104 protein-coding genes and 1 other RNA gene (2 of these 105 running past the window's edge) are annotated in these 114,011 nt (G+C 63.9%); 57 read left to right on the top strand and 48 right to left on the bottom strand.

Translation table 11 applies throughout. The annotated features are described in order from the left end of the window. The 9 genes from H7F36_RS08395 to gmd all read right to left on the bottom strand — a co-directional run. A protein-coding gene (locus H7F36_RS08395) for an NAD(P)/FAD-dependent oxidoreductase (protein WP_187054241.1) crosses the window boundary here: on the bottom strand, positions 1-852 show its 5' portion. The gene continues 477 nt to the left of window position 1, outside the view; the window shows 852 of its 1,329 coding nt (coding positions 1-852); its start codon is at positions 850-852; its stop codon lies off the left edge, out of view. 9 nt (positions 853-861) lie between these two features. Continuing rightward, entirely contained in the window at positions 862-1,872 is a 1,011-nt protein-coding gene (locus tag H7F36_RS08400) for a lysylphosphatidylglycerol synthase transmembrane domain-containing protein (protein WP_261802537.1), read from the bottom strand. Further along, positions 1,865-2,641 carry a glucose-1-phosphate cytidylyltransferase gene (rfbF, locus tag H7F36_RS08405; RefSeq protein WP_187054243.1) on the bottom strand — a complete coding sequence of 259 codons (777 nt, stop codon included), beginning with the start codon at positions 2,639-2,641 and terminating at the stop codon, positions 1,865-1,867. The genes H7F36_RS08400 and rfbF overlap by 8 nt, the downstream gene beginning before the upstream one ends. A 13-nt stretch (positions 2,642-2,654) precedes the next feature. Next, a complete protein-coding gene (locus H7F36_RS08410) occupies positions 2,655-3,638 on the bottom strand; it encodes a glycosyltransferase family 2 protein (protein WP_187054244.1) in 984 nt (327 codons plus the stop codon). Continuing rightward, positions 3,635-4,471: an NAD-dependent epimerase/dehydratase family protein gene (locus H7F36_RS08415; RefSeq protein ID WP_187054245.1), complete on the bottom strand. Its 837-nt coding sequence runs from the start codon at positions 4,469-4,471 to the stop codon at positions 3,635-3,637. Before H7F36_RS08415 ends, H7F36_RS08410 begins: the two co-directional genes overlap by 4 nt. Continuing rightward, positions 4,468-5,592, bottom strand: coding sequence for a CDP-glucose 4,6-dehydratase (gene rfbG, locus H7F36_RS08420; RefSeq protein WP_315971456.1), 1,125 nt, complete (start codon positions 5,590-5,592; stop codon positions 4,468-4,470). Before rfbG ends, H7F36_RS08415 begins: the two co-directional genes overlap by 4 nt. A gap of 866 nt (positions 5,593-6,458) precedes the next feature. Then, positions 6,459-7,610, bottom strand: a complete 1,152-nt coding sequence (locus H7F36_RS08425) for a glycosyltransferase family 4 protein (protein WP_187054246.1) — start codon at positions 7,608-7,610, stop codon at positions 6,459-6,461. Between the two features lie 9 nt (positions 7,611-7,619). Beyond that, on the bottom strand, positions 7,620-9,173 hold the full coding sequence (locus tag H7F36_RS08430; protein ID WP_187054247.1) for a glycosyltransferase: 1,554 nt from the start codon (positions 9,171-9,173) through the stop codon (positions 7,620-7,622). A 154-nt stretch (positions 9,174-9,327) separates the two neighbouring features. Beyond that, positions 9,328-10,365: a GDP-mannose 4,6-dehydratase gene (gene gmd, locus H7F36_RS08435; RefSeq protein ID WP_187054248.1), complete on the bottom strand. Its 1,038-nt coding sequence runs from the start codon at positions 10,363-10,365 to the stop codon at positions 9,328-9,330. 292 nt (positions 10,366-10,657) lie between these two features. Between gmd and H7F36_RS08440 the strand changes: the two genes are divergently transcribed. From H7F36_RS08440 to H7F36_RS08460, 5 genes are read left to right on the top strand one after another with little or no spacing between them, the layout of a single operon-like run. Further along, on the top strand, positions 10,658-11,986 hold the full coding sequence (locus H7F36_RS08440) for an FkbM family methyltransferase (protein ID WP_187054249.1): 1,329 nt from the start codon (positions 10,658-10,660) through the stop codon (positions 11,984-11,986). Between the two features lie 36 nt (positions 11,987-12,022). Next, a complete protein-coding gene (locus H7F36_RS08445) occupies positions 12,023-14,392 on the top strand; it encodes a glycosyltransferase (RefSeq protein WP_187054250.1) in 2,370 nt (789 codons plus the stop codon). Positions 14,393-14,396: 4 nt separating this feature from the next. Continuing rightward, positions 14,397-15,500 (top strand): glycosyltransferase, encoded by a 1,104-nt coding sequence (locus H7F36_RS08450; protein ID WP_187054251.1) that lies wholly within the window; start codon positions 14,397-14,399, stop codon positions 15,498-15,500. Positions 15,501-15,556: 56 nt separating this feature from the next. Further along, positions 15,557-16,516, top strand: a complete 960-nt coding sequence (locus tag H7F36_RS08455) for a GDP-L-fucose synthase family protein (protein ID WP_187054252.1) — start codon at positions 15,557-15,559, stop codon at positions 16,514-16,516. After that, complete coding sequence (locus H7F36_RS08460) at positions 16,509-18,656, top strand: glycosyltransferase family 4 protein (RefSeq protein WP_187054253.1); 2,148 nt, start codon at positions 16,509-16,511, stop codon at positions 18,654-18,656. The genes H7F36_RS08455 and H7F36_RS08460 overlap by 8 nt, the downstream gene beginning before the upstream one ends. 3 nt (positions 18,657-18,659) lie before the next feature. Here H7F36_RS08460 and H7F36_RS08465 read toward each other — a convergent pair whose 3' ends face one another. Genes H7F36_RS08465 through H7F36_RS08475 form a run of 3 tightly spaced genes read right to left on the bottom strand, consistent with a single transcriptional unit; the run spans position 18,660 to position 21,589 of the window. Next, entirely contained in the window at positions 18,660-19,364 is a 705-nt protein-coding gene (locus tag H7F36_RS08465) for an ABC transporter ATP-binding protein (protein ID WP_187054254.1), read from the bottom strand. Positions 19,365-19,370: 6 nt separating this feature from the next. Continuing rightward, the gene (locus tag H7F36_RS08470; RefSeq protein ID WP_315971449.1) at positions 19,371-20,234 is read right to left on the bottom strand and encodes an ABC transporter permease; all 864 of its coding nucleotides are present in this window, start codon (positions 20,232-20,234) and stop codon (positions 19,371-19,373) included. Beyond that, positions 20,171-21,589 carry a mannose-1-phosphate guanylyltransferase/mannose-6-phosphate isomerase gene (locus H7F36_RS08475; RefSeq protein WP_187054256.1) on the bottom strand — a complete coding sequence of 473 codons (1,419 nt, stop codon included), beginning with the start codon at positions 21,587-21,589 and terminating at the stop codon, positions 20,171-20,173. Before H7F36_RS08475 ends, H7F36_RS08470 begins: the two co-directional genes overlap by 64 nt. A 131-nt stretch (positions 21,590-21,720) precedes the next feature. On the opposite strand from H7F36_RS08475, the gene H7F36_RS08480 reads away from it, so the two are divergent. Genes H7F36_RS08480 through H7F36_RS08490 form a run of 3 tightly spaced genes read left to right on the top strand, consistent with a single transcriptional unit; the run spans position 21,721 to position 26,606 of the window. Continuing rightward, entirely contained in the window at positions 21,721-23,742 is a 2,022-nt protein-coding gene (locus H7F36_RS08480; protein WP_187054257.1) for an acyltransferase family protein, read from the top strand. Positions 23,743-23,745: 3 nt separating this feature from the next. Continuing rightward, on the top strand, positions 23,746-25,611 hold the full coding sequence (locus tag H7F36_RS08485; RefSeq protein ID WP_187054258.1) for a glycosyltransferase family 2 protein: 1,866 nt from the start codon (positions 23,746-23,748) through the stop codon (positions 25,609-25,611). 17 nt (positions 25,612-25,628) lie between these two features. Further along, a complete protein-coding gene (locus H7F36_RS08490) occupies positions 25,629-26,606 on the top strand; it encodes a glycosyltransferase family 2 protein (protein WP_261802538.1) in 978 nt (325 codons plus the stop codon). Between the two features lie 16 nt (positions 26,607-26,622). On the opposite strand, the gene H7F36_RS08495 is transcribed toward H7F36_RS08490, so the two are convergent. Next, positions 26,623-27,372, bottom strand: a complete 750-nt coding sequence (locus tag H7F36_RS08495; protein ID WP_261802539.1) for a glycosyltransferase family 2 protein — start codon at positions 27,370-27,372, stop codon at positions 26,623-26,625. Between the two features lie 72 nt (positions 27,373-27,444). On the opposite strand from H7F36_RS08495, the gene H7F36_RS08500 reads away from it, so the two are divergent. The 3 genes from H7F36_RS08500 (at position 27,445) to slmA (ending at position 30,314) form a co-directional block, all read left to right on the top strand. Further along, positions 27,445-28,539 (top strand): glycosyltransferase family 4 protein, encoded by a 1,095-nt coding sequence (locus H7F36_RS08500; RefSeq protein ID WP_187054261.1) that lies wholly within the window; start codon positions 27,445-27,447, stop codon positions 28,537-28,539. A 92-nt stretch (positions 28,540-28,631) separates the two neighbouring features. After that, positions 28,632-29,525 carry an acetylglutamate kinase gene (argB, locus tag H7F36_RS08505; protein ID WP_187054262.1) on the top strand — a complete coding sequence of 298 codons (894 nt, stop codon included), beginning with the start codon at positions 28,632-28,634 and terminating at the stop codon, positions 29,523-29,525. Positions 29,526-29,663: 138 nt separating this feature from the next. Next, a complete protein-coding gene (gene slmA / locus H7F36_RS08510; protein ID WP_187054863.1) occupies positions 29,664-30,314 on the top strand; it encodes a nucleoid occlusion factor SlmA in 651 nt (216 codons plus the stop codon). Positions 30,315-30,326: 12 nt separating this feature from the next. Here the strand turns inward: slmA and H7F36_RS08515 are convergent, their stop codons facing one another. The 8 genes from H7F36_RS08515 to H7F36_RS08550 form a co-directional block, all read right to left on the bottom strand. After that, on the bottom strand, positions 30,327-31,388 hold the full coding sequence (locus H7F36_RS08515; protein WP_187054263.1) for a malate/lactate/ureidoglycolate dehydrogenase: 1,062 nt from the start codon (positions 31,386-31,388) through the stop codon (positions 30,327-30,329). A 6-nt stretch (positions 31,389-31,394) separates the two neighbouring features. Further along, a complete protein-coding gene (locus tag H7F36_RS08520) occupies positions 31,395-32,306 on the bottom strand; it encodes an SMP-30/gluconolactonase/LRE family protein (RefSeq protein ID WP_187054264.1) in 912 nt (303 codons plus the stop codon). A gap of 41 nt (positions 32,307-32,347) precedes the next feature. Further along, positions 32,348-33,334 carry an ABC transporter permease gene (locus H7F36_RS08525; protein WP_187054864.1) on the bottom strand — a complete coding sequence of 329 codons (987 nt, stop codon included), beginning with the start codon at positions 33,332-33,334 and terminating at the stop codon, positions 32,348-32,350. Between the two features lie 62 nt (positions 33,335-33,396). Continuing rightward, positions 33,397-34,335 carry an ABC transporter permease gene (locus tag H7F36_RS08530; RefSeq protein ID WP_187054865.1) on the bottom strand — a complete coding sequence of 313 codons (939 nt, stop codon included), beginning with the start codon at positions 34,333-34,335 and terminating at the stop codon, positions 33,397-33,399. Between the two features lie 53 nt (positions 34,336-34,388). Continuing rightward, positions 34,389-35,927 (bottom strand): sugar ABC transporter ATP-binding protein, encoded by a 1,539-nt coding sequence (locus H7F36_RS08535; protein WP_187054265.1) that lies wholly within the window; start codon positions 35,925-35,927, stop codon positions 34,389-34,391. Then, positions 35,928-36,953 carry an ABC transporter substrate-binding protein gene (locus H7F36_RS08540; protein ID WP_187054266.1) on the bottom strand — a complete coding sequence of 342 codons (1,026 nt, stop codon included), beginning with the start codon at positions 36,951-36,953 and terminating at the stop codon, positions 35,928-35,930. A 152-nt stretch (positions 36,954-37,105) separates the two neighbouring features. Then, positions 37,106-38,632, bottom strand: a complete 1,527-nt coding sequence (locus H7F36_RS08545) for a UxaA family hydrolase (RefSeq protein WP_187054267.1) — start codon at positions 38,630-38,632, stop codon at positions 37,106-37,108. A gap of 41 nt (positions 38,633-38,673) precedes the next feature. Next, positions 38,674-39,381 (bottom strand): FadR/GntR family transcriptional regulator, encoded by a 708-nt coding sequence (locus tag H7F36_RS08550; RefSeq protein ID WP_187054268.1) that lies wholly within the window; start codon positions 39,379-39,381, stop codon positions 38,674-38,676. Positions 39,382-39,526: 145 nt separating this feature from the next. On the opposite strand from H7F36_RS08550, the gene H7F36_RS08555 reads away from it, so the two are divergent. From H7F36_RS08555 to H7F36_RS08660, 22 genes are all read left to right on the top strand, one after another. Further along, positions 39,527-40,261, top strand: coding sequence for an SDR family oxidoreductase (locus H7F36_RS08555; protein ID WP_187054269.1), 735 nt, complete (start codon positions 39,527-39,529; stop codon positions 40,259-40,261). Next, positions 40,258-41,010, top strand: coding sequence for an SDR family NAD(P)-dependent oxidoreductase (locus H7F36_RS08560; protein WP_187054270.1), 753 nt, complete (start codon positions 40,258-40,260; stop codon positions 41,008-41,010). Before H7F36_RS08555 ends, H7F36_RS08560 begins: the two co-directional genes overlap by 4 nt. A 17-nt stretch (positions 41,011-41,027) precedes the next feature. Then, positions 41,028-41,879: a fumarylacetoacetate hydrolase family protein gene (locus tag H7F36_RS08565; protein ID WP_187054271.1), complete on the top strand. Its 852-nt coding sequence runs from the start codon at positions 41,028-41,030 to the stop codon at positions 41,877-41,879. 7 nt (positions 41,880-41,886) lie between these two features. Further along, positions 41,887-42,570, top strand: coding sequence for an amino acid ABC transporter permease (locus tag H7F36_RS08570; RefSeq protein WP_187054272.1), 684 nt, complete (start codon positions 41,887-41,889; stop codon positions 42,568-42,570). Between the two features lie 19 nt (positions 42,571-42,589). Continuing rightward, entirely contained in the window at positions 42,590-43,237 is a 648-nt protein-coding gene (locus H7F36_RS08575; protein ID WP_187054273.1) for an amino acid ABC transporter permease, read from the top strand. After that, complete coding sequence (locus H7F36_RS08580) at positions 43,221-43,949, top strand: amino acid ABC transporter ATP-binding protein (RefSeq protein ID WP_187054274.1); 729 nt, start codon at positions 43,221-43,223, stop codon at positions 43,947-43,949. The genes H7F36_RS08575 and H7F36_RS08580 overlap by 17 nt, the downstream gene beginning before the upstream one ends. 42 nt (positions 43,950-43,991) lie before the next feature. Continuing rightward, entirely contained in the window at positions 43,992-44,807 is an 816-nt protein-coding gene (locus H7F36_RS08585; protein WP_187054275.1) for a transporter substrate-binding domain-containing protein, read from the top strand. Positions 44,808-44,838: 31 nt separating this feature from the next. After that, positions 44,839-45,945 (top strand): mandelate racemase/muconate lactonizing enzyme family protein, encoded by a 1,107-nt coding sequence (locus H7F36_RS08590; RefSeq protein ID WP_187054276.1) that lies wholly within the window; start codon positions 44,839-44,841, stop codon positions 45,943-45,945. A 71-nt stretch (positions 45,946-46,016) separates the two neighbouring features. Next, positions 46,017-46,835 (top strand): GntR family transcriptional regulator, encoded by an 819-nt coding sequence (locus H7F36_RS08595; RefSeq protein WP_261802625.1) that lies wholly within the window; start codon positions 46,017-46,019, stop codon positions 46,833-46,835. Positions 46,836-46,860: 25 nt separating this feature from the next. Beyond that, the gene (locus tag H7F36_RS08600; RefSeq protein ID WP_187054277.1) at positions 46,861-48,075 is read left to right on the top strand and encodes an ABC transporter substrate-binding protein; all 1,215 of its coding nucleotides are present in this window, start codon (positions 46,861-46,863) and stop codon (positions 48,073-48,075) included. A 22-nt stretch (positions 48,076-48,097) separates the two neighbouring features. Beyond that, positions 48,098-48,970 carry a branched-chain amino acid ABC transporter permease gene (locus H7F36_RS08605; protein ID WP_187054278.1) on the top strand — a complete coding sequence of 291 codons (873 nt, stop codon included), beginning with the start codon at positions 48,098-48,100 and terminating at the stop codon, positions 48,968-48,970. Then, positions 48,967-50,025: a branched-chain amino acid ABC transporter permease gene (locus H7F36_RS08610; protein ID WP_187054279.1), complete on the top strand. Its 1,059-nt coding sequence runs from the start codon at positions 48,967-48,969 to the stop codon at positions 50,023-50,025. Before H7F36_RS08605 ends, H7F36_RS08610 begins: the two co-directional genes overlap by 4 nt. Beyond that, a complete protein-coding gene (locus H7F36_RS08615) occupies positions 50,018-50,809 on the top strand; it encodes an ABC transporter ATP-binding protein (protein ID WP_187054280.1) in 792 nt (263 codons plus the stop codon). The genes H7F36_RS08610 and H7F36_RS08615 overlap by 8 nt, the downstream gene beginning before the upstream one ends. After that, positions 50,806-51,516, top strand: a complete 711-nt coding sequence (locus H7F36_RS08620; RefSeq protein WP_187054281.1) for an ABC transporter ATP-binding protein — start codon at positions 50,806-50,808, stop codon at positions 51,514-51,516. Before H7F36_RS08615 ends, H7F36_RS08620 begins: the two co-directional genes overlap by 4 nt. A gap of 15 nt (positions 51,517-51,531) precedes the next feature. Further along, positions 51,532-52,485: a tripartite tricarboxylate transporter substrate binding protein gene (locus H7F36_RS08625; protein WP_187054282.1), complete on the top strand. Its 954-nt coding sequence runs from the start codon at positions 51,532-51,534 to the stop codon at positions 52,483-52,485. Then, entirely contained in the window at positions 52,482-53,786 is a 1,305-nt protein-coding gene (locus tag H7F36_RS08630) for a 3-isopropylmalate dehydratase large subunit (protein ID WP_187054283.1), read from the top strand. Before H7F36_RS08625 ends, H7F36_RS08630 begins: the two co-directional genes overlap by 4 nt. A gap of 2 nt (positions 53,787-53,788) precedes the next feature. Further along, positions 53,789-54,298 (top strand): 3-isopropylmalate dehydratase, encoded by a 510-nt coding sequence (locus tag H7F36_RS08635; RefSeq protein ID WP_410003083.1) that lies wholly within the window; start codon positions 53,789-53,791, stop codon positions 54,296-54,298. Beyond that, the gene (locus tag H7F36_RS08640) at positions 54,291-55,970 is read left to right on the top strand and encodes a hydantoinase B/oxoprolinase family protein (RefSeq protein WP_187054285.1); all 1,680 of its coding nucleotides are present in this window, start codon (positions 54,291-54,293) and stop codon (positions 55,968-55,970) included. Before H7F36_RS08635 ends, H7F36_RS08640 begins: the two co-directional genes overlap by 8 nt. Further along, complete coding sequence (locus H7F36_RS08645) at positions 55,967-58,060, top strand: hydantoinase/oxoprolinase family protein (protein ID WP_187054286.1); 2,094 nt, start codon at positions 55,967-55,969, stop codon at positions 58,058-58,060. Before H7F36_RS08640 ends, H7F36_RS08645 begins: the two co-directional genes overlap by 4 nt. Beyond that, positions 58,057-58,671 carry a cysteine hydrolase family protein gene (locus H7F36_RS08650; RefSeq protein WP_187054287.1) on the top strand — a complete coding sequence of 205 codons (615 nt, stop codon included), beginning with the start codon at positions 58,057-58,059 and terminating at the stop codon, positions 58,669-58,671. Before H7F36_RS08645 ends, H7F36_RS08650 begins: the two co-directional genes overlap by 4 nt. Continuing rightward, positions 58,668-60,137, top strand: a complete 1,470-nt coding sequence (locus H7F36_RS08655; protein ID WP_187054288.1) for an FAD-dependent oxidoreductase — start codon at positions 58,668-58,670, stop codon at positions 60,135-60,137. The genes H7F36_RS08650 and H7F36_RS08655 overlap by 4 nt, the downstream gene beginning before the upstream one ends. Then, complete coding sequence (locus H7F36_RS08660; protein WP_187054289.1) at positions 60,127-60,990, top strand: oxaloacetate decarboxylase; 864 nt, start codon at positions 60,127-60,129, stop codon at positions 60,988-60,990. Before H7F36_RS08655 ends, H7F36_RS08660 begins: the two co-directional genes overlap by 11 nt. Positions 60,991-61,010: 20 nt before the next feature. Here H7F36_RS08660 and H7F36_RS08665 read toward each other — a convergent pair whose 3' ends face one another. After that, on the bottom strand, positions 61,011-61,895 hold the full coding sequence (locus H7F36_RS08665) for a LysR family transcriptional regulator (RefSeq protein WP_187054290.1): 885 nt from the start codon (positions 61,893-61,895) through the stop codon (positions 61,011-61,013). A 114-nt stretch (positions 61,896-62,009) separates the two neighbouring features. Here H7F36_RS08665 and H7F36_RS08670 point away from each other — a divergent pair, with 114 nt between their 5' ends. The 10 genes from H7F36_RS08670 (at position 62,010) to H7F36_RS08715 (ending at position 72,304) form a co-directional block, all read left to right on the top strand. Continuing rightward, a complete protein-coding gene (locus tag H7F36_RS08670) occupies positions 62,010-62,768 on the top strand; it encodes an SDR family oxidoreductase (RefSeq protein ID WP_187054291.1) in 759 nt (252 codons plus the stop codon). An 87-nt stretch (positions 62,769-62,855) separates the two neighbouring features. After that, on the top strand, positions 62,856-63,533 hold the full coding sequence (locus H7F36_RS08675; protein ID WP_187054292.1) for a TetR/AcrR family transcriptional regulator: 678 nt from the start codon (positions 62,856-62,858) through the stop codon (positions 63,531-63,533). Positions 63,534-63,594: 61 nt separating this feature from the next. After that, positions 63,595-65,391: an acyl-CoA dehydrogenase C-terminal domain-containing protein gene (locus tag H7F36_RS08680; RefSeq protein ID WP_187054293.1), complete on the top strand. Its 1,797-nt coding sequence runs from the start codon at positions 63,595-63,597 to the stop codon at positions 65,389-65,391. Between the two features lie 22 nt (positions 65,392-65,413). Beyond that, positions 65,414-65,860, top strand: a complete 447-nt coding sequence (locus H7F36_RS08685) for a DUF2147 domain-containing protein (RefSeq protein ID WP_261802542.1) — start codon at positions 65,414-65,416, stop codon at positions 65,858-65,860. A gap of 17 nt (positions 65,861-65,877) precedes the next feature. Next, a complete protein-coding gene (locus H7F36_RS08690; RefSeq protein WP_187054294.1) occupies positions 65,878-68,289 on the top strand; it encodes a 3-hydroxyacyl-CoA dehydrogenase/enoyl-CoA hydratase family protein in 2,412 nt (803 codons plus the stop codon). 60 nt (positions 68,290-68,349) lie between these two features. Beyond that, positions 68,350-68,775, top strand: coding sequence for an endonuclease domain-containing protein (locus H7F36_RS08695; protein WP_187054295.1), 426 nt, complete (start codon positions 68,350-68,352; stop codon positions 68,773-68,775). After that, on the top strand, positions 68,772-69,968 hold the full coding sequence (locus H7F36_RS08700) for an acetyl-CoA C-acyltransferase (RefSeq protein WP_187054296.1): 1,197 nt from the start codon (positions 68,772-68,774) through the stop codon (positions 69,966-69,968). The genes H7F36_RS08695 and H7F36_RS08700 overlap by 4 nt, the downstream gene beginning before the upstream one ends. Positions 69,969-70,050: 82 nt before the next feature. After that, on the top strand, positions 70,051-70,884 hold the full coding sequence (locus H7F36_RS08705) for an acyl-CoA thioesterase (protein ID WP_187054297.1): 834 nt from the start codon (positions 70,051-70,053) through the stop codon (positions 70,882-70,884). A 16-nt stretch (positions 70,885-70,900) separates the two neighbouring features. Beyond that, a complete protein-coding gene (locus tag H7F36_RS08710; protein ID WP_187054298.1) occupies positions 70,901-71,494 on the top strand; it encodes a 2-hydroxychromene-2-carboxylate isomerase in 594 nt (197 codons plus the stop codon). A 30-nt stretch (positions 71,495-71,524) separates the two neighbouring features. Continuing rightward, positions 71,525-72,304, top strand: coding sequence for an enoyl-CoA hydratase (locus H7F36_RS08715; protein WP_187054299.1), 780 nt, complete (start codon positions 71,525-71,527; stop codon positions 72,302-72,304). A 5-nt stretch (positions 72,305-72,309) separates the two neighbouring features. Here the strand turns inward: H7F36_RS08715 and H7F36_RS08720 are convergent, their stop codons facing one another. From H7F36_RS08720 to H7F36_RS08780, 13 genes are all read right to left on the bottom strand, one after another. Continuing rightward, a complete protein-coding gene (locus H7F36_RS08720; RefSeq protein ID WP_187054300.1) occupies positions 72,310-73,377 on the bottom strand; it encodes a dihydrodipicolinate synthase family protein in 1,068 nt (355 codons plus the stop codon). Positions 73,378-73,401: 24 nt separating this feature from the next. Next, entirely contained in the window at positions 73,402-74,466 is a 1,065-nt protein-coding gene (locus H7F36_RS08725; RefSeq protein WP_187054301.1) for an NAD-dependent epimerase/dehydratase family protein, read from the bottom strand. Positions 74,467-74,668: 202 nt separating this feature from the next. Next, positions 74,669-75,163, bottom strand: coding sequence for a pentapeptide repeat-containing protein (locus tag H7F36_RS08730; protein WP_187054302.1), 495 nt, complete (start codon positions 75,161-75,163; stop codon positions 74,669-74,671). A 364-nt stretch (positions 75,164-75,527) separates the two neighbouring features. Beyond that, positions 75,528-76,658, bottom strand: coding sequence for a DUF6396 domain-containing protein (locus H7F36_RS08735; protein ID WP_187054303.1), 1,131 nt, complete (start codon positions 76,656-76,658; stop codon positions 75,528-75,530). Positions 76,659-76,765: 107 nt separating this feature from the next. Then, the gene (locus H7F36_RS08740; protein WP_261802543.1) at positions 76,766-78,373 is read right to left on the bottom strand and encodes a sel1 repeat family protein; all 1,608 of its coding nucleotides are present in this window, start codon (positions 78,371-78,373) and stop codon (positions 76,766-76,768) included. Positions 78,374-78,423: 50 nt separating this feature from the next. Beyond that, positions 78,424-80,718, bottom strand: coding sequence for a phospholipase D-like domain-containing protein (locus tag H7F36_RS08745; RefSeq protein WP_261802544.1), 2,295 nt, complete (start codon positions 80,716-80,718; stop codon positions 78,424-78,426). 20 nt (positions 80,719-80,738) lie between these two features. Further along, positions 80,739-81,554 carry a DUF2345 domain-containing protein gene (locus H7F36_RS08750; protein WP_187054870.1) on the bottom strand — a complete coding sequence of 272 codons (816 nt, stop codon included), beginning with the start codon at positions 81,552-81,554 and terminating at the stop codon, positions 80,739-80,741. 84 nt (positions 81,555-81,638) lie between these two features. After that, positions 81,639-82,133 (bottom strand): pentapeptide repeat-containing protein, encoded by a 495-nt coding sequence (locus H7F36_RS08755; protein ID WP_187054304.1) that lies wholly within the window; start codon positions 82,131-82,133, stop codon positions 81,639-81,641. Continuing rightward, on the bottom strand, positions 82,130-83,698 hold the full coding sequence (locus H7F36_RS08760) for a tetratricopeptide repeat protein (protein ID WP_187054305.1): 1,569 nt from the start codon (positions 83,696-83,698) through the stop codon (positions 82,130-82,132). The genes H7F36_RS08755 and H7F36_RS08760 overlap by 4 nt, the downstream gene beginning before the upstream one ends. Positions 83,699-83,784: 86 nt before the next feature. After that, entirely contained in the window at positions 83,785-85,365 is a 1,581-nt protein-coding gene (locus H7F36_RS08765) for a DUF6396 domain-containing protein (protein WP_187054306.1), read from the bottom strand. Between the two features lie 95 nt (positions 85,366-85,460). Further along, on the bottom strand, positions 85,461-85,826 hold the full coding sequence (locus tag H7F36_RS22370; protein WP_187054871.1) for a phospholipase D-like domain-containing protein: 366 nt from the start codon (positions 85,824-85,826) through the stop codon (positions 85,461-85,463). Further along, positions 85,784-86,599, bottom strand: a complete 816-nt coding sequence (locus tag H7F36_RS08775; RefSeq protein ID WP_187054307.1) for a type VI secretion system Vgr family protein — start codon at positions 86,597-86,599, stop codon at positions 85,784-85,786. Before H7F36_RS08775 ends, H7F36_RS22370 begins: the two co-directional genes overlap by 43 nt. A 169-nt stretch (positions 86,600-86,768) precedes the next feature. Continuing rightward, positions 86,769-87,209 (bottom strand): acyl-CoA thioesterase, encoded by a 441-nt coding sequence (locus tag H7F36_RS08780; protein WP_187054308.1) that lies wholly within the window; start codon positions 87,207-87,209, stop codon positions 86,769-86,771. Between the two features lie 43 nt (positions 87,210-87,252). Between H7F36_RS08780 and H7F36_RS08785 the strand changes: the two genes are divergently transcribed. The 8 genes from H7F36_RS08785 (at position 87,253) to H7F36_RS08820 (ending at position 94,864) form a co-directional block, all read left to right on the top strand. Beyond that, entirely contained in the window at positions 87,253-89,109 is a 1,857-nt protein-coding gene (locus H7F36_RS08785) for an ABCB family ABC transporter ATP-binding protein/permease (protein ID WP_187054309.1), read from the top strand. A 36-nt stretch (positions 89,110-89,145) separates the two neighbouring features. Next, the gene (locus tag H7F36_RS08790; protein WP_187054310.1) at positions 89,146-90,084 is read left to right on the top strand and encodes a 2-hydroxyacid dehydrogenase; all 939 of its coding nucleotides are present in this window, start codon (positions 89,146-89,148) and stop codon (positions 90,082-90,084) included. A 49-nt stretch (positions 90,085-90,133) separates the two neighbouring features. After that, complete coding sequence (locus H7F36_RS08795) at positions 90,134-91,111, top strand: LysR substrate-binding domain-containing protein (protein ID WP_187054311.1); 978 nt, start codon at positions 90,134-90,136, stop codon at positions 91,109-91,111. Between the two features lie 301 nt (positions 91,112-91,412). Beyond that, entirely contained in the window at positions 91,413-92,309 is an 897-nt protein-coding gene (locus H7F36_RS08800) for an amino acid ABC transporter substrate-binding protein (RefSeq protein ID WP_187054312.1), read from the top strand. Positions 92,310-92,407: 98 nt separating this feature from the next. Further along, complete coding sequence (locus H7F36_RS08805) at positions 92,408-93,139, top strand: amino acid ABC transporter permease (RefSeq protein WP_187054313.1); 732 nt, start codon at positions 92,408-92,410, stop codon at positions 93,137-93,139. A 1-nt stretch (position 93,140) separates the two neighbouring features. Then, positions 93,141-93,830 (top strand): amino acid ABC transporter permease, encoded by a 690-nt coding sequence (locus H7F36_RS08810; RefSeq protein WP_187054314.1) that lies wholly within the window; start codon positions 93,141-93,143, stop codon positions 93,828-93,830. Between the two features lie 26 nt (positions 93,831-93,856). Next, entirely contained in the window at positions 93,857-94,594 is a 738-nt protein-coding gene (locus tag H7F36_RS08815; RefSeq protein WP_187054872.1) for an amino acid ABC transporter ATP-binding protein, read from the top strand. Positions 94,595-94,723: 129 nt separating this feature from the next. Next, entirely contained in the window at positions 94,724-94,864 is a 141-nt protein-coding gene (locus H7F36_RS08820; protein WP_315971457.1) for an ureidoglycolate lyase, read from the top strand. Between the two features lie 46 nt (positions 94,865-94,910). Here H7F36_RS08820 and H7F36_RS08825 read toward each other — a convergent pair whose 3' ends face one another. Genes H7F36_RS08825 through H7F36_RS08850 form a run of 6 tightly spaced genes read right to left on the bottom strand, consistent with a single transcriptional unit; the run spans position 94,911 to position 101,802 of the window. Further along, a complete protein-coding gene (locus H7F36_RS08825; protein ID WP_187054315.1) occupies positions 94,911-96,089 on the bottom strand; it encodes an amidase in 1,179 nt (392 codons plus the stop codon). A 20-nt stretch (positions 96,090-96,109) separates the two neighbouring features. Continuing rightward, positions 96,110-97,138: an ABC transporter ATP-binding protein gene (locus tag H7F36_RS08830; RefSeq protein ID WP_187054316.1), complete on the bottom strand. Its 1,029-nt coding sequence runs from the start codon at positions 97,136-97,138 to the stop codon at positions 96,110-96,112. Beyond that, positions 97,131-98,198, bottom strand: a complete 1,068-nt coding sequence (locus H7F36_RS08835) for an ABC transporter ATP-binding protein (RefSeq protein ID WP_187054873.1) — start codon at positions 98,196-98,198, stop codon at positions 97,131-97,133. The genes H7F36_RS08830 and H7F36_RS08835 overlap by 8 nt, the downstream gene beginning before the upstream one ends. Positions 98,199-98,245: 47 nt before the next feature. Continuing rightward, a complete protein-coding gene (locus H7F36_RS08840; RefSeq protein WP_187054317.1) occupies positions 98,246-99,163 on the bottom strand; it encodes an ABC transporter permease in 918 nt (305 codons plus the stop codon). Positions 99,164-99,167: 4 nt separating this feature from the next. After that, a complete protein-coding gene (locus H7F36_RS08845; RefSeq protein ID WP_187054318.1) occupies positions 99,168-100,121 on the bottom strand; it encodes an ABC transporter permease in 954 nt (317 codons plus the stop codon). A gap of 25 nt (positions 100,122-100,146) precedes the next feature. Further along, positions 100,147-101,802 carry an ABC transporter substrate-binding protein gene (locus H7F36_RS08850; RefSeq protein ID WP_187054319.1) on the bottom strand — a complete coding sequence of 552 codons (1,656 nt, stop codon included), beginning with the start codon at positions 101,800-101,802 and terminating at the stop codon, positions 100,147-100,149. Between the two features lie 112 nt (positions 101,803-101,914). Between H7F36_RS08850 and pyrC the strand changes: the two genes are divergently transcribed. The 4 genes from pyrC (at position 101,915) to htpX (ending at position 105,657) form a co-directional block, all read left to right on the top strand. Continuing rightward, positions 101,915-102,952, top strand: coding sequence for a dihydroorotase (gene pyrC, locus H7F36_RS08855; RefSeq protein ID WP_187054320.1), 1,038 nt, complete (start codon positions 101,915-101,917; stop codon positions 102,950-102,952). Beyond that, complete coding sequence (locus H7F36_RS08860; RefSeq protein WP_187054321.1) at positions 102,949-103,863, top strand: NYN domain-containing protein; 915 nt, start codon at positions 102,949-102,951, stop codon at positions 103,861-103,863. The genes pyrC and H7F36_RS08860 overlap by 4 nt, the downstream gene beginning before the upstream one ends. Beyond that, on the top strand, positions 103,839-104,672 hold the full coding sequence (locus tag H7F36_RS08865) for a DUF3025 domain-containing protein (RefSeq protein ID WP_261802545.1): 834 nt from the start codon (positions 103,839-103,841) through the stop codon (positions 104,670-104,672). Before H7F36_RS08860 ends, H7F36_RS08865 begins: the two co-directional genes overlap by 25 nt. 109 nt (positions 104,673-104,781) lie before the next feature. After that, positions 104,782-105,657 (top strand): protease HtpX, encoded by an 876-nt coding sequence (gene htpX / locus H7F36_RS08870; RefSeq protein WP_187054322.1) that lies wholly within the window; start codon positions 104,782-104,784, stop codon positions 105,655-105,657. A gap of 132 nt (positions 105,658-105,789) precedes the next feature. Here the strand turns inward: htpX and H7F36_RS08875 are convergent, their stop codons facing one another. The 4 genes from H7F36_RS08875 to cysK form a co-directional block, all read right to left on the bottom strand. Then, entirely contained in the window at positions 105,790-106,794 is a 1,005-nt protein-coding gene (locus tag H7F36_RS08875; RefSeq protein WP_187054323.1) for a ProQ/FINO family protein, read from the bottom strand. 34 nt (positions 106,795-106,828) lie between these two features. Continuing rightward, positions 106,829-107,452: a flavin reductase family protein gene (locus H7F36_RS08880; RefSeq protein WP_222620449.1), complete on the bottom strand. Its 624-nt coding sequence runs from the start codon at positions 107,450-107,452 to the stop codon at positions 106,829-106,831. Positions 107,453-107,522: 70 nt separating this feature from the next. Then, positions 107,523-109,172 carry an NAD(P)/FAD-dependent oxidoreductase gene (locus H7F36_RS08885; RefSeq protein ID WP_187054324.1) on the bottom strand — a complete coding sequence of 550 codons (1,650 nt, stop codon included), beginning with the start codon at positions 109,170-109,172 and terminating at the stop codon, positions 107,523-107,525. Between the two features lie 65 nt (positions 109,173-109,237). Continuing rightward, positions 109,238-110,176 (bottom strand): cysteine synthase A, encoded by a 939-nt coding sequence (cysK, locus tag H7F36_RS08890; protein ID WP_187054325.1) that lies wholly within the window; start codon positions 110,174-110,176, stop codon positions 109,238-109,240. Between the two features lie 63 nt (positions 110,177-110,239). On the opposite strand from cysK, the gene rnpB reads away from it, so the two are divergent. Further along, an RNA gene (gene rnpB, locus H7F36_RS08895) (RNase P RNA component class A) lies at positions 110,240-110,576 on the top strand. 22 nt (positions 110,577-110,598) lie between these two features. Here rnpB and H7F36_RS08900 read toward each other — a convergent pair. The 3 genes from H7F36_RS08900 to H7F36_RS08910 are packed head-to-tail and all read right to left on the bottom strand — an operon-like array spanning position 110,599 to position 113,363. Continuing rightward, positions 110,599-111,348 carry an RNA pseudouridine synthase gene (locus H7F36_RS08900; RefSeq protein ID WP_187054326.1) on the bottom strand — a complete coding sequence of 250 codons (750 nt, stop codon included), beginning with the start codon at positions 111,346-111,348 and terminating at the stop codon, positions 110,599-110,601. Then, positions 111,345-113,021: an MBL fold metallo-hydrolase gene (locus H7F36_RS08905; RefSeq protein WP_187054327.1), complete on the bottom strand. Its 1,677-nt coding sequence runs from the start codon at positions 113,019-113,021 to the stop codon at positions 111,345-111,347. Before H7F36_RS08905 ends, H7F36_RS08900 begins: the two co-directional genes overlap by 4 nt. Before the next feature lie 24 nt (positions 113,022-113,045). Next, on the bottom strand, positions 113,046-113,363 hold the full coding sequence (locus tag H7F36_RS08910) for a cell envelope biogenesis protein TolA (protein ID WP_187054328.1): 318 nt from the start codon (positions 113,361-113,363) through the stop codon (positions 113,046-113,048). Between the two features lie 206 nt (positions 113,364-113,569). Between H7F36_RS08910 and dapF the strand changes: the two genes are divergently transcribed. Beyond that, a protein-coding gene (dapF, locus tag H7F36_RS08915) for a diaminopimelate epimerase (RefSeq protein ID WP_187054329.1) crosses the window boundary here: on the top strand, positions 113,570-114,011 show its 5' portion. It continues 434 nt past the right edge of the window; the window shows 442 of its 876 coding nt (coding positions 1-442); it begins with the start codon at positions 113,570-113,572; its stop codon lies beyond the right edge, outside the window.

A 114,011-nucleotide genomic window follows, 5' to 3' on the forward strand; every position in this document is an offset into this window, starting at 1 on the left:
GTTTCCGAGGTATTTGACCCGACGAATGTTCGCAAGCCAGCTGGGCGGCGCAACTGACTCGAACATATTGGCGATGATCGGGAAGGCAGGCGTGAATAGGAACTCGCTGCCGGAAACCTCTTCTATTCCCGTTTGCACTGCGGTGATCCGATTTCCTTCGACCTTGAGACCGGTCACGTTCTGGCCCAGGCTCACATCTCCGCCGTACTGACGTATGGCGCTTACGAGGGACTCAGCAAGTCGGCCAAACCCGCCTTTGAAATAGGCGAGTTCCTCTCCGCCCTTTTTGTCGCGAGTGCTACCGCGAAGCACCAGTTTTTTCCAGAACCACACAGCGTTAACCGTCTCGGCAAATACCGAGAATTTCGCCTGGATCAGCGGCTCCCAGACGATTCGGTATACGGTCTTGCCGCACAAGGGCTCCAGCCATTCCCGAATGGTCAGATGTTCGATCGTGCGCCAGTCCTTGACTCGCCTCACTTGCAACACGAGAAAACCCAGCCTGAATCGATCGATGAGTGGCAGAGCCTTGAAACGCAAGAGGTCCATCGGCGTGGAAAGCTTCCACATGCGTCCGTTGAAGTACATGCCGGTTCGCGATGGCAGCGTGATGACGTCGCCTTCCATGCCCAACTCCTTGACGAGTTCCGGGACGAAGACGTCGTTGTTGAACCAGTGGTGATAGAACTTTTCCAGGGTCACACCATCGCTGAACTCGAACGTACCTGCCAGCCCGCCGGGAGTGCTATCAGCTTCGATCACTTTCACGGATTTGCCGGCTTTGGCCAGGCAATAGGCAGCGGTAAGGCCTGTGAAGCCTCCACCGACGATGACGACGTCATATTGCTTCATGTTTGATTTTCAGCTTTCCGTGTTGGTCGATTCTTGCGGAGCGGGCGCATTGCGCAGACTCCTGAACATCCTTGGCGTCGTCGCGACTGCGAGTGCACCAGCAAGCGTTGTGGGCAGCCACAAGGCAAGGTGCGACAACACGGCAAAGCTTGCAGCTTGCTCACCTGTGCCCCCAAGCAGTGAAATTCCGGTGAAGGCCGCAAGGTGAAACGGGCCAACATAGCCGGGTGAGGAAGGAACGAGCGTTGCAAGGGTGGCGATCGACATGATGAGCAATGCGGCCGCAGGAACTGCGGGCAAGCCGAAGCCGAGCAGCAGGAAGTAGAACAGACCTGCCTCGCCGAGCCACACCAGCAGCGACAGGCTGATAAGCGCCACGAGTGTGTTCGGGCGCGTCATCGCGTCGAAGGCTTCCATCAATTGCGCCAGCGCCCGCAAGCCGCGCAGCCTGTGCTGGCGCAAGCGCGACGCGATGGCACCGCTGAACACAAATCCCAGTAACAGCGCCGCACAACCAAAAATGGCGAGCGTGACTGCCGTGTCCTTGAGCCATTGCGGCGCGGCGAGCCGGGTGTCGAGGCTGAGACTGAGCGCCAGACACATCACCAACGTCATCAGATCGACGAGGCGCTCCATGACCAGACTGGCAGTGGACAGGGTACGGGGCACTCCGATCGATGCAGGGAACACCAAAGCGCGTACGACATCCCCCAATCGCAAGGGCAGCACGTTGTTCATTGCGATCGAGCCCAGAAAAGGGGCGATGCATTGTCTGAAACTGACGTGGCTGCCCGCAGCCTGAAGCATTTTTGCCCAGCGCAGAATCCGCATCGCATACCCGAACGCCAGGCATGCCACGCCGAACATCAGGTAGCGCCACTCGAACTGAAGAAGGGCTTGCCGGGCAGCCTCGAGATCGATCTTCCGCACGATGAATGTAAGGCACGCAAGCGATACGGCCAACCCGAGCACGAAGGGCAACCAGCGCATGTAGGCGTGTCGCCGCACCCCATCAGCCACGCCAAACTCGCCAGCGCGCCTCGCTCGCCTGCCACAAATCTTCGAGCTGCCGCTTGTCGCGAAGGGTGTCGCAGGGTTGCCAGAAACCGCTGTGCTCGAACGCTGCAAGTTCTCCATCGCGCGCGAGATTCTGCAAAGGTTCACGTTCCCAGGAGGTACTGTCCCCGGCGATATATCCGATGGCTTTGGGTTCGAGGACGAAGAAGCCGCCGTTGATCCATCCGATCTCATCGCTGGGCTTTTCTTCGAAAGAGCGGACGTGATGGTTCTCGTCGATGTTGAGCACGCCGAATCGACCTGGCGGTTGGACCGCTGCGACCGTGGCCAGCTTGCCGTGAGCGCGATGGAACTCGATCTCTTTGCCGATGTCGATGTCAGCCAGGCCGTCGCCGTAGGTGAGGCAGAAGGTCTCGTCGTCCAGATAGCGCGCGATGCGCTTGAGACGACCGCCGGTCAGCGTGTCGGCGCCGGTGTCGACCAGCGTCACCCGCCAGTCCTCGGCCTGACTGTTCAGGACCCGATGGGTACCATGCTTGAGATCGATCTCCAGATCCGCTGTGTGGTTGTGATAGTTGAAGAAGAACTCTTTGATCACGTACCCTTTGTAGCCCAGACAAATGATGAAATCGTTCACGCCGTGATGGGCGTACGTTTTCATGATGTGCCAAAGCAAGGGGCGGCCGCCGACTTCTACCATCGGCTTCGGCCGGTGGTCGGACTCTTCAGCGATTCGGGTGCCGAGGCCGCCCGCGAGAATGACTGCTTTCATGATGGTGAATCCGTCAAAGTTTGAGATCGGCTGGCGCGAAATTGATGCTGCTTTCGATGATCGCCACTGGTTCGGCTCGCAAGATGAGATAGATGCGCAACAAGTACTCGCCGACAATGCCTAGAAGCAGGGACTGGAGGCCGATTCCGAACAGTACAAGGACATGGATGCTTGCAATACCCCTTGGAAGATCCGGATGCAGCATCTTTAGCAGTACATAGTAAGTGGCACCTATGGCGCTGACGAACAGCATGCCGATGCCAGCAATGGAAGCCAGACGCAGCGGAACGGTGGAATGGTTGAAGACGGCAGTCAGTCCGAGCTGGACGAGGCGTGCTACGCCAAACTTGCTTTTCCCTGCGGTGCGCGAGTCGCGCGCGTATTCGACCCCTACTTGATTAAACCCAAGGCCAGCGATCATTCCGCGGAGATAGGGACTCGCAGTTTTGACTTGGAGCAGTGCTTGCACCACTCGCCTGTCGATCAGGCGGAAATCGCCTGCGTCGCGAGGAATGGAGTGATCGCTGATGAGATCAATCATGCAGTAGCCGAACCGACGAAACGCGTTGAGCAACGGGCCTTCTTGCCGCTTACGACGGACCCCGAACACGACGGCATTTCCATCTTTCCAAAGCTCGAAGAAACGCTCCAGAAGTTCGGGCGGATCCTGGAGGTCGGCGTCTATCTGCATGATCGCGTCGCCGCGTGCGTGCATGTAGTTTGCAAGTATCGATCGCTGAAAGCCATAGTTCTTGGAAAAACGTATGGCGCGTACACGGGCGTCTTGCGATGCGAGCTCAGCGAGCTTTGCCCACGTCCTGTCGTCGGAATGGTTGTCAGAAAACACGAACTCCAAGTCGCAACGGTCTGCCATCTTCGTGGCGAGGGCACAGATGCGGCCATAAAGCGCGTCGAGGTTGTCTGCCTCGTTGAGAACAGGGATGGAAAGCGAGATCAGTGGTCTCTGCAAGGCATCGGCTGTGGCCAATATGCTCATTGTGGGGTCTCTGGCGCGATGTGGGTTTTAAGGTATTCGGGTACTGCAGCCCGAGCGTCGCGGAACGAGTGCCGTTCGAGTTGCGGTGTTCGCGCAAAGCGGGTGGCAAAGTTGTCCCTCAGCGGTGCGGGCACAGCGCCGATGCGCAACAGCGAACTGTGTCCGAAGCGTTGGAAGCAGTGCTGCGCAAGCTCAGCCAGCGTCAACGGATCGCCGTGACTTAGCAGCAAGCAGCCTTTGACCGGTGCGGCGGCGAGCGTCCGAATGGCAGGGCCTTCGTCATCCACATGATGGTATTCGCGCAGCTGCGTACCAGACGACATCTCGAATGGCTGAGCCGCGCGCAACGCCGATAGCATCTGGCCCAGGAACATGAATGGCGTCGGGGCGTCGCCGCCGTAGAGCGTATGCAGGCGTATGTGCAGCGCGTCGACGCCATGCTGCGACCGAGCCGTGACCTCGCGCCCGAGCGCCGCTTTGCTTGCGACATAACCGGTGCCGACCTCGATGTTGCCAAGCGTCTCGAGTACGGTTCCGAATGTGATGACGCGGATGCCCAAGGAACTCGCCGCATCCAGTATGCGCAACGGCATTTCCAGATTGATGCGGCCATGCGCCTCGCCGGAGGCGCTCGGATCGATTATTCCGGCCGCGATATGAATCACCGCTATGCGTGGCGACTGTTTCCGCAGGTACTCGCGGATCGTCGCAGATGCGTCGGCTCGCCACCAATCTGAGTACACCTGTCGGGAGGGGGCGAGTACGCCGAAAGACGCCAGTGCCCCGCAGAGTGCCGAACCGAGCCGTCCCGTGGCGCCCAGCACCAAGTTCATTGAAGCGCCCGCAATTCGGAACGCAAGGCATGAATTTGTTCGAGCGAGATGGCTCTGGCTTGCGAAGGATCTGCGTGGTAGGCCTGATACCAACGCGCGGTCTCGGCCACCACGCGCTCGGTATTCCAGGGCGAAAGCCAGCGCAGATGGTGGCGTGCTTTGCTGCTGTCCAACGCCAACGCGCGTGCTTCAGGTAGGGGATTCTCGAGATAGTCCAAGTCCGGACGTTGCCAGGCGTCCGCCAGCAGGTCGAGCACCTGACGCACCGTGTACTCGCGCGAGTCGGCCGGCCCCAGATTCCACGCTTGTGCGTACCGTTCGGGTTGGCCAGATGCGAGCCCTGCGAGCAGCATCAGATACCCATGCACGAGTGCCAGGACGTGTTGCCAGGGGCGCGTGGATTCCGGGTAACGCAGCGTGAGCGTGGTTCCGTCCACTACCGCACGCACGAAGTCGGGGATGAGCCGATCTTCCGACCAGTCGCCACCTCCGATGATGTTGCCGCCGCGCGCCGTCGCAATGGCCGGCCCTTCCCCACGCTGCCATGGGTAGGACTCGGCGAAGCTCTGGATGACAAACTCCGCAGCGGACTTTGAAGCGCTGTAGGGATCCTTGCCACCCAATGCGTCGTTCTCACGGTACGGCCAAACCCACTCATCATTGCGGTAGACCTTGTCGGTGGTGATGCACAGTACGCCCTTCACGCACTTGTGATTTCTGGCCGCGTCGAGAACGTGTGCAGTGCCTTGTGCGTTGACCATGAAGGTGCGAGCCGGCTCGCGATAGGCGCGACGGACCAAGGGCTGCGCAGCAAGGTGGAGAATCAACTCAGGCTGATGGCGTTCGATTGCTTCGTGGACCACCTCTGGGTCCGAAATATCTCCGTACACAGAAGCAAGCTCAGCGGCCAACCCCGTTGCTTCAAACATCGCCGGTGCGGTATCCGGCGGTAGCGCCAAACCAGAAATCTCACATCCGATCTCTCGCAGCCACAGGCATGCCCAACTACCGGTAAAACCCGTGTGCCCAGTAACGAGCACCCGCCGAGATCTGAGGGCTTTCTCGAAATTTAACAAACTTGGGTTCGACATGTCGACCAAGTTTACCCGCCCGGTCCACATACCTTTTCGAAAGCGCTCGAGGGCCGTAGCGTATAGGCATCCGCAGAGACTCTGGTGTGCATCGGTGCCGACCGCTTCTCCTTTTGCCGTGCGGCTGCACGTACCATGACAGCCCTGACTGAGGTGCATTGATGAAATCTGAAGTGAGAAAGTATCGTTTTGAGATCGATGGCTTGTGAGCCATTGCCGTGTTGGCAGTCGTGTCCAATCACTTGGACCGCAAATATTGCAAAACGGTTTTTCTCGGCGTCGATGTCTTTTTTGTGATCGCGGGGTTCGCTATCACTTCGTCGGTGGGTAGGCTGTCGAAAGCAAGTTTCAGTACGTTATTCGTCAGCTTCTTAGAGCGGCGAATGAAACGTCTTCTGCCTGCCATCGCGGCGTGCGTCGTCTTGACCAGTATCGAAATCTGCTATGTCGATTCCCCATCCGGGGGCTGTGTTTGCGATCTTTGGACTTGCTAACTTCTACTTGCTAAGTACTCAACCTATTACTTTGCTCGGACAGCACAAGCAAACGCCTTTGCCCAGACTTGGTTTCTTGCCGTCGAAGAGCAATACTGCCTGGTGTTTCCCGATTTGGTTTGGTGAGCGGTTTTCTTCGCGAGAATGGCGGGGTTCCTCGCATCTCAAGAATCGGGACCACCGCATCGGTTGCGTCGCTTGGCGTATATCTCGTATTGTCTGGCAACTACCCCAGCGGCGCCTTCTACCTGATGCCAACGCGTTTGCGGGAGCTAGGCTCGGGTTGCTTTCTATACCTTTACCTGAATCGAGCAGGCCAAGATTGCGTTTCTGCGGGTCGACAGACAGTAGCGTTCGTGATGTGCCGGTTAGCGACCTTCGTCGATCAGAATCGAGGCGGTTCTAGCCCAACACGTCTACCTCACCCTGCAGCTCACGCAACTGCGCCCAGTGCTCATAAAAGTCGGCGTAGGTTCCGCCCTCGGCATCCATGGCGGTAGCGCGTATGGCATTTGCAACCTCGTCCGCAAAAGGCTCCCATCGAAACTTGGCCGCTTGCACCTTGCCCCGCCTGACCAGGCCTTCTCGCTTAAGAGGGTCGCGAACGCTGCGTAACGCTTCCACCAATTCCGGAATCGAGGAGCCTGAAACTAGCACCGCGGCATCACCAGCGACTTCAGGAAGCGAGCTGTGGCCAGTCGTGATCACGGGGCACTCGCAGCTCATCGCTTCCGCGACGGGCAATCCGAAGCCTTCGTAAAGGGACGGATAGACAAGTGCCGTCGCGCCGGCGTAAGCAAGCGCGAGGCTTTCGTCGTCGAGGTCCATCTGCACGACGCGACGCCGTTTGCCGATAGCTTCGAGGCCCGATATGTCCTTTCCGCCGCCGACGCACAGCACATCGAAGTCGCGTTCTTGCATGGTCGCTACGGCATCGAAAAAGAGGCCGGAGTTCTTGTAGTTTTTCTCCTGTACCCGCGAGCCCACAAAAACATAGTATGGGCGCTCAAGTCCACTGCGTCGGCGAAACTGTGCAACAGCACCTTTCTCCATCGGACGGAACACCGCCGGGTCGATGCCACAGTAAGCGACCGTTGTGCAGGCCGGATCGAGTTCGGGGTAGAACCTCAGCAGGTCGCTCCGGGTGCTTTGCGATATGCAGACGTGTCGCCTCGCATGCGCAATGGCGATCTCCTTCTCACGCCAGATCCGTTGCGTCAGATCGAAGTCCAAGTGCTCAGGAATCATGTCGTAGACGAGGAGCAGCGAGGGCGTCTGCAGCGGCGTGCTGTAGTAGGTGGAAGCGAAAACTGTCGCACCATAGTGCTGGCACACCTGCTCGAGCAGTCGGGACTCCGCCGGGTTGTACAACGGTACGTACGCCGGAAAGGGCACGATCTCAATGCCCTCGAATTCTCCAGTCACGCCACCGCGGTCCAGGAAGATGATCGGCATGTCGAGCTTCTTCGCGAGCAGTGGCAGGATGGCGCGCCACACGCGTGCGATGCCCGATTGCGCGAGCTGAAAAAACATGCCATCGACGACCAGTGCCATCTGTTCTCCTTAATGGGGCGTGGCGCGGCGCGAGGCGGCCGAGCATCGACGCAGTGCAGTTTGCACGGCGGTGTACCGCCAGTCGGAAAGCTGGCGGTCTGCTGGCGCGATCTCGACAGGGAAACCCGCACGGCGACCGATCTCATCCACAAACGCCTCGTCGGACGAAACCAGCCACGGTGAAATGATCACGGGACCATGTTCGTTTCTGGCGCGATCCGGCTCCTCGATGCCGCGCGTGTCGGGCCGTGTGGAGAGCCCCTCGGGGTTCACGAAATACACCACGTGCGGATCGTTGATCTTGAAGAATGTCTTGTCGGCCCGGACGCAGCGCAGCCAGAAATCGAAGTCGCCCGCGGAGCGGTAGCTGGTGTCGAACATCCCGACGTCGCTGTGCAACTCGCGTCGCCACATCGGCGCGTTGTGCGGGAAGTTCGATTGCATCAGGTTGTATGGGGTCACCACCGGGACAGCGCTGTGCACGCCGATCGCGGCAGTGCGATCGAATGAGGCCTTGCCTTCGAAGCCGTAGTAGAAGTCTTGGTAGACGACGTCGACAAAGTCGAACTTCTTAAGGACTTCCGCCTGCCGCTCGAAGGAGTCATGGCGACGCAAGTCGTCCATGTTGGTGTTGGTGACGTAGCGTCCCTTCGCCATCTGCACGCCCAGGTTCCAGGCTTCGTAGATGCCGATTCGCGTCGCGGCGCGGTGATAGACAATGTTGGGGAAGCGCTCCATATAGCGCGCGATGACTTCGTATTCGTTCTCCGGCGAATTGGCATCGATGATGATTAGCTCGCTACGGGCGAACAGACTTTGCGACGTGATGTTCTGCATGAACTGTTCGATGTATTCGCCGCCGCGATAGAGGCTTGCGATCGCAGAGACCAGCAGAGTCGGTTCGTTTGCCACACGGAGACTGGGATAGATCCGGGGCCGCAGGGGCGGCGGATTGGCGTCGGTCACCGCCGCCTTATCCTGCCACTCCTTGATGCTGATGAACCGGTCCATTCCCATCCAGGGAAAAGTACCGGGGTCGAAGGGCGGGGGCGCTGGCGCGTCTGTCAGCTCTCGTGTTGCGCGCTGGGTCAACAATCCGAGTGCCATCTTGTCGCGTCGAAGGGTCTGCTTCAGCAACTGGTCCCAATGCCCGATCTCTTGGGCCATGGGGCTGCGACCCAGCAGGGTGCCGTAAGCGAACTGAATGAATTTGCCGTTCGGCATCTTGGGAACGAGCTGCGCGCGCGCTCGCACTGCCGCGGCTTCGGAGGAAGTCGCGATGTTTTCGATCATGGCCGCCGTGGTCATGCGGCCGGACATGACTTCGCCTATCCAGTACTGCCGATCTTCCGGCCCCGGGAGGCGTTCGAGCGCCCATTCGTATACGCGTACGACGACCGTCTCGACCTCGATCTCTGGCGGCCGCTCAGCAATGCGAGGAAACCGCGATTTCACGGAGGTTGGCGTTGTCTGCGTAATAGCGTTGTAGCAACGACGCAGCATGCGCTTTACCGGCTGAGGCAACTTGCGCAGCCACTCCGAGCTGCGAATCCGTTCAATCATTTTTTCCAACTTCGTGCGGACGAGACCGTGCTTGGCTTGATCCCAATGGGCCGTATCAAATTTCGCGTGGCCATCTGTGGGTTTACGGGGCTGGGTTCAGCGAAGGCAGCCTGGGCCAACACACCCATTCGGAGAAAAGGCGGAGTCCGTTCGTTCAGAACGAATGCCCTTCCTTATTGCGGCGAAGATCGGCGTCCACCATCATCGTGCAGAGTTGCTCGAGCGTTGTGTGCGGCTCCCAGCCCAGCTTCTGTTTGGCGCGTGCAGGGTCGCCGATGAGAAGGTCGACTTCAGACGGGCGATAGAACTTCGAATTCACTTTGACCAGCGTCTTGCCAGTCTTGATGTCGATGCCGACCTCGTGTTGCTCCGCACCCTCGAATCGCAGTTCGTAACCGGCGGCCCTGAATGCCATGTCGACGAACTGCCGCACGGTCTCGGTTCGGTTGGTGGCAAGCACGAAGCTGTCGGGTTCGTCGGCCTGCAGCATCAGCCACATGCCTTCCACGTATTCCTTGGCGAAGCCCCAGTCCCGCTTCGAGTCTAGGTTGCCCAACTCGAGCACATCCAGCTTGCCCAGCTTGATCTTTGCCACGCTGTCGGTGATCTTGCGGGTGACGAACTCGCGGCCCCGAAGCGGACTTTCATGATTGAAGAGGATTCCGCTGCAACCGAAGATGTCGTAGCTCTCCCGATAGTTGATGGTCATCCAATGAGCGAACAGCTTGGCGACGCCGTAGGGGCTGCGCGGGTAGAACGGGGTGTCCTCAGTCTGAGGAATGGCCTGCACCTTGCCGAACATCTCGGACGTCGATGCTTGATAGAAGCGGATCTTTGTATTGGTCAGCCGAATGGCTTCGAGCAGGTGCAAGGCGCCCATCGCGGTAATCTGCGCGGTCGCGTCGGGCTGGTTGAAACTCACGCCGACGAAACTTTGCGCCGCCAAGTTGTAGACCTCGTCAGGCGCTGCTTCCTTCATCAATTGCAACGAGCTGCCCAGATCGGTCAGGTCGTACTCGACCAGATGCAGATCGGGGTTGTTCTGAATGCCCAACTCCTCAATACGCCAGAAGTTAACCGAGCTCGTGCGCCGATATGTACCGTGGACGATGTATCCTTTTGAAAGCAGAAGTTCCGCCAAATAGGCTCCGTCCTGCCCTGTGATACCTGTGACTACCGCGCGCTTCTTCATGGGGGTCCTTGTGAAATCTGTGTTTCCGGCGTTGCGAACGGAATCTTCCGCCTAGCAACTCGACTCTCCAATTTTGCCGCAAAGCCGCAGCGGGCCTTTTGGAGGCCTGGGACTTATTGGCGCCGGAGCTGCCCGGCGGGAAGGGCCGATGGGGCCGGCGTCTAGAATGGCCCGCCTGCGCGCGCTCACTCGATGCGATGGCGGACGCCAGACAGTTAGGCCGTCCCAATTTGCGCATTCGCGCTCTGTTTATAGCCCGATGCCCTCCCAGACTCCACCGCCAGGCTCTGCCATGTCGCAATTCGTCTCTTACGCACAGAACTACGAGGACGTGATGCTGCGGCGCGCATTGCTGGATGTGGAGCATGGCTTCTACATCGATGTCGGCGCACAGCGGGAGGAGTCTGACTCGGTGACGAAGGCATTCAGCCTGGCCGGCTGGAGGGGGATCAACATCGAACCTCATCCGGGCTATTTCGAGGAACTGGTTCGCGGCCGGCCGCTGGACATAAATCTCGACGTGGCGATCGGCGAGCGCGAAGGCTCGCTCACCATAAGTTTCATCGACGACACGGGGCTGTCGACTGCCGACGACGAGATTGCGAAGCAGCATGCCGCTGCAGGTTATGCGATTCGTACGCAGGAAGTCGCCATGCTCACGCTTGCCATTGTCTGGCAGCGCCATGTGTCGGCGGGGCAGCCGGTGCATTTCCTAAAGGTCGATGTCGAGGGATTGGAGCAGGCGGTTCTTGCCGGAAACGACTGGACGAGCAATCGTCCGTGGATCGTGCTGGTCGAAGCCACGCTGCCGAACTCGCAGGTCGAGAACCATGCGTCATGGGAGCCAATGCTCCTGGATGCAGGCTACGTCTTCGTCTATGCGGACGGTCTCAACCGGTTCTACGTCGCACCGGAGCATGCAGAGCGCTGCGCAGCCTTCAAGTACCCACCCAATGTTTTCGACGGCTTCATCACGCTGCCGCTCCAGCGTTCGATCGAGGACGTAAAGACATTGCGGCAGACCATCGGCGAGATCGAAGCCGTCCGCGTACAAGCCGCGCAGCGGGAGCAGGCGCTTGGAAAACGGCTTGCCCTCAGAGCGGACAACTTGAAAGCCGCATCTTCGCTGGCCGTGATGCACGAGAAAGCCGCATCTTCACTGGCCGTGATGCACGAGAAAGCCGCATCTTCGCTGGCCGTGATGCATGAAGAGAATGTCGCGCTGGATCGCGCATTGCGGGAATCGCACCGGCGGATCGAAGTGGCAGAAGAAGCGCTCGTCCAGGCGCATGAACGGGAGTCCGAGCTACGCGAGCGGGTGGAAGCTGCAGGCAAGAGCTGGTTCGAACTTTCTCCATGGTTCAGAGACTTTGCCCCGGCCCGGTTTTTGCGCAGGCAAGGTCGTCGCGTGGCAAAAGCGGGATGGTGGGCCCTGACGCCTTGGCGCATACCGGAGCGGCTGCGCTTCATCCGGACGCGCGGGCTGCCTGCCACCCATGAAACACCCCCGGCAAGCCAACCTCGCCGCTGCGGCGCGGGCGAAGTGCATCCTTGCGGCCGGACCGTAGCGCCTCGACGGGCGGCCGGCAGCAGTGAAAAATCAGACTTGGAAGGGAGTTAGATGGGAAGAAAACGAGCACCGCGCCTTGCGCTTGATATGTATGTCCTCGCACAGGGGATCAAGACGGGCGTGTATCGGGTTTGCGACGAGCTTTTTCCGTTGCTGGCTAGGTCCGATCAGTTCGATCCCCGTCTTTACTATAGAGCCGGCGACGACAAAAAACCCAGTGTCGCGGCCATCCATAGGCTATTGGGCGCTCCCACGCATGAGGCCCCCGCGGACACCCCATCTGCCGATGCCGACATCCTGTTGTCCCCGTTCGGCGTGGCCCCTGCGGAATGGCTGCGCGATCCGCAGGTACTCCAGGCCCACATCGTCTACGACCTGATCGGCATCCGTCATCCCGAGTACTTTTCGGAGCAGTCTGCCGCCGAGGTCCGCCGGATCATGGACAGCCTGGACGAGCACACGGTCGTGTTCGCGATTTCGGAATACACCCGAAACGATCTGCTGGCCTACCGGTCGGATCTCAGTCCATCGCAGGTCACGGTCATCCCCTTGGCCGCTGGCGCGGCCTTTCGTCCTTGCGATGCCGTCGAACAGCGCAGGGCGGTGCGCACCAAGTACGGCATTCCGCTCGACGTGCCCTATGTGCTGAGCCTGGCGACGCTCGAGATCCGCAAGAACCTCGACCAGATCGTTCGCGCCTTTCTGCTGCATCTCGAACAGCAGCCGCAGAGCGAACTGCACCTCGTGCTTTCTGGCATGTCGGGCTGGAAGCTCGAGCGCCTGCAAGGCGCTCTCTCGTCGGCCGGGCACTGGCGCCATCGCATTGTGCTCACGGGCTTCGTGGACGATGACGACCTGTCCGCGCTCTACAGCGATGCCCTGTGCTTCATCTATCTGTCGCGATACGAGGGATTCGGACTGCCGCCGCTGGAAGCGATGGCGTGTGGTACGCCGGTGATCTGCGCCGACAACTCCTCATTGCCCGAAGTGGTGGGCAAGGCCGGACTGCTGCTCAATGCCGATGATGCGCAAGGCGTCGCAGCAGCACTGCAGAAGATCGCCGAATCGCCGGAGCTGCGCCAGCAGCTGGCCGATGCGGGTCTGAAGCGAGCAAAAGTGTTCAGTTGGGAGCGTTGCGCCGAAATCATTGTCGAGACCCTGTCATCAGCGTACGCGCTGCATGAGCGGCGGCCGATCGGTCGTCGACCGCGCGACCTCGCATCGCCGGGCGGGCAAGTGCCCGGCGCGAAGCAGGTGAATGGTGTTGCCGAAGCCAGCTTGCTCGGATTCCAAAACGGCAGCCAGGGCCGCCGTTTCCCGGCATCGGACCCGATGCGATCGGCTTCCGCCGCCTGGCCGGTCTGGGTGGATCGCTTGCCGGACAACGGCGGGCGAATCGTCGAGGGCGGACTGCGGACCGAAGGACGACACAAGAGCAGTACCGATGGCCAGCCGCTCGTCAGCTACATCACGGTCGTGCGCAACAACGCCGTGACGCTGGCGCGCACCCTCGATAGCGTGCAGCGGCAGACGTACCCGAACGTCGAGCACATTGTCCTGGATGGGGCATCCACAGATGGCACGCTGGACCTCATTCGGCAGCACGCCGGCAACCTCGACTATTTCGTTTCGGAGCCGGACACCGGGCTCTATGCCGCAATCAACAAGGCGATTCAGCTGGCGCGAGGCCAGCTCATCTGCATTCTGAATTCCGACGACTGGCTCGAGCCGCGTGCTGCCGAGATCGCCGTTCACAGGATGAGCGGACGAACAGACGCTGCCCTGCTGCTCACGACGGCCCTTGTCGCAGCCGAGCCCGAAAAGGTTCGTGAATGGTGTCCGTCCGTCGTGCACCCGGGGTGCTACTTCACTTGCGCCGACGATTGCCACAACGGTATCTACGCGAACCGTGCGGCCTACGAGCAGGCGGGTCCTTACGACGCCTCGTACAAGATCGTGGCCGACTTTAAGTGGCTCATGACCTGCCTCGAGGCCGACGTTGGCTTCGTCTACACACGTGAGGCGACCGTCAACTACTCGATGGGCGGCATCTCGGGCGATATTAGGCAGCACAGCATCGAATGCATTCGGGTCGTCCGAGAGCGATTTCCGTTCTTGTCGGCGATCGAAGCCAGTGGTCTCTACCACTGCTTCTTCAAACTGGGTGGCGCTGTTCGCGCACTCGAGGAGGACCGGCCTGTCGATCTGACGGAGTTCGTGCGAAGCATGTTCACGGTCCATCAGGATCAAGCCGATTTCGTGCGCGCGTTGACCTGGGCGGCCATGGCCAGGCTGAGGCATCCCGCTGAGTTCACTCGCCCGGTCGCGGCGCTGCCCCCGCCCCCGCCGTTACCCTCGACCGGTAGGGCGCTCAAAGACCTGGTCAAGAGCGTGCTGCGTAGGTATCCGCGCCTCTACGGGCTTGCCGTGCGAGGCTACGTGCGGCTGCGGGCCTAGCACCGTGGCCCGCATCGCCTTCGTCGACCATTCGTTCCACCAGACCACCCGGTCGACGGCATTCCTGCCCGCGATGCTGCGGCGCAATGGGCATGTCGTCGACCCGTTCTGGGACGAGGGCTGGAAGGGCGGGCCCGTGGTGCCTTGGGATGCCGTCGCTTCGCACGACGTGGTGATCATGTTCCAGTCGTATTGCGACACGCAGGGGCAAAGGTTCCGGCAGGCGCATCCGAACGTTGTCTACATACCGATGCTCGATCAGTTCGGGCTCTGGCTCGGCCCGATGTACAACCTGTCGGCCTTTTGGGAACCGTTCCAGGGCTCGAAATTGCTGAACTTCTCCAACGCGCTGCATTGCATGACGACCGGCTTTGGCATCGCGAGCCACTTCGTTCGCTTCTACCCGCCGGCCGAAGCTTTGCCGGCACCGCGCAAGCCGGGGCTGCATGGCTTCTTCTGGTTGAGGCGCGAGCTGCAACTCAACTGGGCTGTGGTCCGCAAGCTGATCGGCGACACGGCCTTCGACAGCTTCCACATCCATCTCGCGACCGACCCCGGCACGGTGCCGGCCGTGCTGCCGCCGCCCGAAGACGTGCAGCGCCATAACATAACAACCTCGACCTGGTTCGAGGACAAGTCTGAGCTAGAGGCCGTGATGCAGCGCGCCAACGTGTACTTCGCACCGCGGCCGGGCGAGGGCATCGGGCAGTCCTTTCTCGAGGCGATGGGACGCGGCCAGTGCGTCGTCGCGCCGGACCAGGGCACGATGAACGAGTACATCGTGCCGGGCGTCAACGGGCTGCTCTACGACCTCTTCGATCCGGCGCCGCTCGATTTTTCGGATGTGGCCGCACTCGGCGTGCAGGCGCGTGCGGGCACGCTGGCCGGGCGCCGCTTGTGGGAGCAAGCCGAGCAGGATCTGCTGCGTTTCGTCCTTGCGTCCAGCGAGTCGCTCTACTTGGGGAAGTACCAGCACGGGGCCGCTGACCCCGCACCGGACGCTGCGCCGGGGCTGCGGAGGCTGGTGCAGCGCCATCCCGTGTTCAAGGCGACGCGCATCGTCTGGCATCCGCTGCTCGAGTTGGCGCGCAAGCTGGCCGGTCGCTGACCGAGCCCCAACCGCGCCGAACTGAATGACCACCAAGAAACGACCAAGGATTTAATATGACAACGCCAAAGAAGATATTCGTCGCAGGCCACCGCGGCCTGGTGGGCACCGCCACCATTCGCGCGCTGCAGGGCCTGGCGGAGCACGAGATCCTGACGCGCACGCGCGGCGAGCTCGACCTCGGCAACCGGGATGCCACGCGCCAGTTCTTTCTGGAGAACCGTCCGGACCACGTGGTGATGAGCGCGGCCAAAGTCGGCGGCATCCTGGCCAACTCGAACTTGCCGGTCGACTTTCTGCACGACAACCTGCGCATCCAGCTGAACGTGTTCGACGCGGCGCACGAGGCGAAGGTCGACCGCATGATCTTCCTCGGCTCGTCATGCATCTACCCTCGCGACTGCCCACAGCCGATCAAGGAAGAGTACCTGCTGACCGGCCCGCTCGAGGCCACCAATCGGCCCTATGCGCTGGCCAAGATCTCCGGCGTGGAGTCCTGCTGGGCCTTCAACCGCCAGTACGGCACGCGCTACCTGGCAGTGATGCCTACCAACATGTACGGCCCGGGCGACAACTACCACCCGGAGTATTCGCACGTGCTGCCCGCGCTGATCCGGCGCTTTCATGAGGCCAAGGTCAAGGCGGAGCCCTCGGTCGTCGTCTGGGGCTCGGGCAAGCCGCGGCGCGAGTTCATGTATTCGTCCGATCTGGGCGATGCGCTGGTGTTCCTGCTTGGCCTCGACGACGCGCGCTTCGCGTCGCTGACGCGACCCGAGACAACTCCGCTGCTCAACGTCGGCGTTGGCGACGACGTGACGATTCGCGAGGTGGCAGAACTGGTCAAGGCGACGGTCGACTACCGGGGCGAGCTACAGCTCGATGCCAGCAAGCCCGACGGCACGCCGCGCAAGCTGATGGACGTAAGCAAGCTGCAGGCCCTGGGCTGGAAGGCGAAGACGCCGCTCGCAACGGGGCTCAAGAGCGCCTACGAAGACTTCCTCGCGCGCCATGCCTGAAAGCGAGATTCGACGACACGCAAGAAGGCTCGCCAAGGCGTTCTGGTGGGCCGCGACGCCCTGGCGCATCCAGGAGCGGATGCAGTTCCTGCGGGCACGGGCTGCCGCCCGGGTGCGTGCGGACAGGCTGGCGCCTTACGTTGCCAGCGAGCGCGAGCGTGCGGCCCGTCGGGCGCGCGGCGAAGCGGTCCCGGCGCCCGCCCTGCTCGACCTGCATGACGACGATGCACTCGCGCAGGTCGCGGGCGAGGCATGGGCCGGCTTGTCATGGCCGCCGGTCGCCGGCGCGGCGGTCGTCGACACATGGACGGCCGCGCGCTTCTGCATCGACCTGCTGCGCCGGTGCGCCGACCTGCGCGAGCGCTTTCCAACCGCGCTGGTGGGCGGAAGCGACAACCAATTCGCCGCGTGGCTGCAGCGCGAGGGTGCCAGCGAGTTCGGCTTGAGCGATGCCGGCATCCAGCACGTGCGCGATGCGCTCGACGCGGACCTGGCGACCCGAGCGCGACAGGCTTTCCTCACGCGCGAATCGCTGCACGGCGTGCTGCCCCAGGGGTTGACCCCAGCCGGATCGCACGCGCTGTTCGGCTGGTTCGCCAGCTTGGGCATCGACGAAGCTGGCTTGCGTGCGGAGGAAGTCTGGTGGCTTTTGCTCCAGGCGGTGCAGCGCCCGGCGCACGAACTTATGCAGGCGTACCTCTTCACTCCGGCTTGGCAAGACCTGCACCCGGATGGCCTTACGGTGTTCGGGCGCGATGCATTCGCTACATGGTTTGCGGCGGAGTACGGTCATTCTGCTGACCGGGGCGACTGGACCGACGCGTCGCGCTGGCCTGCCTGGCAGACGCCTGCGCTGCAAATCCGTGCGGCCTTCTGGGCACGACCCGCCTGGCGCGCCGCGCATCCCGAAGCGTTCATAGATGTGCCCCGCGCGCTCGCGTTCCTCGGCTGGTTGCGGTGGGGGGCCGATCTGCCCGAAGCGCAGCGCGCGTGGTGCGATGCGCTCGATGCCGAGCTGGTGGCCTCCGAGCTTGCCCAGCCCGGCGTTAACGTAATCGGACATTTTTGCTATGCCTCCGGCCTGCGCGTCTCGGTCGAATCGATGGTCCAGGGCATGGGCCGGGTCGGTGTCGCGACCTCGCTGCGCGACGTCTACACCGATGTCAAGGACGACCCGCACCATGCCGAATACTCCGGCATGGAGGCGTACGACGTGACGGTGATTCATACCCAGCCCGAGCCGTTGTTCAATCAAGCGTACGAACGGGCCAATCTGCTCGAGCGCACGCCGCGCACCTATCGCATCGGCTACTGGTACTGGGAGTTCGATTCGGTTCCCGATGCGTGGGCCCATCACGCGAGCAAGGTCGACGAGATCTGGGCCGCCACCGCGTTCGTCGCCAAGGGGCTGCGTGCCAAGACCCAGGTGCCGGTCCGGACGCTCTTCCCGGGCGTCAAGCTGGCGCCGTTCGAGGCGCGGAGCAAAGCGCATTTCGGCCTCGACGAAGGGCGCTTCACCTTCCTCTTTACCTTCCACATGATGAGCGTGATGGAGCGCAAAAATCCGCTCGGCCTGATCCGCGCGTTCCGCTCGGCATTCAAGGCCGACGAGCCGGTATCGCTGGTGCTGAAGACATCGTTCGGCGACCGGCATCCGACGCAGTTGCAGGAGCTCCACGCCGCCGCGGCCGGCGCGTCGATCAAGATCGTCGACGAGGTGATGAGTCCCGACGCGGTGCTGTCCCTCATGCATGCCTGCGACGCCTATGTGTCCCTGCATCGCAGCGAGGGCCTCGGCCTCACGATGGCTGAGGCCATGCTGATGGGCAAGCCGGTGATCGCGACGCGCTATTCTGGCAACGTCGACTTCATGGACGATGGGAATAGCCTGCTGGTTGACTACCGACTGGTGAAGCTTGGTCGCGACATCCCGCCCTACAGCGCCGATCTGGAGTGGGCCGAGCCGTCCGAGGCGCATGCGGCGCAGCTGATGCGACGCGTCTACGAGGACCCGGACCGCGCACGGGCGCTGGGGCAGGCCGCTACGAAGAGTGCGCGGGAACGCCTCTCGCTGGATGCGGCGGGGCGGCGGTTCGCAGATCGGCTCGCAGAGATTCGTGAGGCACGCCGAACGGCCTGACTACTACTGAACGTCGACGATCCGCCCGTGTTCGAGGTGGATCACGCGGTTGCACTCCTTGGCGATCAGCTCTGGCGAGTGCGAAGCCAGCACCAAGATGCCGGATTTGGCGACCACGTCCTTCATCCGCTGCTCCGCCTTCTCGGTGAACTCCGCATCACCGACGGAAAGCCATTCGTCCATTAGCAAGATGTCTGCTTGAACACTGGTAGAAATCGAAAACGCCAGCCGCATCATCATGCCGGTGGAGTAGGTGCGCACCGGCATGTTCACGTATTCGCCAAGTCCGCTGAACTCGCAAATGCCAGGCGTGAGGTCGTCCAGTTGCTTCTTGCTCATCCCCATGACCAGGCCGCGCAACATGATGTTTTCCAAGCCAGTGGCGTCGGCCTCTATGCCGAGAGAGGGATCGATCAGGCTCGCGACAGTGCCTTCCCTGACGAATTCGCCTGACGACGGCTCATAGACGCCCGCCAATGCGCGTAACAGTGTCGATTTGCCCGCACCGTTGTGGCCGATCAGCCCCAACCGGTCGCCGCTTTTCAGTTCGAGGTTGATGTTGCTCAGCGCCTGGACCACGTTCACACCGGTCTCCTTGCCGAAGCGGCCGCCGGTAACCGATGAGGCCAGTGTCTTCTTCAACGATGCGGAGCCAGCTCCATAAATTGGGAAGTTGACGGAGACATTTTTAAGCGAAATGGAAGCCATGAATTCTTAAAGCCAGTAAACAACGCGGCGACGGTATTTCGAGAACAGCATGGCCGATGCAGTGACGCTCAAGAATGTCCATCCCAGAATGCCCCACCAGTTATGCGCTTCGGCCACGTTGCCCATCAATGGCGCACGCAGCAGCTCGAGAATCTGCGCGAACGGGTTGTAGAGAACGTATTTCGCGCGTCCCGGCAAGCTTTCTGGCAGCCAGAACACCGGCGTCAAAAACATCAACATCTGCATTACGCTGGTCACGATTTGCGTCACATCGCGAAAGCGCGTGCAGACCAGTCCAAGCGCCAGGCCCAACGCCTGCCCGTTGATCAGGAGAAGTAAAAGCGCAGGGATGACCAGCAGTGCCGACCACGACAAGGAAATGCCTGCCCAGATCGCCACGGGGATGTAAAGCACGATCTGATGCGCAAACTGAATGAGGTTGCGCGCCATGCTCCGCCATACAAAAAGGCTGATCGGAAAGTACCCCTGTTTCAGGTAGTTGGCCGAGCCGATGAAGGTGTTGCAGGAATCGGTCACCATGCTGGAAAAGAATCCCCAGAAGATCAGGCCCAAGGCCAAGTGCGGAAAAAACTTGGAGAGTTCAGTGCCGAACAGCGAGCTGTAGAGCGGCCCCATGCCGCCGATCATGACGCCCATGCTCAGCGTAAGCCAGATCGGCCCGAGCATCGAGCGTCGGTAGCGTAAGACGATGTCGAACCAGGCCAGGGTCCACCAGATGTCGGTGCGGCGGGTGCCTTCCCACCAATCCGTCCACGCGCTGCGATGCAGGTTTGAATGTGCTTGGCTCATGCGCGCCCGTAGGTGTCTGCCAGGCGAACGATGTCGTCTTCGCCGAGGTAGCCGCCGCATTGCACTTCGATGAGCACGAGTTCGTCCTTGCCGATGTTCGTCAATCGATGTTTCTCTTTGAGAGGGATGTAGCGGTACTGGCCGGGCAGTGTTTCATGCTCGACATCGCCCACCTGGACGATCGCTTTGCCTTGCACCACGACCCAGTGCTCGGCGCGCTGATGGTGGTATTGCAGGGAGAGCGATTCGCCAGGCTTGACCGTGATGCGCTTGACCTTGTAGCCGTCTTCTTCTTTCAGCGAGGCATAGGTGCCCCAAGGGCGATGCACGACGGCCGGCAGATTGACGGTCTCGTGCTTGCGCGACTTGAGCGCATCGACAACTTGCTTCACCTTCTGCGCGCTGTCTTTATGGGTGATCAGCAGCGCATCGGGCGTGTCGACGATGACCAGATCGCGAACGCCGAGCACTGCCACCATCTTCGGCCCATGGCTGTCGATCTGCACGTGCGTGTTGGTGGTGTCGATGGCGATCGCGTCGAAAGGAATCGTATTGCCGCTGGCATCGGCGGTGTGCGACCTGGCAACCGACGGCCAGGTGCCGACGTCGCTCCAACTGAACTTGGCGGGCACCACATGCACGTTGTCGGCGCGCTCCATGACGGCGTAGTCGATGCTGATGTCGGGCTGTAAGCCGAAGGCATGCAGATCGAACTGCACAGCGTTGCCTGCCGCGGTCGAGGTGTCGAGCGCATTGCGCGCTGCAGCCAAAAGCGCGGGGGCGTACTTTTCAAAGGCCGCCACGATAGCGTCTGCCGTAAAGCAGAACATGCCGCTGTTCCAGTAATAACGGCCGGTCGCCAAGTAGTCCTGGGCGGTCGGAAGGTCGGGCTTTTCGACGAAGCGCTTGGCCATCTGGCTGTCGCGCGATACCTTGTCGACCTCGATGTAGCCGAAGCCGGTGTCGGGCGTCGTCGGGCTTACGCCAAAGACGACCAGCGCACCCTTTTCAGCAAGGCGAAAGGCCTCGCTCGCGCTGGCGACGAAGGCATCGACGTCGGGCACCAGGTGGTCGGCCGACAGCACCAGCATGACGGTGTCGCCACTGAACTTCTTGATGCACTGCAATGCCGCGAGCGCGATGGCCGGGGCCGTGTTGCGGCCCTTGGGCTCGAGCAGCAGGGTGGCCGACGGTGGGTCTGACATCTGGCCGAGCACGTCTTTGGTGAGGAACAAATGGTCTTTGTTGGTCACGATGAGCAAATCGCCCGTGCCGCAGGCCTGGCCGCGTTCGATGGCTTGCTGCAGCAAAGTCGAGCCGCCGAGCTTCATGAAAGGCTTGGGAAAGGCCTGGCGGGACAGCGGCCAAAGCCTGGATCCGGCGCCGCCAGAGAGCACCACTGAAAGCAGTCGCATGTTGTTCCTCTGATTTGTTAGGGTGAAGTTTACCGGGCGCTCGAGCTGCGGCCGCCTCCAGCGGCGGCGCAGAGCCGCTGAACCAGATCCAACGTTGCGAAGATAATCATGCGCCCGTCGACGCGTTCAGCATGCCGCCACAACAACAAGAGCTCCCTCACCTCGCCCATCCCAAGTACCGCCCCGACATCGACGGCTTGCGTGCGGTGGCGGTGTTGGCGGTGGTCGTGTATCACGCCTTTCCGAAGGCGGTGCGCGGTGGCTTTATCGGCGTCGACATCTTCTTCGTTATTTCAGGCTACCTGATTTCGACGATCATTTTCGGAAGCCTCGCCGGCAGCGGATTCAGCTACGGCGAGTTCTACGCGCGGCGCATCCGGCGCATCTTGCCTGCCTTGCTGCCTGTCATGGCGGCCACCTGCGTGGTCGGGTGGTACGTGCTGCTGTCGGATGAATTTCGGGAACTGGGCAAGCATTTGCTGGCCAGTGCCGGCTTCGTGTCGAACCTGGCTTTGTGGAACGAGGCGGGCTACTTCGATACCGCCGCGGAAAGCAAGCCGCTGCTGCATTTGTGGTCACTCGCGGTCGAAGAGCAGTTCTATATTTTCTGGCCGCTGTTTCTTGGGTTGGTCTGGCGCGCACGCGCCACTTTGGGTCGGAACAAGCTGACGTGGTGGATCGGCATCGCGGCCGGGCTGTCTTTCGTCCTGAATGTCGCGACCATTCATCGTCACCCCGAGGCGGTCTTCTATTCGCCGCTCTCGCGAATCTGGGAGCTGGCCGCTGGCGCCTTGCTCGCCCATTCGGCACTGCGTCGTACCACGCCGCGCGGCGCTATCAATTCCGAAGTGCGTGTGCTCGCGGGCTTGGTACTTATTGGCCTGGGCCTGTACTTCATCCAGAAAGAAAAGACCTTCCCGGGCTGGTGGGCCATCTTGCCGGCGCTGGGCGCGTGCCTCTGTATTTCGGCGGGGCCGCTTACCTGGCTCGGTCGCAACCTGCTCGGCTCGCGTGTCTTCGTCTGGTTTGGGCTGATCAGCTACCCGCTGTATCTGTGGCACTGGCCGTTGCTGGCATATGCGCGCATCGTCGAGAACGGCATGCCGACAGCGGGGATCCGCGGCGGCGCAGTGGTGGCCGCGATCGTGCTGGCGTGGCTGACCTATCGTTTTCTTGAACGGCCGATCCGCAAGAGCAACGACCCGGCAACCGTCCGCTGGTTGCTGATCGGCATGGTCACGTTGGCCGTCGTCGGCGCGGCCATTTTTGCGCGGCTCATCCCCGCCCGGAACAGCGATCCAACGTTGCAGGCGATCGCCTCGGCGAGCACCGATTGGGGCTATCCCGACACCATGCAACTGGTCAAGCGCGGCGGCGAAGAGATCTACAAGATCGGAGCCGGCAGCAAGCGCGTGCTGCTACTGGGCGACAGCCATATCGAGCAATACGGCCCGCGCGCCCTTGAGTTGGCGCGCACAGCGCCGGAGCAACTCGGCACGCTGTACTTTGCGACCCGCGGTGCCTGCCCAGCCATCCCGCACCTGTCCGAAGACCGTGATCCCGGTTGTGCCGAGCGCCGCGAGCACATGGAGAAGTTTGCCCGCAGTGCCGACGTCGACTCGGTCGTCATCGGCGGTTGCTGGGCCTGTTACTTCGATGTGGGCGAAGCGCCGCCATCGGCAAACGCACCAGCGCCCGACCACTACTACTTTCGCGAAGGCACGACGCGGCACATGCTGCGCGGCGGCGATGGCGTCGAGCGTTCGTTCAACTCACTGGAGCTCTTCCTGAAATCGCTGAAGTCCGCGGGCAAAAAGGTCTACCTGGTGTTGAACATTCCGGTAGGCGATGGCTTCGAACCCAAGTCGATGATCAGCGGAAGCCGCCTCGGCACGCTGACCGCGCCTCGGGTCGACCCGCGGGTCATGCTGACGGCTTCGCAGAAGCGCATTCATGACCGGCTGCAGCAAATCGCGGTCTCGAGCGGTGCCATCGTCATCGATCCGATGGCGACGCTCTGCAATGCCGATGGACAGTGTCTTCGCACCGATGCGGATGGCATTCCCATCTACAAAGACGCCACACATTTGCGCGCGGCGTATGTCAGGCGCTTTGCCTCTTTTGTCGACCCGGCGATCACCCAGTCGAAGTAAGCCATGAATTTGATTGCTCGACTGACCCACCTGGTTCGACTCGGGGTGCAGCACGGCCCGCGCATGGCGAGCAAGCTGCCGCAGGCTTGGCGCGTCTACCGCAAGGCGGGCTGGCAGGGCATGGTGTGGGAACTGCGGCGCCGAGTGCGCAAGACCAACGACTACGCGAACTGGGTCGCGACCTACGACACCCTGACAGCCGAGACTCGCACGGCCATCACGCAGCGTGTTGCGGCAATGCAAGCGCCACCGCTGATCTCGATAGTGATGCCGACCTACAACCCGAACCCGGTACACCTGCGTGCCGCGATCGAGTCGGTGCGAGCGCAGCTCTATCCGCATTGGGAGCTGTGCATCGCGGACGATGCATCCACGGCGGCGGAAGTCCGGTCGATCCTGGAGTTCTACCGTGACTCGGACCCGCGCATCAAGGTGGTGTTTCGTCCGAAGAACGGTCACATTTCTTTTGCATCCAATAGCGCCCTCGAACTCGTGACCGGCCCCTGGATCGCGTTGATGGACCATGACGATCTTCTGCCGGAGCACGCGCTGTTTTGGATGGTCGACTGCATCGCGAAGCATCCCGATGCGCGACTCATCTATTCCGACGAAGACAAGATCGACGAGAGCGGGCAGCGATCCGACCCCTACTTTAAGCCTGACTGGAACATCGACCTGTTTCGCTCGCAAAACATGTTCAGCCACCTCGGCGTTCTGTCGACCGAGCTGGTTCGTTCGGTTGGAGGGTTTCGCGTCGGTCTGGAGGGCTCGCAAGACTGGGACTTGGTGATGCGCTGCATGGAGCACGTCGATGCCTGGCAGGTCCAGCACGTGCCGCGCGTGCTTTACCACTGGCGCGTGCACGCGGAGAGCACCGCGCGCTCGATGAACGCCAAGCCTTACGCGGCTATCGCAGGCGAGCGGGCACTGAACGAGCACTACCAACGCATCGGCGTCAAAGCCGTTGCCGAGTACCAGCAGTTCGGCTATCGCACGCGGTACGTGTTGCCGGATGAGCTGCCTCTCGTGTCCATCATCATCCCCACGCGCAACGGGCTCGACCTGATGCGCCAATGCATACAGTCGATAGACAAGAAGACGACGTACGGCCGCTACGAAATCATCATCGTGGACAACGGGTCGGACGACCCGGCCGCGCTTGCGTATTTCGCGAAGCTGGCCGAACGAGCGAATGTGCGGGTGCTGCGCGACGAGCGGCCTTTCAACTATTCGGCGTTGAACAACGCGGCGGTCGCTGCCGCGCGGGGTGACGTCATTGCGCTGGTCAACAACGACATTGAAGTGATGTCTCCTGACTGGCTCTTGGAGATGGTGGGCATTGCCTTGCAACCGGGCGTGGGCGCGATCGGTGCGCGGCTCTGGTATCCGGACATGACGCTGCAGCATGGCGGTGTCGTTCTGGGTCTCGGCCTGGGCATGGCTTCACATGCACACAAGGGGCTGCCGCGCGGCTTGAACGGCTATGCGGGTCGTGCTGCGCTGACGCAGTCTTTCTCCGCCGTCACTGCCGCTTGCATGGTCGTGCGCAAGTCCACCTATGAACAGGTCGGTGGACTCGACGAAGTCAACTTGGCGGTCGCTTTCAACGACATCGACTTCTGTCTGCGGCTGCGCGAAGCGGGCTATCGAAATGTGTGGACGCCGTATGCGGAGTTGATGCATCACGAATCTGCCACGCGCGGCGACGACATGGCGCCCGACAAGCGAAAGCGTTTCGAGCGCGAGATCGCGTACATGAAGAGCCGCTGGGCCGATGTGATCGCGAACGACCCGGCTTACAGCCCGAACCTGACGCTCGACGCTGAAGACTTCAGCTACGCATGGCCGCCGCGAGTCGAGCGGATATGACGCAGAGCGCTGCAGACTTGGACGTCTCAGTCGCGCTCTGCACACGCAACGGCGCGCGCTATGTCGCAGCGCAGGTCGAAAGCATCTGCGCTCAGGATCTGATGCCGCGTGAGATCGTTGTCTCCGACGACGCATCGACTGACAACACCGTCGCGCTCGTGCAGGAGACGATCACACGCTGCGGCATGGCCGACACCATCCACCTCACGGTGCTCCGCAACGACCCGCCGCTCGGTGTGACGCGCAACTTCGAGCAAGCGATCGAGGCCACGCGTTGCCCGTTGATCGCACTGTGCGATCAGGACGATGTCTGGCATGCCGGCCGACTGGCGCGCATGGTCTCGCCATTTCGCCAACGCGCCGATTTGCTGCTGCTGCATTCGGATGCCTGCCTCGTCGACGACGCCCTCGCGCCTCTAGGTTCAACCTTGTTCCACGCACTCGAAGTCAAGCCGTCCGAGCTCGCCGCCATCCAGGCCGGTGCGGCCTTCGAAATCTTCTTGCGTCGCAATCTGGTGACGGGAGCGACAACGGTGTTCCGACGGTCGCTGCTCGGCGCAGCGCTGCCATTCCCCGCCGAATGGGTGCACGACGAATGGCTGGCAGCCATCGCATCGGCAACGGGTCGGATGGACGTTTTGGTCGAGCCGCTGATCGACTATCGCCAGCACGCATCCAACCAGATCGGCGTACGCAAACCGACGCTGGCGGACAAGATCGCGAAGGCGGTCGCGCCGCGTGGTGACAAGCATCGAAAGCGTTTGGGCAGGGCGGAAGCGTTGTTGCAGCGTTTGACGTTGCTTGGTGTCGTCGTGCCCGACGCGCATCTTCAGGCGCAACTCGGCAAGGTGGCGCACCAGCGCTTCAGAACCGACCTGCCGGCCAACCGCCTTGCGCGCATCCCATCGGTGCTTGCCGAAGCCTTGCGCGGCCGCTACGAGCGTTTCGACCGCGGCCTGCAATCCGTCGCACAGGACTTGCTGGAACGCGGCTGAACCATGAGATAGGCGATCAGGCCTTCTTATCTTCGAGCTGTCGATAGCGCCAGAACGTCGCCGAAGCCCACACCTTCAGCAAGCTGGTCACATGCCAGTACAGGTGCTTCGCCTTGGCATGGCTCGCCCGCTGCGCATCGTGACGTGCCACGAGGTCTTCGCCGACCTGAAGTTGCCATCCGGCCAGTTGAATGCGCGCGCAGATATCGAAGTCTTCCCCGTACATGAAGAACCGCTCGTCGAACCCGTCGATGGCCGCGTAGGCCTCGCCGCGAAACAGCATGAACAGACCAGGAATCCACGCCGGCACCTGCGGCCGCACGTAGCCAGATTTGCGCCGCGTCAGAATTTCGCGCGGCGTGATGGTGGCTCGATGTTGTTCGGGCACCGATTTGCCGGGCTCGAGAATGCGCGGCGTCAAGAGCCCACTGGTCGGCGCGGCCTGGGCCAGCAACGGCGTGAGTACATCGCTGTCGAAACGGATGTCCGGGTTGAGCACCAGGAACCACGGCGTCGTACAGCGCGTGAACGCCTGGTTGTGGTTGGCGCCGAAGCCCATTGGCGTTCTGTTCTCGATCCGCTCGACCGGAAAGGCCCAGGTGCGGCCCGCCAGGATGTCGGGCTCGGGGACATTGATGGTGAGCACCACCTTGGCAACGACGGCGTTGCTGTAGCGCGCCAGCTGATCGAGCAGCGGTTCGATCAATGCCAGCTGGCCATGACTGACGATCGAAACGGTGATGGCTGGGGCGTGAGGAGGGGACATCGGCATGGTCTAATTTCGCTCGGGAATTCTAGGGTCCTCTCCCGGTGCACTCCTAGTCATGCCGCACTATCAATGATTGCCCTGATCGTCATCAGTTTTCTCGTCTCCGCGTTCGCCGTGCAGGTCTTCATGCGCAGGGCGCGCCGCCACGCACGGCTCTACGCCGCCGACATGCCACAGCGGTTTCACAAGGGCCATGTTCCGCGTCTCGGGGGGGCGGGAATCATGCTCGGCATGGGCACGGCGTGGCTCGTAGCGGGCCTAGGCACCGAGGTCTTCAACGTCGATTGGCCCTTCAAGGCCGCCGCTATCGCGCTGGCGTGCATGACGCCGGCCGTCCTCGGCGGCATCGTCGAAGACGTGACCCAACGCGTGTCGGTGCGCTACCGGCTCGGGCTCACCATCGGCTCGGCGCTGCTGCTGTGCTGGGTACTGGGGCTCGGCGTTTCGCGCACGGGCGTCGAGTTGGTCGATCGGGCGCTGGTCGCGTGGCCTTACATGGCCGTGCTGTTCGCGGCCATCGCCATCGGCGGCCTGCCGCACGCTTTCAACATCATCGATGGCTACAACGGCCTGGCAGGTACGGTGGCGGTGCTGGTGTGCCTTGCCATCTCGCACGTCGCACTGCAGGTGGGCGACAGGCAACTGGCGGCGATGGTGATCTGCTTGATGGGTGCCACGCTCGGCTTCCTGATCTGGAACTACCCGCGCGGCAAGATCTTTGCCGGCGACGGCGGTGCTTACGTATGGGGCATGGTCATCGCGGTGGCGTGCGTGTCGCTGGTGCAGCGGCACCCGACGGTGTCGCCGTGGTTCCCGATGCTGCTGCTGATCTATCCGGTCTGGGAAACGATGTTCTCGATCTACCGCAAGCTGGCGCGCGGCCAGTCGCCCGGCATGGCCGACGCGCTGCACTTTCACCAGTTGATTTTCCGGCGCATCGTGCGCGTCGCCTTCGCCGACGACGAGGCTCGCCAGCTGCTGGCGCGCAACAACCGCACCTCGCCCTATCTCTGGATCTTTGCTGCGGCAACCGTCGTTCCGGCAGTGCTGTTCTGGAACCGTACCTGGGTGCTGGTCGTCTTTTGCGCGCTGTTCGTTGCGACCTACGTGGCGGCTTACCTGATGATCGTGCGCTTCAAGGTGCCGCGCTGGCTGCGGCCCTGACCGCATGGTCTCCACGACCTCGATTCGCTGACGCACAATTCCGCCGGCTTCTTCCGCCGAATTTCACGAAAACCCATCACCACGTGGACACCATGACCGACCCCGTCCTGAACATTCCTCCCCGCGACAAAGCCGAGATCCTGGCGCAGGCGCTGCCCTACATCCGCAAGTTTCACGGCAAGACCATCGTCATCAAATACGGCGGCAATGCGATGACCGACCCGGCCCTGCAAGCCGACTTCGCCGAGGACGTGGTGCTGCTCAAGTTGGTTGGCATGAACCCGGTGGTGGTGCATGGCGGCGGCCCGCAGATCGAGGCAGCACTCAACAAGCTCGGCAAGAAGGGCAGCTTTATCCAGGGCATGCGCGTGACCGACGCCGAGACGATGGAAGTCGTCGAATGGGTGCTCGCCGGTGAGGTGCAGCAAGACATCGTCGGCCTGATCAACCAGGCCGGCGGCAAGGCGGTCGGGCTCACCGGTCGCGACGGCGGTTTGATCAGAGCGCAAAAGCTCAAGCTGGTCGACCGCAACGATCCCAACGTGCATCACGACGTGGGCCAGGTCGGCGAAATCGTCTCGATCGATCCGAGCGTGGTCAAGGCGCTGCAAGACGACGCGTTCATTCCGGTCATCAGCCCGATCGGTTTCGGCGAAGAAAACGAGAGCTACAACATCAACGCCGACGTGGTGGCCGGCAAGCTCGCCACCGTGCTCAAGGCGGAGAAGTTGATGCTGCTCACCAACACGCCCGGCGTGCTCGACAAGGGCGGCAATTTGCTGACCAACCTGAGCGCACGCGAGATCGACGACCTGTTTGCCGACGGCACCATCTCCGGCGGCATGTTGCCGAAGATCGAAGGCGCGCTCGATGCCGCCAAGAGCGGTGTGAACGCCGTTCACATCATCGACGGCCGGGTGCCACACGCGATGCTGCTGGAGATCCTGACCGACCAGGCTTACGGAACGATGATCAGGGCCCGATGATCGGTGCGCCCTTACTTTTTGTGCAGCAATTCACGACGCGTGTTGGCCGGTTGGCACGCACTCACTAACGACATGTTGTGAGGTTGTGCGAGAATCATTTTCTTACATCTTTGCACACGCGCCATGCCCCACGAAGAGATGACTGAAAGCGCTTCTGAATCTGCGGCCGAACTGATCGCTGCACCGGTCCTTCCCGCTGCCCCGGCCGTGCGCAAGCGACCGAAGCCCGGCGAGCGGCGCGTGCAAATCCTGCAGGCGCTCGGCGCCATGCTGGAGCAGCCCGGTGCCGAGCGCGTCACCACGGCGGCGCTGGCGGCGCGGCTCGATGTAAGCGAGGCGGCGCTGTACCGGCACTTCGCCAGCAAGGCGCAGATGTTCGAAGGCCTCATCGACTTCATCGAGCAGAGCATCTTCACGCTGGTCAACCAGATCACCGAGCGTGACGCGCCGGGGCGGGAGCAGGCGGCACGCATCGTCTCGCTGCTCGTGCAGTTCGCGGAAAAAAATCCGGGCATGACGCGGGTCATGGTCGGCGATGCACTGGTCTACGAAAACGAGCGTTTGCAACAACGCATGAATCAGTTCTTCGACAAGATTGAAGCCAGCCTGCGCCAGGCGCTGCGCGATGCGGCATCGGCCGAGGGCTCGGCCACACCGTCGGTCGATGCACAGGTGCGTGCCTCGGCGCTCACGTCGTTCGCAGTCGGCCGGCTGCAGCGCTTCGCGCGCTCGGGCTTCCGGCGGCTGCCGTCGGAACACCTCGAGGCGACGGTCGCCTTGATGCTCTGAGCGGAAACCCTGTCAGGCGCTGACGGTCACCCCGACCTTGGCGCCTGCCGCCACGATCTCGCCCCAGGTCGCATCGTCCAGCCAGATACCGTCGCGCTCGCGCTCGATGCGCGCACGTCGCTCGGGCTCGCCGGCGATTTGCACCGCATCGAAGCCGGCGCCCGGTGGGCTTTGGCGAAGCCACGCCACGAATTCGCGAGCCTCTTGCTCGAAACTCGTTTGCGTGCCCAGCTTGGCCGGGTCGATCAGCACGGTCAGCATGCCGTTGAACACGCTGCGCGCGGTGTCGGCCGGGCGATGCCAGGTGCCGCCGCCGGTGAGCGCGCCGCCGAGCAGCTCGCACGCGATCGCCATGCCGTAGCCCTTGTGCTCGCCGAAGGTCATGAGCGCGCCGAACAGGCCGTTGCTCTGCGGCACCACGACCACGCCGGGGTCGTTGGTCGGCGCGCCGTGTTCGTCGATGAGATAGCCGTCGGGCACCTGTTCGCCCTTGTTGTGCGCCACGCGCATCTTTCCTTGCGCGACACGACTGGTCGCGAAGTCGAGCAAAAACGGCTCGGCACCCGCGAGTGGCACGCCGATGCAGCACGGGTTGGTGCCGAAGCGGCCGTCGCCACCGCCCCACGGCGCCACCACCGGCCGTGACAGCACGTTGACGAAATGAAGTGCCACAAGGCCCTGCGCCGTCGCCATCTCGGCGAAGTGCCCGATACGGCCGAGGTGGTGCGCGCTCGACAGCGTGAAGATGCAACTGCCGTGCTGTTTGGCGCGCGCGATGCCGAGTTCGATGGCCTGCACGCCGACGATCTGCCCGAAGCCACGTTGCCCGTCGAGCGCCATCATCGTGCCGATGTCGAGGTTGATCTTCACCGATGCGTTGGGTGTGAGGCCGCCCTCGGCGATGGCGTCGACATAGCGCGGCAACATGCCGACGCCGTGCGAATCATGGCCGCTCAGATTGGCCAGTACGAGGTTGGCCGCGACTTGATCGGCCTCGGCCGGAGCGCTGCCCGCCGCCACCAGAATGCCGGTGATCTGCGTGCGAAGAAACGATGCGTCGAGCGTGTGCGACATGGCGGGTCAGAGTCCTTTGGCGTTCAGATAAATGGCGTAGAGCGAGCTCGTGGCGCAGATAAAGAGCCGGTTGCGCTTGGGTCCGCCGAAGCACACGTTGGCCACGCGCTCCGGGACGAGCAGCTTGCCGAGCAACGTCCCGTCGGCATCGAACGCGTGCACGCCATCGCCCGCGCTGCTCCAGAGGCGGCCTTCGGTGTCGACCCGGAAGCCATCGAACAGACCGTTGTCGCAGGTTGCGAACACGCCGTTCTTACCGCGTGCTTTGCCGAGCCGCTTGCCATCTGCAGCGACATCGAAACTGCGGATGTGCCGCGGCCCATCGGCGGCATGGCTGGCGCCCGTGTCGGCGATGTACAGCACCGATTCGTCCGGCGAAAACGCCAGCCCGTTGGGCTTGACGAAGTCATCGGCCACGAGGTCGACGGTACCGCTGGTCGGGTCGATGCGGTACACATTGCAGGCGCCGATTTCGCTGTCGGCGCGAAGGCCTTCGTAGTCCGACAGGATGCCGTAGCTTGGGTCGGTGAACCACACGCCGCCATCCGAATGCACGACCACGTCGTTCGGCGAATTCAGCCGCTTGCCCTGCCAGTGCGATGCCAACACGGTGATCGAGCCATCGTGTTCCGTGCGCGTCACGCGCCGCGTCAGGTGCTCGCAACTGACGAGCCGGCCTTGCCGATCGACCGTATGGCCGTTCGAGTTGTTGGCCGCTTCACGAAACACCGACGTGGCGCCACTGAGTTCGTCGTAGCGCAGCATGCGGTTGTTGGGGATGTCCGACCACACCAGCGTGCGGTGCGCGCCGAACCAGGCCGGGCCTTCGCACCAGCGGCCGCCGGTCCAGAGTTGCTCGATGCGTTCCGGTCCCGGGATGCAGATGTTGAAGCGGGGGTCGATGCGTTCGAAGGTCATGGTCGATCGTTCCTTTTGTCGTCTCGTTTTTTGGTTGGCGTTCACCGCTCGGCGCGCGAGCTCGCGAGCACGATCACCGCGATGATGATCACACCGGTGAGCAATGTGCGCAGCCCCGGTCCGGCGCCGACGGCGTTGAGCAGCGCCACCAGCAGGAACATGAACATGGCGGCGCCCCAGATGCCCGGCACGCTGGGCCGGCCACCCGCCACCGCGGTGCCGCCGATGACGACGACGGCGATGGTCATCAGCAGGTATTCCTGGCCCTGGTCGAGCGAGTTGCCGCCCGAGAAGCCCGCGATGAGCGCGCCGGTGAGCCCGGCCAGTGCGGCGCAGATCACGTAGGCCAGAAAGCGCGTGCGCTCCACCCGCAACCCGGCGAGCAGGGCGGCGCGGCGGTTCTGCCCCACCGCGGCGATCGAGCGGCCGAGCACCGTGCGCTCCAGCATGAGGGCGACCGCCAGCGTGACCGCGAGCGCGACCAGGGCCACCAGCGGTACGCCCACCACACGCATCGCCATCAGGTCCGAAAAGAGCGGTGGCGGCTTCACCTTCAGCCCGCGCCCGACATTGATGGCCACCGACATCACGATGAGCGATGCGGCGAGCGTGGCGATGATCGGCGGAATGCGCAGCAGCCGGATCAGCCCGAAGTTGAAGACGCCGACCGCCATGCCGACGACGGTAGCGGCCAGCAGGCCCGGTACCAGCATCGCGTTGTCGCCGTTCATGACGATCATCGCGGCCGCGCCCGACAGCGCGATGGTCGAGGGGATCGACAGGTCGGCGTTGCCCGGCCCGACGCTGATGACCAGCATCTGGCCCAGCGACACCAGCACGGTGAACGCCGAGAACGCCAGCGCCGCAGTCAGCAAGCCGCCCGAGCCGCCACCGTCACCGCTCCACTGCGTCGCGGCCCACGCCAGCACCGCGGCGATGCACGAGCCGAGCCACGGGCGGTTGCGCGCCCAGCGGCGCCAGCGGGCACCACGCGAAACCTGACCGGTGGCAGAGGCTGCCGGAACCATGGCGGCTTCGTTCGCAACGGCGTTCGCAGCGTTGTTCGCAACGCGCACATCGGGCAGCGCGCTCATCGCTTGCCTCCGGCCAGGTCGATGGCCGCGCGCAAGCCCAGCACCGCGACCAGGATCAAGCCCTGCATGCCGATTTGCCAGTCCGGCGCTATGTTGAGAAAAGTGAGGAACGAAGCCGCCAGCGTGACCGTGAGCGCACCCAGCACCGCACCCACCGGCGCAACCTTGCCGCCTGCGAATTCCGCGCCACCGAGAATCGCCGCGGCAATGGCGACCAAGGTGTAGCGCGAGGCGATGTTGGCATCGGCCGAGGTGCTTTGCCCGACCAGCATCAGCCCGGCGCAGACGCCGAAGACCCCCGCGATCGCATACACGCTGGCGCGCACCCGCACCATGTTCCAGCCGGCCCGCGCGATGGCCGCCGGGTTGCCGCCGAGGCCGCGCACAAGTGTGCCGAACGCACTGCGCGTGATGAGCAGATGGCCGACGATGCCCGTCGCCACCGCCATCCAGATCGGCAGCGGCAGCAGCGGCGTCTTGAAACGCATGGCCGCCTGAAGCCATTCGGGCGCCGTGCCGCCCGGCGTGGGCAGCAGCAGCACCGCGCAGCCCAGCCACACGAACGACAGGCCCAGCGTGACCACGATCGACGGCAACTGACGCGCCTGGATCAGGGCCCCGGCCAGCGCATACACGCCGACCGCTGCGGCCAGCGCCAGCACGGCGAGCAGCGGTTGTGTCGGCATAAGGGTCGCGCCGATGCACGCGACCAGCGAGACGAACGGCCCGATCGACAGATCGAGATCGCTCACCGCGAGGACCATCATTTGCGCCAGCGTCGCGAACATCACCGGGATGGCGAGGTTGAGCAGCAGGTTGACGCCGAAGTACGACATGGCGCGCGGCTGCCTCATGAAGACCGCCGCCAGCAGCACGGCGAGGGCGATGGCCGGCAACAGCGTCTGCATCAGCACGACGCGGCGCCGGCGCTGCATGCCGGTGGCGCCTGCAGCGCCTGCAGCACCCGTCGGGACAGCGGGAGAGAGATTCATGCGATGGCTTCCTCGAACGACAGGGCGACCACGCGCTCTTCGTTGATGTCGTCGCCGGCCAGTTCACCGACCACGCGACCATTGTTGAAGACATACACGCGGTCGCAGTGATGGAGTTCGTCGAACTCGGTCGTGTACCAGACGAAGGTGCGGCCGCTGCGCGCTTCTTCCCTGATGAGCGCGTAGACGTCGCGCTTGGTGCCGACGTCGACGCCGCGCATCGGATCGTCCATGAGGATCACCGGCGCCGACGAGCCGAGCGCGCGGGCGAACAGCACCTTCTGCTGGTTGCCGCCCGACAGCGAACCGATCGGCAGGTCCATGTCGGGCGTGACCAGCCCGAGCCGGCCGCGCCATTGCTGGGCCTGCGCCGCTTCTTCCTTGACGTCGATGAGGCCGCGTTGCCGAAACTGCGTGAGCCAGCCGACCGTCATGTTGCGGGCGATCGACCACAGCGCGAACACGCCATCGGTTTGCCGGTCGCCGGCGACGAACGAGGTGGCGCCTTTCACCGTCGGGCGGCCAACGCGCGGGGCGTGGAGCGCCGCCTCCTGCAGCGCGATGAGCAACTCGGTTTGCCCGTGCCCGGCAAGGCCGGCGAGGCCGATGATTTCGCCGCGCGCCGCGCGCATCGACAGGCCTCCGACGGTGGTGGCCGGCACCTCGACCATCGCCTCTTCGTCGCTGTCGATATCGATGCCTTCATCGTCTCGTGACGCAGCAGGCAACGAGCCCGCGCCGGACGCCACCACCGCCCGCGTGTGCCCATGCTGCGCCTCGACGATGTCCTGGCCCATGGCGGTCACCAGTCGGTCGCGGTCGGTGTCGCGGGTTGCCGACACCTGCACGACCTGACCGTCGCGCATGACCACGAGCCGGTCGGTCACCGCGAAAATCTCGCGCAGCTTGTGCGTGATCAACACGCAGGTCTTGCCGGCGGCGACGAAGGTCCGGATGTAGGCCAGCAGCTGCGCCGAAGCCTGTCCATCGAGCGAAGAAGTCGGTTCGTCGAGGATCATCAGCTCGAGTGGTTGCGTGCCGGGCGTGAAGGCCCGAGCCACCTCGACCAGCTGGCGCTTGCCGATCGGCAACTCGCCCACCACGTCGTCCGCACGCAGGCCGTGCCCGGGAAAGATCGTGTCGAGCGATGCCATCAATTGGGCGCCGGCGCGCGCCCGCCAAGACCATTCGGCCGCCTGCGGTTGCGCGATGCGCATGTTCTCGGCCAGCGTCAGGTTGTCGCACAGCGACAGCTCCTGGAACACGCAGCGCAGGCCCCAGCGTCGCGCTTCGCGCACCGTCCAGCCGGAAGCGATGCTGCCGCCTTCGACCTCGGCACCGGTGCGCCCGGCAATGCGCAGTTCACCGCTGTCCGGCAGCAGGGCGCCGCACAGGATGTTGACGAGCGTGGACTTGCCGGCGCCGTTGTGGCCGACCAGTCCGACGCATTCGCCGCGCTGCAATTGCAGCGAGACGCCGCGCAGAGCCTGCACGGCGCCGAACGCCTTCGCAGCGCCGCGAACTTCGATCAGCACTTACTTGGCCTTGGCGATGAAATCGATGACTTCTTTTTGCGAGTACTCGACGTTGACCACGCTGCCGACTTCGGTGCTCTTGAGCGAGGCATCGAGCGTGTCTTGCGTGACGACGCTGATCGGCAGCTTCAGGTCTTTTGGTACCTTGGCGCCCGACAGAATCTGCTGCGCCACCCAGAAAGCGAAGGTCGACGCGCCGGGCGCGATGCTGGCCGACATGGTCTGGTATTTGTTGGCGTCGCTCTGCTCTTTCCACCAGGCCAGCTCGTCTTGACGGTTGCCCATGAAGATCACCGGCGTCGCGCGGCCCGCCGCCTTGAAGGCCTGCGCCACGCCGTAGCCGTCGCCACCTTGAGTGGCCACGGCGGTGACCGGCGGAAGGGTCGAGAGGATGGCCGACACTTCTTTTTGCGCGACCGTTTGCGTCCAGTTGCCGTGCACCGACCCGACGATCTTGTATTCAGGATGCTTGGCGACCGCGGCGGTGATGCCCTGGTGGATTTCGTCGTCGACGAACACGCCGGCGATGCCGCGCACTTCGAGCAGGTTGCCCTTGATGCCGCGGCTGGCGAAGTAGTCGATCTGCATTTCGCCGAGCTTCTTGAAGTCCACTGCGATGCGATAGGCGCATGGCTCGGTGACCACGCCGTCGAACGACACCACCACGATACCGGCGTCGCAGGCTTGCTTCACCGCGCCGTTGAGCGCGGTCGGCGATGCGGCGTTGAGCACGATCGCGTCGTAGCCCTGCAGGACCATGTTCTGGATCTGTGCTGCCTGTTCGGTCGCCTGGTTCTCCGACGTGGTGAAGCTCGGTGCCTGCGCGACCACGCCCTTGGCCACTGCGTCCTTGGTGATCTTGTCCCAGCTCTTGAGCATGGCCTGACGCCATGAGTTGCCCGCAAAGTTGTTCGACAGCGCGATCTTCTTGGCCTTGGTGTCGGCCGCGAAAGCGGGCACCTGTGTGACGGCGCCGAGGACGAGTGCTGCGGCGATGGCGCACGACGAGAGTTGGATTTTCTTCATGGGTTTGTCTCTTGGATTTTTCTTCTGGAAGCGCTGCCCGATTCCAGTGGTCTTCTGTGATGCCCGTTTGCCGGTGCGCGCCGCGCGCGTCACCGATGTGTGGCGCCGCGCTGGTCAGCGCGCGGCACCCGGACGGTGAAATCTGTGGCGGGCTACATCACCGCGCCGACCTGCCACGGCACGAATTCGTTTTGCCCATAGCCGTGCTGTTCGCTCTTCGACTGCGCACCCGACGCGGTTGCCAGCACCATGTCGAAGATGCGTTGGCCCATCTCCTGGATCGATGACGTGCCGTCGACGATCTCCCCGCAGTTGATGTCCATGTCTTCTTCCTGCCGCTGCCACAGCGCCGAGTTGGTGGCCAGCTTGAGCGAAGGCGAGGGCGCGCAACCGTAGGCCGAGCCACGGCCGGTGGTGAAGCAGATGAGGTTGGCGCCGCCCGCCACTTGGCCCGTGGCGCTGACCGGGTCGTAGCCGGGCGTGTCCATGTAGACGAAGCCGTGCGCGGTCACCGGCTCGGCGTATTCGTATACCGCTTCCAGGTTGCTGGTGCCGCCCTTGGCGACCGCACCGAGCGACTTTTCCAGGATGGTGGTGAGGCCGCCGGCCTTGTTGCCGGGCGACGGGTTGTTGTTCATCTCGCCCTGGTTGATCTCGGTGTAGTGCTCCCACCACTTGATGCGGTCGACCAGCTTCTGCCCGACCTCGCGCCTGACCGCACGGCGCGTCAGCAAGTGCTCGGCGCCATAGACCTCCGGCGTCTCGCTGAGGATCGCCGTGCCGCCATGCGCCACCAGCAAGTCCACCGCGGCACCGAGGGCAGGGTTGGCGCTGATGCCCGAATAGCCATCCGAGCCGCCGCACTGCAGGCCGATGGTGATGTGCGCCGCACTGCACGGCTCACGCTTCACCGCATTGGCGCGTGGCAGCATTTCGTTGATGAGCGCGATACCTTTGTCCACCGTCTTGCGCGTGCCGCCCGTGTCCTGGATGTTGAAGGTGCGAAAGTTCTCGCCCTCGGCCAGATGCCCGGTCGACAGCCAGGCGTTGATCTGGTTCGCTTCGCAGCCGAGTCCGACCACCAACACGCCCGCGAAATTGGGATGCGTCGCATAGCCCGTGAGCGTGCGCTCCAGGATCTGCATTCCCATGCCCTGCGTGTCCATGCCGCAGCCGGTGCCGTGCGTGAGGGCGACGATGCCGTCGACGTTCGGGTAGTCGGCCAGCGCTGTCGGATTGGTCTTGCGCGAGAAATGATCGGCGATGGCGCGTGCAGCAGTGGCCGAGCAATTGACGCTGGTCAGCACGCCGATGTAGTTGCGCGTGGCGACGCGGCCATCGGCGCGCTTGATGCCCATGAAGGTGGCCTCGCGCTTCGCTGGCGCCGGCTTCACGTCGACGCCGAAGGCGTAGTCGCGTTCGAAGTCGCCCTTGTCCGGACCCATGTCGAGGTTGTGCGTGTGCACATGCTCGCCGACCGCGATCGGCTTGCTGGCGAAACCGATGATCTGGTTGTAGCGGCGCACCGGCTCGCCTGTTGCGATGGCATGCGTCGCGACCTTGTGGCCTGCGGGAATAAGGCCACGCACGGCAAAGTCTTCGACCGTGGCGCCACCAACGAGCTGGCTGCGCGCGATCACGACGTCGTCGGCGGGATGGAGGCGGATAAAGGGGTTCATCGTGTTTCTCTTTGCTCTCTTGTTCTGTCTGCTCTGTGCGGTTAAGCCGTCTGCGCGCGGCGCCAGCTGGCGCTGAATCGCTGGTGCGCCTTGTCCATGTGCGCGTGCATTGCAGCCCTCGCTGCTTCAGGGTCGCGTGCGGCGATGGCATCGCGGATCGCTACATGCTCGTCGATGGCCGATCGCCATGATTTCACGGTTTCGAAGTAGCCACCGAGCCGGCTGAAGATCGGCCCGCGCCGCGAATCCCAAAAATTCTGCACCGTTTCGGCAAGAACGGCGTTGTCGCAGGCGTCGACGATGGCCAGGTGGAAGGCCCGGTCGCCGTCGAGCGGCATCAGGTTGCGATCGGACATCTGGCGCATGCTGTCGATGGCGCGGCTCATGGCGTCGATGTGCTTGCGCTTGCCCAGCGCAGCAGCGATGGCGGCTGTTTCGCCCTCGACCACGCGGCGGGCGCGAATGAGTTCGAGTGGCCCCCACTCGGCTTCGGCCGCCGGCACCTTCTTGCGACGGGAACGGTCGAGCGCATAGACGCCGGAGCCGGTGCGGATCTCGACCCAGCCATCGACCTCGAGTGCGATCAACGCCTCGCGCACCGAGGGTCGGCTCACTCCCAGTTGCCTGGCCAGGTCGCGCTCGGCCGGCAGGCGCGTGCCCACCGGGTACTCGCCCTTCGTGAGCAATGCGCGCAACTGGTCGGCGATCTGCCGGTAGAGGCGTTGAGGTTCGACGGTCTGGATCGGCACGAAGGGCAGCGATATAAAAATCTAAGGGTTGTCCTGAATTGGACAAGTGGTAAGGCCAATTCAGAATACGCTGCATTCGTTGCAATCTTCACCGGGCTAACCCGAATCGGCAACGACACCCCCCATTCCATCTCCAGGAGACAGCATGAGACTCAAGGGCAAAACCGTGCTCGTGACCGCAGCCGGACAAGGCATCGGCTACGCCAGCGTCATCGCCATGGCCGCGGAGGGCGCGCAGGTGTGGGCCACCGACGTCAACGAGAAACTGCTGGAGCGTTACGCCGGCATGACCAGCATCAAGACCGCGAAGCTCGATGTGCTCGACAAGGCGGCCATCACCGGCTTCTTCGCCACTGCGCCGACCTTCGACGTGCTCTTCAACTGCGCGGGCGTGGTGCACAACGGCACCGTGCTCGATGCCAACGACGACGACCTCGACTTCGCATTTCGGCTGAACGTGCGCGCACAAACCTGGACGATCCGGGCCGTATTGCCCAAGATGTTGGCGGCAGGCAAAGGCAGCATCATCAACATGGCGAGCGTGTGTTCGAGCATGAAGGGCTTGCCCAATCGCTTCGTCTACGGCACGACCAAGGCGGCGGTGCTCGGCCTCACCAAGAGCGTGGCGGCCGACTATGTGGCCAAGGGCATCCGCTGCAATGCGGTGTGCCCCGGCACGGTCGATACGCCATCGCTCGGCGAGCGCATCAACGCCAACGAAGATCCCGATGCAGCGCGCAAGGCCTTCATCGCGCGTCAGCCGATGGGTCGTCTCGCGCAAGCCGAAGAAATCGCGCCGGTGGTGGTGTTCCTCGCCAGCGACGAATCGGTGTTCGCGACCGGCCAGGCCTTCACGGTCGATGGCGGGATCATGATATGAACCAGCTCGATTTTGCGAACCGTCATGCAGTCATCACAGGTGGCGCGACCGGACTCGGCTACGGCATCGCGGCGCGGCTCATTTCTTCCGGTGGCACCGTCACGCTGTGGGATCGCGACGAAGCAGCCGCACGCAAGGCTGCGGAAACATTGGGCGGCGGTGTGTCGTCGGTGCAGGTCGATGTCGCCGATCACGCATCGGTCGTGCGCGCACTGGCCGAGACGCTGACGCACACCAAGAAGATCGATGCGCTGGTCAACAGCGCCGGCATCACCGGGCCGAACACCAAGGTCTGGGACTATCCCGTCGAGGCCTGGCGCCAGGTGATGGACGTCAATCTCACGGGTGTGTTCATTTGCTGTCGCGAAGTCGCAGCGCACATGCGAGCTTCCCCTGCCGGCTACGGCCGCATCGTCAACATCGCATCGGTCGCCGGCAAAGACGGCAACCCGAACGCGAGCGCCTACAGCGCGAGCAAGGCCGGCGTCATCGCGCTGACCAAGTCGCTCGGCAAGGAGCTGGCCGACACCGGCATCCGCGTGAATTGCGTGACGCCTGCCGCGGTCAAGACCGCGATCTTCGACCAGATGACGCCCGAGCACATCGCCTTCATGCTTTCGAAGATCCCGATGGGCCGCTTCGGCACCGTCGAAGAAATCGCCGCTATGGTCGGATGGCTGTGTACCGAAGACTGTTCGTTTTCGACCGGCGCCACGTTCGACCTCTCCGGCGGTCGTTCCACCTACTGAGTCACTGAAAGGAAAGCATGAAACTCGTTCGCTACGGCAACCCCGGCAAAGAAAAGCCGGGCCTCATCGACGCCCAAGGCCAGCTGCGCGACCTGAGCGCCGTCATCAAGGACATCGACGGCGATCAGCTTGGCGATGCCGCCATCGCCAAGCTGCAAAAGCTCAAGACCGACAAGCTGCCGCTGGTTCGCGGCAAGCCACGCTTTGCCTGCCCGGTCGCCAACGTCGGCAAGTTCATCGCCATCGGCCTGAACTACGCTGACCATGCCGCCGAATCCGGCATGCCGATTCCCAAAGAGCCGGTGGTCTTCACCAAGGCCATCAGCAGCATCCAGGGCCCGAACGATCCGGTGATGCTGCCCAAGAATTCCGTCAAGGGCGACTGGGAAGTCGAACTCGGCGTGATCATCGGCACCCGCGCACGCTACGTGTCGCAGAAGGACGCGCTCAACTACGTTGCGGGCTACTGCGTCATCAACGACGTCAGCGAACGCGCATGGCAGCTCGAGCACGGCCTCACCTGGGACAAGGGCAAGGGCTTCGACACCTTCGGCCCGATCGGTCCGTGGCTCGTCACGCGCGACGAAGTGCCCAACCCGCAGAAGCTCGCGATGTGGCTCGACCTGAACGGCAAGCGCGTGCAGACCGGCAACACCAAGACGATGATCTTCAACGTTGCCAAGCTCGTCGCTTATGTGAGCCAGCTCAACACGCTGGAGCCGGGCGACATCATCACGACCGGCACGCCACCGGGCGTCGGCATGGGCATGAAGCCGTCGCCGGTGTTCCTGAAAAAGGGCGACGTGATGACGCTGGGCATCGAAGGCCTGGGCGAGCAGCGGCAGGACGTCGTCGGCTTCAAGCTCTGAAGCCCGCGTGAAGTACCAGTTCGACTTTGCTGCGGTGCTGGCGCAGTGGCCCTTGTTGCTCGAAGGCGCATGGGTCACCGTTCAGCTGTCGTTCCTCGCCACCGTTATCGGCTTCGTGCTGGGAGCGTTGTGCGCGGTCGGCCGCAACAGCAAGGTCGGCTGGCTCCGCTGGGGAGTGAGTGCGTATGTGGAGGCGATCCGCAACACGCCGCTGCTCATCCAGAGTTATTTCTTGATCTTCGGTTTGTCGAGCATCGGCATCACGATGCCCATCATGGTGGGCGCCACGCTGGCGCTCGTCATCAACATCGGTGCCTACACCTGCGAGATCATTCGTGCGGGCATCGAGTCGATCCACAAGGGCCAGCTCGAAGCTGCCGATTGCCTCGGCATGTCGCCGGTGCAGGTGTTCTGGCACGTCATCCTGCGGCCGGCGGTGGAGCGCGTGTACCCGTCGCTCACCAGCCAGTTCGTATTGCTGATGCTGGCGTCGAGCATCATGTCGTCGATCGGTGCCGAAGAGCTGTTGGGTATCGCCAACCGCATCCAGTCCGACACCTTTCGCAACTTCGAGATCTTCCTCGTGCTGTGGGTGGTTTACCTCGCGCTGTCTTACATGATGCGTGCGGGTTTTTGGCTGCTGGGCCAGTTCGTTTTCACGCGGCGCCGCAAGCTCGGCACGCCGCTTTGACTTTGCTCGATCAGTCCTCATGACGCGCGAGCAGGCAACTTTTCTTTTCATGGGCATGCTCGGCACGCTCGCCTTGTCGGTGCTGACGTTTGTCGGTGGCGGCCTCACCGGCCTGGCAGTGGCGCTGGCCCGCATCGCGCCGATGCGCGGCGTTCGGATGGCGGCGACCGCCTGGATCCAGGTCGTGCAGGGCACGCCGCTGCTGGTTCTGATGGGGCTGTGCTTCTACGGCCCGAGCATCGTTGGCATCGGCTCGATGCCCGCGCTCATCGCGGCCGCGCTGGCGATGACCATTTATTCGAGCGCCTTTCTCGGCGAAATCTGGCGCGGCTGCATCCAGTCGGTTCACAAGAGCCAATGGGAAGCTGCCGAGTGCATCGGCCTCACACGCTGGCAGCGCATGCAGAAGATCGTGCTGCCGCAGGCGCTGCGCATCGCGACGCCGCCGACGGTCGGCTTCATGGTGCAGATCATCAAGAACACCTCGATCGCTTCGCTGGTCATCGGCTTCGCCGAGCTTTCGTACAACGCCAAGGTGCTGAACAACTCGACCTTTCAGCCCTTCATCTATTTCGGCTGCGCCGCCCTCATGTATTTCGCCATGTGCTACCCGCTCTCGCGCTGGAGTCGCACACTGGAAAGGAAGCTCAATGCCAGCCGTGGTTGAACTCGATCGGGTCCACAAGAAGTTCGGCGCGCTGCATGTGCTGCGCGGCGTGTCGTTCTCAGTGGAGCGCGGCCAGGTGGTCGCCATCATCGGCAAGAGCGGATCGGGCAAGAGCACCGCGCTGCGCTGCATCGACCGGCTTGAAACGGTCGACAGCGGCACGCTCAACGTGTGCGGTCATGCGGTGCACGATCCGGCGCTGAACGTGCGCGCACTGCGGCGCGATGTCGGCATCGTGTTCCAGAGCTACAACCTTTTTCCGCACCTCACCGTGCTGCAGAACATCACGCTAGGACCCACTTCGGTCAAGCGCATGAGCGCTGCCGATGCGCGTGCCGTTGCGATGGAAGTGCTGCAACAGGTCGGCCTGGCGGAGAAAGCCAATGCGTATCCCGAGCAGCTCTCGGGCGGCCAGCAGCAGCGCGTGGCCATCGCGCGTTCGCTTGCGATGAAGCCGCAGCTGATGCTGTTCGACGAGGTGACGTCCGCCCTCGATCCGGAGCTTACCGGCGAGGTGCTGCGGGTCATCGAAGCACTCGCAGCAAACGGCATGACGATGGTGCTGGTCACCCACGAGATGGCCTTCGCGCGCGGCGTGGCCGACAAGATCATCTTCATGCACCAGGGCCAGATCTGGGAAGAGGGCGACGCATCGATGCTCGCCGACCCCAAGACGCCCGAGCTGCGGCAGTTTCTGGGCAACGGGCTGTAGCCGTCCCTTCCTCTTTCGACATCCATCAAGAAACCACGAGACATGAAAAACCTGCAACGCCGCCACCTCAACGTCCTGCTGTCCAGCCTGCTGCTCGCAGGCGCCGCACTCAGCGCCGTCACCGCGCACGCCGACCAGCTCGACACCATCACCGCCGCCAAGAAGATCCGCATCGCCATCGACATGGCGGTACCGCCCTACGGCATGAAGGACGACAAGCTGAATTCCACCGGCTCCGATGTCGAGACGGCTCAGTTGCTCGCCAAAGACTTTGGGCTGGAACTCGAGATCGTGCCGACCACGGGCGCCAATCGCATTCCGTTCTTGCAGACCGACAAGGCCGACATCGTGATCTCCAGCCTCTCGGTCACGCCCGAGCGCGAGAAGGTCGTCGATTTCTCCATTCCCTATGCCGGCATCGCTGCCGTCGTGGGCGCCCCCAAGGGCATGGCCATCACCAGCGCGGCCGATCTGTCGGGTAAGAAAGTGATCTCGACGCGTGGCACCACCAACGACCAGGAGGTGACCAAGATCCTTCCAAAAGACGCGACCATCGTGCGCTTCGACGACGATGCGACATCGATCACGGCCATCGTCAGCAACCAGGCCGACATCTTCGCGACCGCTCCTTCGCTGCTTAAAACCATCAACGAAAAGAACCCGGCCAAGCAGATGGAAGTGAAGTTCGTCATGAAGGTCAACATGCTTGCGGTCGGCTTCAAGAAGGGCGAGGCAAAGCTCAAGGAGAAGGTCGATGCCTGGGTGCGCACCAACCTCAAGAACGGCAAGCTCAACGCGATCTACAAGAAGTTCCACGGTGCCGATCTGCCTGACGAAGTGACGAAGAACGGCACCTGAGCCAGCGAACCGAACCCCGAAGGCGCACGCGATGGCAAAGATCGACCAGGTCGAGATCACCCAGATCGACATTCCGCCGAAGGTGGTTCGCACCGACGCCATCCAGTCCTTCGTGACGCAGGAGACGGTGATGGTCACCATGCGCTGCGACGATGGATCGGAAGGCATCGGCTACACGTACACCATCGGCACCGGCGGCTCGTCGATCGTCGCATTGCTGCGCGATCACCTGGCGCCACAGCTCATCGGCCGCGACCCGCAGCAGTACGAAGCGATCTGGCGTGACTTGTTCTTTCATACGCACGCCACCGCTGTCGGCGCCATCACCAGCCTCGCACTGGCCGCCATCGACACCGCGCTGTGGGACCGAAACGGCAAGGCCCAGGGCCTGCCGCTGTGGCGCATGGCGGGCGGTGCCAAGTCGCGCATTCCGGTCTACACGACCGAAGGCGGCTGGTTGAACCTGGCGCCTTCGGAGCTGGTCGAGCAAACGCTGGCGGCCAAGGCGCAAGGCTTTCTGGGCGCCAAGATCAAGGTCGGCAAACCGCATGTGGCCGAAGACATGGCGCGGCTGTCGGCGGTGCGCGACGCGGTCGGCCCGGGGTTCGACCTCATGGTCGATGCCAACCAGGCTTTCTCGCTGGCCGAAGCGATCCGGCGCGCGCACCAGTACGCCGAGCTCGATCTCGCCTGGTTCGAAGAGCCGATGCCCGCCGAGCATGTGGCGGCACACGCGCAATTGCTCGCGAGTACCAGCGTGCCGATCGCGGTGGGCGAGTCGATGTACCACTTGTCGCAGTTCGGCGAGTACGTGAAGCAGGGCGCCTGCTCGATCGTGCAGGCCGACGTGGCGCGCATCGGTGGCATCACGCCATGGCTCAAGGTCGCGCACCTGGCCGAGGCGCACAACATCGCGATGTGCCCGCATTTTTTAATGGAGCTGCACGTGAGCCTGTGCGCCGCGGTGCCCAACTCGCGCTGGGTCGAGTACATCCCGCAACTCGATGATCTGACGACCAGCCGTCTGCAGATCGAAGCCGGCCACGCGGTCGCGCCGGAAACACCGGGGCTCGGCATCGAATGGGACCCGGCGCAACTGAAGGCGCGGCGCAAGTTCGAGCCGATCGTCGTTCGTTGAAGCGCCGCGCCGCTCTAAATGTCCCATTGACAGAACATTCGAAGTAGCAAAACATCGGCGGCATGTCGCTGATGCCGCAGATGCCGTTGCCCAAGTACCACCAGGTCTACCTGGTGCTGCGGGAGCAACTCGACGAAGGACGCTTCTCGGACGGCGTGCCGGGCGAGTTGGCGTTGATGGCGCAGTTCGGCGTGGCGCGCGTCACGGTGCGGCGGGCGCTGGAGCGGCTTTCTTCCGAAGGATTGATTTCGCGCACGCCGGGGCGCCGCACGCGACTCGTGGTGCCGGCTGCGGCGCCAGCAACCAACGGAACTGGCGGTAGTGGCGGCCATGCCGGGGCTCCCGGCATGGCGAGAGCCAACCTGCGCGGCCTGCTCGAGAACCTGGTCACGATGGGCCTACACACCTCCGTCAAGGTGATCGAGGTGGCCACGATCACGGCTTCCACGCAAGTCGCCGAGGCGCTGCAGCTGAAGCTCGGCGATCCGGTGCAGAAAGCGGTGCGGGTGCGCTCCACCGGCGCCGGTCCGTTGTCCCATATCACCACCTATGTGCCCGCCGAGATCGCACGGAAGTTCGGGCGGCGTGAGCTCGCGAAGAAGCCGATCCTGATGCTGCTCGAAGAGTCCGGCGTGCGGGTCGGGCGTGCGCACCAGACCATCTCGGCGCGCCTTGCCGACAACGTGCTGGCGGAGCGCCTGGACGTGGCCGTCGGCACCGCGCTGCTCGCCGTGCGCCGCCTGATCTACGACGATGCGGAGCGACCCGTGCAATGGCTGCACGGCTTCTACCGCCCTGATCGCTACACCTACGAACTCGAGCTGTCGCGCGTCGGCAGCGTCGATGCCAAGGTGTGGGTCAGCAAAGATCTTTCAGCCCAATTCACTTAGCCCGATTCACTTGACCGGAACCACCATGCAAAACCGTCGCCGCTTCATCTCGCATTCCGCCGCCGTAGCCTCTGCCGTGGCTTCCACCGTGGCCTTTCCGCTCGTCGCCGGCGCGCAGCCGAAGACAGTCAAGGTCGGCGTGCTGCATCCGGTGACGGGTGCGCTGGCCTATTCGGGCCAGCAATGCCGGCTCGGTGCGCAACTCGCGATCGAAGACATCAACAAGGGCGGCGGCATCAAATCGCTCGGCGGTGCGCAGCTCGAAGCCTTGCTCGGGGATGCGCAGTCGCAGCCACAGGCCGGCGCGGCCGAGGTCGAGAAGATGAACGAGGCGGGTGTGTCGGCCATCGTCGGTGCCTTCGCGTCGGCCATCTGCCTTGCGACCACGCAAGCCGCGGCCAAGTACAACCTGCCGCACGTGGTAGACGTCGGCGTGGCCGACCAGATCGTCGAGCGCGGCTTGAAGAACACCTTTCGCTTCGGGCCCGGGTACAAGAAATCGACCGAGGTCGCGATGGCAAACCTGCTGGTGCTCAACCGCGCCGCCGGCAACCCCGCCAAGACGGTGATGATCATTCACGAGGAGTCGTTGTTCGGCTCCGGCACCGCCGCCTTGCTGGCGCGCGAGCTGCCGGGCTACGGCTTCGACGTCAAGGAAGTGGTGAAGCACGCCAATCCGACGCGCGACTTCAACAACATCGTGCTGCGCATGAAGTCGATCAACCCCGACATCGTGATCCCGGCCAACTACTACAACGAATATGCGCTGCTGGTGCGCACGATGCAGCAGCAGAAGGTAGCACCCAAGGCGATCTTCTCGGTGCTCGGCGGTGCGGCGTCGAGCTACAAGTTCGTGAAGGAATTTCCGGAAGCGGCCAACGGCATCATCGACTGCAATCATTGGTTCAACCCCAAGGACAAGCGCGCCCAAGAGCTGCGCAAAAGGGTTGAGGCCAAGGGCCAGTTCTTCAGCTACGAGGTCTTCATGACCTACACCGCGATGGGCCTGCTGGCCGATGCGCTGGAGCGCGCCAAATCGACCGATCGTGCTGCGCTCATCGATGCGCTCGCATCGAGCACCTTCTCCAACCATGTGATGCCGTACGGCCCGACGAAATTCGTCAACGGCCAGAACGAAGGCGCGCAGCCTTTGATGACGCAGGTGGTCAAGAACGACATCAAGGTCATCATTCCGCGCGACTACCGTGAGGTCGAGCCGGTATTTCCGCTGAAGGCCTGATCGCGTTCTTCACTTCAGCCGCATGTTCGATCCCGGGATTCTCTTTTCGTCGACGCTGAACGGCCTGACGACCGGTGCGGTGTACGCACTCATCGCACTCGGCCTGACGCTGATCTACGGCGTGCTGCACATCATCAACTTCGCCCACGGCGCCTGCCTGATGGTGGCGCTGTACGCGGTGTACTTCATGAAAGAGCGGCTGGGTGTCGATCCGTACGCGGCGCTGCCGATCGTGATGGCGGGCATGTTCGTCTTCGGGTACGGCCTGCAGCGCATCGTGATCAACCGGGCAGGGCACGGCAAGGACGAGAACATCCTGCTGGCGACGCTCGGCATCTCGATCGTGCTGGAGAACCTCGCGTTGCTGTTCTTCAAGTCGGACACGCGCAGCATCGACACGGCCTATTCGCTGAGCACGGTCGCTATCGGGCCGGCGATGATCGCGGTGCCCAAGCTGGTGGCCTTCGCGGGGGCGCTGGTGGCGTCGGCGTTGTTGTTCTGGGTGATCGGCCGTACCGACCTCGGCCGTGCCATCCGCGCCGTCGCCAAGGAGCAGGAGGGCGCCAAGCTCATGGGCATCGATGTCGAGCATGTCTACGCGATGAGCTTCGGCATCGGCCTGGCTTGTCTCGGCGCAGCAGCTTGCTTCCTGCTGCCGGCCTACTACGTGAACCCGCAGGTCGGCGGTGGCTTCGTGCTGGTGGCCTTCACCATCGTCGTGCTCGGCGGCATGGGCAGCTTCGTCGGGGCGCTGATCGGCGGCTTTCTGGTGGGTATCGTCGAGTCGCTCGGCGGTCTGTATCTGGGTGAATCGCTCGGGCAGATCGGCATCTTCGCGATCTTCATCGGCGTGGTGCTGTTCAGGCCGCAAGGCATGTTCGGGAGCAAAGCGTGAGCCGGTTCGCGGGGCAGGGGCAAGGCGCTCGGCAGCTGGCCGGCATCGCGCTGTTCGCGGTGGTGGTGGCCTGCCTGCCGCTGGTCACGAGCTCCGGTGCATCGCTCAACTTCGTGATGATGGCGCTCTATGCCACGCTGATCGCGCAGGCGTGGAACATCCTGGGCGGCTTCGGCGGACAGTTCTCCTTTGGGCATGCGCTGTTCTTTGGAACCGGTGCCTACATCCAGGCCATCGCCCAGCTGCAGGGCGGCATCAACCCGTGGCTCGCGCTGCCGCTCGCGGTGGCGGGCAGCGCGGCGGTCGGGCTGTTCGTCGGGGGCCTGAGCTTTCGCTACGGGCTCAAGGGCTCTTACTTCGCTCTGGTCACGCTGGCCTTTGCTGAAGTTTTCCGCATCGTCGCGCTCTCGGTGCCTTTCACCGGTGGCGGCGTCGGGCTCATGGTGCCGCTGCGCGAGTCCGTCGCCAACATGCAGTTCGCGACGCGCGCAGGCTCGCTGTGGCTGGTGCTCGGCTTCGTCGTCACGGCGTTGCTGGTGACCTGGTGGCTGCGCAACGGGCGCTTCGGCGCCTACCTGCAAGCGGTGCGAGACAACGAAGACGCAGCGCGTGCGGTCGGGGTCGACCCGTTCCGCGTCAAGCTCGCGGCCATCGGCATCTCGGGCGCGTTCATGGGTGCCGCCGGTGCGTTCTATGTGCAGGTGTTCCAGTACATCGACCCTGCGATCGCCTATGGCTCGGTCACCTCGGTGGAAGCGCTGGTCGCGGCCATCGTCGGCGGCATGGGCACGCTGTGGGGGCCGGTGCTCGGTGCGGTGGTGCTGCATGTGCTGGCCGACCTCACGCGCAACCTGTTCGGCGAACTGCCGGGCATCAACATGGTGATCTACGGCGTGGTGCTGGTGGCGATCGTGATCTTTCTGCCGCGCGGCATCGCGGGCATCGGGTTGTCGGTGCGGCAGCTCTGGGCAGGTAGCGGTGGCGGTGATTCGGGCGGTAAGTCGGGCGGCAAGTCGGGCGGCAAAGAGAGCGGCAAAGGGAGACGAAATGACTGAGCCGTTGCTCGCCATCGCCGGCCTGTCGCGATCCTTCGGTGGGCTGAAGGCGGTGCAGAACGTCAGCCTGTCGGTGCGCGAAGGCAGTCTCACTGCGCTGATCGGGCCGAATGGTGCCGGCAAGACCACGCTGTTCGCGCTGATGTCGGGCTTCCTCAAGCCGGACAGCGGCACGGTGCACTTCGCGGGCCAGGACATCACCGGCCGCGAACCGCACCGCAACGCACTGCTCGGCATGACGCGGACCTTCCAGATCGTGAAGCCTTTTGCCGCGCAGACCGTGCGCGAGAACATCGCGGTCGGCGTGCATCTGCACGAGCGCAGCCGCAGCGCGGCGTTGCATCGTGCAGAGCAGGTGGCGCGGCAGGTCGGTCTGGCGCCGCAGCTCGACAAGCCCGCGTCCGATCTCACGGTGGCCGGCCGCAAGCGGCTCGAACTGGCCCGCGCTCTCGCCACGCGACCCCGGCTGTTGCTGCTCGACGAAGTGCTCGCCAGCCTCAACCCGCAGGAGATCGCCGAGATGATGCCGGTGGTGCGCGGCATCGCCGACAGCGGCGTGACGGTGCTGATGATCGAGCACGTGATGCAGGCGGTGATGCACCTTGCCGAACACGTGTGGGTGCTGGCGCAAGGTCAGTTGATCGCCGAGGGCGATCCGTCGACGGTCACATCGGACGACAAGGTGGTCGAGGCCTACCTGGGGCATGGCACGGCAGCGCGCTTGCGCAAGGCGGCTGCAGCGGCCGCAGTGGCAACAACAACAGCATCGGGAGCAGCGACATGACAGCGCTGCTGGAGATCTCCGCACTGCGCGGCGGCTACGGTCGCGTCGAGGTGCTGCGCGGCGTCGACCTGCAAGTGAACGCCGGTGAGATGGTCGCGCTGCTCGGCAGCAACGGTGCCGGCAAGTCGACCCTCAACAAGGTGGTGTGCGGACTGGTGCCGGCCTGGAGCGGCAGCGTGCGCTTCGACGGTCACGACCTGAGCGGCGCGCACTACCGCGACGTGGTGAAGGCCGGCTTGATCCAGGTGCCCGAAGGCCGCAAGGTGTTCCCCAACCTCAGCGTGCTGGAGAACCTCGAACTCGGCTCGTTCACCCGCGCCCGCGAGCGCCGCGCCGCCAACCTCGAGAAGGTGTTCGGCATCTTTCCGCGGTTGAAGGAACGCATCAAGCAACACGCCGGCACCATGAGCGGCGGCGAGCAGCAGATGCTGGCGATCGGCCGCGGCCTCATGGCCGAACCGGTGCTGCTGATCCTCGACGAACCCTCGCTCGGCCTGTCGCCCTTGCTGGTCGAAGAGATGTTCGCGCTGATCCGCCGTCTGCGCGACGAAGGGCTGGCCGTGCTGCTGGTCGAGCAGAACGTGGGCCAGTCGCTGGAGATCGCCGACCGCGCCTATGTGCTGGAGAACGGCAGCGTGCGCTTCTCGGGGCTGCCGCAAGAGCTGCTCGGCAGCGACGAACTGCGCCGGGCCTATCTGGGCCTTTGAGAAAGAGACAACCCCATGAAACGTCGTGACCTGCTCTTGGCTTCTGCCGCGGTGGCGGCCGGCACAGCGCGCGCCCAGATCGGTGGCGCGCCCCTCCGCATCCTCGTCGGCGCCCCCGCAGGCGGCTCGACCGACACGCTCGCTCGCTCGCTGGCCGTCAGCATGGGACCGCTGCTGGGCCGCGTGGTGGTGGTCGAGAACAAGCCGGGCGCTGGCGGAAACATCGCAGCCGACGCGGTGGCCAAGTCGCCGCCCGATGGCAACACGCTGCTGATGAGCTTCACCAGTCACGCGATCAACGCGACGCTCTATCCGAGCCTGCCGTTCGACCCGGTCAAGGACTTCACGCCGCTCACCTGCGTCGCGACCTCGCCGTCGATCCTGGTCGCGCATCCGTCGGTGCCGGCCAAGGATGTGCGCGAATTGATCGCGCTGGCCAAGGCCAAGCCCGGCCAGCTCAACTTCGCGATCGGTGCGCTGGGCTCGTCGCTGCACATGGCGGGCGAGGCTTTCAAGATGCAGTCGGGCGTGTTCATCGTGAACATCCCGTACCGCGGCACCGCACCGGCCGTGCAAGACGTGCTGGCCGGCCAGGTGCAGCTGATGTTCGCCGCCATCGGCAACGTGCAGGCGCACATCAAGGCCGGCAAGCTGAAGGCGCTGGGCGTCACCAGCGCCAAGCGGCTGCCCGAGTTTCCCGACGTGCCCGCGATCGCCGAAGTGCTGCCGGGTTACGAGTCGAGTGCCTGGTTCGGCCTGTTCGGCCCCGGCCGCATGCCGCCCGAACTGGCAAGCCGTCTCGGCGATGCGGCGCGCAAGGCCATCGTCCAGCCCGAGATGCGCAAGCGCCTCGACACCGAAGGCGCGACAGCCGTCGGCAATTCGCCCGCGCAGTTTTCGGCCTTCGTCGACAGCGAGATCGCGCGCTGGGGCGAGGTCGTGAAGTTCTCCGGAGCCAAGCCCGAATGACGAGCATTGCCCCTACCGGCGGAAGCGCCACCCGTACGGCGGCCGGCCAGACGCTGGCCCAGAAACTGATCGCACACGCCTGCGGTCGCGAGCGCGTTGCGGTCGGCGAGATCGTCACCTGCAAGGTCGACATGGCGATGTTCCACGACTCGTCGGGCCCGCGCAGGTTGCAGCCGATGCTGGAAGAACTGGGTGCGCAGATATGGGACAAGTCGCGCGTCGTATTGGTGATGGACCACTACGTGCCCGAGCGCGACGACGACTCGCGCCGCATCGTGCGCATCGCGCGCGACTGGGCGCGTGAGCAAGCCCTGCCGCACGTCTACGACAGCATGGGCATCTGCCACGTGGTGGTGCCGCAGCACGGCCACATCCGTCCCGGCATGCTGTGCGTCGGCGGCGATTCGCACTCGCCGACCGGCGGTGCTTTCGGTGCCTACATGTTCGGTGTCGGCAGCACGGAGATGTTGGGCGTGGTGGTCATGGGCGAGATCTGGCTGCGCGTGCCCGAGACCATCCGCATGTGGTGGGACGGCGCGCTGCCGCGCGGCGTGACCGCCAAGGACATGATGCTGCACATGCTCGGCCGCTTCGGCATGAACGGCGGGCGCTACCAGGCGGTCGAGTTCGCCGGGCCGGCGGTCGCGGCGTTGTCGATGCAGGAGCGGATGACGCTTTCCAACATGAGCGCCGAGCTCGGTGCGCAGGCCGGCCTGATCGCACCCGATGCGACGACCGCGGCGTTTCTGGCAGAAGCCGGCGCACCGCCGGTCGACCCGACGCCGTGGTTCACCGACGCGGACGCGGTGCTCACCCAGCACCGCTTCGATGCCGCGACGCTCGAGCCGCATGTGGCCGCACCGCACAGCCCGGCCAACTCCCTGGGCGTGAGCCACTATGCGGGCACGCCGATCGACGTCGCCTACATCGGCGCCTGCACTGGCGCCAAGCTGGAAGACCTGCGTGCCGCGGCGGAGGTATTGCGCGGCCACAAGGTGGCCGCAGGCATTCGGCTGATCGTTGCGCCCGCCAGCCTTCGCGACCAGGAACTGGCGCGCGACGAAGGCGTGCTGCAGGCCTTGATGGACGCCGGCGCCGAATTGTTCCCCACCGCGTGCGGCGCCTGCGCCGGCTACGGCGATCCGATGGGCGACGACATCACGGTGATGTCGACCACCGCCCGCAACTTCAAGGGGCGCATGGGCTCGCCGAGTGCACGGGTCTACCTGGGTTCACCCTACACCGTGGCGGCTGCAGCCTTGCGGGGCCGCGTGACCGACCCGCGCGAGGTGCTGGCATGACCATGCAACCACCGCCCACACTTCACAAGGTCTGGCGCCTCGGCGCCGACATCGACACCGACCTGCTCGCACCCGGGCATGCGATGAAGCACGGCATCGACGTCATCGCGACCTACTGCCTCGAGACCGTGCGCCCCGAGTTCGCACGCGGAGTGCGGCCCGGCGACGTGATCGTGGCCGGACCCAACTTCGGCATCGGCTCCTCTCGTGAGCAAGCCGCCGCAGCGCTGGTGCACCTGGGCGTGGCCGCGGTGATCGCGCCTTCGTACAGCGGGCTGTATTTCCGCAACGCATTCAACGTCGGCCTGCTGCTGCTCACCTGCGCCGAAGCCGAGACGTTGAAGGATGGCGATCGCATCGCCCTCGATCTGATGGAACCCGCCGTGATCGACCCCGACGGCACGCGCCTCGCCTGCGAAGCCATCCCCGGCTTTCTGGTCGACATGGTGCGAGCCGGCGGCTTGATGAATCAGTTACGCCAGCGTGCTGGCAAGGAACCCCTCGATGCCTGACAACACAACCCTTGCGGCACCTGCCGTGCTCGACCCCGTCACGCTCGCCGTGCTGCGCGGCCGCCTTGAACAGGTGGCCGACGAGATGGACGCAACGCTGTATCGCAGCGCCTTCAATCCCATCATTGCCGAGGCGCACGACGCCTGCCACGGCCTCTACGATGCGACGACCGGCGACACGCTGGTGCAGGGCAAGTCGGGCTTGCCGGTGTTCGTCGGCGCGATGGCTTTCGCGGTGCGCGCTACCGCCAGCGCCGCCGAGCCACGTGGCGGCATGCAGGACGGCGACATCTGGATCAGCAACGATCCGTACGACGGCGGCACGCACGCCAACGACTTCAAGCTGGTGAAGCCCTTCTTTCGCGGCGGCAAGCTGTACTGCTACATGGCCTCGGCCGCGCATTGGCACGACGTCGGCGGCGCAGTGCCCGGCAACTACAACCCGGCCGCCACCGAATGCTGGCAGGAGGCGGTGCAGATCCCGCCGGTGCGCATCGTGCGCAACGGCGTGCTCGACCCCGACGTGCTCGCCATCCTGCGCGCCAACACGCGCCTGCCAGACAGCCTCTGGGGCGACCTGAACGGCCAGCTCGCCGCGCTGCAGCTCGGCACCCGTCGCCTCGACGGCCTGCTCGACGAGTACGGCGACGCCACCGTGCTGCAAGCCATGGGTGAGCTGCGCAGCCGCGCGCTCAAGCTGATGCGCTCGCACATCGCTTCATTGCCCGACGGCCGCTACAGCTTCGAGGACCTGCTCGACAACGACGGCATCGTGAACGAGCCGCTGACCATCGCGCTCGACATGACGGTGGCGGGCGACCGGCTCACGCTCGACTTCTCGCGCACCTCGCCGCAGTGCGCGGGGCCGGTCAACATTTCGCGCGCCACGTCGGTGGCGGCCTGCTACGTCGCGCTCAAGCACCTGTTCCCGGACGTGCCGGCCAACGCCGGCGTACTCGACGCGGTCGATTTCGTCATGCCCGACAAGCTGGTGATCACCTGCGAGCGGCCGCGTCCGGTCGGCGGCTACACCGAGACCATCCTGCGCATGATCGACGTCATCTTCAGCGCCGCCGCGCAAGCCGATCCGCACCGCGCGGTGGCGCATGCCTACGGCACCATCAACGCGCTGTCGATCGCGGGGCATCGCACCGATGCGGCACGCAAGGGTCAGCGCTGGGTGCTGTTCAGTTTCTTCGGCGGTGGTCATGGCGGCCACTCGGCAGGCGACGGTTTGTCGCACGCCAACGCGCCGATCTCCACCGCCACCATCCCGCCGTTGGAGATCCTCGAGGCCGCGTACCCGGTGCGTTTCACCGAATGGTCGCTGCGGCCGGACTCGGGCGGCGAAGGCCAATACCGCGGCGGACTGGGCGCGGTCTACGAGATCGAACTGCTCGAGAAAGATGCCGAGGTCTACCTGTTCGGCGAGCGCGGAAGCTCGCCGCCCAAGGGCATCGCCGGCGGCGGAAGCGGCGCGCTCAATGTGTTCCGCTACGAGAACGATGGCGAGTGGCAGACGCCGCCGATGGTGTCGAAGATGCACGGCATCCGGCTGGCGCAGGGCGAGCGCGTGCGGCTCGAGACACCGGGCGGCGGTGGCTGGGGTCCGTTCGCCGAACGCAGTGAAGAAGCGCAGAAGAACGACCACGCAATGGGCTATGTGAAATGACGGAAATCAACAACAAAGAGAGCACGTCCGGACTTGCATCGGGTCTGGCGTCCGGACTCGTGGTGGGCGTCGATGTCGGCGGCACCTTCACCGACCTCTTCGTGCTCGACGAAGCGAAGGGCACTGCGCGCATCGTCAAGGTGCCGTCGACCCGCGGCGAAGAAGCGCGCGGCTTCATGAACGGCGTGGCGCGCGTGGCCGATTCGGCTGCGGCCATCGCTACCATCGTGCACGGCACTACGGTAGGCACCAACGCGCTGCTGGAGCGCAAGGTGGCGCGCACCGGCATCATCACGACGCGTGGTTTTCGTGACGTTCTGGAGATGCGTCGGCGCGACCGGCCGCAAACCTGGGGACTGCGCGGCGCCTTCCTGCCGGTGGTGCCGCGCGACCTGCGGCTGGAGGTCGACGAGCGCGTGCTGGCCGACGGCACGCTGCACACGCCGGTCGATCTGGAGCAGGTGCGCCAGCAGACCCGTGCGCTGCTCGAAGCCGGTTGCGAAGCGGTCTGTGTCTTCTTCATCAACACCTACGCCAACCCGGTGAACGAGCAACAGGCGGTGGCCGCCGTGCGCGAACTTTGGCCGAACGCGCATGTCACATCGGCGCACGAAGTGTTGCCCGAGATCCGTGAGTTCGAGCGCTGCTCGACCGCCACGCTCAATGCGGCGCTGCAGCCGGTCGTGGGCAGCTACCTGGCGCGCCTCGAATCCGACCTGCGCGCGCAGGGTTTCGACGGCGAGTTGCTGGTGGTGCAAAGCAACGGCGGCGTCATGTCGCGCCAGACTGCCAGTGACCTGCCGGTGCGCACCGCGCTCTCCGGCCCGGCCGCAGGCGTCATCGCCTGCGCCGCCATCGCGCGCGCCGCCGGCTTTCCGGATGCGATTACCGGCGACATGGGCGGTACGTCGTTCGACGTGTCGCTGGTCGCCAACGGCGAAGCGGCGCTGGCCGCGCAGACCGCGATCGAGTTCGGCATGGTGATCCGCTCGCCGATGATCCAGATCGAGACCATCGGTGCCGGCGGTGGTTCGATCGCCTCGGTCGATGCGAGCGGCATGCTGCAGGTCGGGCCCGAGTCGGCCGGCAGCGTGCCCGGCCCTGCCTGCTACGGCCGCGGCAACATGCGCCCGACCGTCACCGATGCCAACGTGCTGCTCGGTCGCATCGCTGCCGATCGTCCACTCGGTGGTGGCTTGCTGGCAGCGCTCGATGCAGAGAAGTCGCGCGAAGCGATCGAGCTGCATGTGGCACAGCCGCTCGGGCTCGATGTGTATGCGGCGGCGGAAGCCATCCTCACGGTGGCCAACGCGCGCATGGCCGGCGCGATCCGGCTGGTGTCGATCGAGCGCGGGCACGATCCGCGCAAGTTCGCTTACATGCCCTTCGGCGGCGGCGGCGCGCTGCATGTGTGCGCCATGATGCGCGAGGTCGGTGTCTCGACCGGCATCGTGCCGCGCTATCCCGGCGTCACCTCGGCATTGGGCTGCGTGATCGCCGACATGCGGCACGACGCGGTGCAGACGATCAACCGGCCGCTCGCCGATGTCGACGTCGACGATCTGCGACAACGTGTCGCGACGCTCGCGGCATCGTGTCAGGCGCGGCTCGATTCATCGGGCGTCCGCTTCGATGCAGTGCGCGAAGTGGTGGCGCTCGACATGTTCTATGCGGGGCAGACCCACACCTTGCCCGTGACCTTGCCCGAAGGCAGCGGGGCGACGTTGACGCGCGAGTCGATTCGCAGCGCCTTCGAGGCCGCCTACGCCGTCGCCTTCGGTCGCGTGCTCGATGGCATTCCGATCCGCGTGATGAACCTGCGCTATGCGCGCATCGGCGTGCGACCCAAGTTCGACCTGGCGGTGCTGGCACCCGAAGGCGTGGGCAGCACCGCGCCGCTCGGAACGCAGCGCGTGTTTCATCAGGGCCGATGGCACGACGCGACACGCTATGCACGGCTGGACTTGCCGGTCGGCGCGCGCATCGACGGGCCGGCGATCCTGGAGCAGGCCGACACCACGGTGTGGCTCGAGCCTGGTTTTCATGCCGAGGTCGATGCCTTCGGCAACCTGCTGGTGCGGCTGTCGTGAGCACCGGCGCAACCCTCGTCGCGCTGAAGACCGCGCTGGTCATCATCGACCTGCAGAACGACTTCCTCGATGCGAAGGGCGCCTACGCACGCGGTGGTGACACCAACCCGCCGGCGTTGCTTTTGCCCGAGCGGGTCGCTGCAGTCGCACGCGCGCTGAAGGCTGCGGGAGGGCTCGTCGTCGCCAGCCAGTTCACGCTGTGGCCCGATGCGTCGGGTGCGCCGATGATCTCGCCGCACCTGATGGCGCTGCGCCCGTACCTGAAGCAGGGCGACTTCGCGGCCGGCAGCTGGGGCCAGGCCAATGTCGATGCGTTGGGCGGGCTGATCGATGTGACCGTGAGCAAGGTCGCCTACTCGGCCTTCTTCAACACGCAGCTCGACTGGGTGTTGCGGCGCGCCGGCATCGACACGGTGGCGGTGTGCGGCATCGTCACCAACGGCGGCGTGGCCAGCACGGTGCGCGACGCTCACATGCGCGACTACCGCACCCTGGTGCTGGGCGATGGCTGCGCCGCGTTCGGCGACGAGCGACATCAAATATCGCTGGCCGACATGCGCAACGTGGCGGAGGTCACTGACTGCAGGGCCTTCGTGGGCGCGTTGGCATGACCGCGACGGGATCGACCTCTGCCTTGAAGCGCGAGATACGCCGCGCCAGCCGAATCGATGCAGAGGTGCGAACCTCGGTCGCCATCGTCGGCGCCGGCGCATGCGGCCTCACCGCGGCGCTGATGCTGCACGACGTGGGCATCGACTGCGTGGTACTCGAACGCGACGCAGTGCCCAGCGGATCGACCGCGCTGTCGTCGGGATTCATCCCCGCGCCGGACACGCGCGCGCAACGGGCGCAGGGCATCGTCGACGACAGCGCCGATCGCTTTGCCGCCGACATCCAGGCCAAGGCGCATGGCGATGCGGCCCCTGCGCTGGTGCAGGCGTACGCGCAAGCGATCGGCCCGGCGCTCGACGCGTTGCAACAGCGGCACGGATTCGACTGGATCGTGCTCGATGGCTTTCTCTATCCCGGCCACAGCCGGCATCGCATGCACGCACTGCCGCAGAAGACCGGCGCGGCGTTGATGGCGCGGTTGCAGGCAGCGGTGGAAGCCGCGGGCATTCCGGTGCTGACGCAGGCGCTGGTCGACACGCTGTGGCTCGATACCGAAGACCGCGTCATCGGCGTCGGCTACCAGCGCCCCGATGGCCGTGAAGAACGACTGGCGTGCGATGTGCTGCTGCTGGCCTGCAACGGCTTCGGCGGCAATGCGGAGATGGTGAGCACGCTGCTGCCCGAGATGGCGGATGCGACCTTCGGTGGTCATGCCGGCAACGACGGCAGCGCCATCCTTTGGGGCGAAGCACTCGGGACGCGACTGCGCGATCTCGGCGGGTACCAGGGCCACGGCTCCTGGGTGACGCCGCAGGGGGCACTGATGACCTGGGCCGTGATGATGGAAGGCGGCATCCAGGTGAACCGCGAAGGCCGGCGTTTCCACGACGAAACGCGGGGCTATTCCGAGGCCGCGGTGCAGGTGCTGGCGCAGCCGGACGGCATCGCCTGGAACGTGTTCGACACGCCGCTGCTCGCGCTGGCGCGGGGCTTTCCGGACTTCTGCGAAGCGGAGTCAGTGGGTGCTTTGCGCCGCTGCGAATCCGTGGCGCAACTGGCCGCGTGCATCGGTTGCGACGAGATCGTTTTGCAAGCCACGCTCGATGTCATGGGCATGGGCTATGCGTCAGCGCAGCCCGACGGTCGCAGCTTTTCGCGCGTGCTCGCGGCGCCGTACTTCGCGGTGAAGGTCACGGGTGCGCTGTTCCATACGCAGGGCGGCCTCGATGTCGCACCCGACATGCGCGTGCTGCGCCAAGACGGCAGCGTGCTGCCCAACCTGCTGGCCGCCGGGGGGGCAGCGGGCGGTGTGTCGGGCAATGCGGTATGGGGCTATCTCTCCGGCAACGGCTTGCTGAGCGCGGTGGCGGGTGGCTACCTTGCCGCAGCGACTGCAGCGACTGCAGCGACTGCAGCCACGGCGGCCAAGCTCATCGGCAACCTGAAGGAATCGAATGGCGAATGAAACTTTGAAGACCCGGCTGGCGCGCAACGACATCGTGCTCGCGCCCGGCGTCTACGACGCCCTCAGCGCGCTGGTGGCGGAGCAGGCAGGTTTCGAGGCGCTGTATCTTTCGGGCGCCTCGATCGCCTACACGCGGCTCGGTCGCTCCGACATCGGCCTCACCACTTTCACCGAGGTCGAGGACACGCTTTCGCGCATCACCGAGCGGGTGCGACTGCCGGTCATCGTCGATGCCGACACCGGCTTCGGCAACGCGCTCAACACCCAGCGCACGGTGCGCGGCTTCGAGCGCGCGGGCGCCGCGATGGTCCAGATCGAAGACCAGACCTTTCCCAAGCGCTGCGGCCACCTCGACGGCAAGACCGTGGTGCCGGTGCGCGAGATGGTCGGCAAGCTGCAGGCCGCGCTCGACGCGCGCACTTCCGCCGACACGCTGATCCTCGCCCGCACCGATGCTGCGGCCGTCGAAGGACTGGACGCGGCGCTCGACCGCGCCGAAGCCTATCTGGCGACCGGCGTGGACGCGCTCTTCATCGAGGCGCTGCGCTCACCCGAGCAGATGGACGCGGCCTGCAGCCGCTTCGCGCATCGCGTGCCGCTGCTGGCGAACATGGTCGAAGGCGGCAAGACGCCGATTCACGACGCCGATGCATTGCAGGCGCACGGCTTTCGCATCGCGATCTTTCCGGGTGGCACCGCGCGCGCGGTCGTCCACACGCTGCAGGGCTACTACGGCAGCCTGCAGGCCCATCGCACCACGCAGCCGTGGCGCGATCGCATGCTGGATTTCGATGGACTGAACGAAGTCATCGGCACGCCGGAATTGATTCGGAACGGACAGAAATACGAATGACTTTCGACTGAGCGAGCCCGTCACTTGAACGCACGAATCAGCGCGTCGTACACCAGTCGCACCCGCGCCGGCACCGGCGAGCGCTGCGGGCGATAGACCTGGATCGGCCAGGGCTCGGGCGCGTCGGCTGCGAGCACGGCCACCAGCGCGCCGGACTGTAGCCACGGCTCGGCCAGTGGCCCGATGAGCTGGCCGAAGCCGACCCCCGCCAGCACGGCGGCGCATTCCGCGTCGATGTCATCGGTCAGGAACGCAGGCAACGACACGGTGACCAGTCGCTTCCTGCTGAAGGCCCATGGCCAGGGTCGACCCGAGCTGCGGTCGATCAGTGCGGTGAGCGGCAGCGCTGACAACGCAGCGAGGTCGTGTGGCGTGCCGACCTTTTCGATCAGCGACGGTGCGCCCACCACGTGCAGCGACATGCGCCCCACGCTGCGCGCGACGAAGCGGGCGTCGCGCATCGGGCCCGCGCGCACGCCGATGTCGATCTGCTGATCGACCACGTCGGCATGTTGCTCGGAAAGGCGCAGGTCGAGCACCAGTCCCGGATAGCTCGCCAGCAACGGCGCCAGCGCCTGCGGAATGAGCCGTGCGTACACATGCGGCGCGGTGACGCGGACCGTGCCCGCATGCTGCGACAGCGCGCGCCGGTCGGTGCGGTGGAACAGCTCGTCGACACCGCCGACCGCCGTGCGCGCACGTTCTGCAAGCTGGCTACCGAACTCGGTGAGCCGCACGCCGCGCGTGCTGCGGTGAAACAGCGGCTCGCCCAGGTCTTCTTCCAGCTCGCGCACCGCGCGGGTCACGACTTGAGGCGACACCGACAGGCGCACGGCTGCTTCACGGAAGTTGGCGGCATCGGCGGCGGTGCAGAACACGCGCAGGGTTTCGAGGCGATTGGACATGCAGCGAGTATTCCCGATCTTGGAATTCTGAAGTCGACAACGCTTCATTTACGGGAACACCGCGATTTTCGACACTGGCGGCACTTCTTCAACCAACCGCCAAAGGAAATCTCCATGACATCCATCCAAGACAACATCAAAGGCAAGGTCGCCATCGTCACCGGCGCCAGCAGCGGGCTCGGCGAATCGACTGCACGTCACTTGGCCGCGCGCGGCGCGAAGGTGGTGCTGGCCGCGCGACGCACCGACCGGCTCGACAAGGTGGTCGCCGAGATCCGGGAAGCCGGCGGCGAAGCCATCGCCGTCGCCACCGACGTGACCAAGCGCGCCGACCTGGAGCGCCTGGCCGCCGCCACGGTCGAGGCGTTCGGCCGCATCGACGTGCTGGTCAACAACGCGGGCGTGATGCCGCTGTCGCCGATCGACAAGCTCAAGGTCGACGAGTGGGATCAAACCATCGACGTCAACATCAAGGGCGTGCTCTACGGCATTGCAGCGGTGCTGCCGCGCATGCAGGCGCAAGGCAGCGGGCACATCGTCAACGTGTCGTCGATCGCCGGCTTCAAGGTGTTCACACCGATCGGCACGGTCTACAGCGCGACCAAGTACGCGGTGCGCGCCATCTCGGAAGGGTTGCGTGTCGAAGTGGGTAACAGCGGCATTCGCGTGACCATCGTCTCGCCCGGCGCGGTCGAGTCGGAACTGAAGTTCAACACCACCGATCCTGAAAGTGCCGCTGGCGTGCAGGCTTTCTATGAAGCCAGTCAGATTCCGGCCGCTTCGGTGGCGCGCGCGGTGGTCTATGCGGTGGAGCAACCGGCCAACGTAGACATCAACGAAGTCGTGCTGCGGCCGGTGTCCCAAGACTTCTAATTAACCTTTCGTCACCGTCGGACTTTGACCGGCGCAGGGTCAATGCGTGCAAAATAGAACGACCGTTCGTTTTATTTTGTACCACCCATGTCCCTCGATGCCGTTCCCGCCAAAAACGCACGCGCGGCCCAGAAGGGGCAGCAGACCAAAGCCGTGATCGTCGACGCCGCGCTCAACCTGGCGCAGCAGATCGGCCTGGAAGGCCTGTCGATCGGCGCCGTGGCCGAGATCACGAAGATGAGCAAGTCGGGCGTGTTCGCTCATTTCGGTTCGCGTGAGGAACTGCAGATTTCGGTGGTGCGCGAGTACCACGCGCGCTTCGAGCAGGAAGTGTTCTACGCCGCGCTTTCCGTCGCGCGAGGGCTGCCGCGGCTGCGTGCCATGTTCGACAACTGGATGAAGCGCACGTCGGAAGAAATCGACTCCGGCTGCATCTACATCAGCGGCGCGACCGAGTTCGACGACCGCCCCGGCCCCGTGCGCGATGCGCTGGTCGAGTCGGTCAGCATCTGGCAGGCCGCAGTGTTGCGCGCCATCGTGCAGTCCCAGGACGAAGCGCACCTCGCGGCCGACGCCGACGCGCGACAGATCGCTTTCGAAACCCACGGCCTCATCCTCGCCCTCCATTACGAAGCGCGCTTTCTGCGGGTGCCCGGCTCGATCGAGCGGGCCCGTCGCGGCTTCGACAACCTGCTCGAGCGCTGTGCCACGCCGGCTGCGCCGCGCCCTGCCGCCACCAAGCTGCCGCTCAAGCGCGTGCGCTGAGTCACCCCGTCTTTTCGCCTTTTTTCTCTTCTCTTCGAACCTGCCCAGGAGCCTTTCCCCCATGCCGATCTACAACCCGCCCCTGCGTGACATGCAATTCGTGCTGCACGAAGTCTTCCACATTGCCGATGAACTGAAGGCCTTGCCGGCACACGCCGACACCGACGCCGACACCATCAATGCGGTGATCGAAGAGGCCGGCAAGTTCGCGTCCGAAGTCATCTTCCCGCTCAACATCACCGGCGACCAGGAGGGCTGCGTGCTCGACAGGACGACGCATGAAGTGACCACGCCCAAGGGCTTCAAGGAGGCGTACGCCAAGTACGTCGAAGGCGGCTGGCCGGCGCTGTCGTGCGACCCGGCATTCGGCGGTCAGGGTCTGCCTTTCGTTGTGAGCCAGTGCACTTTCGAAATGATGAACAGCGCCAACCAGGCGTGGACGATGTATCCGGGCCTCTCGCACGGTGCGTACGAAGCGCTGGTCGCGCACGGCACCGAAGAGCAGAAGAAGACCTATCTGCCCAAGTTGACCAGCGGCGAGTGGACCGGCACCATGTGCCTGACCGAGCCGCAGTGCGGCACCGACCTCGGCATGTTGCGCACCAAGGCCGAGCCGCAGGTGGATGGCACCTACAAGCTCACCGGCAACAAGATCTTCATCTCCGCCGGCGAGCACGACATGGCGCCCAACATCATTCACCTGGTGCTCGCGCGGCTACCGGATGCGCCGAAGGGCAGCAAAGGCATCAGCCTGTTCGCGGTGCCCAAGTACCACGTCAACGCCGACGGTTCTCTCGGCGAGCGCAATCCGATCTATTGCGGTGGACTCGAACACAAGATGGGAATCCATGGCAACGCGACCGCGCAGATCGTGATCGACGGCGCCATCGGCTCGCTGGTGGGGCAGCCGCACAAGGGGCTCGCTGCCATGTTCGTGATGATGAACGCGGCGCGCCTCGGCGTCGGCAATCAGTCGCTCGGCCTCACCGAAGTGGCGTACCAAAACGCATTGGCTTACGCCAAGGACCGCGTCCAGATGCGCTCTCTGACCGGCCCGAAGGCGAAGGACAAGGAAGCCGATCCGATCATCGTGCACCCCGACGTGCGCAAGATGCTTCTGACCGCCAAGGCCTACGCAGAAGGCGGTCGCGCGCTGCAGATCTTTTGCACCCTGCTGCTCGACAAGGAACACGACCATCCGGATGAGAAGGTGCGCAAGGACTCGGGTGAACTGGTCGCGTTGCTCACGCCCATCGTCAAGGCCTTCATTACCGACAACGGCCACATCGCGACCCACGCGTGCATGCAGGTGTTCGGCGGCCATGGCTTCATCACGGAGTGGGGCATGGAGCAGTTCACGCGCGACAACCGCATCAACATGATCTACGAAGGCACCAACACGATCCAGTCGCTGGATCTGTTGGGCCGCAAGATCCTTGGCAACAACGGCGCATCGCTCAAGAAGTTCGGCAAGCTGGTCGGTGCGCTGGTGGCCGAAGAAGGCGTGAACGAGAAGATGAGCGAGTTCATCACCCCGGTTGCGGTGCTGGGCGAGCAACTCACCAAGTTCACGACGGAGATCGGCTTCAAGGGATTCCAGAACCCCGACGAGGTGGGAGCGGCTGCGGTCGACTACTTGCGCGTTGCGGGGCACTTCGTTTTCGGCTATCTGTTCGCGCGGATGGCGCAGGTCGCGTTGCGCGAGATCGCCGCGGGCAACACCGATCCGTTCTATGTCGCCAAGCTGCAGACGGCGCGCTTCTACTTCGCCAAGCTGTTCCCCGAGACCGCGACGCTGATGCGCACTGCGCGGGCCGGCAGCAAGGTGCTGATGGACACGGACGCGGCGCTGGCCTGACCCCTCAAAACACTGCAAGCATATGAAGCACACCAAGCAACTTCTCGTCCTCCCGCTGTTGTTGGCCGCCATGGTCGGTTCTGCCCTGGCGCAGTCGTCACCCGTCGGCCTCTGGCGCAACGTCGACGACAAGACCGGTGAAACGAAGGCCGAGATCCGCATTGTTGAGAAGAGCGGGGCGCTCGATGGGCGCATCGAGAAGTCATTGAAGAAAGACTCCGCGGCTGACTCGGTGTGCGAAGAATGCGCCGACGAGCGCAAGGGCAAGCCCATCGTCGGGCTCGACATCATCCGCGGCGGCAAGAAGGTCGAAGGCAAGGACGTCTGGGAAGGCGGCAAGATTCTCGACCCCGAGAACGGCAAGGAATACCGCGCCAGCTTCACCCCCATCGACGGCGGCAGGAAGCTGGAAGTGCGGGGCTATCTCGGGCCGTTCTGGCGAACTCAGACGTGGCTGCGCGCCCAATGACCCCTATTGAAGAAATCATGTCCACATTCAATGTAAAAAAAGTCGCCGTGCTCGGTGCCGGCGTCATGGGCGCGCAGATCGCGGCGCATCTCGTCAACGTGCGCGTGCCGGTCGTGCTGTTCGACCTCCCCGCGAAAGAAGGGTCTAAGAACGGCATCGTCACGCGCGCCATCGACAACCTGAAGAAGCTCAAGCCGGCCCCGCTCGGCGACGTGGCCGATGCGGCGTTGATCGAAATTGCCAACTACGAGGACGACCTGGCCAAGCTGGGCGAATGCGATCTGGTGATCGAAGCGATCGCCGAGCGCATGGACTGGAAACTCGACCTGTACAAGAAGATCGCGCCGCACGTCGCCAAGCACGCGATCCTGGCGTCGAACACCTCGGGCCTCTCGATCACCAAGTTGAGCGAGGCGTTGCCCGAACAATTGAAGCCACGCTTCTGCGGAATTCACTTCTTCAACCCGCCGCGCTACATGTTCCTGGTCGAGCTGATCAACACGCCGACCACGCAGCCCGTGGTGCTCGATCAGCTTGAAACTTTCGTCACCAGTACGCTCGGCAAGGGCGTGGTGCGAGCGCACGACACGCCCAACTTCATCGCGAATCGCGTGGGTATCGCCGGCATGCTGGCGACGTTGAAGGAAGTCGAGAAGTTCGGCCTCACGCCGGACATCGTCGACGACCTGACGGGTAAGAAACTCGGCCGCGCCAGCTCGGGCACTTTCCGCACTGCCGACGTGGTGGGCCTCGACACGTTGGCGCACGTGGTCAAGACCCTGCAGGACAATCTGAACGCCGAGAGCGATCCGTTCTATGCCAACTTCACGACGCCGCCGGTGCTCGCCAAGTTGCTGGATTTGGGCAACTTGGGGCAGAAGACCAAGGCCGGCTTCTTTAAGAAAGTCGGTCGCGACATCCTGCGCTTCGACCTGAAGGCCAATGAAGGCCAGGGTGGTTACGTGCCTTCCGGCGAGAAGGCGGACGAGGTCTACGGCCGCATGTTGAAACGCCCACCGGCGGAGCGGCTGAAGCTGCTGCGCGAAAGCGACGGCGCACAAGGCCAGTTCCTGTGGGCGATCCTGCGCGACAGCTTTCACTACGCCGCGGTGCATCTGGCGACCATCGCCGAGAGCGCGCGCGACGTCGACTTCGCGATGCGTTGGGGCTTCGGCATGAAGCAAGGTCCGTTCGAGCTGTGGCAGGAAGCGGGATGGCTGCAAGTCGCCAAGTGGATTCAGGAAGACATCGATGCCGGCAAGGCGCTGAGCACGGTGGCGCTGCCGAAGTGGGTGTTCGAAGGTGCCGTCGCCAAGGCTGGCGGCGTGCACACACCCGAAGGTTCGTGGAGTGCATCGCAAGGTCAGTTCGTGCCGCAACGCAAGCTGCCAGTGCATGCGCGCCAGTTGTTCCCCGAGAGCGTGCTGGGCGCCAATGCCGTCGATGCCAACCAGGCCGGCACCCCGATCAGCGACGAAGGCGATGTGCGCGTGTGGACGCTCGATGGCGACGTGCTCATCGCCAGCATCCATTCGAAGATGCATGCGATCAGCCCCGACGTGGCCGAGGCGCTGGGCGCCGCGGTCGAGCTGGCCGAAGCCGAATACAAGGGCCTGGTGATCTGGTCGCCCGACGAGATGTTCTCTGTCGGCGCCGACCTGCAGGCGATGCTGCCGGCCTTCGTGGTCGCCGGCATCGGCGCGGTGGAAGGGGCAGAGGCCGAGTTGCAAAACGTCATGCTGAAGATTCGGTACGCCAGCGTGCCGGTGGTCTCGGCGGTTCGCGGCCTGGCACTGGGCGGCGGTTGCGAGCTGGCGGTGTATTGCGCAAAGCGTGTCGTCGCGATGGAAAGCTACATCGGCCTGGTGGAAGTCGGCGTCGGCCTCATCCCCGGTGCCGGTGGCCTGACATACATCGCGCGCCGCGCAGCCGAGAACGCCGCCGCCTCGACCGGCAGCGACCTGCTGCCCTTTTTGACCGAAGGCTTTACCGCGGCCGCGATGGCCAAGGTAGGCACGGGCGCGCTCGATTCGAAGAAGCTCGGCTACCTGCTCGACAGCGACGTGATCGTGCCGAACAAGGACGAGCTTCTCTACGTCGCGCTGCAGCAGACGAAGGCGATGGCCGATGCCGGCTACCGCGCGCCGTTGCGCCGCACATTCCGCGTGGCCGGCCGAAGCGGCGCTGCGACGATCAAGGGGCAGCTGGTCAACATGCGCGACGGCGGCTTCATCAGCGCGCACGACTTCCATATCGCCAGCCTGATCGCCGGCGTGGTCACGGGCGGCGACATCGATGCCGGCTCACTGGTGACCGAGGCGTATCTGATGACGCTGGAACGCAAGGCCTTCTGCTCGCTGATCGCCCATCCGAAGACGCAGGAACGGATCATGGGGATGCTGAGCACGGGCAAGCCTGTGCGGAACTGACGATGTATTCCTCTTCCTCCTTCCCCCTTTGGGGGAAGGCAGGGATGGGGGCAGCAACCGATGCAAAACCAATCCACTCCCAACGCGCAGAGAAATGCTCGTGTCCTTCGGCGCGAGATGACGGAAACCGAGCGCAAGCTCTGGACCGGACTACGCAGCGAACAGTTGGGGGTGAAGTTCCGCCGACAGCATCCACTCGGTAACTACATCGCGGACTTCGCCTGTCTCGACCCGAAATTGATCATCGAACTCGATGGCTCTCAGCATCTTCAGCAGCAGAGTTACGACGCGACGCGAACTGCATTTTTTCGCAGCCAGGGCTTTGCTGTGCTTCGCTTTGCGTCGAATGAACCGTTTATCAATCTGGTGGGAGTGCTTCAGGCGATTGCACACCGCTTGGACGCCATGAGCGCCGCGAGCCCCCATCCCCGCCTTCCCCCACTGGGTGAAGGAGCAACACAAGATACGAGCACCATCACGCCATGAAACAACTCCAGGACGCCTACATCGTCTCCGCCACGCGCACGCCCATCGGCAAATCGCACCGCGGTTTCTTCCGCAACTACCGGCCCGACGACCTGCTCGCGACCACCTTGCGCGCCGCACTCGCGCAGGTGCCGCGGCTCGACCCCAAGGCCATCGAAGACATCATCTGCGGTTGTGCCATTCCGGAGTCGCAGCAAGGCTTGAACATCGCGCGCATCGGCGCGGTATTGGCAGGGTTGCCGAACAGCATCGGCGGCATCACGGTGAATCGTTTTTGCGCGTCGGGCCTTTCTGCGGTGCAGATGGCGGCCGACCGCATTCGCGTGGGCGAGGCCGACGTGATGATCGCGGCCGGCGTCGAGAGCATGAGCATGGTGCCGATGATGGGCAACGCGCCTTCCTTGTCGCCTTCGATCTTCGAGCGCGAAGGGGACGTCGGCATTGCTTACGGCATGGGCCTGACGGCCGAGAAGGTTGCGCAGCAATGGAAGGTGAGCCGCGACGCGCAGGATGCGTTTGCGCTCGCATCGCATCAGAAGGCACTGGCCGCGCAGAAGGCCGGGGAATTCGCCGACGAGATCACGCCCATCGAAGTGACCGATCGTGCGCCCGATCTTGAAACCGGCGAGTCGATCGCGAAGAGCCGCATCGTGAGCCTCGACGAAGGCGCGCGCCCGGACACGTCGATCGAAGGCCTGGCCAAACTGCGCACCGTGTTCGCCGCCCGCGGCACGGTCACGGCCGGTAACAGCTCACAGACCTCCGACGGCGCCGGCGCGCTCATCCTCGCCAGCGAAAAAGCCTGCAAGCAATATGACCTGACGCCGCTCGCGCGCTTCGTCAGCTTCGCCAGCAAGGGCGTGCCACCGCACATCATGGGCATCGGGCCGATCGAGGCGATTCCAGCTGCATTGCGATATGCCGGACTGAAGCACGAAGACATCGACTGGTTCGAGCTGAACGAAGCTTTCGCGGCGCAATCGCTGGCGGTCATCAACACGCTCGGACTCGACCCGAGCAAGGTGAATCCGATGGGCGGCGCGATCGCGCTCGGTCATCCGCTCGGCGCGACCGGCGCTATCCGTTCGGCGACAGTCGTTCATGCGCTACGGCGCAAGAATCTGAAGTACGGCATGGTCACGATGTGCGTGGGCATGGGGCAGGGCGCCGCAGGAATTTTCGAAAGAGTCTGAGCTTCGAGGCCATCGGCAAGATCGGCCATATCGGAAAACGACGGCGCTGCAAACAACGAAAACAACGAAGAGACGGACACCGATGACAGAGCATCCCTTCGACAAGGCATTGGCGCTGAAGCACAGCGATCTGCGCGTCGGCCAGTTCGCCGGCGCCACCAGCCCGGATTACTGGAACATGGTCGGCCCGTTCGGCGGCATGACCGCGGCGCTCGTGCTGCAGTCGGTGCTGCAGCACCCGGACCTGCTGGGCGCGCCGATCGCGTTGACGGTGAACTTCGCGGCCGCCATCTCGGCTGGGCCGTTCGAAGTGCAAGCCATCGCAGTGCGCACCAATCGGTCGACGCAGCACTGGACGGTGCACATCAGCCAGCCCGACGCCGACGGTGCACCGCAAGTGAACACCACCGCGACGGTCGTCACCGCCGTGCGGCGCGAGACCTGGAGTCAGAACGATTTGCCCATGCCCGACGTGCCGCCGCCTGAAAAGGTGTCGCGCATGAGCATCGGCCCGGCAGGCGTCGCGTGGATTCAGCTGTACGACATGCGCCCGGTCAGCGGTGCGGTGCCGACGATGTGGGACGGCAGCGGCGAGCACAGCGAAACTGTTTTGTGGCTGCGCGACGCCCAACCGCGTGCGCTCGATTTCGCATCGCTCACTGCCATGAGCGACATGTTCTATCCGCGCGTCTGGCTGCGTCGCGCCAAAGTCGTGCCGGCCGGCACGGTGTCTATCACGACCTACTTCCACACCAGCGCAGCGCAATTGGCCGAGGTCGGCTCCGGCTATCTGCTGGGCCGCGCGAGCGCACAGCAGTTTCGCAACGGCTTTTTCGACCAGACGGCCGAACTCTGGAGCGAAGAAACCGGTGCGCTGCTGGTGACATCGAATCAGATCGTCTATTACAAAGAATGACAGGAGACACCGAGACATGACCGACAAGACCATCGAGTTCTACTTCGACTTCGGCAGCCCGGCTGCTTACCTCGCGGCGACGCAGCTGCCGCACATCGCAGCCGACACCGGCGCCACACTGGCATGGAAGCCGATGCTGTTGGGAGGCGTGTTCCAGGCCACCGGCAATCACTCGCCAGCCGACATCAAGCCCAAAGGGCCGTACATGAACGCCGATCTGAAGCGCTTTGCCAAGCGCTACGGCGTGCCGTTCGCGCACAACCCGCACTTCCCCATCAACACGCTGCTGCTGATGCGTGGCGCGACCGGCGTGCAGATGCAGCAGCCCGAGCGCTTTGCCAGCTACGCCGACGCGGTGTTCCAGGCGATATGGGTCGACGGAATGAACATGAACGACCCCGCCACGGTAGGTGGCGTGTTGCAGGCCGCTGGTTTCGACGCGGCCGAACTGGTCGCTCTGGCCAACGCACAAGCGACCAAAGACCAGCTCAAGGCCACGACGCAAGAAGCCGTGACGCGCGGCGTTTTCGGCGCCCCGACGATGTTCGTCGGCGACGACATGTTCTGGGGCCAGGACCGTCTGGATTTCGTGCGCGAAGCCCTGGCCTGACCCTAATCCACTCCACATCGAAACACTGACATGACAGACATCCTCAGCCATACCGAAGCCGGCGTCTTGACGCTGACCTTCAACCGCGTCGCGCGCAAGAACTCCATCACCGGGGCGATGTACGACACGCTCGCCACCGCGCTCGAAAAAGCGGCAGACGACAACGCCGTGCGCACCGTGCTGATCCAGGGCGACCCGACCATCTTCAGCGCCGGCAACGACATCGCCGACTTCATGGCGGCCGCTGCCGCACCGGCGCAGCAGACCGAAGCCGACTCGCCTGCTATCCGCTTCTTGCGTGTGATCGCGGCGTTTCCGAAGCCACTGGTGGCCAGTGTCTGCGGCCCCGCGGTCGGTATCGGCACCACATTGCTGTTCCATTGCGACCTGGTCTACGCCGGCGACAACGCGGCGTTTTCACTGCCCTTCGTCAACCTTGGCCTGGTGCCGGAAGCAGCGTCGAGCATGCTGGTGCCGCAGATGTTCGGCTACCACCGCGCGGCCGAAGCGCTGCTGCTGGGCGAGCCTTTCATGGCCGAGGCCGCGCTCGAAGTCGGGCTGGTCAACCGTGTCGTTCCGCCGATGGAATGCAACGGCATCGCGCAGTCGCAGGCACGCAAGCTGGCGGCCAAACCGCTGACAGCGCTGGTCGAGACCAAGCGCCTGCTCAAGCTGTCTCAGCAGGCTGCCGTCCAGGAGCGCATCGGTGTCGAAGGCAAGAGCTTCGCGACGGCGATGCGTTCGCCGGCGGCAAAGGAAGCGTTCACCGCCTTCATGGAAAAGCGCAAGCCGGACTTCTCGAACGTCTGAGGCACTCAATCCAGCCAGCGCGCGAGGTTGGCACGCACGAAGGCGTCGTCGGCCAGATCACCATGCAGGCGGTAGACCCGGTCGATTTCTTCGGCTTGGCCCGCACCGAGCCCTTCTGCGGGGTCGAGGCACCAGATGCCTTCGAGCAAGCCTTGACGCCGCAGCACTTCATGGCAGCCGGCGATGCAGCCCGCAAAGTTGTTGCGCACGTCGAAGAACGCCGCGTTGCTGTCGGTCACACGCGAGTCGAGCGCCAGCAGGTCGGAGCTGAGCATGCCGCCGTTCGCAGCCAGTTCCGCCTTGATGCGTGCCAGCTGCTTCACCGCACTCGATGTCCATACCGACCAGTGACCGAGCAACCCGCCGCGAAACCGCACCGTCACCGGCTCGCCGTCGCGCATCGCCGTGAAAGGCAACGCCAGGTCGAGCACAATGTGGTCGTCGTTGCCGGTGTAGAGAAACACGCGGTCTTCGGCACGCGCATCGACCACGCCGCGCACCACGTCGATCGTGCGATAGCGATTGAATGGCGCGACCTTGATCGCCAGTACGTTGGGGATCGAAGCGAAGCGGCGCCAGAAGTCGCTGGACAAGATCGGCCCCCCGACCGCAGTCTGAAGATAGAAGCCGACCAGCGGAATCTGCTGGCTCACCGACTCGCAATGCGCGATCAATTCGTCTTCTGACGACGATGCCAGTGCGGCCAGGCTCAGCAGGCCGGCGTGGTAGCCGAGACCGACGGCGGTCTGCGCTTCGGCGCGTGCCTGCGCCGTGCCACCGCACAGGCCGGCGACCATCGCCATCGGTCGCGAGGTCCAGGCGCGCTGGTCTTCGATCGCTGCGCGCAACACGGGTTCATACAAGCCGCGCTCGCGAATGCTGAACTGCGTCGTGTGCACGCCCACGGCCAGCCCGCCAGCGCCGGCATCGACGTAGTAGCGCGTGAGTGCGCGCTGTCGACGGCGGTCGAACTGGCGCTGCGCGTCGAGCGCGAGCGGGTGGGCGGGAATCACCGTGCCTTGCGCCAAAAGCGCCAGTACATCGGCGGGCAGATCGGATCGGTTCAGCGGCATGGATCGACCTCCAGGAATCGGCGTTCAGTATTTGCCATCACGCACCTCGAACTTCGTCTGCTTGCCATACAAGCGTTGCTCGCGTGCGATCCAGTCGGCCACCCAACCGATGAGCTGCGACAACGGCACTTTGGGGTAGCCGAAGAGCCGCTCGGCTTCGCTGGTGTTCATGAGCCAGGCGGTCGGCGCTTCCTCGCCCTTGATCTGCACCGACTTGTCGAAGCGGCGTCCGAACTCGGTGGCAAGCCAGCGGATCGAAGTCGTCTCGGGCCCGCTCACGTTGATCGGCGAGGTCGGCACCGTGGCGACCGCTAGGCATCGCAACGCCTGCGCGTTGGCGTCGCCCTGCCAGATCACGTTGACGTGGCCCATCGTGACGTCCACCGGCTCGCCGCGCCACACCTTGAGCGCCACATCGGCCAACACGCCGTAGCGCATGTCGATGGCGTAGCTGAGCCGGAGCAGTCGGCCGGGTGTGCCATGCGTTTGCGAAAAATACTCGAACATGCGCTCGCGCCCGACGCACGAGTTGGCGTACTCACCAGGCGGATTCGGCGGCAGATCTTCCGCTGCGCCCTGGCCGATGACCGGCACGAACGGGTACACGCAGGCGGTCGAGAACGCCACGATGCGCGAGTTGCGAAACGCATCGGCGACGAGCGCCGGGACGTGTGTGTTCATTGCCCAGGTCAGCGGGTTGTTGGCGTCGGCGCCGAACTTGCGGCCGGCCATGAAAATCACATTGGGGCACTTGGGCAACGCGGCGATGGCCGCGGCGTCGAGCAGATCGCAGGCAATGGTTTCGATGCCGTGCGCTTCGAGCATCGTGCGCACATCGGTTTCGCTGAAGCGGGCGACAGCGATCACACGGCGCGAAACTGGCAGCGCGTTGCGCGCGAGCCGTGCCAGCGTCGGCCCCATCTTGCCGCCAACGCCGAGGATGATCAGGTCGCCGTCGACTTTGGCGAGGTCGTCGACGAGTTCGCCCGACGGCGTAGCAAGAAAGTCTTCGAGCGCCTGTTCGGTTTCAAAGTGCGTGGGGAAGTTGCGCGCATCGAGCAGGGCGGTGGGCGGTGTGGTGGCGGTCATGCGTTGTCGTCCTTGGAGGGAAGCCTCGAGAAATCATAGGCTGCCTTTCGCTGGCACGCTTTCCTGAATCCATATGTGGGTGGCGACGTGCAAAGTGCCGTTGAAGCCAAGCGACAGTTGCGAGGCAGGGCGCTTTGCTCGCGGCATGAAGCAGTCATTACGGTCAATGGAGAAAAGGCGATGCGTGGCTCGAGGCCACGCATCAGTTGATGCGTGCGTTCACCAACTGCATGTCCTCGAACCGGCTGCCGGTGAAATCGACTTGGTGCCCCACCAGGTCGGTGGCCGTGACGCTGTGACTTTGGCAGTCCAAGAGCTTGACTTGGGCCCAGTGGCTCGAATCGAAGTTGAGTGTGGTCCAACTGCACTGGGTGAAGGTGCAGTCGGTCAGCTTGCTGCACTTGAGCAAGGTTTCGCCAAACGTACAGTCGATGAAGGTGCAGCCTGTCATCGCGATGCCCTCCATGTCGCAGTCTTTCAACGTGCATCCGGTGAACTGGCAGTCGGTCCAGACGGCGTCATGAAACGTGGTCGACGCGAAGCGGCTGCCTGTGAAGCGGCTCGACGTGAGCGTGATGAGGTTGAGGTCGAGGCCTGCGTATACGTTGGCATCGCTCTCGCCCACCACGCCGGCGGCTGCGCCCCCGGTGCCTTTGCGCCATTTGTCGTGGTCGAGGATGAGTTGAAGCGAGCTCATGTGGACGGTCTCAAGACGATGGAAAAGATGTTTGACGGCCGTTCAGTCTTCATTCGCCGAAGACGCCTGGCAATGTGTCTCCTTGCGGCGGCGCGGATACCCGCACCGGCTTCTCCTGCAGCAATTTGGAAAGCGATGAGGTGCAGGCCTTCGTTGAGGAACACCATGAGGCCGATGGTGAGTTCTATCCGCTCGGCAACCCTTGGGCAACCAGTTTGAGCACACCGTACGCCACCCCAACGACGCCGACAAACACGATCACGATGATCCATATCCAAATGTTTTTCATATTTACCTTTTTGTGCACGTGAACTGGTTTGTCTGACGGCAGCGGCGATGAATGTTCGTCACGGTAAATCACCATCTAAATCTTGTTCATGTTCGACGCACCATGCAAATCGCTCAGACTCACCTCCGTCCGCCTTGAGGGTCCGATCTGGTTGGCGTTGTCCAGCCACATCGCATGGAGGCGGGGAAGCCAGTAGCCGCTGTGGGGAACGGAAGAGGTGGCTTCGACGACGACCGGGTGCGGCTGCGCTTTGAGCGCATGGCCTTGGGGGATGTGGGCACGGCCAGAACTCTGCGAACCCGGAGTTGCCTTGACGGCAGGCAACGCCACCAGGGCGATGGCGGCATCGATGAGCGTCTTGCGCTTGCCATCCCACATGGGTAACTCGGCTGGGGGCAAGGGCAGGACCTTGTCCAGGTTGGGGAAGCGCAGGTCGGGGTTGAGTTCGAGGGCGTCGCCCAGTTCGCTGTAGCGTCGGGCTCTGTCTTTATCAATCACATTGCCCGTCAAGGGCTCTGTCAGGCCAAAACTGACAGAGAGATCGTTTGCACTGGCCATGCTGCCCAGCTTCACGCCTCCGTGATAAATCTTGAGCGCACGCGCGTTGTCCTCCCCAAGCGAACGGTTGTCTCCCGTAATGGTGAGTGCCAGCGTGTAAGCCGCCTCACCGTTGCCCTGCGCCAAGCTGCACTCCAGCATCTTGAGCGCCACGTCCCGGTTGCCCCAGAAGCCTTGGCCCGGGTTGTCATAGGTTGCCTGTAATTTGGAACCTAAGTACGCCTGTGCAGCAGGACTGCCCATGTCCGCAGCCAGCTGCCAGAACGCATAGGCACGACTCGTGTCGTCGTTCACACCGATACCGCGCTGGTGATAAGTACCCATCTTGTCGAAGGCTGCGGGCACACCCTGCTTCATCAGGCCTTCAACGATCAGCACGGCCTGCTCGGTGTCTTCCGGCACGCCTTGCCCAGTCTCGTACAGACCGGCCAGGTTCATGGCCGCCTTCCAGTGGCCTAGAGCTGCGGCCTGCTTCCACAACTCAGCCGCCTTGGCATGGTCGCGCTGCTTGGGCAGCAGTTCATAGCTGGTCACCGCCATGCCTTGCTGGAACAGTGCTTCAGACTCTGCCGTGATGGGCGGGTTGACATCGGCCTCGTGCTTGCATACGAAGTCGGCCCGGTGTGGGTCGAAGGCCTTCAGGTTCATATTGCGGGGCAAGGGGTTCATGTTGCAGGCCGTCAGACTGCACACCAGCAAGACAGCAATGCACCGTGCGATCCAGGCGCTTCCCTGCATTCCGGGTGTTGACGCGTTCACGTTTTGAGCGGGTCCTGCGCACCATGCAAATCGCTCAGACTCACCTCCGTCCGCCTTGAGGGTCCGATCTGGTTGGCGTTGTCCAGCCACAGCCAGCGCACTTCATGCGGCGCGATGGCGATGTGCTGATCCTCTGGGTTGGGAAAGGACTGGCCTTTCTCAACATAGGCGAAGCGATCCCAGCGGTTGTAGAGCCGCGCCAGGGGATGGTCCTTGGCGACCTGCCCAGCCCACACGCCGGTGCGCGGACAGCTCAGCATGCCTTTGCAGCGCAACGATTCTTCCGGGACCCGGGTGGTGCGGGCAATGCCCTGGGTCACGCGTGGATGGCTTGACTGCACGACGGCCACGGCGTCACCAAGGAACTGCCAGACGGTGCGGGTTGCAGTGTTGGCATAGGCGCCCATGCTGCGACGGTCCATGGTCTCGAAGACCTCGCCTTTGGCATAGCGCTGCGGCACCTGGGCGTTGTCCCAGGCCCGTTCATGCTCGCGGTAGATCGCATGGAGGCGGGGAAGCCAGTAGCCGCTGTGGGGAACGGAAGAGGTGGCTTCGACGACGACCGGGTGCGGCTGCGCTTTGAGTGCATGGCCTTGGGGGATGTGGGCACGGCCAGAACTCTGCGAACCCGGAGTTGGCTTGACGGCAGGCAACGCCACCAGGGCGATGGCGGCATCGACGAGCGTCTTGCGCTTGCCGTCCCACATGGGTAACTCGGCTGGGGGCAAGGGCAGGACCTTGTCCAGGTTGGGAAAGCGCAGGTCGGGGTTGAGTTCGAGGGCTTGTGCCAGTTCCCCGTAGCGATCTGACCGGGCCGTGTCGATGGTGTTGCCTGTCAGAGGTGTGGTTCGATCAAATTTGACGAAAAGTGAGCTTGCGCATTTTTCGCTGCCTAGCTTCACACCATCGTGATAAATCTTGAGCGCACGCGCGTTGTCCTCCCCAAGCGAACGGTTGTCTCCCGTAATGGTCAGCGCCAGCGTGTAGGCCGCATCGCCGTTACCTTGTGCGAAGCTGCACTCCAGCATCTTGAGCGCCACGTCCCGGTTGCCCCAGAAGCCTTGGCCCGGATTGTCATATGTCGCCTTTAGCTTCGAACCAAGGTAGGCCTGCGCTGCAGGGCTCCCCATGTCCGCCGCCAGCTGCCAGAACGCATAAGCACGACTCGTGTCGTCGTTCACACCAATACCGCGCTGGTGGTACGTGCCCATCTTGTCGAAGGCTGCAGGCACACCCTGCTTCATCAGGCCTTCAACGATCAGCACAGCCTGTTCGGTGTCTTCCGGTACGCCCTGCCCACTTTCGTACAGACCGGCCAGGTTCATGGCCGCCTTCCAGTGCCCTAGAGCTGCGGCCTGCTTCCACAACTCCGCCGCCTTGGCATGGTCGCGCTGCTTGGGCAGCAGTTCATAGCTGGTCACCGCCATGCCTTGCTGGAACAGTGCTTCAGACTCTGCCGTGATGGGCGGGTTGACGTCGACCTCGTGCTTGCACACGAAGTCGGCCCGGTGCGGGTCGAACGCCTGCAGGTTCATGTTGCGGGGCAAGGGGTTCATGTTGCAGGCCGTCAGGTTTAAAAGAATAAAAGCCACGGCCAGCAGCAAGACGGGCCAGCGAAGCAGTGGAAGACGCAAGCGGAATGGGGCAAGCATGTTCATCCAGCCCGGAAGGTGCTGGTGCGTTCATCGAGGAATTTGACGAGGAAGCTGGAAAGAGACTTACCTTTTTCCTTGTTGTCTGAATTGACGATGGCCTCCTTTTCCCAGCGGGTAAACGTGTTGAGCATGACCGTCTGCTCCGTCGCATCCCCGCCCCCATCGAACTGCCCCTTCGTATGCTGGTTCCACACCCGCTGCCGTAAATCCTTCGCCTTGTCCGCATCGTCGCTGGCGATGTTGATCTCGCTGTCCACCGCGAAGCTGCGCAAATTCAGGTTGGCGCTGCCCAGCGTGAACATGCTGTCGTCGATGACCATCAGCTTGCTGTGGATGTAGATCTCGCGGTAGCGCTGAGCCGTGGCGTTCTGTAGTTCCTTGCTGCGGTCGGGTGGCTTCGCCCCTTGAAACCCAGGATCGGGCCTGTTGGCGTGAAGAGGCGGATTCAGCGTCGTTGGCTGCCTGTCGCCGGCACGCGCAGTCGCAAGGAACGGGCGCTCTTCCCACTCTTTTTTCTGCAGCGCATAGGTCTTCTTTTCTTCTTCAATCCGCTTGGCGACTGGAAGCTGGTCTTGGTTCCATTTGTCGTCATAGGTCCACAGACTGGCGACAAGCGTGCGCATGCCCAAACTCTTGCTCAGCAGATCGCGCGTCGCCTGGCTTTCCTTCGCGCCCCCGGCATCCTTGAGGCTTTGAGCCATAGCCGACAAGGGAGCGGGTTTGTAAGGGGGTGCTTTGATGGAGGCATATGGCAGATACGACACGTCCTTGGCGTGCTGTGTGTCATAGGCCTTGCGTCTGTTTTCGTAGTCAGCCATGTCCCGCTCGGACTGGCTCTGGTCCGCAAGTTCCTTGCGAACATTCTTGTCCTGGTTCGGCATGGAGTCTCCCTGGCCGAGTTCGGTCACGGTGTCGTGCGTACGCGGCACCATCAGTCCGCGCTCGGGCGTCGGTATCACGACCATGACGTGAAGCACGGGTATGTCGGCCAGGGCCACGCGCGGCTTGGCAGCAGCACATTCCTCGACGAATTTCTGCCGGGCCGTTTTCAGGGCATGCGCCCAATCGGTGTTCTGGAAGTACTGGTTTTCGATGTACAGATAGTGGCGAGCAAAGCTGCTGGCCTGGTAGTACAGCCGCTCGATGGAGCGTTCACCTCCATCCTTGTCGGGCAGCGTGCGCAGTATCTGCGCACGGCTGCATGCCGCCGTGAGGTTTTGGGTGAGTCGCGCGGGCGCTGCTTTCACATCGAACTGGCCGCTGATCGGACTGCCGGCGCCTTTGCCTGTCCCTGTGGCCTTGTTCCAGCCGTCAACAAAATTCTTGTACACGGCCACCACCGCATCGCCTTCGATGCGGCACACGAAGTCCTGGTATGGCTTGAGCGTGGGCTGGCCCGAACTGGCTGACTTCCAGTCCTTGCCCACGGAGTGGTCCTTGTCGTCGCCTTCGAAGTTTTGGCCGCGCTTGAGGTCGTTGAAGACGTGCTCTGCCGTGTCCCAATAGTCGGTGACGGAGTTGAGGCCCATGACGTAGGCGCGCGGATGGCTCCCTTCGTAGTCGATGACGATGGTTTTCTGATGGTGGGTCGCCATCATTTCAAGCCCGGTGCGCTCAAGACCGCCCAGTGCGGACGCGCCTGCCTTTGCTTCGGCCTTCAGTGAACCCACCACGTCGGCGTTCACGCCATCGCGCGTGCGCAGCGACAGGCCTTCGATCTTTCCGGTCACAACGTCGCTGTACCAATGGGAGTTGAAAACTTCGCGTTGGTCTTGCACGTTGGCCGACTCAGGAAGACTCGGTCGCTCAACGGCCTGCCCATAGCCTTTGGTCGCACTTCGCCATGATGCAGCGTTGGCTTCATAGCCAGCCGACTGTTTATAGCCGGGCATGTTTTCACCTCCAATTGCGACACCTATATCGTCACGCCACACCAGCAAGCGCACCTTGACTTTCTTTTTGCTTTTGAGCTTGCCCTGCGTCGCGTCGCGCAGCAAGTCGCCATAGGTGACACCTCGCTGGCCCCACTGCCCGGCTTTGCGGTTCAACTCCATGGCCGGATCGAACCCCCAGGCGACGATGTCGATGGTTTCCTCGGCGGTCTGGATGTCCTGGGCAATCCGCTCGAAACTGTCTTTGCCGCAGATATAAACCGACAGGTTGTTGTAGTGGAAGACGGGCGTCTTGGCATCGTCTTTGGTCTCCAGGAGCCATTGCACGCTGCCAGCGGCATGGCGGCTGACGTCGCTGAGAGGGGTGACGGATTTGTGCTGGGTATCTGGTGGATTTGCCATGGTGAACGTCTTGGGTCGTCTCAGGTTTCGTCGGGACCACCCTGGCGCTGCAGGTGGTGCTTCTGGCGGTCAGCGGCAGCGCCTTGTGCGGCGCGGTAGCCTTTGGCGCTCAGCTGCTGATCGATGCCTTGAAGCCGCGGGGTGACTGGCAACTCGAACTCATTGCCATTGGTCAGCTTGACCTTGTAGCCAGCCGTGCCCGGTTGGTGGTTGGCAATCAGCACCCGGCCTTGCGCGTCTGTGACGCCCTTTCCCATTTCGGCACCGTCTTTGTAGAGGGTGTAAGGCTCCATGGCGATAGGACGTCCGTCTTCCGGATGCGAACGCAGCACGAAACTGCGATCGACTTTGGTTTCCTTCAGGCTGGAGCTGCCGGTCAGGGGCACCGTGGGCGCGTTCCTGGGGCCGACCCAGCTGTGTACTGCCGCATGCACCCGGTGCGATCCCTGCGTGCCGCCCTCGATGCCGCCCGCGTTGAGCTTGAAATAGCTGCCGGCACCGTTGAGCATCAGCTCCTTGCGCGCTGTGATGGTGATCCGGTCTGCCGTCTGGGTCAGGTTGAGCTGGGCCATGATGCTGATGCTGTCCTTCAAGGCCTTGATGTCGATGTCGCCGCCGAAAGCGATGAAGCGCATGCCGGCGTTGTAGGCAAAGACACGAACCGCCTCTTTTGCGCTGGCAAAAAACGATTGCCCGGCCGAAACGCTGGTGTGCGCACCACTGGTGTGCGCACCACTGGTGAGCGCGATGTGGTGGCCGGCCTGAATGTGAGTGCTTTGCGCGCTGGTGCTTTCGATGCCTGCGGCGGATGCCAGAACCAGATGGGGTTCTTCCAGTTCCGGAAAGTGACCGGCTCCGGGGTTGACGTTGCCAGCGCCTTTGACCGCATCGTTCTGGTCTTTGTAGCTGACAAGCCAGCTTCAGTTGATCGCAGCGTCTGTCAATTCCATATCCTGGAACTGGCTGCCGGTGAAGTCGACTTGATCGCCCGTGAGGCTCTGGGCGGTGAACCGGGTGCCGATGCATGACAAGACCTTGACGCCGCTCCAGTGCGCATGGTCGAAGTTAAGTTCGTTCCACCTGCACCCCACGAAGCTGGAGTTGTTCAAGTTGCTGTCCGCAAGTCGGCTGTTGATGAAGGTACAGCCGATGAAGGCGCACTCATTGATGGCGATGCGTCGCAGGTCGCAGGACGAGAAAGTGGAGTTGGTGAACCGGCAGCCGGTCCATGAAGCGTCGAGGAAGGTCGTGGCCGAAAAGCTGCTATCGCTGAAGGTGCTGGCAGAAAAGGTGATGAGATTCAAGTCCAGACCGGCGTAGGCGTTGCTGTCGCTCTCACCAGAAACACCCGCAGGCGCTCCGCCAAGGCCCTTGCGCCACTGGTCGTGCTTGAGGATGATGAGTTGAGTGCTCATAACGAAGGCGGGCCCTTGGCACCGCTCAGGTCGGTGAGCGTCACATCCACGATGCCCGAAGGTCGGGCCTGATTGGCGTTGTCGCACCACAGCCAGCGGACTTCGCCTGCCGCCACCTCCAATTGCAGCGCCGCCGGGTCGGGGAAGGACTGCCCCGCCTCCAGATACGCCTGTCTGTCCCAGCGGTTGTAGCGCGTGGCCAGCGGGTGGTTGTCGGGCAGGTCACCGAACCAGATGCCAATGCGCGGGCAAGGCCGGTGGCCTCGGCATTCGACACGCGGCTCAGGGACGCGGGTGACGCGGGCGATGCCCCGGATCACCAATGGATGCACGTGTTGCGTCACGGGCACGGCCTCGCCGACGTAGTGCCAGACGGTGCGGGCGGCGACGGTGGCGTACTGGCCCATGCTGGCGCGGCTGACGGGTTCGAAGGCTTCACCCTGCGCATACCGCTGCGGCACCTGCACCTGTTCCCAAACCCGTTCATGGTCGCGGCGAACCGCGTGGAGCCGGAGCAGCCAGTAGCCGTCGCGCGGCACGAGTGCCGCGGTTTCGGCCGGCTGCATCGGCTGCGACGGCGGGGCCAGCACGTGCGCCTGTGGGATGTGAGCGCGGCCGGTGCGCTGCGCGCCAGACGTTGGCTTGGGCACCGGTGCAGGGATCAGGCCCTTTGCAGCATCGATCAGCGTCTCGCGCTTGCCGTCCCACACCGGGAGCGCTGCCGGTGGCAACGGGAGGACCTTGTCGAGGTTGGGGAAGCGCAGGTCGGGGTTGAGTTCGAGGGCGTCTCCGAAAAGGCTGTAGCGTTTGGAGCGATCCCTATCAACCGCGTTGCCAGACAGCGGCTCGGCTCGGCTGAAGGAGGCAGAAAGATAGTTCGCGCTCTTCGCGCTTCCGAACTTGACTCCGTTGTGCAGGGCTTTCAGCGAACTAGCGTAGTTTTCACCAATCGATGCGTCCTCGCCATCGATGGTGACGCCCAATTCAAAAGCGGCCTTGCCATCGCCTTGCGCAGCGCCACATTCCAGCATCTCGAGCGCCACTTTGCGATTGCCCCAAAAGCCTTGTGATGGGTTGTCGTAGGTGCCCGACGTTTTTTGACCCAAGTAGCCCTGCGACGCTGCACTCCCCATATCCGCCGCCAGTTGCCAGAAGGCGTAAGCCCGACTGGTATCGCCCTTCACCCCGACGCCCCGCTGGTGGTAGGTGCCCATCTTGTCAAAGGCCGCCGGCACGCCCTGCTTCATCAAGCCTTCGACAAGCAGCACCGCCTTCTCCGTGTCTCGCTCCACGCCGAGCCCTTGTTCGTACAAGCCCGCGAGGTTCATCGCCGCCTTCCAGTGGCCTATCGCTGTGGCCTGTTGCCACAACTGCGCCGCCTTCGCATAGTCACGCGTGTCCTGCGGCCAGATCAGTTCGTAGCTGGTGGCCGCCATGCCTTGCTGGAACAACGCTTCAGCCTCGGGTGAGATTGGCGGATTTACTTCGGCCTCGTGCTTGCATGCGAAGTCTGTCCGGTGCGGGTCGAACGCCTTCAGGTTCATGTTGCGGGGCAAGGGGTTCATGTTGCAGGCCGTCAGACTGCACACCAGCAAGACACCAATGCACCTTGCGGTCCAATCGCGAACCTGCATCCCGAAGGTTGAAGGGTTCACGTTTTGAACGGATCCTGCGCACTGTGCAAATCGCTCAAGCTCACTTCGGTCAGCCCCGAGGCCTTGATCCGGTTGGCGTTGTCCAGCCACAGCCAGCGCACCTCATGCGGTGCCACGGCGATGTGCTGATCCTGCGGGTTAGGAAACGACTGGCCTTGCTCGACATAGGCAAAGCGGTCCCAGCGGTTGTAGAGCCTAGCCAGAGGATGCTCTTTGGCGACTTGTCCGGCCCACACGCCGGTACGCGGACACACCAACATGCCTTTGCAGCGCAGCACTTCTTCAGGGACCCGGGTGGTGCGGGCAATGCCCTGGGTCACGCGGGGATGCGGCCCGACCGTTGCGGGAGTCGCTTTGCCCAGGTAGTGCCAGACGGTGCGGGGAGCCACATTGGCGTACTTGCCCATGCTGCTGCGGTCGACGACCTCGAAGACCTCGCCTTTGGCATAGCGCTGCGGCACTTGCGCGCGCTCCCATGTCTGCTCGTGCGCGCGGTAGAGCACGTACAGCCGGGGCTGCCAGTAACCGCTGTAGGGCACTTGGGTGTCGGGTTCGACGATCACACTGGCCGCCTGTGCCAGCAACACATGACCCTGCGGGATATGAGCGCGGCCGGTGCGCTGCGAGCCGGGCGTCGGCTGTACCGCGGGCAATGGCACGAGGGCCTTGGCGGCGTCGATCAGGGTCTGCTTGTTGCCGTCCCATTTGGGCAGGTCGGCTGGAGGCAAGGGCAGCACCTTGTCGAGGTTGGGGAAACGCAGATCGGGGTTGTGCCAGAGGGCATCGCCCAGGATGGAATAGCGCTCGGCACGCGCCGTGTCTATGCGATGGTCAACGAGGGGCTCACCTGCACGGAAGGCAACAGACAGAGTATTTGCCGCGTCTTTGTTGCCGAATTTGACACCTTCGTGGAGAGTGCTGAAGGCACGTGTGTAACTTTCCCCTAACGACGCATCGTTTCCCACCATATCCATTCCCAATATATATGCGCCTCGTCCGGAGCCTTGGGCAAACGCGCACTCCAACATCTTCCGGGACATGGCCCGATTCCCCCAAAATGAAGGCGGCTCGTCGTATGTGCCGCGCAACTTTTCGCCTAAATACGCCTGTGCCGCCATGCTTCCCATGTCTGCCGCTTTCTGCCAGAACGCGTAAGCGACGGTGGCGTCCTGCTTGAGTGGGCCGACGCCGCCCATGTAGTACGCCCCCATGTTGTCCCACGCCGCGGGCACGCCCTTGCGCATGAGGTCTTCGGTGAGGTCCAGGGCCTCGTCGACGTCCTGCGGCACGCCAAGCCCTTGCATGTAAAGCCCTGCGAGGTTGAACTGCGCCTTCCAGTGGCCTTGTCCGGCGGCCTGCGTCCAGAGTTGCGCTGCTTTCTTGTAGTCGCGGTCATCGGGCCACAGATCATGGCTGGTGGCAGCCATGCCTTGCTGGAACAGTGCCTCGGCATCGGCTGTGATCGGAGGATTGACAGCCACCTCGTGCTTGCATTCGAAGCTCGGTCGGTGTGGATCGAATGCATCGAGCTTGGTGAAGCGGGGCTGCGCGGGCGTTGCGGATGATTGGTTTTGCATGGGGCACGCGGTGAGAAGACAGATGCAGACGAGTGCGGTGGCGCAAGCCGCCAGACGCCCTCGGTCGATCGGTGAGCCAGTCTGGGCAGCCATCGCTAAGCGAGCCTCACGAGGGGCTCTCCGCGTGGGTCTTCGAAGGGATGAATGAAACTGTTGCTCTCTGGCGCCCTCCGTTTGGTTCTGTGATCCTCGTTGGCTTTCATTCGACGAAGCCAATCCTGATGCGTCATTGCCGTTACTTGCGGACTCCCATTTCCCCCATCAAGATCGTCTCCAGCGATATTTCCCCACACCCTTAATCGTGCAGCCCGACTGAAGTCGTAGTCGTCGGTGCAGATATTGAACTCGCTGTCACTCACCATGCTTCTGGCGTTGAGGTTGGCGCTGCCGAGCGTCGTGTACACGTCGTCCACGAACATCAGCTTGCTGTGGATGTAGATCTCGCGGTACCGCTTGGGCATGATGTCCACGCCATAGTCGTCCACGTCGCTGGCCCGTCCAAGCTTGCTGTCTTTGGCCAGTGGGGCGGGTGGTAGTCGACTTGCTGGTAGGCGGCACTGTCGTTCTTTTTATAGGCCCCCAGGTTGTCGACGAGCACCAGGCGGTGCTTGCCTTCGGAGTGCTCGAAGAAGTAGCTGATGCCCCATTCCTGGCACAGGCGGCTGAAGAAGTCGAAGTCGCTCTCGTTGAATTGGGTGCCGAAGTCCCTGGGGGGATAGGTCTCGATCAGGCGCTTGTCGACGGGGAAGGCGTAGTCGGCCAGAAGTGCGTCCAGGATCTGCACGACGCTCTGGTTCTGGAAGATCTTGCAGTCGGTGGACAGCGTTGCCAGGTGCAGCCAGGGGCGCAATGTCAGCTTGTACTGGAGGTGGCGGCCTTCTTCGCCCCAAAGGCAGGCGTCGGTGATGAGGGCGCTGACCTCGCGCACCCCGGCACCCAGGTGGTCGCTGCTGGCGCCGGTGGCGCCGGGGATGAACTGGCCGGCGCCGTCGAGCTGGAGGGTGCAGGTGAGCTCTCGCCCGATGAAGCTGTCGAGGTCGAAGTCGGCCGCGCCGGTGGCTTCTATGTTCAGGCCGTCGGGGGTCTTGAGGAGGAGCTCGTAGGCGAAGAGGCTGTCGAGGCCTTCGTGGCCTGAGAGGCGGACCGGCTCCAGGGCGGGTCGGCCGAGCACGACCGGGATGGCGGGGCTGCTGACTTGGAGCGTGCGTGACGGCGCACCGCTGTATGCGGACATGAAACTTCTCCCTGATGCCCCGGTTGCCGGGTGCGTTGGGGAGGATTATGGGAGGTGTGTGCCATCACGCATGTGATGGATTGCACGGCACGATGAAGGAAAAAACGCAAGGCATCGAGGCGCAATCTGCCCGAGCGAGTCCGCCTCCAGCAACCGCTGTTGGCCGTTGCTATTGCTGGCTGGTCGATGAGTCCCGCTCGATCACCCGGGGCCGTCCGTTGTCGTCGATTGCCACATAAGTGAACGTGGCCTGCGTCACCTTGAGATAGTCGCCCTGCGCGGTGAACCGCTCGGCGAACACCTCGACAGTGACCGTGATCGAGGTGCGGCCGATCTTCACCAGCTTCGAATAGAACGACAGGATGTCGCCGAGCCGCACGGGCTGCTTGAAGACGAATTCGTTGACCGCCACGGTGGCCATGCGCCCCTTGGAATAGCGCGCGGGAATCACCGATCCGGCCAGGTCGCACTGGGCCATGACCCAGCCGCCGAAGATGTCGCCGTTGGCGTTGACGTCGGCTGGCATCGGGATGACCTTGAGCACCAGTTCCTGGTCGAGCGGCAGGCTCTTCAGGGTGGCGACCGCGTTGGCACTTGGAGATTCGGACATGGGCACAATCTGAGGCAATAACTACAAACACGATTGTCCACCCATGCGTCGAAGCGGCGAAACCATGCCCCCCCCTTCCATGCCGGTTACCGATGCCTCCGGCGTGGTCGGGCACCCGCCCGCCCGCAGCGACCGATCCGACTGGGCGACGCTGCGCCGTCTCTTCCCGTACCTGTGGGAATACAAATGGCGGGTGATTGCCGCGCTGACATTCATGATCGGTGCCAAGGTCGCCAACGTCGGCGTACCGGTGCTGCTGAAGAATTTGGTCGACACCATGACGCCCAAGCCCGACATGGCGCAGGCGCTGCTGATCGTGCCGATTTCTCTTTTGCTGGCGTACGGACTGCTGCGCTTTTCGACATCGTTGTTCGGTGAGTTGCGCGAGTTGGTGTTCGCCAAGGCGACGGAAGGTGCAGCGCGTCGCATCTCGCTGGAGGTCTTTCGGCATCTGCATGCGCTGAGCCTGCGCTTTCACCTCGAGCGTCAGACCGGCGGCATGACGCGCGACATCGAGCGCGGCACACGTGGCGTGCACTCGTTGATCTCGATGTCGCTCTACAGCATCGTGCCGACCATCATCGAATTGGTGCTGGTGCTGAGCATCCTGGGCGTCAAGTTCGATTCGCTCTTCGTCTGGATCACCGGCGTCGCGCTTCTCATCTACATCAGCTTCACCGTGACGGTGACCGAGTGGCGCACGCAGTTTCGCAAGCAGATGAACGAGCTGGATTCGGTCGCGCAAAGCCGTGCGGTCGATTCGTTGCTCAACTACGAGACGGTCAAATACTTCAACAACGAGGAGTTCGAGGCCAGGCGTTACGACGCCAGTCTCGACCGCTACCGCAAGGCCGCGATCAAGAGCCAGCGCACGCTGTCGATGCTCAACACCGGCCAGCAACTGCTGATCGCGGTGAGCCTGGTGCTGATGCTGTGGCGTGCGACGTCGGGCGTGGTCGAAGGGCGCATGACGCTGGGCGACCTGGTGATGGTCAACGCCTTCATGATCCAGCTCTACATTCCGCTCAACTTTCTGGGCGTGATCTACCGCGAGATCAAGCAGAGCCTGACCGACCTCGACAAGATGTTCGTGCTGATGGAGAAAGACCGCGAGATCCAGGACTCTCCGGGTTCGCACCCGTTGGCAGGGCGCGACGCGACCGTCCGTTTCGAAGACGTCAGCTTTGCCTACGAGCCGGAGCGGCCCATCTTGAAGCACGTCACCTTCGAGATCCCTGCCGGCAAGACGGTCGCCGTCGTCGGCCCTTCGGGCTCGGGCAAGTCGACCTTGGCGCGGCTGCTCTATCGCTTCTATGACGTGCAGCAAGGGCGCATCAGCATCGGCGGCGAAGACATTCGCGAGGTCACGCAATCGAGCGTGCGGCAGGCCATCGGTATCGTGCCGCAAGACACGGTGCTCTTCAATGACAGCGTCGAATACAACATTGCCTACGGTCGACCGGGCTCGACGCGCGAGGAGGTCGAGGCCGCAGCCAAGGCCGCGCGCATTCACGACTTCATCGCGGCCACGCCGAAGGGCTACGACACGCCGGTGGGCGAGCGCGGGCTCAAGTTGTCGGGCGGTGAAAAGCAGCGCGTGGCCATCGCGCGCACGCTGCTCAAGAACCCGCCGATCGTGATCTTCGACGAGGCCACCTCGGCGCTCGATTCGGCCAACGAGCGCGCGATCCAGAGCGAATTGAAGAGCGCTGCGCAGAACAAGACCACGCTGGTCATCGCGCATCGCTTGTCGACGGTGGTCGATGCGCACGAGATCCTCGTGCTCGAAAGCGGTGTCATCGTCGAACGCGGCACGCACGCCGACCTGCTGGAGCGCAAAGGCAAGTACGCCCAGATGTGGACCTTGCAAAAGATCGAAGCGGCACCGGTGGTGCTTTGAGTATTTTTCGCCATCCTTCCAGGAGCTGAATCAACAATGTCCGAGAAGATTTCCGTGCTTTCGCTCAATACGCTGTCGAGCGAGCACCAGGGTCGCATTGCCGAGCTGTACGACTTGACCTATGCGCCGACGAACGAAGAGCGCGCAGCCGCCATCGCGGCACACGGGCCGAAGTTTCGCGCCGTGCTCACCATCGGCGTGCTCGGGCTGACGGCCGCCGAGATGAACGCCATGCCGGCGCTCGAAGTGGTGTGCTGCATGGGCGCGGGCTACGAGCTGGTCGACGTCGACGCGGCGCGTGCGCGGGGCATCGCGCTGGCCAATGGGCAGGGCACCAACGACGACTGCGTCGCCGACCACGCCTTCGGGCTTTTGATCGGCGCGGTGCGCGGCTTTCACATGCTCGACCGGTTGTGCCGCGAAGGCGTCTGGCGGCTGGCTATTCCGCAGCCGCCCAACGTGTCGGGCAAGCGGCTCGGCATCCTCGGCATGGGCACCATCGGCGAGAAGATCGCCAAACGCGCCGCCGGCTTCGACATGACCATCGGTTATCACAACCGCAAGCCGAAAGAGGGCTCGCCGCACCGCTACTTCGACAACCTGCAAGCAATGGCCGAATGGTCCGACATGTTGGTCTGCGCGGCACCGGGCGGCGCGGCGACGAAGCACATCGTCGATGCCGAAGTGCTCGACGCACTGGGCCCCAAAGGCTTTCTGGTCAACATCGGCCGCGGCAGCATCGTCGACACCGAGGCGCTGGCGACGGCGCTGCGCGATGGCCGCCTCGGAGGCGCCGGCATCGATGTGTACGAAAGCGAACCGAAGCGTCCTGAAGCATTGATCGGGCTCGACAACCTGATCCTGACGCCGCATCTGGCGGGCTGGTCGCCGGAGGCCACCGAGGCCTCGTTCAAGCGCTTCCTGGAAAACGTCGAAGGGCATTTCGCCGGACGCGGCGTGGTCACGCCCATTTGAGGAGCGCGCCTCTTTGGGCGCTCATGCCCAAAGAACATAATCCGCTTCCATGGAAACCAAGTGGCTCGAAGACTTCGTCAGCCTGGCTGAAACCCGCAGCTTCAGCCGCTCCGCCCAACTGCGGCACGTGACGCAACCGGCGTTCTCCCGCCGGATCCAGGCGCTGGAGGGATGGGCCGGTACCGATCTCGTCGACCGCACCTCGTACCCCACGCGGCTGACACCTGCGGGGCAGACTTTGTATGGCCAGGCCATCGAAATGCTGCAGGGCCTGCAGAGCACCCGCGCCATGCTGCGCGGTCATTCGGCGGCGGCGCACGACGTGATCGAATTCGCCGTGCCGCACACGTTGGCCTTCACGTTTTTTCCGGCCTGGGTGACCAGCCTGCGCTCGGAGTTCGGGCCGCTCAAGAGCCGGCTGATCGCGCTCAACGTGCACGACGCGGTGCTGCGGCTGGTCGAAGGCAGTTGCGACTTGCTCATCGCCTATCAACATCCGTCGCTGCCGCTGCAACTCGATGCCAATCGGTATGAGCAGGTGAGCCTGGGCGAAGAGGTCATGGCGCCGTGGGTCAAGCCCGATGCCGAGGGCGCGCCGCGCTGGCGATTGCCGGGCCGTCCGGGCCAGCCGTTGCCCTACTTGGGTTACGCGCCAGGCGCCTACCTGGGCAGCATGGTGGACCAGCTTTTGAAGAGCTCGCCCACGCCAATTCACCTCGACCGCGTCTACGAGACCGACATGGCCGAAGGTTTGAAGGCGATGGCGCTCGAAGGTCACGGCATCGCCTTCTTGCCTTACAGCGCTGTAAGAAAAGAAGTGCGCGCGCGCAAGCTGGTCAGCGCCTTGCCGCCCGAGATCGACACGCTCGAAGTCACGATGGAAATCCGGGCCTACCGCGAAACGCCGACCGCACCGGCAGCGACGAAGACCGGCCGGGGCAAAGCCGCTGCCGAGGCGAGCGTGCAACCCAAGACGGCGGCCGACGCGCTCTGGGCGTATCTGGTGTCGCGGCAGCCGGCGCCGTGATGTTCAGGGCGCGCAGAAATCATGAGGGATGCGCATAACGAGGCCCGCAAATGGCATTGGCTCCTGGTGGCGTCTCGTCCTACAGTGGTGCCAATTTCCTTCAGCGTGTGTGCAGGCACAAAGACTGCTTAGTTATTTGTGATCAACTGAGTACCGCCTGACCGCACCAAGGCGATGCGAACGGCGATGGGCAAGGCTGGCGGTGGTGCACTGTGCACCGGGTTGGCCCGGGTGTTCCCGAAAACGTGAATGCCTAAAATTTAGTTGGTTTTCTTTCGGTTTTCTTTCAGGAGTGGATTAAATGAAAAAGCAAATAGTGGTGACGGCAATCTCGATGCTGCTCGCAGGTGGGGCATTTGCACAGGCCAACGACACGCTGGCCAAGATCAAGGCAGCAGGCAGCATCACGGAAGGTGTTCGCGAATCGTCGGGCCTCTCGTACACGCTGGGCAACGGGCAGTACACGGGCTTCCATTACGACGTCTGCGCCAACATCATCAAAGACCTCGAAAAGACGACTGGCAAGAAGCTCGAAACCAAGTACCAGCCCGTCACCTCGCAAAACCGGGTGCCGCTGGTGCAGAACGGCACCGTCGACATCGAGTGCGGCTCGACCACCAACAACGCCACGCGCGCCAAGGATGTGTCATTTGCCGTCACCACGTACGTCGAAGAAGTGCGCATCGCGGTCAAGGCAAATTCGGGCATCACGTCCATCAAGGACCTGAACGGCAAGACCGTCGCGACGACCACGGGCACGACCTCGGTTCAGACGCTGCGCAAGAACGAACGCGCTGGCGGCATCGACTTCAAGGAGCTCTACGGCAAGGACCATTCCGACAGCTTCCTGCTGCTCGAATCGGGCCGCGCAGATGCTTTCGTGATGGACGGGTCCATCCTCGCGTCGAACATCGCCAAGGCCAAGACGCCTGCCGATTACAAGATCGTCGGCGAAGTGCTGAGCGTCGAACCCATCGCGATCATGATCCGCAAGGACGACCCTGCATTCAAGAAGGCAGTGGACGACAGCATCAAGGGCCAGATCAAGAACGGCGACCTCGCCAAGCTGTGGGACAAGTGGTTCATCCAGGCCATTCCACCTGCCAACGTGAAGATCGGCCTGCCGCTCTCCGATGCGACCAAGGCAGCCTGGGCCAACCCGAACGACAAGCCGATGGAAGACTACGCGAAGAAGTAATTCGCCTCCCAAACAAGCATTGCGCCTCGCCCACCCTTTCGGTGGGCGTTTTTCAATACGGCGCATCAGAACAATGAACGAGGAACAGGAGCGCTTCGATGGGATCGAACTGGGATTGGCAGGTCTTCTTGACGGACCCGGGTGGCAAGCACCCTACTTACTTGCAATGGATGTTGTCGGCCTGGGGTTGGACCGTGTCCGTCTCCATACTGGCGTTGATCGTCGCGCTCGTCATGGGCTCGCTGATCGGCATCATCCGCACCTTGCCCGACAGCCCCTGGCTGGTTCGACTGGGCAACGCGTGGGTCGAGCTCTTTCGCAACATTCCGCTGCTGGTGCAGATCTTTCTCTGGTATCACGTCATCCCGGCTTTGATTCCCGTGATGAAGGGCGTGCCACCCTTCGTGCTGGTGGTGCTGGCACTGGGCTTCTTCACCTCGGCCCGTATCGCCGAGCAGGTTCGCTCCGGTGTTCAGGCGTTGCCCAAGGGACAGCGTTACGCGGGCATGGCGGTCGGCTTCACAACGCCGCAGTACTACCGCTACGTTCTGCTGCCGATGGCCTACCGGATCATCCTGCCGCCGCTCACCAGCGAGACGATGAACATCTTCAAGAATTCATCGGTGGCGTTCGCGGTGTCGGTGACCGAACTCACCATGTTCGCGATGCAGGCGCAGGAAGAAACCTCGCGCGGCATCGAGGTCTATCTCGCCGTGACGGTGCTCTATGTGATCTCGGCTTTTGCAATCAACCGCATCATGGCGTTCATCGAAAAGAAGACGCGCGTGCCCGGCTTCATCGTCTCGGCCAGCGCTGGCGGAGGTCACTAGCATGATGAATCTCGACCTGTCCTTCTACAACTGGGACATCATCAGCAAGTTCGTCCTGAAGGGCTTCTACTTCAGCATCATGCTGACGATCGTCGCCACCATCGGCGGCGTGCTGCTCGGCACCGTGCTGGCGCTGATGCGGCTCTCGGGAAAGAAATTTCTCGACGTACCCGCCACGCTCTACGTCAACGGCATGCGCAGCATTCCGCTGGTCATGGTGATCCTCTGGTTCTTCCTTCTGGTACCGGCCGCGTTCTATTCCACCTTCGGTGGCTGGGGCGCCAACTACCGCTCGGAAATCTCGGCGGTCATTACCTTCATCGCTTTCGAGGCGGCGTACTTCAGCGAAATCATGCGGGCAGGCATCCAGTCGATTCCGCGCGGCCAGGTGCATGCGGGCCAGGCGGTCGGCATGACCTACGGCCAGAACATGAAGCTGGTCGTGCTGCCGCAGGCGTTCCGCAACATGCTGCCGGTGCTGCTCACGCAGACCATCATCCTGTTCCAGGACACCTCGCTGGTGTATGCCATCGGCGCCTACGACATGCTCAAGGGCTTCGAGACGGCAGGCAAGAATTTTGGCCGGCCTATCGAGGCTTACCTCCTCGCCGCCGTCGTGTACTTTGCCATGTGCTACGCGCTCTCGTTCTGCGTCAAGCAGCTGCACAAGAAGATCGCCATCATTCGCTGACCTGGAGATAAAAGATGTCTGAAAACATGATCGAAATCAAGAACGTATCCAAGTGGTACGGCCCGGTTCAGGTGCTGAACGAATGCTCCGTCAACATCGCCAAGGGCGACGTGGTGGTGGTGTGCGGCCCCTCGGGTTCCGGCAAGTCGACGCTCATCAAGACGGTGAACGCACTCGAGCCTTTTCAGAAGGGCGAGATCACCGTCAACGGTATTGCCCTTCACGACCCCAAGACAAACCTGCCCAAGCTTCGCTCCAAGGTCGGCATGGTGTTCCAGCACTTCGAACTGTTCCCCCATCTGTCGGTGACCGAGAACCTGACGATCGCGCAAATCAAGGTGCTGGGCCGCAGCCCCGCTGAAGCCAAGACGCGCGGCATGAAGATGCTGGACCGCGTGGGTTTGATGGTCCACAAGGACAAGTTCCCGGGCCAGCTCTCCGGTGGACAGCAGCAACGCGTGGCGATCGCCCGCGCGCTGAGCATGGACCCCATCGTGATGCTGTTCGACGAGCCGACGTCCGCCCTCGACCCCGAGATGGTCGGTGAGGTGCTCGACGTGATGGTGACGCTCGCCAAGGAAGGCATGACCATGATGGTCGTGACGCATGAAATGGCGTTCGCCCGCAAGGTTGCGAGCCGCGTGATCTTCATCGACGTGGGCGGCCGCATCCTGGAAGACTGCGCCAAGGACGAGTTCTTCAGCCACCCTGAGAACCGTCAGCCGCGGACGAAGGATTTCCTGAACAAGATCCTGCAGCACTAGCTCGCCCCCAGGTCGCTGCGCACTTCGTGTCGCTGCTCCCACCCCCTGCCGGGGGCGACACCAGCGGCGGGTGCGGCGCCGCGTGCCGATGCGTTGACCGCCTTCGTCACCGATGGTCGTCAAGGCGTCATGCTCGCGCCGGGCACATGGCATCACGCGCTGTTGGCTGTAGACGCGAGGGATTTCGTCGTGGTGGAACGCGTCGCTGCCACGGTCGATTGCGATGTATCCGAGGTGAACCCGACCGTTAGCGTGACGTGGGCTGGTTAAGTGCGTAAGGCGTCCTGGCGCTGACGACTTTCCCGTCGAGTGCTCGCTATGTCGCGATGCGCTCAGCCAGCGCAATCAACGACCGGTCCGAGCCCGCCGGCCCCAGCAGCGAGATACCCAGCGGCGCGCCATCGCGTTTCGCCAATGGCATAGACAACTGAGGAAAGCCGCTGAGCCCTGCAACGCACAGCATGCGGATGGCCTTGTTGCGGTAGTCCTCCAGGCTGGCGTCAGTGGCCGCGCGCAGCGGAGCGATGTCGGGCATCGTCGGCATCAGCAACACGCCGTCGTTGCCCAGCAGCGCGGCGAGCTGCGCCTTGAAGCGGGTCCGAAATTCGCGCGCGATGTTCACTTGGTCGTCGGTCACATCGCGTGACCAGGCGAAGCGCTCGGCGACGCCGGGACCGAGTGGCGGCGCGTAGCGCTCGATCAACGGGCCATCGGTGAGCCATGCTTCGCGCGCTTGCACGTACCGAAAGTTCCAGTACATCGCGTCCCATGACTCGAGCGCGATCTCCACGGGCTCGGCTTGCCCGAGCACCGACTGAACCTGCTTCGTTACCTCGTCGAGCGCCTCGACCACCGGCGCGTCGAGCATTGCCCAGATGTCTTCCGGCCACAGCATGCGAACGGTGTCGGGCAGCGGGTGTGCATCGTCACCCAACAGCACCTCACCTACTCGCGCAAAGGTGCCGACGTCGCGCGCGAACCAGCCCACCGTGTCGAGGCTCGGCGAAAGATCGAGCACCGCTTCGAGGCTGATGCGGCCGTGCGTCGGTCGGATGCCGTACAGGTTGCAATGATTCGCCGGCGCGCGCACCGAGCCGCCGGTGTCGCTGCCGAGGGCGAAGTCGCACAGACTCGACGACACCGCCGAGGCCGAGCCGGACGACGAGCCGCCGGTGATGCGGTCCTTCGCGGCACCGTTGATCGGTGCACCGAAGTGCGCGTTGTTGCCGTTCATCGAAAACGCGAGTTCATCTGTCACGGTCTTGCCGACGAAGCGTGCACCGGCATCGAGCAGTTTCTGCACCGACGGCGCAGTGCGCGTCTTGATGCCGGACATCGCCAGCACGATCGGACTGCCGCCGCCGGTCGGATAGCCGGCCACGTCGTACAGGTCTTTGACCGCGAAGCTGAGATCGGCGAGCGGGCCGGTGGCTGCGCGCGGTACGGCGACATCGGGATAGGGAACGAAGGCGTGGGCAGGGTCGTGCAGTGGCATGGTCTAGTCTCCTTTGGAAATCACACGGCAACAGGCGCAACAGGCGCAATCGCCGCCGCCCGATCCGTGTGGATGCACCGCGCATGATGCCCCGGTGCGACTTCGATCGACGGCGGCTGCGCGGTGCGGCAGGCATCGGTCGCCAGCGCACAGCGCGCGGCGAACGCGCAGCCGGGTGGCAAATCGGACAGGTCGGGCGGCGCACCGCCGATCGTCTCCAGCCTCACGCCCCGCGCCATCGCACCTTCGGCGCGGCTCTTCAGCAACGCGATCGTGTACGGATGCCGGGGCGTCAGGATGAGGTCGCGTGCAGTGCCTTCTTCGACGATGCGGCCGGCATACATCACCGCGATGCGGTCGGCCACTTCGACCGCCGCGCCGATGTCGTGCGTGACGAAGATGACCGACAGGCCCAGGTCGCGCTGCAGGTCGCGCAACAGCAAAAGAATCTGGATTTGCACCGTGGCATCGAGTGCGGTGGTGGGCTCGTCGGCCAGCAGCACCTTCGGGTTGCAGGCGAGCGCCAGCGCGATCATCGCGCGCTGGCGCATACCGCCGGACATCTCGTGCGGGTAGGCCGAGAGGCGCCGTTGCGGACTCGGGATGCGCACCTTCTCGAACAGCGCCAGCGCACGTGCCGCCGCTTCGGACCGGCTCGCACCGGCGTGTCGGCGAATCGTTTCGATGATCTGCGCACCGACCGTGTAGACCGGGTCGAGCGCGAGCAACGGCTCCTGGAAGATCATCGCGACTTCTTTGCCGCGCATGTCCGACAGCGCGCGTGGGCTCATGCCGAGCACGTCTTGCCCGTTGACTTCGAGCTTGCCGGTGATGCGTGTGCTGCGCTCGTTGTGCAGCCGCATCACGGTGCGCAGCGTGACGCTTTTGCCGGAGCCCGACTCGCCGATGAGCGCGACGACTTCGCCTTGCTGCAGTTGCAGGTCGACGCCGTTGACGGCCTCGATCTTTCTTCCGGGTGCGACGAAATTGACGCGCAGGTCTTTGAGCTCGACGGCGAGGCCGGCGACCTTGGTCGATGCGTCAGACATGCGCCGGCTCCGCTGTTGCGGCTGTCGCGGCTGTCGCAGCATGCAGCGCCGCGGGTTCCGGCATGTCCGGAAAGTCCGCCGTCGGCACATAGCCAGAGCCCGGCTGCCAGCGCAAACATGCCACGCCGTGGCCCGGCGCCGTCTCTGCAAAGGCCGGCATCTTCTGGCTGCACACCGCCTGCGCAAACGCGCATCGCGTGTGAAAGCGGCAACCCGATGGTGGATCGATCGGGTTCGGCGGATCGCCCGACAAAGGCGCCTCCGTCGTGCGCTGCATCGGATCGCCGCTCGGCATCGAGCGCAGCAGCGCGCGCGTGTACGGATGGCGCGGCGCATCGAACACCTGCGCCGATGTGCCGATCTCGACCACCTGGCCGAGGTACATCACCAGCACGCGGTCCGACATGTAGCGCACCACGTGCAGGTCGTGGCTGATGAAGAGATAGGTCAGGCCGAAGTCGCGCTTCAGGTCTTCGAGCAGGTTGAGCACCTGCGCCTCGACCGACTTGTCGAGGGCGGACACCGCCTCGTCGAGGATCACCAGCCGCGGCTCCAGCGCCAGCGCACGCGCGATGTTCACTCGCTGTCGCTGGCCGCCCGACAGCTCGTGCGGATAGCGCCCCGCGAAACGCGCCGGGTCGAGCCCGACGCGCGCCAGCAGGTCGTGCGCGCGGTTGAGCGCATCGCGGCCCGACACGCCGTGCACCGTCGGCCCGAAGGCGACCGAGTCCTCGATCGTCATGCGCGGGTTCAGCGACGAGTAGCTGTCCTGGAACACCATCTGCGTCTGGCGGCGGAAGTCGCGCAACGGCAGGTCGCGTGCGCCGACCGTCGCGCCATCGAAGACCAGCTCGCCGCTGTCCTGCGCGATGAGCTGCATCAGGATGCGTGCGGTGGTCGACTTGCCGCAGCCGGATTCGCCGACCACGCCCAGCGTTTCGCCCTTGAGAATTTCGAAGCTCACGCCATCGACTGCGCGCACCGCGGGGTGGGGTCCGCGTGCGAATCCGAAGCCGCCGCGCTTCAGTGGAAAGTGCTTTTTCAGGTCCTGCACGCGCATGAGCGGCTGGCGCGGCCCGCCGATGTCGGCATTGCTGCCGGGCTTAGTCACTGCTTCACCTCCATCGCCGCACGCAGCCCATCGGCCAGCATGTTGAACGACACCGAGGTCATGAAGATGAGCACGCCGGGAAGTGCAGCGATGAGCGGCTGGCTGTAGATGGCGGTGCGCAGGGTGTTGAGCATCAGACCCCATTCGGGTTGCGGCGGCTTCACGCCGAGCCCGAGAAACGACAGGCCCGAGGCCAGGATCATCGACACTGAAATGAGACTGGTCGCGTACACGAAGATCGGCCCGATCACGTTGCCGAAAACATGGCGCCGCACGATGGTGAAGGCCGGGGCGCCGGATGCGCGCGCCGCATCGACGTAGTCGCTGCGTCGCACTTGCGTGGTCACGCTCTCGGCGATTCGCGCGATCTGCGGCACGAAGACCACGGTGAGTGAAATGAGCGCGTTGGTGATGCCGGCGCCGAGCGCCCCCGACAGCGCGATGGCCAGCAGCACCGACGGAAACGCATACAGCACGTCGATGCACCGCATGATGATGGTGTTGACCTTGCCACCCGCGTAGCCGGCCAGGATCCCGACGCCGCTGCCGATCACAAAAGCCATGATCACCGGCGCGATTCCCATGAAGAGCGAGAGTCGGCCACCGAGCATCAGGCGCGACAGCATGTCGCGACCCAGCTCGTCGGTTCCCAGTGGAAAGCCGGCCGTGCCGACCGGTCGCAAGCGCTTGAACATCGATGTCGCGAACGGGTCGCTCGGCATGATCCACGGCGCCAGCAGTGCGACGAGGATCAGCAGCGCGATGATGCCGGCGGCGGTCATCGCGATCGGGTTGCGCACGAGGCGGCGCAATACGTTGGCGCCGTGGCTGGCGGAGCGCACGGCTGGTGTGAGCTGGACCGGCGGTGTGCCGGCCGTCGGGGAGCCAGGTGCGGTGACGGAAGTCGTCGACATGGCGTCAGGCCCTTTCGATGCGAGGATCGAAAAGCGTCTGCAAGACGTCGACCAGCAGATTGAGTGCAACGAAGAACAGTGCGAGCACGAGGATGGTTCCCTGCAGCAGCGGCAGGTCGCGCTGGAAGATCGCCTGGTTCAGCAGAAAGCCGGTGCCCGGCCAGGCGAACACGGTTTCGATCAATATCGATCCGCCGAGCAGGTAACCGAGCTGCAGCCCCATGACCGCGAGGGCGGTCGGCGCGCAGTTCTTGACGACGTGCCTGAACACGCCGAATTCGCTCAGCCCGCGTGCGCGCAGGCCGATCACGAACTCCTGCGAAAGAATGTCGGCCACCAGTGCGCGCACGGTGCGCGCGACGATGCCCATCGGAATGAACGACATGGTGACGGCGGGAAGGATCAGGAACTTGATGTGTTCGACGTCCCACTTCCACAGGGCAGAACCGTCAGGCCCGGCGCCGGTGGCCGGCAGCCACATGAGCTTGGCCGAGAAGACGATGACGAGCACCATGCCGAGCCAGTAGTGCGGCAGGCTGACGCCTATCACCGAGACGAAAGAGGCCGCGCGGTCCATCCACGAGTTGCGAAAGTAACCCGCGACGAAGCCGAACAGCGAACCGAAGGCAAAGCCGATGAGCGTCGCCAGCGCGGCAATCATGAAGGTGTTGCCAACAGCCTTGAACACCTCCTGCGTGACCGGACGCGCCGTCGCGATGGAGGTGCCGAGGTCGCCGTGCAAGGCCCGCCAGATCCACAGGCCGAACTGCACCGGCCATGGCTTGTCGAAGCCGTAGATCTTCATCATCTGCTGCTGCAGGTCGGCCGAGGCATCGGCCGGCAGGATCGACACCAGCGGATCGCCCGGCGCGATGTGCACCAGCATGAAGCAAAGGAACGACACGCCCAGCATGATGGGCAAGGCGTAGCCGATGCGGCGCAAGAGATAAGAAATCATGGGGCGCCGCGACCTGGGGGCGAGCTCAATCCATGCTCATCGTTGCCAGGTCGATGAACCAGCTCTGCGGCTGCACCACGCCCTTGATTTTCGGCGACAGCGCGCGCGGTCCGACGTCGTGAGCGACGAACAGGAACGGGGCCTCGTCGACGATCTTCGCGTGCAGGTTGGCCAGTGCCACGTCGCGCTGCTTCTCGTCGAAGGTGGTGCGGGCCTTGTCGACCAGTGCATCGACTTCCGGGTTGCTGAAGTAGCCCCAGTTGTTCGACACCGGCGGGAAGGCCTTGGTGCTGACGAAGCGGACCATCGCGAAGAACGGGTCCATGGTCGCAGCGCTCACGTTGGTAGCGTGCGCTCCGTGGGCGCCCGGGTCCTTGGCGCCGAGGCGCCAGCTGGAGAACAACGTGTTCCATTCGACGACGTCGAACTGCACGTCGAAATAGCACTCCTTCAGGCTTTGCTGGATGAATTCATTCATCGGCAGCGGCTGCATCTGGCCCGAGCCCGAGGCCGAGGTCTGCACCTTGACCTTGACCGGCTTGCTTGCAGAGTAGCCCGCTTCGGTCATCAGCTTCTTGGCGGCGGCCGGGTCGTACTTGATCTGGAAGGTCGGGTTGCCGCGCCACGGATTGCCGGGCTCGGCCACACCGGTGGCCTCGACCATCAGGCCGCCGAGCAGCTCTTTCATGGCGGTGCGGTTCAGGCACAGGTTGGCGGCGTAGCGCACCTTCTTGTCGGCGAATGGCGAGTCCGGGAGCATCGAGAACTGCCATGGCCAGAGGTGCGGCTGCAGGTTGGAGTACAGCTTGAAGCCGCGGCCCTTGATGGCTTCGAGGGCATCCGGTGCGGGCGCTTCGATCCAGTCGACCTGGCCCGACAACAACGCTGCGGTGCGCGAGCTCGCCTCAGGCAACGGGAGCATCACGACGCGGTCGATCTTGGGGCGACGGGCGGCGTCCCAGTAGTCCGGGTTCTTCACGATTTCAAGGCGTTCGCGCGGCACGAACTTGGATGCCTTGAACGGGCCGGTGCCGGAGAAATCGGCGGCAAAAGCTGTCCAAGCGGCCTTGCTGCGCTCGGCCTTGTCGGTCACGGTGGCGGGCAGGGCGGCCAGCTTCTTTTCCCACTGTGCGGGCGAGGCCATGAAGAGGTTGGTGAGGTTGATCGGCAGAAACGAATCGGGCTCCGACGTGGTGAGCTCGACCGTCAGGTCGTCGATCTTGCGGGCCGTGCGCAGCGTCGGCATGCGCGATGCGGTCACGCCGATCTGCGCGGGGTCGAACTGGGGTGCGTCCTTGCGCAGTACCTTGTCGACGTTCCACACCACGGCGTCGGCATTGAAGGGCGAGCCGTCATGGAACTTGACGCCCGGGCGCAGCTTGAACACCCACTTGGTGCGGTCGGAGGCATCGACCGCCCAAGACAGGGCCAGGTCGGGAATCACGACGCTGGCCTTGGTGGCCGACGTCAGGTCCCATTGCGTGAGGCTGTCGTACATCGGAACGCCGGTGAAGCGATTGCCTTCGTAACCTTGATCGGGCTGGCCCGAGGTGCGCGGAATGTCGCCGGCGGTCATGGCGATGCGCAACACTTTTTCTTGCGCAAGCACTGCCGTGCCGATGAGCGACAGCGCAGCGACCAGCAATGCGCCGACGCGGTTCGGCAAGGTTGGGGTGTACATGGAGAGCGACCTTTGAGTTTTGGAATGCGTTTTTTCAAGCAAGCGACATGCCAATCGAATCGCCTTGATGTGTACCTCGCTCCGGAACAAGGCCAGACGACAATGCCGGACCATGACCAGCATCTCCTCCCTCACGATCACGCGTCCCGACGACTGGCACCTGCATGTGCGCGACGGCGCCGCGCTCGAAGCCGTGGTGCCGCACTCGGCACGCCAGTTCGGCCGCGCGCTCATCATGCCCAACCTGCGCCCTCCCGTGACCACGGCCGAGCAGGCGCTCGCATACCGCGACCGCATCCGCGCGGCAGTGCCGGCCGGCGTCGACTTCGAGCCGGTGATGTCGCTCTACCTCACCGACAAACTGCCGCCCGACGAAATCGCACGGGCGGCCGAAGCCGGCGTGCGCGCGCTGAAGCTGTACCCGGCCGGCGCCACCACCAACAGCGATGCAGGAGTGACCGACATCCGTCACACCTACAAGACGCTCGAGGCCATGCAGAAGCACGGCTTGCTCTTGCTGATCCACGGCGAAGTGACCGACCCCGCCATCGACCTGTTCGACCGCGAGGCGGCCTTCATCGATCGCGTGATGATCCCGCTACGGCGCGACATGCCCGAGCTCAAGGTCGTGTTCGAACACCTCACCACGAAAGAGGGCGCGCATTACGTTCGCGATGCCGATCGATTCACCGCCGCCACCATCACCGCCCATCACCTGCTCTACAACCGCAACGCCATCTTCACCGGCGGCATTCGCCCGCACTACTACTGCCTTCCGGTGCTCAAGCGCGAAACGCATCGCGTGGCACTGGTCGAAGCGGCGACCAGCGGGAGCGACCGCTTCTTTCTCGGCACCGACAGCGCACCGCACGCTGCGGCCCTGAAAGAAAACGCCTTCGGCTGCGCCGGCTGCTACACCGCGCTCACTGCGATCGAGTTGTATGCCGAAGCCTTCGACGCCGTCGGTGCCATCGACAAGCTCGAAGGCTTCGCCAGCTTTCACGGCGCGGATTTCTATGGCCTGCCGCGCAACGCCGGCACCATCACGCTGAGGCGCGAGCGCTGGACCGTGCCGGAAGAAGTACCGTACGGCGAGGCCACGGTGAAGCCACTGCGCGGCGGCGAAACCCTCGACTGGAAGCTCGCATGACCCCCACTCCCCGCGTCATGCTGCTGATCGACGCCGACAACGTTTCGTCCGATGTCATCGAGCAGGCCGCGCAACGCACGATGGCCGTGTACGGCGCCATTCACGTGCGCCGCGCCTATTGCAACGCCGAGACCGCGCTGAAGCAGCAGGCGTTGTTCAAGCGCTTGTCGGTGCGGCCCATGGTCAACATCTCGGCCGGCAAGAACAGCACCGACATCGCGCTCGCGGTCGACGCCATCGACCTGGTCATCGCCGAACGCCCGCACGTCGTCGTGCTGGTGTCGTCCGACTCCGACTTCGCGCCGCTGGTGATCCGCCTGCGCGAAAAAGGCTGCCGCGTGTGTGGCATCGGACAGCAGGGCAAGACCGGCGAAGAGACGATTGGCGTGTACGACGAGTTCATCGATCTGGCGCACAAGAGTGCGTCGGCGACAACGCGTGTGGCGTCGACCGCGGCTCCGCGTGCGGCTGCAGCTCCGCGTCAACCAGCGCGAAAGGCAGCGTCGAACCGTTCGACTGCCAAGTTTTCCGACGAGGCATCGCAGGCCGACGAACTCGCGGCTGCCCGCGCTACGTCGCCTGCACCGAACGCACCGAACGCACCGAGCACACCAGTCGCTCCACGTGCGCCCGCAGCGCCCCGCAAAACCGCGAGCCGCTCCGCCGCCCGCAAGAACGCGCCCGTGAAAGTGTCCGCACCTTCCGAAGCGGCGGAGTTCATCCTGAACGCCGCGCCTGCGCTGCGCAGTGGCACCGACGTGCCGCTCAACGATGTCGCGAAGGCGCTGCGCACAGCGGGACTGCTCGGCAAGCACGGCAGCTCGCTCAAGCTCTTCGACAAGCTCACCGACGAGTTCGCCGTGCTGCAGCACCCGGACCGGATTCGATGGACCGGCGGCCCGACCCGCTGAACCTGTCCGGGGTCGACTGGGCCCGTCCCTGGCTGGCGCACTGTCGCGACATCGGTCAGGCAGTGGCCCAGTCATCGCAGAAAACCTCCGTGGCGCAGGCGTTGCAAGCGGTCTCGTTCGGCGTGACGATCGATGCTGGCAGTGCGAGTGGGCCCTGCGTTCCGGCCTTCGTGCCGCAAAGCCATCTGCCACCCGATCGTGCCTACGAAGCGCACATCTTCGAGACCGGTACCGTGCCGACGCGCAACAACCTGCACGATTTCTTCAATGGGCTCACCTGGCTCGCATTCCCGCTGACCAAGAAACGTCTCAACGCATTGCAGGCGGCTGAAATCGAACGCGCCGGCGTCGGCGCGGCGCGCGGTCCCTTGCGCGATGCGCTCACGCTGTTCGACGAAAACGGCGCGGTACTCGATGCGCCGCCTGCGATGTGGGAAGCGCTGCGCGCGCGCGACTGGCAACGACTTTTTGTCACCGAACGTGCGGTGTGGCAGGAGGCGCGTTTGCTCGTGTTTGGTCATGCGCTGCTAGACAAACTGTGCCGACCGCGCAAGGGAATGACAGCCCACGTGCTGCTCGCGCCCGGCGCTTTCGACTCGACCCGATCAATCGCAGCCGACGATGCCGCGATAGCGCGTGCGCTCGATCCGGCGCACCTGGCCACCAAGCCTTTCGTGCCTTTGCCGGTGCTCGGGATACCGGGTTGGTGGCTCGATAACGAGAACTTTTCCTTCTATGATGACCCGGACGTCTTTCGTCCCTTCCGGCCCCGAGAAGAAGCAACATACAAACAGGGCCGGCGCCTTTAAATCCATTGCGCTCGCAGGGCGTGAAGCTTGAAGCGGGACATTTCGGTCCCCACCTTCCGGTCTGTTGTCGCGGTCCGTTGTCGCCTTCTTTCCCCACGGAGAAATCAACTTGAAACGCATTCTTCTGTTCGTGCTCACCAACGTGCTGGTCGTCGCGGTGCTGGGCGTCGTGTCGAGCCTGCTCGGCTTCAACCGCTACCTGACATCCAGCGGGCTCAACCTGCCTGCACTGCTCGGCTTCGCGCTGGTGATGGGTTTTGGCGGGGCGATCATTTCGCTGCTCATCAGCAAGCCGATGGCCAAGTGGACGGCTGGCATCCGCATCATCAACGACCCACAGTCGGCCGATGAAGCATGGATCGTGGAGACGGTGCGCAAGTTCGCCGACACCGCCAAGATCGGCATGCCCGAGGTCGGCATCTTCGAAGGCGAGCCCAACGCCTTCGCCACCGGCGCGTTCAAGAATTCGTCGCTGGTCGCGGTGTCGACCGGCCTGCTGACGAACATGACGCGCGAAGAGGTCGAGGCCGTCATCGGCCATGAAATCGCACACGTGGCCAATGGCGACATGGTCACGATGGCGTTGATCCAGGGCGTGATGAACACCTTCGTCGTCTTCCTGTCGCGGGTCATCGGCTACGCCGTCGACAGCTTTCTGCGCCGCGGCGATGACCGCAATTCCGGGCCCGGCATCGGCTACATGATCACGACGCTGGTGCTCGACATCGTGCTGGGCTTCGCCGCGCAGATCGTCGTCGCGTGGTTTTCGCGCCACCGAGAATTTCGCGCGGATGCAGGATCAGCCAGCTTGATGGGCAGGAAGCAACCGATGATGAATGCGCTGGCACGGCTGGGTGGGTTGCCTCCGGGCCAGTTGCCCAAGTCGGTCGAGGCAATGGGCATCACCGGCAGCATCGGCAAGCTGTTTGCCACGCATCCGCCGATCGAAGAGCGCATCGCTGCGCTGCAGAACGCCAGGGCTTGAGACTTTGAGTGCGGGGATAGCGTCTGGCGTGCCCCTTCCGCTCATGTCCCCGAACACGCCCCGCTGTCTCCTCTGCAAAACGAAAAAAGCCGGCAACCTCTTGCCGGCTTTTTTAACTGGATCGCCGGATTTCTATGCGGCGTGGCCAGCATCCTTCGCATCGTCGGACGGCACGGCATTCGTCGTTGCTTCTGCTTCTGCTTCTGCTTCAGCAGCTGAAACAGCTTCAGCAGCCGCCGCAACCGCAGCAGCAGCACGCTCCGCCTCCGCAGCCTTGTCGCTGCGAGCGCGCTGGAGGATTCGCTTTACTTCGACCGGGTCCATGCCGTACATGTCGGCGAACCCTGCTTCGTCCTTGCCGCTGGCTTCGAACGCGCGCAGGAGCGCTTCACGCTTGGCGGCCTGACGACCGAGCTCGGCCAGCGCTTCATCGAGCGCCGCATTGGCGCCCGCGTCACGTGCCCGCACTCGCTCGGCATAGACCTCGCGCGGCATGTCCGACGCTTCGATCGCCGCGATGATCCGTTCCTGCAGTTGCGGACGCAGATCGTCTTTCGAGCGGGCTTGACGGCGCTTGAACACTTCGAGGATCGCGTGGTGCACGTGCTCTGGCGCGACTGGCTCGACCGCATTGCCGTCGAGGTCGTGGCGCGCATGACCGGCAGCGACGCTCTCCAGGTAGCGCGTCGAGCGGGCATGCAGACCCATCGCGACCTTCAGCTCTTCGGTCTTGAAGGTGTCGGGATGGCGCGCTATCAGGTCCTCGTACGTGCCGAGCTTCAGCGGCAGGAAGCGGGCGCCGAACAGCTTGGGGTGCAGCTCGAACAGCTGCTCCAGAACCGGATGCACCTGGCGCGCCGGACGGGGCGCGCGCTGGTCGCGCTGGCCCTGGTGTGGCTGCTGCCCGCGTTGCCCTTGCGGTCCCCGTTGCCGCCCTGGCTGTTGCTGTTCCTGGCCGGCGGTCGGCCTTTGGCCTCCACCTCGGCCAGAGCGCGGCGGCCGCGAGTTGCGGCGCGGCTCGTTCGGTTCCGTCGCTGCGTTCGATGGGGCGCCCTCGGATGCGGCGGTCGTGTCTTGGGCCGGCGCAACGGGCGTGTTCACCGCGGTGGGTTCGGTCTGGATGGCGTCTTCGGTCATGGGGTCGCTTGCAAGAAAAATCGGTTGTCTCGGATCAGCGCGGACGGCGCATCTGGAAGCGATTGTCGGCGGTCACGGCAAAGTAGTCCGCCGGACCGCCGCCACGCAGTATCGGCTCGGCCGCAGCGGTGTCGTAGATGCCATCGTTCAACAGCCGCCGCGCGATGTGCACCGCTACCACTTCGCCCAGCACCAGCCAGCTCGAAATGGCGGTGCCATCGGCGGCTTGCAGCTGCACGATCTGTGTCAGTTTGCACTCGAAAGACACCGGACTTTCGGCCACGCGGGGCACGTCGATCTTTCGCGATGCCACGGGGGTCAGGCCGGCAAGCTGGAACTCGTCGACATCGGCAGGCACCGAAGCGCACGACAGGTTCATCTGCTCCGCCAGCGGTCGGGTTACCAGGTTCCACCCGAACTCTCCGGTTTCGCGGATGTTGTGCAGGCTGTCCTTCGCGGTGATGCTCGAGAAGCCGATGATCGGCGGCGTGTAGTTGAAGCCGTTGAAGAAGCTGTAGGGCGCGAGGTTCAACGCGCCCGCCGCGCTTTTCGACGAGATCCAGCCGATCGGTCGCGGACCGACCATGGCGTTGAACGGATCGTGCGGCAGGCCGTGGCCGTTGGCGGGTTCGTAGTAGTGAAAGTCGTCTTCGATCATCTTTTCGCTTTCGTGAGGTCTTTTGTTCGTTGGCCCTGAGGGCTTCGGCTGCAATTTCAGTGACGTGGGTTCAGTTCGAGGTCGCGATCACCCCGCGCGCTACTGCCTCGGCAACCTTGATGCCGTCCACCCCCGCCGACAGAATCCCGCCCGCATAACTAGCCCCTTCGCCGGCCGGATATAACCCCCGCACGTTGAGACTCTGATAGTCGTCGCCGCGCGTCATGCGGATGGGCGACGAGGTGCGTGTCTCGACGCCGGTCAACACCGCGTCGTGCAGGTCGAAGCCTTTGATCTTGCGGCCGAATGCCGGAAACGCCTCGCGCATCGCCTCGATGGCATAAGCGGGCAGGGCCCCGCGCAAATCGGTCGGCGTCACGCCCGGCTGGTACGAAGGCGTCACGCTGCCGAGCGCGCTCGATGGCTTGCCCGCGACGAAATCGCCGACCAGTTGACCGGGTGCGCGGTAGTCGCTGCCGCCGAGCACGAAGGCGTTGGATTCGAGCTCGCGTTGCAGCACCATGCCGGCCAGCGCGTCGCCCTTTTCAGTGGCAGTCCAACCCGGGAAATCGCGCGGCTCGATGCCGACCACGATGCCCGCATTGGCATTGCGCTCGTTGCGCGAGTACTGGCTCATGCCGTTGGTGACCACGCGTCCTGCCTCGCTCGTGGCTGCGACCACCGTGCCGCCCGGGCACATGCAAAAGCTGTAGACGGCACGTCCGTTGCTCGCGTGGTGCACCAGCTTGTAGTCCGCCGCACCGAGCAGCGGATGACCTGCGTGCCGCCCCCAGCGTGCACGATCGATCAGCCCTTGCGGATGCTCGACGCGAAAGCCGATCGAGAACGGCTTGGCATCGATGTGCACGCCGCGCGCATGCAGCATCTCGAAGGTGTCGCGCGCGCTGTGGCCGAGCGCCAGCACGACGTGGTCCGCACGCAGCTCACTGGTCGCACCGGTGGCCCGATCGAGCACCGACAGGCCTCGAATGTGGCCGTCTTCGATGCGCACGTCCGTCACGCGTTGCTCGAAGCGGATCTCGCCGCCCAACGCGACGATTTCTGCGCGCATCGTCTCGACCACCTTCACGAGCTTGAAGGTGCCGATGTGCGGATGCGCGACATAGAGGATCTCGGGCGGCGCACCTGCCTTGACGAATTCCTCCATCACCTTGCGGCCGAGAAAGCGCGGGTCCTTGATCTGGCTGTAGAGCTTGCCGTCCGAAAACGTACCGGCACCGCCTTCACCGAACTGCACGTTCGACTCCGGATCGAGCACGCCCTTGCGCCACAGTTTCCATGTGTCGATGGTGCGCTGTCGCACCGACTTGCCGCGTTCGAGCACGATGGGTTTGAAGCCCATCTGCGCCAGCACCAGCGCACAGAAGATGCCGCACGGCCCGAAGCCGACGACCACCGGGCGCAGCGGCATGTCGGCCGGCGCATGAGACGGCGCGCGCCACACCATGTCGGGCGCAGGCTGGATGTGCGGATGCGCCGCGTGCTGCGCGAGGAGAGCAGCTTCGCGTTCCGTGTCGACCAGCGCGACATCGACGATGTAGACCGTCAGCAGCTCGGCCTTGCGCGCATCGAAGCTGCGCTTGAAGACGGTGAAAGTCTGGAGGTCGAGCACATCGACATCGAGCGTGCGCGCGATGAGCTGCGGCAGCGCTTCGGGCGTGTGGTCGAGCGGGAGTTTGAGTTCGGAGAGGCGGATCATGGCGTGCGGCCCGTGTCGATCGGGCAGGTGCGGTGAAGGGCCGCGATGATACCGGCCGCCTGCGATCAGCCCGGCAACGCCGGCAAGAACCCCTCGACCGACAGATACCGCTCGCCCGTGTCGTAGTTGAACCCCAGCACCACGGCATCGGCTGCCAGCTCGGGCAGCTTTTGCGCGATGGCGGCGAGCGTGGCGCCGGACGAAATGCCCACCAGCGTGCCTTCTTCTGCGGCGCTGCGGCGCGCCATCTCGCGGGCCGGTTCGGCATCGACCTGGATCACGCCATCCATCAACGCCATGTCCATGATTTTCGGCACGAAGCCGGCACCGATGCCCTGGATCGGGTGCGGCGCCGGACTGCCGCCGGAGAGTACTGGCGATGCGACGGGCTCGACTGCAAACACCTTCAGCTTCGGCCACTTCGCCTTCAGCACTTTGGCGACGCCGGTGATGTGGCCGCCAGTGCCGACGCCGGTGATCAACACGTCGATGCCACCGGGAAAGTCGGCGGCGATTTCTTCAGCCGTGGTGCGCACATGCACTTCGACGTTGGCCGGATTGTTGAACTGCTGCGGCATCCACGAATTCGGGGTGCCGGCAACCAGCTCTTCGGCGCGGGCGATGGCGGCCTTCATGCCGCCGGCGCGTGGCGTCAGATCGAAAGTCGCACCATAGGCCAGCATGAGGCGACGCCGCTCGACGGACATCGAATCGGGCATCACCAGGATCAGCTTGTAGCCCTTGACCGCTGCGACCATGGCAAGGCCGATGCCGGTATTGCCGGAGGTCGGTTCGATGATGGTGCCGCCGGGCTTGAGCGCACCCGATTTCTCCGCGTCTTCGACCATCGCGAGGGCGATGCGGTCCTTGATGGAGCCACCGGGATTGGCGCGCTCCGATTTGATCCAGACCTGCTGCCCCGGCTTTGCGAGGTTGCCGAACAAGCGCTGGATGCGGATGTGCGGCGTGTTGCCGATGGTGGCGAGGATGGTGTCGGCTTTCATGGGTGTCTCCTTCGTTGATTGCGGAATCTGTGCGGAGGATCATTGTGGCGATAATCGCTGCGTGAAGCACGCTGGACCGCCGCTGGTGCAATCTGGGAAACCAGGCACTGGAGGAACGTCCGGACTGCACAGGACAGCGCAGGAGCTAACGGCTCTCCACCGCGAGGTGAGGATCAGAGCAACAGAGACGAGTCGGTGAAGGGGCAACCCCGATCCGGGTGAAACGGGCAATCTCTGCGCGCAGCAACACCAAGTAGGCCAGTATCGAGGTGGTTCCGCTGAGCTGGCGGGTAGGTGGCATCGAGCTGTTTGGCGACAAACGGCCCAGAGTAATGGCGGTCATGCCGGGGTTCGCAAGAACGCCGGTACACAGAATCCGGCGTACAGGCGCGCTTCACACTAATTCAGCCGACGAGCCGTGTTCAGAACCGCTCGCTCGGCAGCAGGTAGCGCCATTGGCCTGGCAGCAGCCCGGCCAGCGGCACACGGCCGATGCGGATGCGCTTCATCGACAGGATGCGCAGGCCCACGCCATCGCAGATGTGAGCGATCTGCCCTGGTCGCGCACCCTTCAGCGCAAAGCGCAAACCGGTGTGGCCCTCACCCTGCTGGCCGATGCTGACGCGTGCCGGCGTGCGCTCCAGGCGATCCAATATTTCAGGACCGACCGGACCTTCGACGTCGACGATGACCTCGTGTTCCATCACGCCGGCGTCTTCCTGCAGCTTGCGTTCGATGCGGAACTCCTGCGTGAAGACGATCAGCCCGCTGGCGCCGGCTTCGAGCGGCGTCATCACGCGCTGGGCTTTCACGTGGTGCGGCAGAAAGCGCAGGCCGGCGCGCTCCGGCTCGTGGTGGTTGGCCGCGAACAGCAGGCGATGCGCCGCATCGGTTTCGGTACCGGCCGGCTTGTGCAGCAGCAGGGTCACCGCCATCACCGGCTGCGGTCGCGCACCGGGTTCGATGTCGACGCGCTGGCCTTCGCGTACGCGCGATTGCGGGACCAGCGCAGGCTCGCCGTCGACCCGCACTGCGCCGCTTTCGATCAGCAGTTCGGCTTCGCGTCGCGAGCAGCCTGCGGCGGCGGCCACGCGCTTGGCCAGGCGGACGCCTTCGTCTACAGAGCCGCTGCGGCTCTCGCGGCTGTTGCGTTTATCGTCCAGGGCGCTCATTGAGCCGCCAGTCGCTGCAGCCGTTCGACATGCGCTGCCAGCGAGCGAGCCGCCACTGGCCACATGCGCTCCGGCACATCGTCGTAGGCAATCGGCACCCAGTCTTCGACGTTGCCCTCCGGCAGGTGGCGCATGGCGGCGGCCACCTTGGCCTCGCGCCGCAGGCGGTGCGCCTTCAACATCGCGATGGCCTCGCGCGGACTGCCGATCACGTAGCCGTGCGCGGGCAGGATGAACCCGACGCCGTCGTTGGCGCAGGCGATGTCGAGCGTGTCGAGCGAGTTCAGATAAGCCGTCATGTCGCCGTCCGGCGGATCGACGACTGTCGTACTGCCGTTCAGGATGTGATCGCCCGAGAACAGCAGGGCGTCTTCTTCGAGCAGCAAGCACAGGTGGTTGGCGGCATGGCCGGGCGTGTGGATGACGCGCAGCGTGTGCCTATGAGCGGACGTGTCGGTTCGCGCTGGCGCCGCCAGCGTGAGGCGCTCGTTGTCGTGCAGCGCGCGATCGGGGGTGAAGCGCGCCGTGGGACGTGACGTTGCTGCGGAAGGCAGCCCGAGGATCGGCGGCCGCGTCTTGCACAGCGCCTGCAGCGGCGCAGCGCCCGGCGAGTGGTCGGCGTGCGAATGCGTGCACACGATCATGCGGATGTCGCCCTGCGTCGCGCGCCATAGCCGGCCGATGTGATCGAAGTCGTTCGGACCCGGATCGATCACGATGAAGCCGGTCGTCGCGTCGCCCACGATGTAGCTGTTGGTGCCCGGGCCGGTCATGGCGCTCGGATTGGGTGCGGTGAGCCGTTGCAGGTTTTTCAGCAGCGGCACGGGCGCTTCGTTTTGCCAGTCGAGCGTATGCAGGATCTGGCCATCCGGGCACACCATCGCGAGCTCGCCGTACGGTGAATCGGTCTCCATGTAGCGCGCGTCGGCGCCGTCGAGCAGGCCGGCGCGCGGGCAGCTGGTCCAGAGCGGGCCTTCCCCTTCCGAGCGATTGGCGCAGGTGCCGAGCACTGCATCGACGTTGCCGTAGGCGGCGAGCCGCTCGAGCGTCCGTACCGTCGGGAAGATCATGAAGAAGCTGCCGGCCTTGTGGCGCTCCAGCGCATCGGCAGGTCGCACCCAGCAAGGCTCGAACTGCTCGGTTTCGTCCGCAACCGGCGTCTGGCCTTCTGGCATGCGCGCGATCAGGAACGGCACGTCGAATCGCTTCGGCAAATCGCGGTCGGTGATCCAGTGGGCGAAGGTGAAAACCTTGTCGGTGGACAGGAGCAAACCGCGTGCGGCGCATTGCTCGGCGAAGGCGACCGTCGTCGATGCGGTGCTGCGATCCATGTCGTCGATCTCGGCAGCCGTGACCGGGCTGCCATCGGCGTGGTGCGCAAGCAGCACGCCCAATTCTTCGAAGCTTTCACGGATGGCAGCGATCGCCTGTGTCAACTGCAACCGGCTTTGGGTGCGGCGCCGTGTCGCGATGCGTCTTGCCGACGTGTCGGCCTCGTCGATTCGACCGCCCGGGAACACGTAGGCTCCGGGGGCGAAGCTGGCGCTCGACGACCGCCGAGTCATCAGGACTTCGAGGCCGTCGAGTGTGTCGCGCAGCAGGAGCACCGTCGCGGCTGCACGCAGCGGCGACGGCTCACGCGGCGAATGGAGTTGTTGGGTTGAACGAACCATCGCCGCATTATCTGCGGCGCTTTATTACTTGGGCGTGCCGCCTTGCGTGCTAGGGCGCTTGCCGGGCCGGCGCTGGTCACGGGTTTCGGCTCGGGCCTCGCCGGCAACCGCCGCTTTGTCGGTGCCGATGGCGCCGCCTTCAGGGGCCTTGGGCTCGTCACCGCCGGGCGCCTTCACCATGCCGGTCGGCCGCCGGTCCTTACGCATCTCGCCCGCCTGTGTCGATTTGTCGGTGGCGTAGCCGGGGGTATTCGGAGGCACGGGCACGCCAGGCGGGGTGGGTTGTGCATAGGCACCTGCGGCAAACAGACCCGCGAGAAGAATGGAAAGTGTTTTCGTCATGAGAGAAGCTCCAGAAATGATTTGAAAATGAAATGCGTGGCGCTGAGCCGTTGCCTTGGCTGCGTTTGTACGGATCCTGGCCCCAAAGAGATCCGCGCGATTGGCATGGGTGCCGACCGCAGCGGTAGGACGATGGCGCTTTCGGCTGTCGAAAAGCTTTCACGCCACTCGCTTGGGGGTGCCGGCCCGCCGCCGATAATCCGCAGATGCGAATCCGTTTCACCAAGATGCAGGGCGCCGGCAACGACTTCGTCGTGATCGACGAGACGCGAGGCGCCTCGGCGTTGAACAGGGCCCAGTACCGCTTCCTCGCCGACCGTCATTTCGGCGTTGGCGCGGACCAGATCCTGACCGTGCGGCCTTCGCCCGGTGCGGGCATCGACTTTCAGTACGTGATCCACAACGCCGATGGCGGCGAGGTCGAGCAATGCGGCAACGGCGCCCGCTGTTTCATGCGCTACGTGCGCGAACATGGGCTGACGACCAAAGCTGCAGTGCGGGTGCAAACGCTCTCTGGCGTCATCGAGCCACGCATGAATGCCGACGGCCGCGTGACGGTCGACATGGGCGCCCCGATCTTCGAGCTGCCGCGCGTGCCTTTCGATACGGCCGGCCTCACACCGGTGGTCGAAGGCGGCTGGGAGCGAT

Source organism: Variovorax sp. PAMC28562, assembly GCF_014303735.1.
Taxonomy (GTDB): Bacteria; Pseudomonadota; Gammaproteobacteria; order Burkholderiales; family Burkholderiaceae_C; genus Variovorax.

What these genes read in the sequence shown, in the direction of transcription:
- H7F36_RS08710 (WP_187054298.1), top strand. Translation starts at nt 70,901, where the DNA reads ATGACCGACAAGACCATCGAGTTCTACTTCGACTTCGGCAGCCCGGCT.
- H7F36_RS08600 (WP_187054277.1), top strand. Translation starts at nt 46,861, where the DNA reads ATGCAAAACCGTCGCCGCTTCATCTCGCATTCCGCCGCCGTAGCCTCT.
- H7F36_RS08725 (WP_187054301.1), bottom strand. Translation starts at nt 74,466, where the DNA reads ATGACCGCCACCACACCGCCCACCGCCCTGCTCGATGCGCGCAACTTC.
- rfbF (WP_187054243.1), bottom strand. Translation starts at nt 2,641, where the DNA reads ATGAAAGCAGTCATTCTCGCGGGCGGCCTCGGCACCCGAATCGCTGAA.
- H7F36_RS08910 (WP_187054328.1), bottom strand. Translation starts at nt 113,363, where the DNA reads ATGACGAAAACACTTTCCATTCTTCTCGCGGGTCTGTTTGCCGCAGGT.
- H7F36_RS08665 (WP_187054290.1), bottom strand. Translation starts at nt 61,895, where the DNA reads ATGTCCAATCGCCTCGAAACCCTGCGCGTGTTCTGCACCGCCGCCGAT.
- H7F36_RS08820 (WP_315971457.1), top strand. Translation starts at nt 94,724, where the DNA reads ATGCTCGCGCCGGGCACATGGCATCACGCGCTGTTGGCTGTAGACGCG.
- H7F36_RS08680 (WP_187054293.1), top strand. Translation starts at nt 63,595, where the DNA reads ATGCCGATCTACAACCCGCCCCTGCGTGACATGCAATTCGTGCTGCAC.
- H7F36_RS08465 (WP_187054254.1), bottom strand. Translation starts at nt 19,364, where the DNA reads ATGGCTTCCATTTCGCTTAAAAATGTCTCCGTCAACTTCCCAATTTAT.
- H7F36_RS08475 (WP_187054256.1), bottom strand. Translation starts at nt 21,589, where the DNA reads ATGCGACTGCTTTCAGTGGTGCTCTCTGGCGGCGCCGGATCCAGGCTT.
- H7F36_RS08825 (WP_187054315.1), bottom strand. Translation starts at nt 96,089, where the DNA reads ATGCCACTGCACGACCCTGCCCACGCCTTCGTTCCCTATCCCGATGTC.
- H7F36_RS08425 (WP_187054246.1), bottom strand. Translation starts at nt 7,610, where the DNA reads ATGGCACTGGTCGTCGATGGCATGTTTTTTCAGCTCGCGCAATCGGGC.
- H7F36_RS08675 (WP_187054292.1), top strand. Translation starts at nt 62,856, where the DNA reads ATGTCCCTCGATGCCGTTCCCGCCAAAAACGCACGCGCGGCCCAGAAG.
- H7F36_RS08785 (WP_187054309.1), top strand. Translation starts at nt 87,253, where the DNA reads ATGCGTCGAAGCGGCGAAACCATGCCCCCCCCTTCCATGCCGGTTACC.
- H7F36_RS08445 (WP_187054250.1), top strand. Translation starts at nt 12,023, where the DNA reads ATGTATGTCCTCGCACAGGGGATCAAGACGGGCGTGTATCGGGTTTGC.
- H7F36_RS08540 (WP_187054266.1), bottom strand. Translation starts at nt 36,953, where the DNA reads ATGAAGAAAATCCAACTCTCGTCGTGCGCCATCGCCGCAGCACTCGTC.
- H7F36_RS08645 (WP_187054286.1), top strand. Translation starts at nt 55,967, where the DNA reads ATGACGGAAATCAACAACAAAGAGAGCACGTCCGGACTTGCATCGGGT.
- H7F36_RS08605 (WP_187054278.1), top strand. Translation starts at nt 48,098, where the DNA reads ATGTTCGATCCCGGGATTCTCTTTTCGTCGACGCTGAACGGCCTGACG.
- H7F36_RS08500 (WP_187054261.1), top strand. Translation starts at nt 27,445, where the DNA reads ATGATTGCCCTGATCGTCATCAGTTTTCTCGTCTCCGCGTTCGCCGTG.
- H7F36_RS08905 (WP_187054327.1), bottom strand. Translation starts at nt 113,021, where the DNA reads ATGGTTCGTTCAACCCAACAACTCCATTCGCCGCGTGAGCCGTCGCCG.
- H7F36_RS08775 (WP_187054307.1), bottom strand. Translation starts at nt 86,599, where the DNA reads ATGTCCGCATACAGCGGTGCGCCGTCACGCACGCTCCAAGTCAGCAGC.
- H7F36_RS08460 (WP_187054253.1), top strand. Translation starts at nt 16,509, where the DNA reads ATGCCTGAAAGCGAGATTCGACGACACGCAAGAAGGCTCGCCAAGGCG.
- H7F36_RS08865 (WP_261802545.1), top strand. Translation starts at nt 103,839, where the DNA reads ATGGACCGGCGGCCCGACCCGCTGAACCTGTCCGGGGTCGACTGGGCC.
- H7F36_RS08735 (WP_187054303.1), bottom strand. Translation starts at nt 76,658, where the DNA reads ATGAACCTGAAGGCCTTCGACCCACACCGGGCCGACTTCGTATGCAAG.
- H7F36_RS08900 (WP_187054326.1), bottom strand. Translation starts at nt 111,348, where the DNA reads ATGAGCGCCCTGGACGATAAACGCAACAGCCGCGAGAGCCGCAGCGGC.
- H7F36_RS08495 (WP_261802539.1), bottom strand. Translation starts at nt 27,372, where the DNA reads ATGTCCCCTCCTCACGCCCCAGCCATCACCGTTTCGATCGTCAGTCAT.
- H7F36_RS08835 (WP_187054873.1), bottom strand. Translation starts at nt 98,198, where the DNA reads ATGCGCGTGCAGGACCTGAAAAAGCACTTTCCACTGAAGCGCGGCGGC.
- H7F36_RS08765 (WP_187054306.1), bottom strand. Translation starts at nt 85,365, where the DNA reads ATGCAAAACCAATCATCCGCAACGCCCGCGCAGCCCCGCTTCACCAAG.
- H7F36_RS08485 (WP_187054258.1), top strand. Translation starts at nt 23,746, where the DNA reads ATGAATTTGATTGCTCGACTGACCCACCTGGTTCGACTCGGGGTGCAG.
- pyrC (WP_187054320.1), top strand. Translation starts at nt 101,915, where the DNA reads ATGACCAGCATCTCCTCCCTCACGATCACGCGTCCCGACGACTGGCAC.
- H7F36_RS08440 (WP_187054249.1), top strand. Translation starts at nt 10,658, where the DNA reads ATGTCGCAATTCGTCTCTTACGCACAGAACTACGAGGACGTGATGCTG.
- H7F36_RS08615 (WP_187054280.1), top strand. Translation starts at nt 50,018, where the DNA reads ATGACTGAGCCGTTGCTCGCCATCGCCGGCCTGTCGCGATCCTTCGGT.
- H7F36_RS08430 (WP_187054247.1), bottom strand. Translation starts at nt 9,173, where the DNA reads ATGATTGAACGGATTCGCAGCTCGGAGTGGCTGCGCAAGTTGCCTCAG.
- slmA (WP_187054863.1), top strand. Translation starts at nt 29,664, where the DNA reads ATGACTGAAAGCGCTTCTGAATCTGCGGCCGAACTGATCGCTGCACCG.
- H7F36_RS08620 (WP_187054281.1), top strand. Translation starts at nt 50,806, where the DNA reads ATGACAGCGCTGCTGGAGATCTCCGCACTGCGCGGCGGCTACGGTCGC.
- H7F36_RS08730 (WP_187054302.1), bottom strand. Translation starts at nt 75,163, where the DNA reads ATGAGCTCGCTTCAACTCATCCTCGACCACGACAAATGGCGCAAAGGC.
- H7F36_RS08575 (WP_187054273.1), top strand. Translation starts at nt 42,590, where the DNA reads ATGACGCGCGAGCAGGCAACTTTTCTTTTCATGGGCATGCTCGGCACG.
- H7F36_RS08755 (WP_187054304.1), bottom strand. Translation starts at nt 82,133, where the DNA reads ATGAGCACTCAACTCATCATCCTCAAGCACGACCAGTGGCGCAAGGGC.
- H7F36_RS08700 (WP_187054296.1), top strand. Translation starts at nt 68,772, where the DNA reads ATGAAACAACTCCAGGACGCCTACATCGTCTCCGCCACGCGCACGCCC.
- H7F36_RS08545 (WP_187054267.1), bottom strand. Translation starts at nt 38,632, where the DNA reads ATGAACCCCTTTATCCGCCTCCATCCCGCCGACGACGTCGTGATCGCG.
- H7F36_RS08695 (WP_187054295.1), top strand. Translation starts at nt 68,350, where the DNA reads ATGCAAAACCAATCCACTCCCAACGCGCAGAGAAATGCTCGTGTCCTT.
- H7F36_RS08790 (WP_187054310.1), top strand. Translation starts at nt 89,146, where the DNA reads ATGTCCGAGAAGATTTCCGTGCTTTCGCTCAATACGCTGTCGAGCGAG.
- H7F36_RS08480 (WP_187054257.1), top strand. Translation starts at nt 21,721, where the DNA reads ATGCCGCCACAACAACAAGAGCTCCCTCACCTCGCCCATCCCAAGTAC.
- H7F36_RS08580 (WP_187054274.1), top strand. Translation starts at nt 43,221, where the DNA reads ATGCCAGCCGTGGTTGAACTCGATCGGGTCCACAAGAAGTTCGGCGCG.
- H7F36_RS08455 (WP_187054252.1), top strand. Translation starts at nt 15,557, where the DNA reads ATGACAACGCCAAAGAAGATATTCGTCGCAGGCCACCGCGGCCTGGTG.
- H7F36_RS08655 (WP_187054288.1), top strand. Translation starts at nt 58,668, where the DNA reads ATGACCGCGACGGGATCGACCTCTGCCTTGAAGCGCGAGATACGCCGC.
- H7F36_RS08815 (WP_187054872.1), top strand. Translation starts at nt 93,857, where the DNA reads ATGATCGAAATCAAGAACGTATCCAAGTGGTACGGCCCGGTTCAGGTG.
- gmd (WP_187054248.1), bottom strand. Translation starts at nt 10,365, where the DNA reads ATGAAGAAGCGCGCGGTAGTCACAGGTATCACAGGGCAGGACGGAGCC.
- cysK (WP_187054325.1), bottom strand. Translation starts at nt 110,176, where the DNA reads ATGAAAGCCGACACCATCCTCGCCACCATCGGCAACACGCCGCACATC.
- H7F36_RS08660 (WP_187054289.1), top strand. Translation starts at nt 60,127, where the DNA reads ATGGCGAATGAAACTTTGAAGACCCGGCTGGCGCGCAACGACATCGTG.
- rfbG (WP_315971456.1), bottom strand. Translation starts at nt 5,592, where the DNA reads ATGTGGACCGGGCGGGTAAACTTGGTCGACATGTCGAACCCAAGTTTG.
- H7F36_RS08555 (WP_187054269.1), top strand. Translation starts at nt 39,527, where the DNA reads ATGAGACTCAAGGGCAAAACCGTGCTCGTGACCGCAGCCGGACAAGGC.
- H7F36_RS08415 (WP_187054245.1), bottom strand. Translation starts at nt 4,471, where the DNA reads ATGAACTTGGTGCTGGGCGCCACGGGACGGCTCGGTTCGGCACTCTGC.
- H7F36_RS08525 (WP_187054864.1), bottom strand. Translation starts at nt 33,334, where the DNA reads ATGGTTCCGGCAGCCTCTGCCACCGGTCAGGTTTCGCGTGGTGCCCGC.
- H7F36_RS08565 (WP_187054271.1), top strand. Translation starts at nt 41,028, where the DNA reads ATGAAACTCGTTCGCTACGGCAACCCCGGCAAAGAAAAGCCGGGCCTC.
- H7F36_RS08635 (WP_410003083.1), top strand. Translation starts at nt 53,789, where the DNA reads ATGCAACCACCGCCCACACTTCACAAGGTCTGGCGCCTCGGCGCCGAC.
- H7F36_RS08715 (WP_187054299.1), top strand. Translation starts at nt 71,525, where the DNA reads ATGACAGACATCCTCAGCCATACCGAAGCCGGCGTCTTGACGCTGACC.
- H7F36_RS08720 (WP_187054300.1), bottom strand. Translation starts at nt 73,377, where the DNA reads ATGCCGCTGAACCGATCCGATCTGCCCGCCGATGTACTGGCGCTTTTG.
- H7F36_RS08690 (WP_187054294.1), top strand. Translation starts at nt 65,878, where the DNA reads ATGTCCACATTCAATGTAAAAAAAGTCGCCGTGCTCGGTGCCGGCGTC.
- H7F36_RS08810 (WP_187054314.1), top strand. Translation starts at nt 93,141, where the DNA reads ATGATGAATCTCGACCTGTCCTTCTACAACTGGGACATCATCAGCAAG.
- H7F36_RS22370 (WP_187054871.1), bottom strand. Translation starts at nt 85,826, where the DNA reads ATGCCCAAGCGGTACCGCGAGATCTACATCCACAGCAAGCTGATGTTC.
- H7F36_RS08595 (WP_261802625.1), top strand. Translation starts at nt 46,017, where the DNA reads ATGCCGCAGATGCCGTTGCCCAAGTACCACCAGGTCTACCTGGTGCTG.
- H7F36_RS08670 (WP_187054291.1), top strand. Translation starts at nt 62,010, where the DNA reads ATGACATCCATCCAAGACAACATCAAAGGCAAGGTCGCCATCGTCACC.
- H7F36_RS08830 (WP_187054316.1), bottom strand. Translation starts at nt 97,138, where the DNA reads ATGTCTGACGCATCGACCAAGGTCGCCGGCCTCGCCGTCGAGCTCAAA.
- H7F36_RS08585 (WP_187054275.1), top strand. Translation starts at nt 43,992, where the DNA reads ATGAAAAACCTGCAACGCCGCCACCTCAACGTCCTGCTGTCCAGCCTG.
- H7F36_RS08800 (WP_187054312.1), top strand. Translation starts at nt 91,413, where the DNA reads ATGAAAAAGCAAATAGTGGTGACGGCAATCTCGATGCTGCTCGCAGGT.
- H7F36_RS08885 (WP_187054324.1), bottom strand. Translation starts at nt 109,172, where the DNA reads ATGATCCGCCTCTCCGAACTCAAACTCCCGCTCGACCACACGCCCGAA.
- H7F36_RS08875 (WP_187054323.1), bottom strand. Translation starts at nt 106,794, where the DNA reads ATGACCGAAGACGCCATCCAGACCGAACCCACCGCGGTGAACACGCCC.
- H7F36_RS08470 (WP_315971449.1), bottom strand. Translation starts at nt 20,234, where the DNA reads ATGCGGCGGCTACCTCGGCGAAGACGACATCGTTCGCCTGGCAGACAC.
- H7F36_RS08530 (WP_187054865.1), bottom strand. Translation starts at nt 34,335, where the DNA reads ATGCAGCGCCGGCGCCGCGTCGTGCTGATGCAGACGCTGTTGCCGGCC.
- H7F36_RS08410 (WP_187054244.1), bottom strand. Translation starts at nt 3,638, where the DNA reads ATGAGCATATTGGCCACAGCCGATGCCTTGCAGAGACCACTGATCTCG.
- H7F36_RS08640 (WP_187054285.1), top strand. Translation starts at nt 54,291, where the DNA reads ATGCCTGACAACACAACCCTTGCGGCACCTGCCGTGCTCGACCCCGTC.
- H7F36_RS08590 (WP_187054276.1), top strand. Translation starts at nt 44,839, where the DNA reads ATGGCAAAGATCGACCAGGTCGAGATCACCCAGATCGACATTCCGCCG.
- H7F36_RS08880 (WP_222620449.1), bottom strand. Translation starts at nt 107,452, where the DNA reads ATGATCGAAGACGACTTTCACTACTACGAACCCGCCAACGGCCACGGC.
- H7F36_RS08795 (WP_187054311.1), top strand. Translation starts at nt 90,134, where the DNA reads ATGGAAACCAAGTGGCTCGAAGACTTCGTCAGCCTGGCTGAAACCCGC.
- argB (WP_187054262.1), top strand. Translation starts at nt 28,632, where the DNA reads ATGACCGACCCCGTCCTGAACATTCCTCCCCGCGACAAAGCCGAGATC.
- H7F36_RS08760 (WP_187054305.1), bottom strand. Translation starts at nt 83,698, where the DNA reads ATGAACCCCTTGCCCCGCAACATGAACCTGAAGGCGTTCGACCCGCAC.
- H7F36_RS08840 (WP_187054317.1), bottom strand. Translation starts at nt 99,163, where the DNA reads ATGTCGACGACTTCCGTCACCGCACCTGGCTCCCCGACGGCCGGCACA.
- H7F36_RS08745 (WP_261802544.1), bottom strand. Translation starts at nt 80,718, where the DNA reads ATGGCAAATCCACCAGATACCCAGCACAAATCCGTCACCCCTCTCAGC.
- H7F36_RS08630 (WP_187054283.1), top strand. Translation starts at nt 52,482, where the DNA reads ATGACGAGCATTGCCCCTACCGGCGGAAGCGCCACCCGTACGGCGGCC.
- H7F36_RS08685 (WP_261802542.1), top strand. Translation starts at nt 65,414, where the DNA reads ATGAAGCACACCAAGCAACTTCTCGTCCTCCCGCTGTTGTTGGCCGCC.
- H7F36_RS08705 (WP_187054297.1), top strand. Translation starts at nt 70,051, where the DNA reads ATGACAGAGCATCCCTTCGACAAGGCATTGGCGCTGAAGCACAGCGAT.
- H7F36_RS08845 (WP_187054318.1), bottom strand. Translation starts at nt 100,121, where the DNA reads ATGATTTCTTATCTCTTGCGCCGCATCGGCTACGCCTTGCCCATCATG.
- H7F36_RS08520 (WP_187054264.1), bottom strand. Translation starts at nt 32,306, where the DNA reads ATGACCTTCGAACGCATCGACCCCCGCTTCAACATCTGCATCCCGGGA.
- H7F36_RS08625 (WP_187054282.1), top strand. Translation starts at nt 51,532, where the DNA reads ATGAAACGTCGTGACCTGCTCTTGGCTTCTGCCGCGGTGGCGGCCGGC.
- H7F36_RS08515 (WP_187054263.1), bottom strand. Translation starts at nt 31,388, where the DNA reads ATGTCGCACACGCTCGACGCATCGTTTCTTCGCACGCAGATCACCGGC.
- H7F36_RS08560 (WP_187054270.1), top strand. Translation starts at nt 40,258, where the DNA reads ATGAACCAGCTCGATTTTGCGAACCGTCATGCAGTCATCACAGGTGGC.
- H7F36_RS08860 (WP_187054321.1), top strand. Translation starts at nt 102,949, where the DNA reads ATGACCCCCACTCCCCGCGTCATGCTGCTGATCGACGCCGACAACGTT.
- H7F36_RS08850 (WP_187054319.1), bottom strand. Translation starts at nt 101,802, where the DNA reads ATGTACACCCCAACCTTGCCGAACCGCGTCGGCGCATTGCTGGTCGCT.
- H7F36_RS08805 (WP_187054313.1), top strand. Translation starts at nt 92,408, where the DNA reads ATGGGATCGAACTGGGATTGGCAGGTCTTCTTGACGGACCCGGGTGGC.
- H7F36_RS08780 (WP_187054308.1), bottom strand. Translation starts at nt 87,209, where the DNA reads ATGTCCGAATCTCCAAGTGCCAACGCGGTCGCCACCCTGAAGAGCCTG.